The organism is Brevundimonas sp. A19_0 (genome assembly GCF_017744255.1).
Lineage (GTDB): Bacteria > Pseudomonadota > Alphaproteobacteria > Caulobacterales > Caulobacteraceae > Brevundimonas.
This window is the reverse complement of the sequence record NZ_JAGHQP010000002.1, coordinates 221,601-329,087: the sequence shown is the minus strand read 5'-3', so window position 1 is coordinate 329,087 and position 107,487 is coordinate 221,601. Positions and strand designations below refer to the sequence as shown.

Genomic DNA, 107,487 nt, shown 5'->3' with positions numbered 1-107,487 from the left:
TGATGGCCGTGGCCGTCATCGTCCGGCTGTCGTTCGCCGATGCGGGCGAGGGCGGCGGACCCGGCCGGGGCGGCGGAGGACGCGGCGGCGGCCAGGAGGTCGCGGCCGTCCAGGTGGCGGAGCGGACCTTTTCGGACAGTCTGCAACTGGTGGGCGTGGCGCGCGGCCAGCGCTCGGTCAATATCGTCTCCTCGACCAGCGAGCTGATCACCCGGGTGCTGTTCCGCGACGGGCAGACGGTCCGGGCCGGAGCGCCGCTGGTCGAGCTGCAGGCGCGTGAGGAAGACGCCGACATCATCGAGGCCCAGTCGCGGGTCGATCAGGCACGGCGCGACTATGAGCGGACGAGGGATCTGGCCGAGCGCGGCATCGCCCCCCGGGTGACCGCCGAACAGGCCGAGGCCGCCCTGCGCGCCGCCGAAGCCTCGCTGGACGCCGCCGAGGCCCGCCGGGGCGACCGCATGATCCGGGCGCCGTTTTCGGGCGTGCTGGGTCTGACATCGGTTACCCCGGGGACTCTGGTCGGACCGGGCACGGTGATCACGACGCTGGACGACATCAGCACCATCCGGATCGATTTTCCGTTGCCCGAGCGCTACCTGGGCCGGGTGCAGTCGGGCACGCCGATCAGTGCCACCGCCGATGCCTTTCCCGGCTCGCAGTTCACGGGGCGCATCGCGCGGGTCGATACGCGGATCGATGAAGTGACCCGCTCGGCCACGGCGCGCGCGGAAGTGCCCAATCCCGAGGGTCGGATCCGGCCGGGCATGTCGATGCGGGTGACCGTGCGTCAGGGCCAGCGGCAGGCGCTGGCCGTGCCGGAGTCCGCGGTGCAGTACGAGGGCGAGGGCGCCTTCGTCTATCGCGTGGCGAATGGCGAGAAAGGCCAGATTGCCCAGCGCGTTGAGGTCGAGGCGGGGGCCGTCGAGGGCGGCTATGTCGAGATCCTGTCGGGCCTGGACGCCGGCGATACGGTCGTCGCGACCGGCCTGAACCGCATCCAGCCGGGTGCACCGGTGACGGTCGCCGGCCGGAGTGCCGGTCAATGATGCTGTCGGATGTCGCCGTCCGGCGGCCCGTCTTTGCGGCCGTCGCGGCCATTGTGCTGTGCGTGATTGGCCTGGCAGCCTTCTTCTTCCTGCCGGTGCGGGAGCTGCCGGACGTCGACCCGCCGATCGTGTCGGTCAACACCTCCTATGCCGGGGCCTCGGCCGAGGTGATCGAAAACCGGATTACCGAGCCGATCGAGCAGCAGGTGGCCGGTATCCCGGGCGTCGAGCGGATCGAGTCGACGAGCCGGGACGGACGCTCAAGCGTGCGCATCGAGTTCAGCCTGGACCGCAATATCGACGACGCCGCCAATGATGTGCGCGACCGGGTCTCGCGCGTTGTCGGACGGCTTCCCGATCAGGCCGAGCCGCCCGAGGTGGCCAAGGCGGACACCGACAGCCAGCCGGTGATGATCCTGTTCCTGCGCTCCACGACGATGAACCGGATGGAGCTGACGGACTATGCCGACCGCTATCTGATCGACCGGCTGTCGACCGTGCCGGGCGTGGCCCAGGTGCAGATCTATGGCGAGCAGCGCTACGCCATGCGCGTCTGGCTGGACCCCGCCGCCATGGCCGCGCGGGGCCTGACCGTCCAGAACATCGAACAGGCCCTGACCACCCAGAATGTCGAGCTGCCGGCCGGCGCGCTGGAGTCAGGCGCCAAGGACTACACCGTTCGCGTGGCCCGCAACTATGCGACGGCCGAGGACTTTGCCCAGATGCCGATCGGTACGGGGGGCTCGGCGTCGGCCCCCGGCTCCAGCCCGGCGGTACAGGGCGATGTGACTTATGTCACACGACTGGGCGATGTGGCGCGCATCGAGGAGGCCCCGTCCGAGGACCGCCGCCTGTTCCGGGGGAACGGACTGGACCAGATCGGTCTGGCGATCACGCGTCAGGCCCAGTCGAACGACCTGGCGATCTCGGATGCAGTGACGGAAATGGTTCAGACCATCCGGCCCAGCCTGCCGGACGGGGTGGAGCTGGAAGTCGGCTCGGACAATTCGGTCTTTACCGCCCACGCCATCGACGAGGTCTGGATCACCATCGGCATCGCCCTGGCGCTGGTGGCGCTGGTGAATTTCGTCTTCCTCGGCAGCCTGCGCGCCGCTTTCATCCCGTCGATCGTGGCGCCGATCTGCCTGCTTTCGACCTTCATCGTGCTGGCGCCGCTGGGCTTTTCGCTGAACCTGCTGACCCTGCTGGCGCTGGTGCTGGCCATCGGCCTGGTGGTCGATGACGCCATTGTGGTGACCGAGAATATCCAGCGGCGTCTGGATCACGGCGAGCCGCCGCTGGTGGCCGCCGAGCGCGGGGCGCGCCAGGTGTTCTTTGCTGTGGTCGCGACGACCGTGGTGCTGCTGTCGGTGTTCGCGCCGCTGCTGTTCCTGCCGGGCTATGTCGGGCGGCTGTTCGTCGAGCTGGCCGCCGCGATCGCCGCCGCCGTGGCCTTCTCGGCCTTCCTGGCGCTGAGCCTGTCGCCGATGCTGGCATCGAAGATCCTGCGTCCGGCCTCGGGCTCGGGGTGGCTGACGCGGCGGGTCGACCGGACGATGGACCAGGTCAAGAATTCGTACCGCAACTCACTGGACATGCTGCTGGGCCGGCGGGCGGCCGTCTGGGGCGTGGCCGGGCTGATCCTGCTGGTCGCGGCCGGCGGCGCCTTCATGTTCCTGAACCTGCCCAACGAACTGGTCCCCGATGAGGACCGGGGCCGGGTCAGCGTGCGGGTGCAGGGCCCCGAGGGCGCGGGCTTTGACTACACCCGGCGCATCATGCTGGGGCTGGAGCCGATCCTGGCCGAATACAAGGCGTCGGGCGAGGCGGACAGCTATCTGGTGTCGGCGCCGGGTTTTGGTGGCGGCAGCTTCAACTCGGGCAATGCGGTGATGATCCTGTCGGACTGGTCGGAGCGTCACCGCTCGGCCGCCGAAATCTCGGCCGAGATCAACGGGCGCCTGCGCGGCCAGACCGATGCCCAGGTGAACGCCAGCGTGCCGGGCAGCTTCCAGCGCGGCGGGGGGAATTCGAACAGTATCGAGATGGTGGTGACCGGCTCGGACTATGGCGAGATGTACCGGTGGCTGCAGCCGGTGCTGGCCGCGGCACAGGAATATCCCGGGTTCTCGCGCCCGCGTCTGAACTATGAGCCCAATGCCCCGCGCCTGCTGGTGGATGTCGATCCGCAGACGGCGGCCGCGCTCGGCGTGTCGTCGCAACAGATCGGCCGGACGCTGGAGACCATGTTCGGATCGCGCCGGGCCACGACCTACATCAAGGGCGGGCAGGAATACGATGTGATCCTGCAGACCGAGCGCGACAACCGGCGCGAGGTCAGCGATCTGGGCGCCCTGTATGTCGCAACCGGCAATGGCGATCTGGTGCCGCTGTCGTCCGTGGTCAGCACCAAGACGTCAGGCGATACGCCGGACCGGCGCCGTCAGGATCGCCAGCGCGCCATCAGCCTGCAGGCCGATCTGACCGAAGGCACGACACTGGCGGACGCCATGGCCTTCCTGCAGGCGCGCGCCGACGAGCAGCCGCAGGGTGTGGTCAATGTGCAGTGGGACGGCGCCGCCCGCGATCAGCGCGAGGCCGGCAATGCGGTGGCATGGGCCTTTGGTCTGGCGCTGGTGCTGGTGTTCCTGGTGCTGGCAGCCCAGTTCGAAAGCTGGATCACGCCGGCGGTCATCATGCTGACGGTGCCACTTGCGGCGGCCGGGGGCCTGTTCGGTCTGGTGATGGCGGGGTCGAGCCTCAACATCTATTCGCAGATCGGACTGATCATCCTGATCGGGGTGGCGGCCAAGAACGGCATCCTGATCGTCGAGTTCGCCAACCAGCTCCGGGATCAGGGGCGGTCGGTGCGCGAGGCAATCATTGAATCGTCGACCCTGCGTCTGCGGCCGATCATCATGACCTCGATCGCCACGGCGTTCGGGGCCCTGCCGCTGGTGTTGTGGCAGGGGGCCGGCGCCGGAAGCCGCCAGACCATCGGTGTGGTGATCTTTGCCGGGGCGATCTTTGCGACCCTGCTGACCCTGTTCGTCGTGCCGGTGATCTATGGGGTGCTGGCCCGCTTCACGCGCTCGCCGGAGTACACGGCTCGCAAGATCGAGGAATGGGAAGCGCAAGAAGTCGCGGCCAACGATGCCGTGCCGAAGGCTGCCGAGTAAGTCGGGTCAGATCGTGTACGCATAAGGGACGCGCCATGCTCGCCAAAAGCGGACACCGCTAACGTCAGCCAAGGGTGGAAATCGGACATTAAGTCCGCCTACAGCCCGCGATGCCCGAGGTGCTAAGTATCGAGAGTCAGATCGTCCCATTCCTCGTCGCTGAATAACCATTCGAGAGCGCGTCTCCGCTCGACGACCACGTATTCGATCAGCCCCGCCGGTGTCGGGAGACCGGCTACGGTCGCTTGTCGTACGCCCCAATGAAGGCAGTAGCTCAGATCAAGAGCCGCCAAAATCTCATCTGTCGCTCGCAACGTCGCTGCGAGGTCGCGTATGCGTCGGGACGACTCATTGGTTTTCAAGTTGGGGAGAAGACGTACAAACCCGTCATCCGCACCGACCCAAGGGTCCAGGGTGGGAACAAGGCGAAGAGCCCACGCCAAAGCCCATGCCCCCTCTACCTGGGTCTGAAACAGCTCCCGCACGTTGGAGCCGCTTAAAAAGGCGCGCTCCTCGGCAGTGAGAGCCGGTTGGAGCCCCTCACCATCTAGCCAAGCTTGAGCTCGCTCGACGGGAAATCCGTATGCTGCGGCACAGATGGCGTTGAGACACAGCAGCCGATCAACTACGGACTTCGCATCACTGACCAGACTGGGCTCGTCGAGAAATGGCAACGATGGGAGAATGTCGAGCCCATGAGCCTTCGCAATGCGAGTAGAGTATCGACGGGTCTTCTCTTGGTCGAACCGGAGCGTCATGCACCGACACTAGCTGAAGCGGGAAAGGTCTCCAATGGGTCGGAGGCCGACTGACGGCTCAGCCCGGAAGGGCGACATTGGGGGCGAGCCTGAGCTGATCCTCCGGCGCAGTTGCCGATGAACCGTCTTCGAACTCGATAGTGTAGATGTAGCCCACTGGATGATCTGCCAGAGACGATCCAGACCGTTCGTGCGGGGCGGAAATCCCGACGACCCATGCCCTACTGCCGGGGCGAAGAGGAGGGGGAGCCTCTCCCATAGTCTCGACGATGTCATTCCGGGTGAACGCGGGTGGCGGAAGCGTCATCAGCGAACGATGCCGAAGAGGTGGATTGCCGGCAATGTCCGCTTCGGGTCAGGAGCGGGGACATTGCATTGCCGCTTGCAAGGGGACCTGCAGGACCGGTGTTTCAGGGGTACGCACCCTGGCGCGGCGAGGTCTCGACCTTGAGCCAGGCGATGACGTCGCGGCGGTCCTGATCGTCGGGCACGCCGGGGAAGCTCATCTTGTTGCCGGGCAGGAAGGTGCGCGGATTGGCCAGCCAATGGTCAAGGCGGTCGCCGTCCCAGGCAAAGTCGGCCTCCTGCAGGGCCTTCGAGTAATTGTAACCCTCGTGCCGACCGGCGGCGCGCCCGAACAGGCCCCAGAGGTTGGGCCCGGTCATGTTGGGACCGCCCTCAGTGACCGTGTGACAGGCCCGGCAGCGGGCGAAGACCCGACGCCCGTTCTCGTAATCCGCCTGATTGTAGGGCGCCGGAAGGGCGGCCATGGCCAGGGTCACCTGTTCGGGGGTCAGGGGCGCGCGGGCGGGCGGCGGCGGTGTCGTGGCGGTCTCGTCCCCACAGGCCGCCGTGCCGAGGACCAGGGCCGTGAGCAGGGCGGGGGTGAGGAACGATGACTTCATGACGGACTCCCTTTGACCTCTGGATAGGAGGGTGCGGCAAAACGGACAACAGGCTGGACGGCGGCGACCCGCACCTGATAATCAGTGTCAACTGGATGGGCGCGCGGCCCGGGTGCCCGCGCCCGGACGCATTCCGCTGAACCTCCCCGACGGCAGTACGCACGCTTCATGACCGACATCATCCGTTTGAGCCAGGCCCGCAAGGGTCAGGAAGGCCGCATTCACACCGTCGAGGCGATGGAGGACAATCCCGCCGACGCCCAGGAGCTGGAGCGTCGCCTGCTGGAGTTCGGACTGGTCGAGGGGGCGCGCGTGGGCCTGATTCACGAAGGGCCGGTCGGCGCCGATCCCGTCGTGCTGAATGTCGAGGGCATGCGGATCGCCCTGCGCCGGCATGAGGTGAGGGGGCTGACGCTGAAGCTGGGGGCTGGCGACCTAAACCTCGACGACGAGGCGCGCGTCCCGGCATGAGTGAGTCCACGACGACGGTCGCCCTGGTCGGAAATCCGAACAGCGGCAAGACGGCCCTGTTCAACGCCCTGACCGGAAGCCGGCAGAAGGTCGCCAACTATGCGGGGGTGACGGTCGAGCGGAAGGCCGGCGCGATCAAGGCCCCGGACGGCACGCCGATGACTGTGCTGGACCTCCCGGGGACCTATTCGCTGCGCGCGCGCAGCCCCGATGAGGTGATTACCCGCGACGTGGTGCTGGGCCGCCGGCCCGAGGATGTGCCGGACGTTCTGGTGGTGGTGGCGGACGCCACCAACCTGCGGCTGGTGCTGCGACTGGCGCTGGAGATCAAGGCTGTCGGACGTCCGGCGGTCATGGCGCTGAACATGTACGACATCGCCGAGCGTCAGGGCCTGAGGATCGACCTCGAAGGCCTGTCGCAGGCGCTGGGCATGCCGGTCGTCACGACCGTCGCCACGCGCAAGCGGGGTATGGATGGCCTGCTGGAGGCTGTGCAGGCGGTGCTCGCCTCGACGGCCACCCAACCCTCGACCTGGCACGAGCCGGGCGCCGCGGAAATCCGCGCCGCGCATCGCGAGGCCGGACGCATCATGTCGGCCCATGTGAAGCCGCCCGAGCGGCCCGACACCCTGACCGGCAAGATCGACAGTGTGCTGCTGCACCCGGTGGCGGGGCTGCTGATCCTGCTGACGCTGCTGTTCGTGATGTTCCAGGCGGTATTCAGCTGGGCCGCGCCGGCGATGGACGCGATCGACATGGGGCTGGCCGGTCTTGGCGGCTGGGTCGCGGGCGTCATGCCGGACGGTCTGTTGCAGAGCCTGATTGTCGACGGGCTGATCGCCGGGGTCGGCAGCGTGCTGGTGTTCCTGCCGCAGATTCTGGTGCTGTTCCTGTTCATCCTGTTGCTGGAAGACTTTGGCTATATGGCGCGGGCCGCCTTCCTGATGGACCGCATCATGGGCGGGGCGGGCCTGCACGGCCGGGCCTTCATTCCGCTGCTGTCCAGCTTCGCCTGTGCCATTCCCGGGATTATGTCGGCGCGGGTGATCGACTCCAAGCGCGACCGGCTGACGACCATTCTGGTGGCGCCGCTGATGACCTGCTCGGCGCGCATCCCGGTCTATACGCTGATCATCGCCGCCTTCATCCCGCGCGAGACCGTATGGGGCTGGGTGGAGCTGCAGGGGCTGGTGATGTTCGGCCTGTATGCGGCGGGCATCCTGAGCGCGCTGATCGTCTCGTTCGTGATCCGCAAGATCTTCTGGAGAGGGGCCTTCGAACCCTTCATGATGGAGCTGCCGGCCTACAAGATTCCGGACCCGGGCAGTGTGGCGCTGAACCTGTGGCAGCGGGCGCGGATCTTCCTGGAGCGGGCCGGGCGGATCATCCTGCCGCTGATGGTGGTGGTGTGGGCCGTGTCGACCTTCCCCGGACCGCCGCCCGGAGCCACGGGGCCGGCCATCGACTACAGCCTCGCCGGCATGATCGGGCGGGCGCTGGAGCCGCTGTTCGCGCCGATCGGCTTCAACTGGCAGATGGTTGTGGCGCTGGTGCCGGGCATGGCCGCGCGTGAGGTGGCCGTGGCCGCCCTGGGCACCGTCTATGCCGTGGCCGATGCCGAGAGTGCAGTCGGCACCCTGGCGAATGTGCTGTCGCTGCAGTGGTCCCTGGCCACGGGCCTCGCCTTCCTGGCCTGGTATGTGTTCGCACCGCAGTGCGTGGCGACGCTGGGCGTGGTCAAGCGCGAGACCAATTCGTGGCTGTGGATGTGGGTCATGACGGCCTATATGTTCGCGCTCGCCTATGGCGCGGCCTTTGTGGTCTATCGGGTGGCCGTGGCGTTCGGCCTCGGCTGAGACGGAGCGGACATGTCGGCGGCGACGATCGGGATCGGACTGGCGGGCCTGATCGTCGGGGTTGCTGTCTCGCGGCTGAGCCTGTGGCTGGCGGCGACCGATGAGGTGCCGCAGAAGCCATCGAGCCTGAAGCGGGATGCGGTGCTGGCACTGGCCGGCGGCGGGCTGGGTCTGTGGGCCGCGCTGGCGTCGCCGGAGCTGACCATCGCCCTGTTCGGCGCCCTGCTGGGCTGGCAGCTGCTGATGCTCGCCGTCGTCGATTTCGAGAATTTCTGGCTGCCGGATGTGCTGACCTGGCCGCTGGTGGCGACGGGCCTGCTGGCGGCTTTCCTGGCCGAGCCCGAGGCTCTGACGGCGCGCGCGATCGGAGCGGTCGCGGGGTTTGCCGCCCTGTGGCTGATGGGCTGGCTGTACCGGCGGATGCGGGGGCGCGACGGACTGGGGGGAGGGGACCCGTTCCTGATGGCCGGTGCCGGGGCCTGGGTCGGCTGGATGGGTCTGGCCAGTGTGATGCTGTGGGCCGGGCTGGCGGGCATCAGTCTGGTGATCGCGCGGCGGGTGACGGGCAAGGCGGTCAGTGGTCAGGACGCCCTGCCGTTCGGCGTATTCCTGGCGATCGGGGTCTGGCTGACCTGGCTGTACGGCCCGCTGGGGATGGCGGTCAGCGGCCGGTGATCAGGCGCACGAGGATGTGGGCCGTGGTGTCGATGATGGCCCGGTCGCTGTCGGCGCGCTTCAGCAGGTTGAAGCTGGCGGCCGCGGATTCGGCAATATTGGCGACTTCGTAGGAGGCCAGCCGGGGGTCGTAGCCCTCCGGGTGAAGACCAGCGTGGGCGGCCTGGGCGATGCGGCGCTCGAGCGCCAGGTGCAGGCGACGCAGGCGACTGATGCGGGCCTCGACAAAGGCCGGTGCGCCGCGGTCGGCCATCATCTGCTCGACCCGGATGATGGCGCCGTGGCGCGCCCACAGGGCCAGCATGTCCATAATCAGGGCCCGCGCGTGGGTCAGGCCCTGACCGCCCGACCAGTCGGCCTCGAGGTGGTGAGCCAGCCCCTGCCAGTCGCTGGCCACCTCCTCGCAGAGGGCCAGCAGGGCTTCATCGAGAGTATCGAAGTAGGTGTAAAAGGTCGGCGCCGAGATGCCGGCCGCCTGGGCCAGGTCGGCGATGCGGATCTCGCCCATGTGGCGGGTGGCCAGCAGGGCGCGCAGCGCGTCGAGAATGGCCGTCCGGGTGCGCCCGCCCCGCGCCCCGATCCTGTGTCCCAGCTTGTTGACGGCGTCAGCCATGGCGCCCCGCGCGAGGGGGAGGGAGGTGGTGCCGGTTGCAGGAATCGAACCCGCGACCTTCGGTTTACAAAACCGCTGCTCTACCAGCTGAGCTAAACCGGCGCCGGGCGGTTATGCGCAGGGGCGGGGCCCCGCGCAAGGGGGCGTGTGCAGGTCCAGCACGCCCTAGGCCGGTTCGAGGGCGGCGGCCACCTTGTCAGCAAGGGCGCGCAGCTGATCGCTGTCCGCCATGGGCGCGTGGCCGTGGCCCTTCATCGGACGATCCGACCAGCGCGGGACGATGTGGAAATGCAGATGGAAGACGGTCTGGCCCCCGGCCTCGCCGTTGAACTGCATGATGCTCAGGCCCTCGGGCTTGAGAGCCCTTTCGGCGGCGCGGGCGGTGCGGCGGACGGCCCGGGTGATGCGATCCAGCACGTCGGGCTCAACCTCGAGCAGGTTGCGGGCCCGGGAGGTCTTGGAGATCACCAGCATATGGCCCTCGGACTGGGGGAAGACATCCATGAACACCCGCACGTGGTCATCTTCCCATACGGTGACGCTGGGGATGTCGCCGCGCAGGATGCGGGCAAAGATGTTGTCGGGATCATAGGTGCCGTGCAGGCTCATGCGGGGGCTCTCCGGTCTGACTCGCGGGACCCTAACACGGCCTGCGCCGGTCGGGAGCCATTGACCGGGTCGTGCGCTGTGTCGGAGGATTTGACCGGGGCCCGGTGCCCGAATGCGGAGACAGGTTGATGGTGCGGTTTATTGTTCAGGCGCTGGTGACGATGCTGGGGCTTTGGCTGTCCTCAAAAATCGTCGACGGTGTCGCCTTCACCTCGACCGGATCGTTGATCGCTGCGGCCATCATTCTCGGCATTGTGAATGCGATTGTGCGGCCCATTCTGGTGGCCATTACCATCCCGATCACGGTGATCACCCTGGGGCTGTTCCTGCTGGTGGTGAACGCCGCCATGATCGGGCTGACGGCCAGCTTCCTGGGAGGATTTGTGGTCGACGGCCTGATGCCGGGGATCGGCGCGGCGATCGTGACCGGCATCGTCAGCTGGATTGCCGGTGCCTTCATCCAGGACGAGCCGCGCGGCTGAGGCTGCTTGCCAGAGCGCCCGGGCCGGGCCATCAAGGGCGTTCATGCGGGAGGGGTGAATGCTCAGGATTGTTGCCGGATTTTTCATGGCGCTGGTGTTGGCCGGCCCCGCACTTGCGCAGGACGCGGACTATGCCCGGCGCGAGGCGCTGGCGCGGCAGGTCGTGGAGTTGGTTGATCCGGGCGAGGCCGTCGAGGCCGTGCTGATGACCCTTCCTGAACTCATTGCCGAAGAGAGCGCGGACCTGTCACCGGCCGAGCGCGCCGAGTTCAAGGTCGTCATGACGACGACATTCGACGAGATCATGCCCGGTCTGATGGACCAGATCCTCGAGGCCATGGTTCCGCTCTATGCGGAGACCTTCACCGTGGCCGAGCTGGAAGCCATGCTGGTCTTCTATGCGACGCCCGAAGGCCGGTCGATCATGAAAAAGAGTGTCACGCTCGGCGCCGACGCACAGCGCATAACCCGGAATCTTCTTCCCGGCTTTCTGGAGGACATGGCGGCCAGCGTCTGTCGCCAGATGGGCTGTGACCCCGCCGAGTTTCTGGCGAACGTGCAATGACGTCACCTGTCCGGCCCCGCCTGTCTCTGGTCGGGCCGGGGATCGTGGTGGCCGCGACCGGGATCGGCGCGGGGGACCTGCTGGCCACCCTGATCGCAGGGGGACGGTTCGGCTATGTGCTGCTGTGGGCAGCTCTGGTCGGGACCCTTCTGAAGATTGCGCTGGCCGAGGGCGTGGGGCGCTGGACGCTGGCCTCCGGGCGGACGCTGTTCGACGGCTGGGCGCGACTGCCGGGGCCGTCAGTCCGGGTCGGCGGTGGGCAGAGGCTGAACTGGGCCGGACTCTATTTCGGCATCTACGCGATCATCTGGGGCTTTGTGTACGGGGCCAGCGCCATGACGGCGACGGGCCTGCCGCTGACGGCGCTGTTCCCGGTTCTGGACCTGAAGACCTGGGGCATGATTTCGGGCGTGATCGGCCTGATCCTCGTCTGGCTGGGCAGCTACGGCCTGTTCGAGAAGATCATGACGGGGCTGGTGGCGATCATGTTTGTCACTGTCGTCGGGCTGGCGGCGCTGGTGTCGCCCGACCTGCCACGCCTGATCACCGGCGTGTGGCCCAGCCTGCCCGAGGGGTCGGGTTTCTACACCCTGGGCCTGATCGGCGGGGTAGGGGGTACGATCACCATGGCGGCCTATGGGTACTGGCTGACCGCCAAGGGCTGGCGCGGTCCGGAGTTCATGTCCGTGATGCGCTGGGACAACCGGATCGCCTACGGGATGACGGGCGTGTTCGTCGTGGCCATGCTGATCGTCGGCGCCGAGCTGTTGCATGCGGCGGGGATTGCGCTGGCCAGCGGAGACCGTGGCCTGCTGAACCTGTCGGATGTGCTGCGCGAGCGGTTCGGCCAGCCGATCGCCCTCCTGTTCCTTGTGGGCTTTCTGGCGACGACCTTTTCCAGCCTGATCGGGGTGTGGCAGGGCGTCAGCCTGATGGTCACCGACTTTGTCGCCCATGCGCTGGGGCGGTCCGACGACCCGGCGATGACGGGATCGAAGTCTCCGGCGTTCCGAGGCTATCTGCTGTGGCTGACCTTCCCGCCGATGGCCCTGCTGTTCATTGACCGGCCGTTCGGCCTGATCGTGGCCTATGGGGTGCTGGGCAGCCTGTTCATGCCCTTCCTGGCCGGGACCCTGCTGTGGCTGCTGAACGGTCGGGACCAGCCGGTCGAGTGGCGCAGCCACTGGCTGTCCAACGCCTCGCTGGCGCTGGCGGCCCTGCTGTTTGCGGTTCTGGCCGGGCAACAGCTGTACGAGATCATCGCGGGCTGAGCCCCGTCGCGCTTGCCGTTGCGACAGGCTTGGCCTACCCCTCCGCACGCGGAATCACAGCTATGGACCCGGACGCATGACCCTCGCCTTCCTCTTCCCCGGACAGGGCAGCCAGACTGTCGGCATGGGCGGGGCCCTGGCCGGCGCCTTCGCCTCGGCGCGCGAGGTGTTCGACGAGGTGGATGACGCGCTGGGCCAGTCGCTGTTCATGCTGATGCGGGAAGGTCCCGAGGATCAGCTGACACTGACCGAGAATGCCCAGCCGGCGCTGATGGCGGTGTCGGTCGCGGTCGCCCGGGTGCTGAAGGTCGAGTTCGGTATCGATGTGTCGAAGGCGGGCTATGTCGCGGGGCATTCGCTGGGCGAATATTCGGCCCTGTACGGGGCGGGGGCGATCAGCCTGGCCGACACCGCCCGCCTGCTGAAGCTGCGCGGTCAGGCGATGCAGCGCGCCGTGCCGGTCGGCAAGGGCGCCATGGCCTCGCTGATCGGGCCGAAGACGGATCTGGCGCTGGCCGAGGCGGCCGCTGCGGCGGGCTCGGAAGTCGGCGTCTGCGTCGTCGCTAATGACAACAACGCCGGCAATATCGTGATCTCGGGCGAGAAGGCGGCGGTTGATCGTGCGATCGAGAAGGCCAAGGAACTGGGCGCGCGCGCCATTCCGCTGAACGTCTCGGCCCCCTTCCACTGTCCGCTGATGCAGCCGGCGGCCGACGAGATGGCCGATGCGCTCGCCGATGCGAAGATCATCGCGCCCGCCGTGCCCGTGATCGCCAATGTGACCGCCCGCCCCGAGACCGATCCCGAGGTGATCCGTCGCCTGCTGGTTGAACAGGTCACCGGCCGGGTCCGCTGGCGCGAGAGTATGGAGTGGATGGCCGGTGAGGGCGGCGTGACGCGCTTTGCCGAGGTCGGCTCGGGCAAGGTGCTGACCGGCATGGCCAAACGCATCGCCCCCGACGCCGAAAGCCTGGCCCTGAACGCTCCGGAGGACCTTGAGGCGTTCGCGAAGTCAGTGACGAGTGGCGAGTGACGAGTGGCGAGCCCTTTTGCCACGCCGCCTTGCTGCCTCGCCACACGCCACTAATCACTCGCCACTTGGAGAGATATTGATGTTCAACCTTTCAGGAAAAACCGCCCTTGTGACCGGGGCCACGGGCGGCATCGGCGGGGCCATCGCCCGGGCGCTGCATGCGCAGGGCGCGACCGTGGTGCTGTCGGGCACGCGCGAGGCGGTGCTGGCCGACCTGGCCAAGGAGATGGGAGAGCGGACCTTTGTCGCCGCCGCCAATCTGTCGGATGCGGAGAGCGTCGATGGCCTGATCGGCCGCGCCGAAGAGGCCGCCGGGGCGCCGCTGGACATCCTGGTCGCCAATGCGGGCATCACCAAGGACGGCCTGCTGATGCGGATGAAGGACGAGGATTTCGAACAGGTCCTCAAGGTCAATCTGGAGAGCTATTTCCGCCTGTCGCGCGCCGCGCTGAAAGGCATGATGAAGCGCCGCTCGGGCCGCATCATCGGCGTGACCTCGATCGTCGGCGTGACGGGCAATCCGGGTCAGACCAACTATGCCGCATCCAAGGCCGGCATGATCGGCTTTTCCAAGTCGCTGGCGCAGGAGGTCGGCAGCCGAGGCGTGACCGTGAACTGTATCGCGCCGGGCTTCATCGCCAGCCCGATGACCGATGTGCTGAACGACCAGCAGCGCGAAACCATCCTGTCGAAGATCCCGGCGGGCCGTCTGGGCACGGGCGACGAGATCGCCGCCGCGGCCGTCTATCTGGCCTCGGACGAGGGCGCCTATGTCACCGGCCAGACCCTGCACGTGAACGGCGGCATGGCGATGATCTGAGGTCGAGGGGGTGAATCAATCCCCGTTACCGGCTCTTCCCCCCGCGACCGACTGTGCTAAAGGGCAGGGCACGACGGGGGCGTGAGTCCCGATCGGGCTTGCGCCGTCGTCCTCGCCGTCCTACGGCAGGCATACAAGACAACTGCCGCACCGTGCGGCTTATCAAGGCAGAGACACCCATGTCCGATACTCTGGAACGCGTCCGCAAGATCGTCATCGACCACCTGGACGCTGACCCCGACAAGGTCACCGAGAAGGCCAGCTTCATCGACGACCTGGGCGCCGACTCGCTCGACAACGTCGAACTGGTCATGGCCTTCGAGGAAGAATTCGACATCGAGATCCCGGATGATGCTGCCGAGCACATCCAGACGGTCGGCGATGCCGTGAAGTTCATCGACGAGAAACTGGCGGGCTGATGCCCGGCTGAAACCGGCCAGATGGCCGCCGTGGTGTGCCCCTAGCGGGCCCGCCCGGCGGCCATTAGTGTTTGTGGCGACAGTGGAATCGATAGGAGCCGCCAAGATGCGTCGTGTCGTGGTGACGGGACTGGGCCTTCTGACCCCTCTGGGGGCGGGCGTGGAACACAGCTGGAAGGGCATCCGGGAGGGTCGGTCGGGCATTCGCCAGATCACCGCTTTTGACACCGAAGGCTGGGGCTGCACGATCGCGGGCGAGGTCCCGAGCGTGGACGGGCGTGGCGGCGGCAAGCCGGGCGAGCCGGGCGTGTTCGATCCTGACGCCATAATGTCGGCCAAGGAACGCAAGCGCGTCGACAACTTCATCCTGTACGGCATTGCAGCGGCCGATGAGGCGCTGGCCGACGCCGGCTGGAAGCCCGAGACGGACCACGACCGCGAGCGCACCGGGGTGATGATGGGCTCGGGCATCGGGGGTCTTGGCCCCATCGCCGATACCTCGCTGGAGCTGGAGGCCAAGGGGCCGCGCCGCATCAGCCCCTTCTTCATTCCCTCGGCCCTGATCAACCTGGCCTCGGGGCAGATTTCGATCCGCCACGGCCTGAAGGGCCCGAACCACGCTGTGGTCACGGCCTGTGCCTCGGGCGTGCACGCCATCGGCGACGCGGCCCGGATGATCGCCCTCGACGATGCCGACGTCATGGTGGCGGGCGGTGCCGAAAGCTCGATCGTGCCGATCGGTATCGCGGGCTTCCTTGCCTGCAAGGCCCTGTGTACCGACTTCAACGACACGCCGGAGAAGGCCAGCCGCCCCTATGACAAGGACCACGCCGGGTTCGTCATGGGCGAGGGCGCGGGGATCGTGGTGCTGGAGGAGTATGAGCACGCCAAGGCACGCGGCGCCAAGATCTACGCCGAGGTGATCGGCTACGGCATGAGCGGCGACGCCTATCACATCACGGCGCCCTCCGAGGATGGCGACGGGGCCTATCGCGCCATGGCGGCGGCGGTGAAGCGGGCCGGAATCCAGCCGGGCGACATCGACTATGTGAACGCGCACGGCACCTCGACCATGGCCGACTGGATCGAACTGGGCGCCGTCGAGCGTCTGGTGGGCGATGCGGCATCTACCGTGGCCATGTCCTCGACCAAATCGATGACCGGTCACCTGCTGGGCGCGGCCGGGGCCATCGAGGCCGTGTTCACCGTGCTGGCGATCCGCGACCAGATCGCGCCGCCGACGATCAACCTAGACAATCCCGAGCGGGAAACCGCCATCGATCTGGTGCCGCACACGGCCAGGCCGATGAAGATCGACGTGGCCATGTCCAACAGCTTTGGCTTTGGCGGCACCAATGCCAGCCTGATCCTGAAGAAGGTCGACTAGGGTGGCCGGCAAGGGGCGGGCGCCGTCCGACACGAAACGCCCGCTGGGGGCCGCGCTGCTGGCCGCATCGGCGACCTTCAGCCTGTTCCTGATCGGCGCGCTGGTCTGGGGCTGGAGCGTCTTCTATGCGCCCGGGCCGGAAGCGCGTCAGGGCGATGCGACGATTGTGGTCCTGCCCAGCGGGGCCGGGGTGTCGGCCATCGGCCAGTCCCTGAAACAGGCCGGGGTGATCCGCTCGACCGACATGTTCAAGGCGGCGGTGACCCTGACCGGGGCCGACCGCAAGCTCAGGGCCGGCGAGTATGAAGTGCCGTCGGGTGCCTCGTTGCGCTCGGTCATCAGCCTGCTGGTCAGCGGGCGGGTGGTGCGCCACTTCGTGACCCTGCCGGAAGGCTGGTCGTCGGCTCAGGCGTACGACATCCTGATGGCCGAGGACATTCTGACCGGCGAGATCGACATCCCGGAGGAGGGCACGCTGTGGCCCGATACCTATGAGGTCACGCGCGGTGAGAGCCGGGCCTCGGTGATCACCCGGATGCAGAGGGCCCATGACCGCAACCTGGCCGAACTGTGGGCCCAGCGCGGCCCGAGCACGGTCGTGAACTCGCCGGATGAGGCCGTAATCCTGGCCTCGATCGTCGAGAAGGAAACCGCAGTGGCCGAGGAGCGGCCCATGGTCGCCTCGGTCTTCTCGAACCGGATCCGGCTGGGCATGCGGCTGGAGAGCGACCCGACCATCATCTACGGCATCACACAGGGCCGTCCGCTGGGACGGGGCATCCGCCGCTCGGAGCTGGATCGCCGCACCGAGTGGAATACCTATCAGATCGACGGCCTGCCGCCGACGCCGATCGCCAATCCGGGCCGGGAGGCGATCGCGGCCGTGCTGAATCCGCCGCGCTCGGATGCCCTGTTCTTTGTCGCCGACGGGACGGGCGGACACGCCTTTGCCTCGACCTATGCCGAGCACCAGCAGAATGTCGCGCGTTGGCGAGCAATTGAACGCCAGCGGGAGGGCCTGCCGCCGGTGGAAGAGCCGGCCGTCGATGAACCGCCGCCCGAGGCCGGCGCCGAGATCACCCTCCTGCCGCAGGGCGCGACGCCGCAATGAGTGACCTGTCGGGCATGACCGGCTTTGGCCGGGCCGACGGCAGCCAGGACGGCTGGGTCTGGACGGTCGAGGCGCGTTCGGTGAACGGGCGGGGGCTGGAGGTGCGCTTTCGCGGACCGCCCGGATTCGACGGGCTGGAGCGCCACGCCAAGGCCCGCGCCCAGGCCCTGATGAGCCGGGTCAGGTGACCGTCGGTGTGCAGGCCCGGCGCGAAGCCGATGCGGCCGGTGAGATCGCCATCGATCAGGCGCTGCTGGACCGGTATCTGGCCCTGTCGCTGGAGCTGGTCGAGCGGGGCGCCGAGCGGCCCCGCGCGGACGGCCTGCTGGGCCTGCGCGGCGTGCTGGATCGCCCCGAGGAAGACGCGGACGAGGACCGCAAGGCGCGGGTCGAGGCCGCCATGGCCGTCAGTATCGACGAGGCACTCAAGGCGCTGGTCGCGGCGCGAAAGGTCGAGGGCGGACAGCTGGCGACGCTGATCGCCGACTTCCTCGACCAGATCCGGGCGAACGTCGACCTGGCCGAGATCGAGGCCGCCGCCCAGACCGAAGCCGTACGCGAGCGGTTCACGCGGCGGATGGCCGATCTGGCGGGGGATGCGCCGGGTGTCGAGGACAAGGTGGTGGTCGAGGCCGCGGCGCTGGCGGCCCGCGCGGATGTGCGCGAGGAGCTGGACCGGCTGCGGGCCCATCTGGAGAGCGGGCACCAACTGCTGGCCCAGCCCCCGGCCGGTCGCAAGCTGGATTTCCTGATGCAGGAGTTCATGCGCGAGGCGAACACCCTGTGCTCGAAATCGGCCACGGTGGAGTTGACTCGGGTCGGTCTGGCGTTGAAGGCCACCATCGATCAGTTGCGTGAACAGGTTCAGAATGTCGAATGAGCGTATGCCCCGGCGGGGTGTCCTGTTGATCGTCGCCAGTCCGTCGGGCGCGGGGAAGACCTCGCTGTGCCGGCGCCTGATGGCGGATCACGGCGGGCTGGAGCTGTCGGTCAGCATGACCACGCGGGCCATCCGGCCGGGCGAACAGGCCGGGCGCGACTATCATTTCGTGGACCGCGAGGAATTCCAGCGGCTGGTCGAGGCGGACGCCTTTCTCGAATGGGCCAATGTGCACGGTAATCTGTATGGTTCGCCGCGCGCGCCGGTCGACCGCGCCCTGGCCGAGGGCCGGGACGTGCTGTTCGATATCGACTGGCAGGGCGCGCGCGAAGTGGCCCGCCGCTGCCCCGACGATGCGGTGCGGGTGTTCATCCTGCCGCCCAGTCTGGAGGAGCTGCGTCGTCGGCTGGTGACGCGGTCACAGGATGCGGAAGAGGTGATCGACCGCCGCATCGGCAACGCCAAGGGCGAAATCGAGCACGCCGACGAGTTCGACTATGTGTTCGTCAATGATGACTTCGACCGCTCCTATGCGGAGCTGGCCCACATCTACCATGCGGAGCGGTCACGTCGGTTCCGGAACATCTGGGTCAGCGCCTACCAGCAGGCCCTGCTGAACGAGCGGGTCTAGGCTTTCGAAGCACGACCGACGGGCAGAACGGCCCGGATGTCGGCCCGCCTGAGCCACAGTCCGCCCCAGAGGAAGGCCCCCAGGTAAAGACCGAACAGGACGTGGCTGAACAGCGGGCTTTCCGCGCGGATGTGCGTCGCCATGGCCCCTCCCAGAAGTCCGGTGAAGAGGATGGCGCCGAGCAGGGCCGTTCGCGGGATCAAGTAAAGCACGAGGAAGGCCAGCTCCATCAGGCCTATCATCAGCACATAGCCGGTTGGCCAGCCCAGCAGGGTCATGGTCTCCTCGGCCACCGGCATTCCGCTGAGCTTCGGCACAACCGATGCGCCGAGGATGAACAGGGCGAAGATACCGCTGAGCACGCGGCCCACCCAGACCAGAGGAGGCGCCTTCATTGGGGCATGTCCGGGTTGGTGTTGATCATCCACGGCACGCCAAACTTGTCGGTAAAGCCGCCGAAGCCGGGCGACCAGAAGCTGGCGGCGAACGGCATGCGGATTTCGCCACCGTCTGACAGGGCGTCGAAGATGCGGCGGGCTTCCTCGACATCCTTGAAATGCAGGGTGACGTCGAAACCGTCCTTCACCTTGTTCATGTCCGGTGTGAAGTCGGGATGCATGTCGCTGCCCATGATGGCCTGGTCCCCGACCTGCAGCCAGCAGTGCATCATCCAGTCCTTGATCCGTTCGGGCACGGGCATTTCGGGCGGCGCATCGGAATAGGGCATGGCAGCGGTGATCTCTCCGCCCAACACGCCGGCGTAAAACTCAAACGCTTCGCGGCAGGTGCCGGGGAAGCTCAGACTGGTCACGATCTTCATGGTGGGGTCCCTCCCGTTCAATCCCTGTTTGCGGCCAACCAGGCTTCGAGCCGGTCGGTCGTGCTGGTCCAGCCATGGCGATGGCCGGTCAGGCTCTGTTCGGACTTCAGCCCCTGATGAGTGAAGTCCATGTGGGTCTTGCCGTCTTCGGTGTCGCTGAACACCACGGTGACCAGCGTGTCAGCGGGCGGTCCGTCCTCGTGGCTCTCGTCCCACTTGAAGGTGAAGACGAGGCGCTCGTGCTCGACGATCTCGCGATAGGTGCCGCCCTGCCACAGGTCCTGACCGGTTTCGGGCGAACGCAGGCAGATGCGCCAGGCGCCACCGACGCGCAGGTCCTGTTCGACGCTGACCGCGGGCCATTCGACCGGCCCCATCCACTGGACGGTCATTTCCGGCCGGGTCCAGGCCATCCAGACCAGTGCCCGGGGCGCGTCGAACACCCGCGTCATGTGCAGGGTTGGGCGGGTGGCGAGATCCTCGGCGACAGCCATGGTCAGAGCGTCTTCAGCAGTTCGGCCAGTTGATCGGCGCATTGGCCCCAGCCCTCGTGGAAGCCCATTTGCTCGTGCTGTTTCATGGCCGCCTCGGTCCAATGCTGGGCCTTGGCGGTGTATTTTGTCCGGCCGTCGGGCAGCGGCTCCATGTCGACGCGACTGACCATGAAAGGATCGCCGGCGGGCTGCCAGTCGGCGGTCAGGCCATCGGTGGATACCAATCTGCGGTTGGGAATGACCTCGAGGAAGACCGAGGTGCAGGGAAAGCTGTTGCCGTCGGGTGCGACCATCATGAATTTCGTCAGCCCGCCGGGACGGGGATCGCAGCTGGCCTCGGTGATGATCCAGGGTTTGGGCGAGAGCCACTGTTTCATCAGCTCGGGCTCGACCCAGGCGCGATAGACCTTTTCAGGCGGGGCGTCGAAGATGCGCTCCAGCACCAGTTCGAAATTGTGGGCCTCTCCGCTGGTGTCGCAGGGGTTGTCAGAGTCCTCGGCCATCGTCTTTGCCTTTTTGCAGGTTTCTCAGATAGCTATCGAGGAGATCGAAGGAGGCGTCCCAATAGCGGCGATAGTGTTCCAGCCAGTCGGCCACGCCCTTGAGCGCCATGGGCTCCAGCCGGGCGGGGCGCCACTGGGCTTCCCGCCCGCGGGAGATCAGGCCCGCCCTCTCCAGCACCTTGAGATGTTTCGACACGGCCGGGAGGCTAATGTCGAACGGTTCGGCCAGTTCGTTGACGCTGGCCTCGCCCTCGCACAGCCGGGCCAGGATGGCGCGACGGGTCGGGTCGGCGAGGGCGGCGAACTTGGCGCTGAGAGGATCGGTGGCCATGGCGGCTTTCATGATGAACTGGTCGGTTAAGTAAACTGCCCGTCGCGGGCTGTCAACCGATCGGTTAAATGCGGGGAGCATTTCGGGCGAGACAGTCGGGCGGCATTGAGGGATGCTTGTCCGATGACCAGGAAGGCAATGACGATGAAGACACTCCTCACCCTGGCGGCCGCGGCAGCGATCCTGGCCCCGGTCCCGGCCCTGGCCCAGTCCCAGTCCACCGAGGCACCCGCCGCGGTCATCGACGCCCTGCATCAGGCGGCGCGGGAGGCGGATGGTGCGACCTATTTTTCGCTGTTCACGCCGGAGGCCCGCTTCATCGGGACCGACGCGACAGAGCGGTGGACGGTCGACGAATTCCGGGCCTATGCCGACCCCTACTTCAGCCGCGGGCAGGGATGGGATTACCGCGTGGTTGATCGGGACATCTCGATCCTGCCGATCCCGTGCCGGTGCGTGGCGGTGTTCGAGGAGGTGCTGGACAACGACAACTATGGCACCACGCGCGGGTCGGGCGTTGTGCGCCTGACCGACGACGGCTGGAAGATCGACCAGTATGTGCTGAGCTTTGCCGTGCCGAACGATGTGGCGCGCGATGTGGTGGACGTCATCCGGGCCGGGGAGACGACGCAGCCCTGATGGAGTTTGAGGACGACGCCTTTGTGCTGGCGGCGCGGTCGCACGGCGATACCGGCGCGGTCGTGGACCTGCTGACGGCGCAGCACGGCCGCCGCTTGACCTATGTGCCCGGCGGGGCCTCGCGAAAGATGAAGCCGCATCTGCAGCCCGGCTCGCGGGTGCGGGTGGCCTGGCGTGCCCGCGACGACAGCCAGCTGGGCTCGGCGCGGCTGGAGCCGTCGGGCGATGATGTGAGCCAGCTGTTCGACTCGGCCGTGGCGCTGGCGGGCCTGTCTGCGGCGGCGGCCGTAGTGCAGGGCGCCCTGCCGGAGCGCGAGGCCGAGCCCGGCGTGTTCGCCGCCATGGAGGCGCTGATGCCGGCGCTGACCGACGACGCGGTCTGGCCCGCCGTCTTCATCCGGTTCGAACTGGGGCTGCTCGGCAGTCTGGGGTTCGGACTGGATCTGGAGAGTTGCGCGGTGTCAGGCATCCGGGACGACCTGGCCTGGGTCAGCCCGCGCACGGGGAGGGCCGTCAGCCGGACGGCGGGCGCGCCCTATGCCGACAAGTTGCTGGCGCTGCCACCCTTCCTGCTGGGCAGTCAGGCCGCCGTGGTCGAGGGCGACGTCGGACATGGTCTGGCGCTGACCGGGCATTTCCTCGAGGCCTGGGTCTTCCATCCGCGCGACAAGCCGCTGCCGCCGGCGCGGGACTGGATGATCGAGCGGCTGAAGCGATCCGGCTTGTTATAGAGACGGCCCGGGGGCTAGGGTCCCGCCACATTCTGAAATGGGGAAGAACGCCATGGCGATACGCCGTCTGAAGGGGCTTGGGCTTGCCACCTCCCTGATGCTTTTGGGGGGTCTGGGAGCCTGCGCCAGCGTCGATACGCCTGCCGTCGCGCAGGTCGCCGCGCCGGCGGCCGACGATGTCCTTCTGGCCGAACGGATGAAGGCCCATGTGACCTTCCTGGCCGATGACGCGCTGGAGGGGCGGGATACCGGCTCGCGCGGCTATGAGCTGGCGGCTTTGTATGTCGAGAGCCACTATCGCAGCCTGGGCCTGACCCCGGCCGGCAATGCCGAGCGCACCAGCTGGCGCCAGCCGGTGAATTTCGCCGAGATGTCCCTGACCGACGGCAAGCTCCGCTGGACCGGGCCGGACGGAGGGGTCCACGACTGGAGCCAGGGCGATGGCGTGGCGCTGTTCCCCTCCGTGACGGTGGGCGAGGTCGCGCTCGACACGGGCTTTGTCTTCGTCGGCTACGGCCTCGACGTGCCCAGCGCGGGCATTGACGACTATGCGGGCCTGGACGTGCGCGGCAAGGTCGTGCTGGCCATGTACGGCATGCCGGAGGGCCTGCCGAGCGAGCTGGCGGCCCACATGGAGTCGGCCAAGGCGACGACGGCGTTCGAGCACGGCGCGGTCGGCTACATCATGGTCCACTCGGCCGACACGCGGAACATCCCGTGGTCGGTGCTGATGGGCTATTTCGGTGAGCCGCAGACGCGCTGGGCGGATGCTGAGGGCCGGGCCCACACCGACGCGCCCGGCATTCAGGTCGAAGGCTTCCTGTCGCAACAGGCGACCCGCCAGATGTTCGCCGCGGCGGGTCAGGACCTGAACGCCATCCAGAATGCGGCGGCCCGGGGCACCTCGCCCAAGGGGTTCGCCATTCCGGGACCGGCGTCGGTGCAACTGACGACCGGGGCACGCTATTTTGAGAGCCCCAATGTCGTGGCCATCCTGCCGGGGTCCGATCCGTCTGTGGCCGACGAAGTGGTGGTGGTCATGGCGCACCTGGACCACGTGGGCATGTCCGATGACGAGAACGCCCCCGACCGGATCTCGAACGGCGCCATGGACAATGCGTCCGGCGTTGCGACCCTGATCGAGGTGGCGCGAGCCCTGTCGCTGTCGGACGAGCGCCCGCGCCGGTCGGTGATGTTCCTGGCGGTGACGGGTGAGGAGCTGGGCCTGCTGGGCTCCAGCCGGTTCGCGGCCGATCCGACCGTGCCGATCGAGAACATCGTCGGCGTGGTCAATCTGGACATGCCGATCCTGACCTATGATTTCGTCGACGTCGTGGCCTTCGGGGCCGATCACTCGACGCTGGGGGCCATTGTGGCAGCGGCGACCGGGGAAGTGGGCGTGGCGACGGTGCCCGACTACCAGCCGGAGGAAAATTTCTTCGTGCGCTCGGATCACTATGAGTTCGTCAAGGCGGGCGTGCCTTCGGTGTTCCTGGCGACCGGACCGGGGGGTGAGGGACGCGAGGCCATCGCCACCTTCCTCGCGGACAACTATCACCAGGTCAGCGACGAGCCGGACCTGCCGTTCAACTGGCAGGCGGCGGCCCGGTTCGCGCGCGTGAACACCTCGATCGCCCGGGCCATTGCGGACGGCCAGGCACGGCCGATGTGGTACGAAGGCGATGAGTTCGGCGACCTGTTCGATCCGGACGGGCCGCGCGCACCCCGGCCCTGAGGCCATTACGCACCGCCGTATCCGCCCGCCGGGGTGGAAATCGGCCTAGACTGACCGGAGCGGCGGGCGATTCGTCCGCCGCTCCTCCTTCATACTGATGCCATGACCCTGCACACCCCTCCGCCGGACGGCGGCCGTATCGTTGACGAGCCCATGGGCGAGGCGCTGAGCCGGCGCTACCTGGCCTATGCGCTGTCGACCATCACCAATCGCGCGCTGCCCGATGTGCGCGACGGCTTCAAGCCGGTGCACCGGCGCATCCTGTACGCCATGCACCAGATGCGGCTGAACCCGCAGTCGGCGGCCCGCAAATGCGCCAAGGTCGTGGGCGATGTGATGGGGGGCTACCACCCGCACGGCGACGCCTCGATCTATGACGCCCTGGTGCGGATGGCCCAGTCGTTCGCCCAGCGCTATCCGCTGGTCGATGGCCAGGGCAATTTCGGCAATATCGACGGCGATAACGCCGCGGCCATGCGCTACACCGAGTGCAAGCTGACGCCGGCGGCGGTGCTGCTGATGGACGGCATCGACCAGAATGCCGTCGATTTCCGCCCCACCTATGACGACCAGGATCAGGAACCGGTCGTGCTGCCGGCCGGGTTCCCGAACCTGCTGGCCAATGGCTCGTCCGGCATTGCCGTGGGCATGGCGACCTCCATCCCGCCGCACAATGTCAGCGAGCTGATCGAGGCGTGCCTGACCCTGCTGAATGATCCCGAGGCCACGACCGAGACCCTGATGCAGCACCTGCCGGGGCCGGATTTCCCGACGGGCGGTGTCGTGGTCGAGGGACGGGCGTCGCTGCTCGAGACCTATGAGACGGGCCGGGGTGGGCTGCGCCTGCGCGCGCGCTGGGAGGTCGAGCACCTCGAGCGCGGGACCTGGCGGATCGTGGTCACCGAGATCCCGTATCAGGTGCAGAAGGGCCGCCTGATCGAGACGCTGGCAGATCTGATCGACCAGAAGAAGGCGCCGCTGCTGGGCGATGTGCGCGACGAGTCCGCCGAGGACATCCGGCTGGTACTGGACCCGCGGGCGCGGACGGTCGCGCCCGAGGTGCTGATGGAGAGCCTGTTCCGGCTGTCGGACCTCGAGGTTCGCATCCCGGTCAACATCAATGTGCTGGATGCCACGGGTACGCCGGGCGTGATGGGGCTGAAGGCCTGTCTGCAGGCCTTCCTGGAGCACCGGCGCGATGTGCTGGTGCGGCGCTCGAACTGGCGGGCGGAACGGATCGAGAAGCGGCTGCACCTGCTGGAAGGCCTGCGCATCGTCTTCCTCAACCTCGACGAGGTGATCCGCATCGTCCGCGAGGAGGAACAGCCGAAGGCGGTGCTGATCGCGCGGTTGAACCTGACCGAGGTGCAGGCGGACTTTGTGCTGGATACCCGGCTGCGGCACCTGGCGCGGCTGGAAGAGCTGGCGATCGAGACCGAGTACAAGGCACTGACCGAGGAACTGGCGGGCCTGCGCGCGCTGATCGACTCGAAGGCCCGACAGTGGACGCGGATCGGCAAGGATCTGGCTGAGGTGCGCAAGGCCCTGCCGTCGCCGCGCCTGACCACCTTTGGCGAGGCCCCCGAGGGGGCTGCAGCCGCGCCGGTCGAGGCCTTCATCCCGCGCGAGGCGATCACGGTCATCCTGTCGGAGCGGGGATGGATCCGGGCGGCGAAGGGCAAGGTCGAGGACCCGTCAGAGCTGAAGTTCAAGGAAGGCGACAGCCTGTCGTTCCTGGTGCCGGCCTATACGACCGACAAGCTGCTGGTCGCGGCGACGGACGGGCGGATCTTCACCATCGGGGCGGACAAGCTGGCATCGGGCCGCGGGCACGGCGAGCCGATCCGTCTGATGATCGATCTGGACGAGGGGGTGGAAATCGTCGCCCTGTTCGCGCACCAGCCCGGGGCGAAGCTGATGGTGGTGTCGAAGGCCGGCTACGGCTTCATCGCCCCCGAAGACGACCTGTTGGCCCAGAAGCGTGGCGGCAAACAGGTGCTGAACGGCGAGCTGGCCGTATGCCTGCGCGTCACCGGCGACCACGTCGCGGTGATCGGGGACAACATCAAGACGCTGGTCTTCCCGGTGACCGAACTGCCCGAGATGTCGCGGGGCAAGGGCGTCAAATTCCAGTCGTACCGTCAGGGCGGACTGGCCGATGCCACGGTGTTTGCCGAGGAGACCGGCCCGGAGTGGGTCGATGGGGGCGGGCGCCGCCGCAACTGGCCCGACTGGCGTGACTGGCTGGGCAAGCGGGCGGCCGTCGGCCGTCAGGGACCGAGGGGCCTGCGCAAATTCCGCTAGGGTGCGGCGTTACCGTTCCTGACATGACCCCGATTTCATTTGGGTCCGGGGCCCGGTTCGCGCGATAAGAGAGATCAGAAGCAAGGGAAACCGCTCATGATCACCTGGATTGTTATCGGCGTTATCGTCGTCGTCCTCCTGTTTGTCGTCGTCGGGGCCTACAACCGGCTGGTGGCGCTGGACCAGCGCGCGGACCAGTCGTTCGCCGACATCGACGTGCAGCTGAAGCAGCGTCAGGACCTGATCCCCAATCTGGTCGAGACGGTGAAGGGCTATGCCACGCACGAGCGGGCCACGCTGGATGCCGTGACCCAGGCCCGCGCCGCGGCGGCCGGGGCGAGCTCGGTCGATGACAAGGTGCAGGCCGAGAACATGCTGACGGCCTCGCTGGGCCGGCTGTTCGCCGTGGCCGAGGCCTATCCCGACCTGAAGGCGAACACCAACTTCCAGCAGCTGCAGACCGAGCTGTCAGACATCGAGAACAAGCTGGCCGCGGCGCGCCGCTTCTTCAACAATGCGGTCTCCGAGTTCAACGCGGTACGGCGCCAGTTTCCGACCGTGCTGTTCGCCGGTCTGGTCGGCTTTGGGTCGGACAAGCCCTTCTTTGATGTCGGCGAGAGTGAGCGGGCCGCCATGTCCGCCGCCCCGCCGCAGGTGCAGTTCTAGGATCCATGCAGGCCGTCGGGCTCCAGACCCACATCTGGGCGAACAACACCCGTTCGATCGTGCTGCTGGCCATGTTCCCGGTGCTGCTGGTGCTGGTGCTCTACGGGCTGCAATTGGTCCTGATGGGCTTCGGGATCATTCCCGGCTCGGGCGGGACGCTGGCCGACGACATGGCGCTGGCCGCCGGCATGCTGGGCTGGACCGTACCGGCCGCGGGTGTGATAGCCGCCCTCTGGTTCGCCATCGCCTATTTCGGCAACCAGGCGATGATCGACGCCATGACGGGCGCCCGGAAGGTCGAGCGCCGGGAGAACCCCGAGCTCTATAACCTGCTTGAGAACCTGGCGATTTCGCGGGGCATGCGCACGCCGACGCTGCGCATCATCGAGACCGATCAGCTGAACGCCTATGCCTCGGGCCTGCACGAGGGCCGCTACAGCGTCACGGTCACCCGCGGCCTGATCAACACCCTGAACCGGGATGAGGTCGAGGCCGTGCTGGCCCACGAGCTGACCCATGTGATCAACAAGGATGTGCGGACGATGGTGATCGCCTCCATCTTTGCCGGGATCCTGAGCGTGCTGGCGGAACTGGTGTTCCGCGGGCTGTTCTTCTCGCGCGGCGGTCGGGGCAACAACAAGAACGCCGGGCCGCTGATCCTGATCGGACTGGCGATCGCGGCGATCGGCTTCGCCCTGGCCTTCGTTATCCGGATGATGCTGTCACGCACGCGCGAGTTCGTGGCGGATGCGGGGGCGGTCGAGCTGACCAAGAACCCGGACTCGATGATCTCGGCCCTGCGCAAGATCGAGGGGCGTTCGACGCTGAAGGCCCCCGACGAGGTGCAGGGCATGTTCCTGGACAATCAGCCGGAGAAGGCGGGCGTCATGGGCCTGTTCGCCACCCACCCGCCGATCTCGAAACGCATCGAGGCCTTGGTAAAGTTCGGCGGTGGACGCGATTCCGGGCCTTGGTCGCAGCAGACCTATGCCCCGTCCACCTCGGTGCCCCGCGCAGGCTAGGGCAGGTCGCGCCAGCCCTCGCGCGTCAGGGCTTGAAGCGGCCGCAGGCGGGCCTTGTAGTCCATCTTGGCCGAGCCCTGGATCCAGTAGCCCAGATAGACGAAGGGGAGGGCCTGGTCGCGGGCCTGCATGAGATGATCCAGAATGGCGAACTGGCCGAGGCTGCGCCGCGCCAGCTGGGGATCGAAGAAGCTGTAGACCATCGACAGGCCGTCCGAGAGCATGTCGGTCAGCACCACCCCGACCAGATCGCCGGGCCCGGCGCCCGGGGACGGCAGGCGATATTCGATCAGATGGGTGCGCACGGCCGTGTCCTCGACCATGGCGACATAGTCGTCCCATCCCATGTCGCTCATGCCTCCGCCCGCGTGACGGGCCAGCAGATAGCGCCGCAGCAGGTCGAACTGCTCCATGGTGGCCTCGGCCTCGACCTGGGCGCGGACCAGATCGGCGTTGCGCTGAAGCACGCGCTTCTGCGAGCGGGAGGGCGAAAAGCCGCAGACAGGCACCCGCACCGAGACACAGGCGTCGCAGCCCTCACAGGCGGGCCGATAGGCGATGTTCTGGCTGCGGCGGAAGCCGGCCTGGGTCAGCTCGTCATTGACCCAGGCCCCGTCGCTGAACGGCAGATTGGCAAACACCTTCCGCTCGATCCGGCCCGGCAGATAAGGGCAGGGCGCCATGGCGGTCAGGTAGAAGCGCAGCTGGCGGGAAGGCACATGGCGGGTCATACGCGCCCCCCGACGGGGTGCGGGCGCGGCCGGTCGTGGCGGATGCCTTGAGCGCGCTTCATGGAGTGATGGGAGACCAGTCCGGCCTCTGGCGCAAGGCCCTTCGCGTGTTGCCTGCGAAGGGTTTGCGCCGGCGTCACAGGCTGGTGTCGCCGGGCAGGACCGGCGCCTCTCGCAGCAGGATGATCGAGATCCGGCGGTTGCCCGCCAGACTGGGGTCGTCGGGGTAGAGCGGCTCGGACCCGGCCTTGCCGTTCACCGAATAGATGCGGTCCACATCGACGCCGGCGGCTTCCAGAATCTGGCGGGCGGCATCGGCGCGGCGGGCCGACAGGCTCCAGTCATCCGGCGCGCTGGCCCGGTTGGACCCGGCGACCGAGCTGGTGTGGCCGGTGATCGAGATGCGGTTGGGCAAGGCGGTGATGATACGGGCCACGGCGCGCAGAAGGACCTGGGCACGGGCGTTGGGCCGGGCCGAGTTCTGCTCGAACATCGAGCGGCCTTCCTGATCGACAATCTGGATGCGCAGACCCTCGGGCGTCTGGTCGATGATCAGCTGTTTCGACAGCTCGGCCAGTTCGGGCATCGACTGCATGGCCTGACGCAGCGATTCGGCGGCGCTGGCGAAGTCGGCGGCCTCGCGGCGGGCGATCTCTTCGCGCAGCTGGTCTTCGCTGGCGCCCGCGAGATTGCTGCTCTGGCCGGCCTCGTCGGGCGAATCGGGAGCTTCCGGCGCCATCTGGGTGATGACCGACATCGAGCCCGAGCTCTTGGCACCGTCGTCGCCCAGAGATGTGCCGCCCAGAATGCCGCCGGAGCCCGAGGTGGTGGCCGAAATACTGGCGGGCGCAAAATACTCGGCGATACCCTTCTTCTGCTCCGGATCGGTCGTGTTGATCAGCCACATGAGCAGGAAGAAGGCCATCATGGCCGTCACGAAGTCGGCATAGGCGACCTTCCAGGCGCCGCCGTGGTGGCCGTGTCCCGCGACCTTCTTGACCTTCTTGATGAGGATCGGACGATCGCTCAGGGACATGGGCACCTCGCTTCAGTGTCGGCATGTTTCGGAGATCAAGGTTAAGGCGACGTTTCCCGAAGCGGCGGCTTGTGTGCAGGGAGGCGGACGCTAAGCTCGCGCCGTGACCGACAATTCCCATTCCGATCCCGACGGGGCCGAAGCCCGCGCCTATCGCCGCGCCATGTCGGCCTTTGCCACCGGCGTGTGCGTGGTGACCGTCGACAGCGAGGCCGGACCGGTCGGGATGACCGTCAATTCCGTGACCTCTGTCTCGCTGGAACCGCGGCTGCTTCTGTGGTGCCTGGACGACCGGGCCGAACGCGCGGGGGCCTTCATGGAAGGGCGTCCGTTCTCGGTGCATGTGCTGGGGGCCGGAGAGGCGGACTGGGCCGACCGGTTCAGCCGGGGTGACTATCGCCTGTCGGAAGACGAGGTCGGACGGTCGCGATCCGGATCGCCGATCCTGAAGGGCGGACTGGCGCGCTTTGACTGTGTGCTGCACGAGCAGATCGCCATGGGCGACCACCAGATTCTGGTCGGGCGGGTGGCGCATTTCGAAGCGGAGGAGGGGGCCGGTCTGACCTTCTTCCGGGGGCAGTACGGACGAATCCAGGAGCATGTGGAATGAAGATCGCCTTCTCGGGACTGGGCGTCATGGGCGCCCCGATGGCGGGCCATCTGGTCAAGGCCGGTCATGAGGTGACGGGACACAATCGCAGTCCGGAAAAGGCCCGCGCCTGGGCCGCGGCGAACGACGCCCGTGCGGTTGGGTCGCTGGCCGAAGTGTCGGGCGAGGTCGACGCCCTGATCCTGTGCGTGGGCAATGATGCGGATGTGCGCGAGGTCGTGGAGGCGGCCCTGCCGGGGATGCGCGTGGGCGCAGTGATCGTCGACCACACCACCACCTCGGCCCGGGTGGCGCGCGAGATGGCAGCGCTCGCGGAGGAGCGGGGTGTGGCCTTTCTGGATGCGCCGGTCTCGGGCGGACAGGCGGGGGCCGAGGCCGGGCAACTCAGCATCATGATCGGGGGCGACGCCGAAGCGCTGGCGAAGGTCGAGCCCGTACTGGCGGCCTATGCCAAGGCGATCCGGCACATGGGCCCGGCCGGCAGCGGCCAGCTGACCAAGATGGCCAATCAGATCGCCATCGCCGGGGTGGTGCAGGGGCTGGCCGAGGCCGTGCATTTCGCCCAGTCGGCGGGACTGGATACGGACGCGGTTTATGAGGCGATCTCGAAGGGCGCCGCCCAAAGCTGGCAGATGGACAATCGCTGGAAAACGGCGGCCGCCGGAGAGTTCGATTTCGGCTTTGCCGTGGACTGGATGCGCAAGGATCTCGGCCTCGTGCTGGAAGAGGCGCGCGCCAACGGCAGCCACCTTGCGGTGACGGCCCTGGTCGATCAGTTCTATTCCGAGGTCCAGGCCATGGGCGGATCGCGATGGGACACGTCGAGCCTCGCGGCGCGCCTGCAGGGCCGCAAGCGGTCCTAATCCAGAAACACCACCTCGCCCGACTGCATCTGTTTGACGGCAGCCACAATGCGCAGGGTGCCGGCCTCCAGGGCGTCGGCGAGCGAGGCGTCGGCGATCTTGAGCTTTTCGGCGACCCGACGGGCATTTTCCTCGACCGCGCGCACGGCGACATCGGCGGCGTCCGAGCGGCGGGCATCCAGCACGGCCGGGATGATCGGCACAATCATCTCTTCCAGCGAGGGGTCGAGCGGGACCACCCCGTCGACGATTGCCTCGGCGGCGGCGACAGCCCCGCAGCCCGTATGGCCCATGACCACGACGAGCGGGCATTTCAGGTGTTTGACCGCATAGACGATCGAGGCCAGGCCGCGACGGTCCACGGTATTTCCGGCGACCCGGATTGAAAACAGGCGCCCAAAGCCTTGATTGAACAAGATTGTCGGCGGCGTCCGGCTGTCCGCGCAGCCCACGATGGTGGCGATCGGGTTCTGGCCCTGCTGGAGGGGATCAAGGTCGCCGACCGTCACGTGGCCCAGGTTGTTCTCGCCGCGCAGGAAGGCCTCATTGCCGGCCCTGAGCTCGGCCAGGGCTTCTTCCGGCGTCGGACGCGGGGGAGTAGGCGGCACAACGGGCTCGGGCGCCGTCTCAACCGGCCGTTCAAGCGTGGTAGTCTCGCCCGGCGCATCGCCAAGGACCGTCACGGCGCGCGGCGCCTTCTTCCCAAAGCCAAAAAAGCCCATATACCCCCCGAAAGCACGACCGTCAGACGCCCCCTGCGGCTGACGCCTGAATGGTTAACAGCGTTCGGCGTAAATCCGGTGACAGTGCGTCGCTGTCAAGCGGTCAGCGATTGAGCCATTCGGCGACCCTCGGCGCGAAATAGGTCAGCACCCCGCTGCAGCCCGCACGTTTGAAGGCGCCGAGGCTCTCCAGGATGGCGCGCTCCTCGTCCAGCCAGCCAGCGTCGATGGCGCCCTGCATCATGGCATACTCACCGGATACCTGATAGGCGAAGACAGGAACGGAGAAGGTGTCCCGAACACGTTGAATGATATCGAGATAGAGCGTTCCCGGCTTGACCATGACGGCGTCCGCGCCCTCGGCAATGTCCATGGCGACCTCGCGCAGGGCCTCGTCGGAATTGGCATGGTCCATCTGATAGGTGCGCTTGTCGCCGATCAGGGCGCGCGCCGAGCCGACGGCATCGCGATAGGGGCCGTAAAAGGCCGACGCATATTTGGCGGCATAGGACAGGATCAGGGTGTCCTGATAGCCGTTGGCCTCCAGCGCCTCGCGGATGGCCTGGACGCGGCCGTCCATCATGTCGGAGGGAGCGACCACATCGGCCCCGGCATGGGCGTGGATGAAGGCCTGTTCGGCCAGCCGGTCGAGTGAGGCGTCGTTGACGATCCGGCCGTCCTCGACCACGCCGTCGTGGCCGTGGTCGGTGTAGCAGTCCAGCGCCACATCGGTGATGACGCCGATCTCGGGCACGGCGGCCTTGATGGCGCGCACCGTCTCGGGGACCAGGCCGTCGGGATTGGTGGCCTCGGTGCCGACGGCATCCTTCAGCGCATTATCGATATTTGGAAACAGGGCCACGGCGGGAATACCCAGATCGCGCGCGCGCCGCGCCGCCTCGACCGCGGCGGCCGTCGACAGGCGGTCCACGCCCGGCAGGGTGGCGACCGGCACGCGGTCGTCCCGACCGTCGTGCAGGATCAGCGGCCAGACCAGATCGGCCGGGGTCAGGGTGGTCTCGGCCACCAGACGGCGCACCCAGGGCTGGCTGCGCAGGCGGCGACCGCGGGTCAGGGGAAAGCTGGCGGGAAAGACGGGCGTGGACATGGCGCCTCATACCGCCTGCGACGCCGCGGGCAAAGCGGGGGCGGCCGGTGGGGGTTCAGTTTGCGGCGCCATGCTCTAGAAGGCCTGCAACAAGACAAGAGAGGACCCCCATGGATTTCGCCCTGACCGAAGACCAGCGCGCCATTCAGGACGCCGCCCGCGCCTTTGCCGAGGCCGAGCTGGCACCGCACAGCGCCGAATGGGACGAGACCAAGCATTTCCCGGTCGACGTCATGCGCCAGGCCGCCGAGATGGGATTCTGCGGGATCTACACCGGCGAGGAGCATGGCGGCATGGCGCTGGGCCGGGTCGAATCGGCGGTGATCTTCGAGGAGCTGTCGCGGGGCGATGTCTCGACCGCCGCCTTCATCTCGATCCACAATATGGCGACCTGGATGATCGACAGCGTCGGCTCGGCCGAACTGCGCGCCCGCTATGTCCCGGCGCTGGTGACCATGGAGAAGATCGCCAGCTACTGCCTGACCGAGCCGGGCTCGGGCTCGGACGCGGCGGCGCTGCGCACCACGGCGGTGCGCGACGGCGACCATTATGTGCTCAACGGGTCCAAGGCCTTCATCTCGGGCGCGGGCACCAGCGACGTCTATGTGGTGATGGCGCGCACGGGTGAGGACGGGCCCAAGGGCATTTCGACCTTCGTCGTCGACAAGGACGCCCCGGGCCTCAGCTTTGGCGGGCAGGAACGCAAGATGGGCTGGAACAGCCAGCCGACCGCCATTGTCCAGTTCGATGATTGCCGCGTGCCGGCCGAAAACCTGCTGGGCCAGGAAGGGCACGGCTTCCGCTATGCCATGATGGGGCTGGATGGCGGGCGGCTGAACATCGCCGCCTGTTCGCTGGGCGGGGCGCGCCTCGCGCTGGAAACGGCGCAGGAGTACGTCGCCAGCCGCAAACAGTTCGGCAAGCCGATCGGCGACTTCCAGAACACCCAGTTCAAGCTGGCGGACATGGCAACGCAGCTGGAGGCCGCGCGCCTGATGGTGCTGCGTGGCGCCTGGGCCATCGACACCAACCACCCGGAAAAGACCAAATGGTGCGCCATGGCCAAGCGGCTGGCCACCGACGCCTGTTTCCAGATCGCCGACGAGGCCCTGCAGCTGCACGGCGGCTATGGCTATCTGAAGGACTATCCGCTGGAGCGAATCGTGCGTGACCTGCGTGTGCACCGCATCCTGGAAGGCACCAATGAGATCATGCGCGTGATCACGGCGCGGGAGATGATGCGGCAGTAGGGGGCGCACCCGGACTCACCGCAGGTGCGGCGATTCTCCGGCCCTCCAGAAAATCAGGCCCAGTACGAGGGCTGCTGCCGGGAAGACGACGGCGTAACCCAGAATGCCGATATTGCGCAGATTCATGTCGCCGGTCGGGACACCGATCAGCCCCGCCAGAGCCAGCAGCCCGCTGAGCACCAGCAGCCATCGGGTCAGGCGCGCAAGCCCGCCGCCGCGCACCAGAGGCGCCGCCAGCAGCACGGCAAGGGCAAAGAAGACATCCCAGGCCAGGATGTCGAGCAGGTAGAACGGCGAGGGCCAACGGAAGGCGGCCTCAGCGGCGGCTCGGGGCCCGCTGAGCAGCACCAGATGCACCCCGAAGGTGATCGTCGCGCAGGCCGCCATGAAGACCACGGAGAGGCGCCCCCGTCCGCGCGGAACAGAGCGTGCCCGGGCGTCAATGCTCCAGATGACGAGCGTCATACAGGGTGCGATGAACAGGATCAGCATTTCCATGGCGACGAGCCACGGATCCGCAATCGGATCGCTCGCGGAAGATCTCGCCGCCAGGCCGATCAGGAGCACCGCTCCATAGACGAGGCTTGCGCCGCCGACCGCAAGCGTCGAGGCGACACCCACTGTTCGTCCGCTGATCGGACCGGTCTGCATGGCGGAAATGCCCCCTCGAACCCGCGCATTAACGCCGATCCCGCTGGCCACCGTCAACGGCCCGTCGCGGGGCAGCCCGGTGGCCTTCAGGCTCACCGCCCTTTCCGTCATCGGTCTTCGCGGCTAAGTCGGGCGGATGATCACCGAACCTGAAATCCTCGCACGCATCCAGTCCGGTCTGGGCCGGATCACGCTGAACCGGCCCAAGCCCATCCATGCGCTGAACAAGGGCATGTGCGACGCCATGATCGCGGCGCTGCTGGCGTGGAAGGACGATCCGGCGGTCAAGTCCGTGCTGATCGACCACGCGGGCGAGCGCGGATTCTGTGCCGGGGGCGACATCCGCATGATCGCCGAAAGCGGGGCAGGGGATGCGTCGGAGGCGAAGGCCTTCTTCCACGCCGAATACCGGCTGAACCATCTGCTGTTCGAGTATCCCAAGCCGGTGACGGCGCTGGTCGACGGCATCGTCATGGGCGGCGGCGTGGGCATTTCCGAGCCGGCCGAGGTGCGGATCGCGACCGAGCGGACGACCTATGCCATGCCGGAGACGGGCATTGGCCTGTTCCCCGACGTGGGCGGGGGCTGGTTCCTGCCGCGGCTGCCGGGATTTGTCGGGACGTGGCTGGCGCTGACCGGGGCGCGGCTGAAGGCGGCGGACACGGTGTTCCTGGGCATCCACACCCACTATCTGCCCACCGACGCGCTGGAGGCCTTCGGTGCCATTCTGGCGGCCGATCCGGCCCACCCGGCGGATGTCGCCGACGGTCTGGAGGGCGACGCCGGGGAGCCGCCGATCGAAGCGCACCTCCCGGCCATCGACCGGCTGTTCGGCCATGACACCCTGGAAGAGATTTTCGCGGCGCTGGAAGCCGACGGCTCGGATTGGGCCAACGCCCAGCTGGCGACCCTGAAGACCAAGTCGCCCCAGTCGATGAAGGTCTCGCTGCGCCAGCTGCGCACGGGCGTCAAACTCGACAGCTTCGCCGACAATATGGCGATGGAGTACCGGTTGGGCGGCCGCGTGGTGCGCACTCACGATTTCCAGGAAGGTGTGCGGGCCGTGATCGTCGACAAGGACAACGCCCCGAAATGGTCGCCGGCCGACATCGAGGGCGTGACCGAGCAGACGCTGGACGCCCTGTTTGCGCCGCTACCCGCCGATGAAGAATGGACGCCCCTGCCGCAACTGGCGTAAGCCTGCGACCGGGATACACACTGCGGGAGGATGGTCATGCGCCGTCAACTGACACTGCTTGCTGCCATGAGCGCTGGTCTGGTGGCCTCGGGCTGCATCATCATCGCCAATGACGGGGGCGGGCAGACGGTCATCACCCCGACCTCGCCGGCCACAGCGCGGGCCGATACCCGCGTCGCCATCGCCCTGTCGGATCCGCGGCGTCCGGAAGAGGATCGCGCCCGGGATGCCCTGCGCATGCCCCTGCAGGTGCTGACCTTCGCGGGGATCAGCCCCGGCGACCACGTAGCCGACATCCGCCCTGAGGAAGGCTATTTCACCCGGTTGTTCGCCCCCGCCGTGGGCGATGAAGGCCGGGTCTATGCCTTTGTGCCGACCCGGACGGCCGAGCGCGAAAAGCCCTATGCCGACGCGCTGGCGGCGACCTATGGCAATGTGGTGCCGGTCGTCGGCCTGCTGGACGAGATGCGCTTCGACACCCCGCTCGACGTGGTGTTCATGAGCCAGGAATATCACGACTTCCACATCCCGGCCTTCGGCGTGGACGTGGCCCGGATGAACCGCGCCGTCTATGACGCGCTGAAGCCCGGTGGCCTGTATGTGGTGATCGATCATTCGGGCCGGGCCGGCACGGGCAACAGCGAGGTGCAGACCCTTCACCGGATCGAGGGCGACTTCCTCAAGGCCGAGGTCGAGGCGGCGGGCTTTGTTTTCGAGGACTCCAGCCAGGCGCTGGCCAACCCCGACGATGACCGCACCGTCAGCGTGTTCGACGAGTCGATCCGCGGCGAGACCGACCAGTTCATCTACCGGTTTCGCAAGCCGGGCTGACCGCCGTTCGATAAGCGGTTAAGCTTGACCCCGCGCCATCCGGAGCGCGGGAGGAGCGATGATGCGGAAAATTACCCTGCTGGCGGCCTGTGCGGCTCTGGCCCTGTCGGCCTGTGGCTCGATGGACATGTTCGGACCTTCCGACGCGGCGCGTGTCGCGGTGATCGAGGCTGCGCTGGTCGGCCCGCCGCGCACCGATGAGGACCGTGCCCGCGACGCCAGCCGTATGACCGCGGAAACCCTGGCCTTTGCCCGGGTCGAACCGGGTGACCGGGTCATCGACCTGATGATCGGCGGCGGCTTCTTCACCCGGGCGTTTGCGGCTGCGGTCGGCCCCGAAGGCCACGTCACGGCCTGGCAGCCGGACGAGTTCGTCGCCTTCAGCGCGGACTATGGTACGGCGCTGGCTGCGGCTGATGCCCTGCCGAACGTGACCGGGGCGGGCTCGGCGATCAATGCGCCGGACTGGGCCGGCGGCGCGGATGTGATCTTCACCGCCCAGAACTATCACGACCTGCACCTCGACGCCTTTCCCGACGGCACGGCGGCACGGGTCAATGCGGCGGCCTATGCGGCGCTGAAGCCCGGCGGCTATTATGTGATCGTCGACCATGCGGCCGTGGCGGGGGCCGATGCCTCGGTGGCCGATACGCTGCACCGGATCGACCGCGACCAGGTGGTGCGCGAGGTCACGGCCGCGGGCTTGGTTCTGGACGGGGAATCGGATGCGTTGATCCGCCCGGCGGACCCGATGACCGCCAGTGTGTTCGACCCGTCGATCCGCGGAAACACCAGCCAGTTCATGCTGAGATTCCGCAAGCCCGGCTAAGGTCACGCTGGTCTTGGCTGCCCCGACCGGCTAACCCTCCGCGCAACAAATCGCGCACAGGGAGACGCCGACATGACCATGACCATCGCCTTCATCGGACTGGGAAACATGGGCGGCGGCATGGCCGCAAACCAGGCGAAGGCGGGGCGGCGGGTCAAGGCGTTCGATCTGTCCGAGGCCGCTGTCGCGCGCGCGGTGGAGGCAGGCTGCGAGGCGGCCGGCTCGGTCGTCGAGGCGGTCAAGGACGCGGACGTGGTCATCACCATGCTACCGGCCGGCCCCCATGTGCTGAAGGTCTATACCGAGCAGATCATCGGCGCCGCGCCGTCCAGCGCCCTGCTGCTGGACTGCTCGACCATCGACGTCGACACGGCGCGCAAGGTCGCCGGTCTGGCGAAGGAGGCGGGCTATGCCTTCGCCGACGCGCCGGTCTCGGGCGGGACCATGGCGGCGGATGCCGGGACGCTGGCCTTCATGGTTGGCTGTGACGAGGGCGACTTTGCGCGGATCGAGCCGGCGCTGGAGCCGATGAGCCGGGCGACCTTCCGTGCCGGGGACCACGGGGCGGGGCAGGCGGCCAAGATCTGCAACAACATGATCCTCGGCATCACCATGCTGGGCACCTGCGAGGCGATCGGTCTGGCCGAGAAGCTGGGGCTGGACCCGGTCAGGATGTTCGACATCGTGTCCAAGTCCTCGGGACAGAGCTGGTCGACGACGACCTACTACCCCTGGCCCGGCCCGGTGCCGACCGCGCCGTCGAATCGCAACTATGACGGCGGGTTCGCCACGGCCATGATGCTGAAGGACCTCAAGCTGGCCCAGGACGCGGCGGCCAAGGCGGGCGCCTCGACCCCGCTGGGTGCCCAGACCGAAGCCCTGTTCCAGATGTTCGACCGGCTGGGCTACGGCGGGCGGGACTTCTCGGCCATCCTGCAGCTGCTCCGCGGCAAGCTGGATGAGCTGCCCAAGGGCTGATATCGGCTATTGAGAACCGTTATCAATTAAGGGGTTGCGACCATTTCACCGCACCGTGAACATGGACTTTTAACCGTGTGAGGCGCACAAGGGCCGCGTCAGAAACGCCCAGGCGAGAGACCGCAAACCGTGTTCGACTACAAGGCCGCCTTTGGAAACGCCGTGGACCAGGTCCGGGCCGAGGGGCGTTACCGTGTCTTCGCCGATCTGAAGCGTGTTCGCGGTGAGTTTCCGCGCGCGGTCTGGCGCCGGGATGACGGCACCGAACAGGACGTCGTCGTCTGGTGCTCCAATGACTATCTCGGCATGGGTCAGCACCCCGAGGTCCTGACGGCCATGCAGGCCGAGGTCGAGGCCACGGGCGCCGGCGCCGGAGGCACGCGCAACATCTCGGGCACCACCCGTTCCGCTGTGGACCTCGAGGCCGAGCTGGCCGCCTGGCACCACAAGGAAGCCGCCCTGCTGTTCACCTCGGGCTATGTGGCCAATGAGGCGACGCTGACGACGCTGCAGCGTATCCTGCCGGGGCTGATCATCTTCTCCGACTCGCTGAACCACGCCTCGATGATCGCGGGCATCCGCAACGGCGGCTGTGAGCGGCATATCTATCAGCACAACGATCTGGTTCACCTCGAGGCGCTGCTGGCGGCAGCGCCGGCCGATGCGCCCAAGCTGATCGCCTTCGAGAGCGTCTATTCCATGGACGGCGACATCGCCGACCTGGCCGGCACCATTGCCCTGGCGCACAAATATGGGGCCCTGACCTATCTGGACGAGGTTCACGCCGTCGGCCTGTACGGCGAGGCTGGCGCCGGCATCGCCGAGCGCGACGGTGTTCTGGACCAGATCGACATCATCGAATGCACCCTCGGCAAGGCCGTCGGCGTGATGGGTGGCTACATCGCCGCCGACGCGGTGATCGTGGATGCTGTCCGCAGCTGGGCCGCCGGGTTCATCTTCACCACCAGCCTGCCGCCGGCCCTGACCGCCGGTGCCCTGGCCTCGGTCCGTCACCTCAAGGCCCACCCCGAGCTGCGCGCGGCGCATCAGGCCCGGGCCCAGGCGCTGAAGGAACGCTTCATGGCGGCCGGGATCCCGGTCATGCCGTCGGAGAGCCATATCGTGCCCGTGCACGTCGGCAATCCGGTGCACTGCAAGATGATCTCGGACATGCTGCTGGAAGAGCACGGCATCTATGTCCAGCCGATCAACTATCCGACCGTGCCCAAGGGCACCGAACGCCTGCGCTTCACCCCGTCTCCGAACCACGATGACGGCATGATGGACGCGCTGGTGACGGCCATGGACAAGCTTTGGACCCACTGCAACGTGGCGCGTCTCCCTGCCGTTGCCTGACGACCGGTCCGCCCCCGGCGAGGTGATCGTCGAGTTTGTGCGGAATGGCGCGTACCTGAAATGCTCTGCGGTGCACGTGGCCAGCGGGACCGAGGTCTCGGCGGTCGGGCCCGTGACCGAGCGAAATGGGCTGGAACGCATCGCCCTCGCCAAGCTGAAGCGGGCGTTGGCGGCACGCTGACCACAAGGTGTTGTGGTCTCGGGTCGTGGGGCCTAGATAGGGCGACCTTTCAGTTCGGGGATTGCCGTGACCGCTCATACGCATGACGCCTTCTTTTCGCGCAGCCTGTCCGAGGCCGATCCGGACATCTTTGGCGGCATCCAGGGCGAGCTGAAGCGACAGCAGGAACAGATCGAGCTGATCGCGTCCGAAAACATCGTCTCGAAGGCGGTGCTGGAGGCGCAGGGGTCGGTGCTGACCAACAAGTATGCCGAGGGCTATCCGGGGCGGCGTTATTATGGCGGTTGCGAGTATGTCGATGTGACCGAGGACCTGGCGCGAGCGCGGGCGAAGGAGCTGTTCGGCTGTGCCTTTGCCAACGTCCAGCCGCACTCGGGTGCGCAGGCCAACCAGGCGGTCTTCCAGGCCCTGCTGACGCCGGGCGACACCTTCCTCGGCATGGACCTGGCCTGCGGGGGCCACCTGACGCACGGATCGCCGGCCAATCAGTCGGGCAAGTGGTTCCGGCCCGTCACCTACAAGGTGAAGGAAGACGATCATCTGATTGATTATGATCACGTTGCCGAGATGGCCGAGCGGGAGAAGCCCAAGCTGATCCTGGCGGGGGCCAGCGCCTATTCGCGGCACATCGACTTCAAGCGGTTCCGGGAAATCGCCGACTCGGTGGGCGCGTATCTGATGGTGGACATGGCCCACTATGCCGGTCTGATCGCGGGCGGGGTGTATCCCGATCCGCTGCCGCATGCCCATGTGGTGACGACCACGACGCACAAGACCCTGCGCGGGCCGCGCGGCGGCATGGTGCTGTCGAACGACGTCGATCTGGGCAAGAAGATCAACTCGGCCGTCTTCCCCGGCCTGCAGGGCGGGCCGCTGGAGCATGTGATCGCGGCCAAGGCCGTGGCCTTCGGCGAGGCGCTGAAGCCGGAATTCAAGGCGTATGCGCAGCAGGTCGTCGACAATGCCCGTGCGCTGGCTGCCGTTCTGGTGGAGCGCGGCACGCACATCGTCTCGGGTGGCACCGACAGCCACCTGATGCTGGTCGACCTGCGGCCCAAGGGCGTGACGGGCAAGGCGACCGAGGCGGCGCTGGAGCACGCCCTGATGACCTGCAACAAGAATGGCGTGCCGTTCGACACGGCGCCGTTTACCGTGACCTCTGGCGTGCGTCTGGGCACCCCGGCAGGCACGACGCGGGGCTTTGGCGTGGCCGAGTTCCAGCAGATCGGCCACTGGATCGCCGACGTGATCGACAGCATGCAGGGCGGGGACGAGGCCGATCCCGAGGTCTCGCGCCGGGTTGCGGGCGAGGTGCGGGATCTGACCACGCGCTTCCCCATCTATGGATAGACATCGATGAAATGCCCGTTCTGCGGCCATGCCGACACCCAGGTGAAGGACAGTCGTCCGTCGGATGACGGGGCGGCGATCCGGCGCCGTCGGATGTGCCCGTCGTGCGAGGGGCGCTTCACCACCTTCGAGCGGGTGCAGTTGCGGGAACTGGTGATCCTGAAGCGGAACGGACGGCGCACGCCCTTCGACCGCGACAAGCTGGAGAGGTCGCTGGGCATTGCGCTGCGCAAACGGCCGGTGCAGCCCGACCAGATCGAGCAGATGGTCAGCCGCATCGTGCGCCAGCTGGAGAGCCTGGGCGAGACCGAGATCCCGTCCAGCGTGGTGGGCGACTTCATCATGAAGGCGCTGAAGGGCCTCGATGACGTGGCCTATGTCCGGTATGCGTCTGTTTACAAGGACTTCCGGCACACGGGCGACTTCGCCCGGTTCCTCGGCGACGAGGGCTACAATGACGACAAGCCGGGTGGCGACGGCCAGCCGGAATGACCGGGCGCCCCACCGTCACGCTGAAGCTCGCCACCTCGCTGGATGGCCGTATTGCCACGGCTTCGGGGGAGTCGCAGTGGATCACGGGAGAGGCTGCGCGGGTACAGGGCCACCGGCTGAGAGCCCGGCATGACGCCATTCTGGTGGGGATCGGCACGGTGCTGGCCGACGATCCCGCCCTGACCGTCCGTCTGCCGGATCATACCGGGCCCCAGCCGCTGCGTGTGGTGCTGGACAGCCGGCTTCGGACGCCCGGGACGGCGCAGATCGCCACGGGCAACAGCCTGATCTTTACGACGGCTTCGGCGCGCCCAATCGGGACCGCCGAAATCGTAGAGGTTGTCGATGTGGAGGGCCGCCCCAACCTGCACGCCGTGCTCGACACCCTGCACGCGCGCGGCATCCGCTCGGTCCTGATCGAGGGCGGAGGCGAGGTCGCGGCCGGATTCCTGCGCGAAAACCTCATCGACCGGCTGGAGTGGTTCCGGGCACCGATCCTGCTGGGCAGCGAGGGGCGGCCCTGCGTCGCGGCCCTGTCGCTTGCAAAGCTGGCGGATGCCCCCAAGTTTCGGCGCATATCCGCTGAGATCGTCGGTGACGATCTGTGGGAGCGGCTCGAAAGGATCTGAATGTTCACCGGCATCGTCACGGACGTGGGGCGGGTGCGGCGCATCACGCCGACCGCGCGCGATCATCGCTATGAGATCGAAACGGCGTTCGACACGGCGACGATCGACCTGGGCGCCTCGATCAGCCATGCGGGCTGCTGCCTGACGGTGACCGAGAAGGGCCCGGGCTGGTTCGCGGTCGAGGTGTCGGGCGAGACCCTGTCGAAGACCACCCTGGGCGACTGGGGCGAAGGCACCCGCGTCAATCTGGAGCGGGCCGCCAGGCTGGGCGACGAACTGGGCGGCCACATCGTTTCGGGCCATGTCGATGGTCTGGGCACGGTCGTGTCGATCACGCCCGAAGGCGGATCGCACCGGATAGAGATCGAGGCGCCCGCGCCCCTGCATCGCTATATCGCGGCCAAGGGGTCGATCACGGTCGACGGGGTGTCGCTGACGGTCAATGAAGTCGAAGGCCGGACCTTTGGCCTGAACATCATCCCCCACACCTGGGAGCACACGACGCTGGGCGGTCTCAAGGTCGGAAATTCCGTGAATCTGGAGATCGACATGCTGGCGCGTTACCTTGCCAGATGGCAGGAGACGCAATGATGCAAACCGCCCGGCAAACCGACACCCCCATCAGCCCCATTGAGGACATCATCGAGGATGCCCGGAACGGGCGGCCCTATATCCTCGTGGACGCCGAGGATCGCGAGAACGAGGGCGATGTCATCATCCCGGCCCAGTTCGCCACGCCCGACCAGATCAACTTCATGGCCAAGCACGCGCGTGGCCTGATCTGTCTGGCCATCACGGCCGAACGGTCGCGCCAGCTGCGCCTGCCCCCCATGGCCGCCGAGAACCGCGAAAGCATGGGTACCGCCTTCACCGTCTCGATCGAGGCGAAGGAAGGCGTGACGACCGGCATCTCGGCCGCCGACCGCGCCCGGACGGTGCAGATTGCGGTGGACCCGAACCGGGGACCGGACGATCTGGTCTCGCCCGGGCATGTGTTTCCGCTGGTGGCGCGCGACGGCGGGGTGCTGGTCCGTACCGGCCATACCGAGGCGGCCGTGGACATCAGCCGCATGGCCGGCCTGACGCCCGCAGGGGTGATCTGCGAGATCATGAACGACGACGGCACCATGGCCCGCATGCCGGACCTGGTGGCCTTTTCCCAGCTGCACGGCCTGAAGATCGGCACCATCGCTGACCTGATCGCCTATCGCCGCCGCACCGAGACCTTTGTCGAGCGGGTGCTGGATACGGAGTTCGACAGTGTGCATGGCGGCCCGTTCCGCATGGTCCTGTACCGCAACACGATCGAGGGCGTGGAGCATGTCGCCCTGGTCAGCGGCAAGGTCGATCCGGCCAAGCCGACGCTGGTGCGCATGCACCAGGTGGACTTCGCGGCCGATCTGCTGGGCCATGTCGAGTCGCGTCAGGACTATGTGCCCAGATCGCTGAAGACCATCAGCGAGCACGGCGGGGCTGGTGTGATCGTGTTCCTGCGCGACCCCGAACTGCACGGCCTGGCCGAACGGCTGATGGGGACGCCGCGGCCGCAGGCCGTCGACCGGTCGATCCGGAACTATGGCGTCGGCGCGCAGATCCTGAAGGACCTGGGTGTGCGCGACATGATTGTGATGAGCTCAACCCGCCCCAATCCGACCGCGCTGGAGGGCTACGGCCTGCGCATTGTCGGGTGGCGGGACATGGATGGAGAACCGGTGGCGTGAAGGATCCCGATCGCATTCTGATCGTTGAGGCGCGCTTCTACGACGATCTGGCCGACGCCCTGCTGGAGGGAGCGACCGACGCCCTGAAGGCGCGCGGCGTTCAGTATGACGTGGTGACGGTTCCGGGCGCGCTGGAAGTGCCGGGCGCCATCGCCTTGGCCGAAGAGGCCGGGCGCTATCCGACCGCGCCGCGCTATGACGGCTATGTGGCGCTGGGCTGTGTGATCCGCGGCGAGACCTATCATTTCGAGATCGTCTCGGATCAGTCGGCGGCCGGGCTGATGAATCTCAGCCTCAAGGGACTGGCGATCGGCAACGGCATCCTGACGACCGAGGACGAGGACCAGGCGTGGGCCCGGGCGCGCCTGAGCGAGGGCGACAAGGGCGGTGGCGCGGCGCGGGCCTGTCTGGAGATGATTGCCCTGAAGAAGCGGTTGCGCGTAGGACTGGGCGCGTGACCGAACCCAATAGCCTGAAATCCGTGCTGGAGCTTCTCGACGAGGCCCAGAAATCCGGGGACTCCTCGACCCTGACCTCGCGCCAGCGGCGCGCGCGCACCGTCGCGCGCCTGGCCGCTGTGCAGGCCCTCTATCAGATGGAGCTGGCCGGCGAGGGCGTCGATACGGTGATCGAGGAGTTCTCGCGCCACCGGTTCGACAGCGACATCGAGGGGCAGATGATGGCCGAGGCCGACGAGGCCTGGTTCGCCGATGTGGTGCGGGGCGTGGTCACCGAGCAGCGGGCGGTCGATTCGGCCATCCGGGCGCGGCTGGCCTCGAACTGGAAGATCGAGCGTCTGGACGCCACCCTGCGGGCGCTGTTGCGGTCCGGGGCGTGGGAGCTGATGCGCAAGCCCGAGGTCGCGCTGGAAATTGTGATCGACGAATACGTCGAGCTGGCCAAGGCCTTCTTCGACGACGCCGAGGCCAAGTTCGTGAATGCCGCCCTGGATGGGGTGGCCCGCGACACCCGGGCCTGATGCCCGCGATCGACGTCGCCGACGAGTTCGAAACCATCCAGCGCCTGCTTGCGCCCCTGGCCCATCCGGAATGGGGCAGGGGGCTGACCGACGATGTCGCCCTCATCCCGCGCCGCAAGGGGCATGATCTGGTGGTGACCAAGGACGCCATGGTCGAAGGCGTTCATTTCCTGCCCACCGACCCGCTGGACACGGTCGCCCAGAAGCTGTTGCGCGCGAACCTGTCGGACCTGGCCGCCAAGGGGGTCGAGCCGTTCGGCTATCTGCTGGCCTGTCACTGGTCGCCGCGCTGCGGCTGGCCGGAACGAAAGGCGTTCGTACAGGGGCTGGCCGAGGATCAGGAACGGTTTGGCGTGGCGCTGCTGGGGGGCGATACGGTATCGACGCCGGGGCCGGCCTCCTTCTCCATCACCCTGATGGGCTGGACGCCGAAGGGTGAGATCGTTGGACGCGGCGGAGCCCAGCCGGGCGATCTGGTGTTCGTGACCGGCGTGATCGGGGATGGCTGGCTGGGTCTGCGCGCCGCCACAGAGCTGTTGCGCCTCGAGCCTGAACGTCAGGCGGCTGTCATCGAGCAATATCGCCGGCCCATGCCGCGCACCGCCTTTGCGCCGGCCATCGCCGCCCATGCCACCGCGGCACTGGATGTGTCGGACGGACTGGTGGCCGATCTGGGCCATCTGGCACGGCAGAGCGGGGTCAGGGTCGATGTGCGGCTGGAGACCCTGCCGCTGTCCATGGCCGGTCAGGCCTGGTTCGACGGGCGCGCCGACCCGGTTCACGCGCTGGCGCAACTGGCGACCGGGGGCGACGACTATGAGGTCGTCTTCACGGCCCGGCCGGGGGACGAGTCGGCCCTTCGACGCGAGGCCGAGCGGCACCGTCTTCGCCTGACGTGCATCGGTGATGTGAGGGCGGGTGAGGGGGTCCGGGTGCGCTATCTGGGCGAGGATGTGCCGATCAGCCGGCCCGGCTGGGTTCACAGCTAGGTCGGAAACGGAATTCTAACCCCGCCCTGTCAGGGTGGCGGCCATGGATCGCAGACAGCTTCTTTCCCTGATCGCGGGCGGCATCGGCATGAGTGCCGCCGGACCGGCCCTGGCCGGCGGCGGTGGGGCCGCGCCCGCCGTCGTCAACCTGCAGGGCGTGGGGCTGCCGGTCATTGCCGATGGCCGTGTGCGCAACTACGTGTTCGTCAGCGTGCGCCTGCACCTGTCGGCCTCAGCCACCCTGGAGACCGTCCGGGCCAAGGACGCGCACTTCCGTGATGCCCTGGTCAAGGCGGCCCACCGCACGCCCTTCACCCTGGCCGACGACTGGTCGAGTCTGGACGCAGCCGCCCTGTCGCGCGCCATGATGGCGGCGGCCAACCGGATCGCCGGCCGCGGCAAGGTCAGCCGCGTCGAGGTGACCAACCAGGCCGCGCGCCGCAGGGTAGACCCGCCCCGCGGCCGGTGATCGCTGTTCGCCTGTTGCGCTTCCCCTGAGCATTTGGCACGTTTCCGCCGCAATTCCCGAGGGACGCAGCGTCGCGTCCATCGCGCACGGGGGGACCGGAAGGCGGACAGAGGCGTAAAGCCCGCCGCGCCAAGGGTCCGGGCGCCTTGCATGAACAGGGTATGGAAACGCCATGACAAACTATCTGTGGCTGGTCATCGCCGCAGGTGTGCTGGGGGTCCTCTATGGACTGGTCCAGACCGCCGCGCTGATGAAGGCCTCTACCGGTACGGACCGGATGCGTGAGATCGCTGCGGCGATCCAGGAAGGGGCTTCGGCCTATCTGAAGCGGCAATACACCACCATCGCCATGGTCGGGATCGTCATCCTGATCGCGGCCTATTTCCTGATCGGGCCCTATGCGGCCATCGGCTTTCTGATCGGGGCCGTGCTGTCCGGGGCCGCGGGCTATGCCGGGATGCTGATCTCGGTGCGGGCCAATGTGCGGACCGCCCAGGGCGCCAGCGAGAGCCTGGCGCGCGGGCTGGACCTCGCCTTCCGCTCGGGGGCCATCACCGGCCTGTTCGTGGCGGGCGGCGCCCTGATCGGGGTGGCCGGCTACTATGCCGTGCTGACCGAGGTGCTGGGACTGGACCGCGTCGGCCGTGAGGTGATCGACGGTCTGGTGGCGCTGGGCTTCGGCGCCTCTCTGATCTCGATCTTTGCCCGTCTGGGCGGCGGCATCTTCACCAAGGGTGCGGACGTCGGCGGCGACATGGTCGGCAAGGTCGAGGCCGGCATCCCCGAGGATGATCCCCGCAACGCCGCGACCATCGCCGACAATGTGGGCGACAACGTCGGCGATTGTGCCGGCATGGCCGCCGACCTGTTCGAGACCTATGCGGTGACCACGGTCGCCACCATGGTGCTGGCGGCGATCTTCTTCCGCGACCAGCCCTATGTGGACGTGCTGATGCTGCTGCCGCTGGCGATCTGCGCCGTGTGCATCGTCACCTCGATCATCGGCACCTTCTTCGTGCGGCTGGGCAAGTCCCAGAACATCATGGGGGCGCTGTACCAAGGCCTGATCGTGACCGGCGTGCTGTCGGTCGGGGCCGTCTGGTTCATCGTGACCCGCATGGCGCCGCCGCTGATCGAAGCCTCGAACGGCAACAGCTTCGTCGCCATGAACCTGTTCTGGTGTGGCATGGTCGGACTGGCGGTGACCGCCGCCATCGTCGTGATCACCGAATACTATACCGGCACGGGCTTCCGTCCGGTGAAGTCGGTGGCCAAGGCCTCGGCCTCGGGCCATGGCACCAACGTCATCCAGGGTCTGGCCGTCTCGCTTGAGGCCACCGCCCTGCCGGCGCTGGTGATCATCATCGGCATCATCGCCACCTATCAGCTGGCGGGCCTGTTCGGCATCGCCATCGCCACCACCACCATGCTGGGTGTGGCGGGCATGATCGTGGCGCTGGACGCCTTTGGCCCGGTGACCGACAACGCCGGCGGCATCGCCGAGATGGCGGGTCTGCCGGCCGATGTGCGGGTCTCGACGGATGCGCTCGACGCCGTCGGCAACACGACCAAGGCGGTGACCAAGGGCTATGCTATCGGCTCGGCGGGCCTCGGCGCGCTGGTGCTGTTCGCGGCCTATACGTCGGACCTCGACTACTTTGCCGCCAATGCCGCCGAATACCCGTTCTTCGCCGGAATGGGTGCGGTCGATTTCGGCCTGACCAACCCCTACGTCGTCGTCGGCCTGCTGTTCGGAGGGCTGCTGCCCTTCCTGTTCGGCGGGATGTCGATGATGGCCGTGGGCCGGGCCGCCGAAGCGGTCGTCGCCGAAGTGCGTCGCCAGTTCCGTGAAATCCCGGGCATCATGGAGTTCAAGGCCAAGCCGGAATACGGCAAGGCGGTGGACATCCTGACGCGCGCGGCCATCCGCGAGATGATCGTGCCGTCGCTGCTGCCGGTGCTGTCGCCGATCGTGCTGTTCGTCGGCGTGATGCTGATCGCAGACAAGGCGGATGCCTTTGCCGCCGTCGGCGCCATGCTGATGGGCGTGATCGTGACGGGCCTGTTCGTCGCGGTCTCGATGACCTCGGGCGGCGGTGCCTGGGACAACGCCAAGAAGCTGATCGAGGAAGGCCATCACGGCGGCAAGGGCTCTGAAGCCCACAAGGCCGCGGTGACGGGCGACACGGTCGGCGATCCCTACAAGGATACGGCGGGCCCGGCGGTGAACCCGATGATCAAGATCACGAACATCGTGGCCCTGCTGCTGCTGGCAGTGCTGGCCAGCGGCAGGATCGGCTGATCGCCGGTCAAACCCGCTGACAAGGAAAACGCCCCGGAGAGCGATCTCCGGGGCGTATTTCTTTGGTCGGTGATGTCGTAAGGATCAGTCCGGGCGGCGCTGGCCGGGGACGTCCTCGTCGGTGCGGGGCAGCTGGCCGCGACCGACGTTGCCCAGCAGCTGCTCGATGATGGTCAGCTCGCGGCCACGGGTCGGCGTCTCGTTCGGGTTCATCGCGATGTCCTGACCGTCTTCCAGGCCGAGGGTGCGCACGCCCAGGACCTTGCCGGCATCGTCGAAGGTGATCTCGGTCACATTGCGCTGGGCGACGAAGGCGCGGTTGAAGGTGTATTTTCGCGTGGTCTGGCTGATGTAGTACCAGACGCTCTCTTCCTCGAAGACCGAGGTGGCGGACGGCGAGCCCAGCTGGGCCAGAACGGTCTCGCGGGTGTCGGTGCCGGCGACGATGTCGGCGGGCTTCACATCGATCGCCTGAAAGCCGTGGGTGCCCACTACGGGCGCGCAGGCCACGAGGCCGGCGGACAGCACAAGAGCGGCGGCGAGAGACTTGGTACGATTCATGGACAGCGCCTGCGACAAGACAAGGTCTTTGACCTAGACCCTGCCGCGTCCTAGTTCAACGTCGCGGCGGAAAAGGGGCCGTTTGATCATGCTGAAAAAACTTCTCGGCCTGCGCGACAGGGCCTCCGCCGGGCGGGCGGCCTACGATCTGGCGGTCAGCCGGGCGCGGGACCGTGCCTTCTATGTCGATCACGGGGTCGAGGACCGGATCGACGCGCGATTCGAGCTCTACACCCTGCATGTGCTGCTGCTGGTGCTGCGCCTGCGCGACGAGGACACGACCGAAGGGCGCGACGCGGCACAGGACCTCTTCGATACCTATGTGTCGGCACTGGATAACACCCTGCGCGAACTGGGTGTGGGCGACGTCGAGGTGTCGAAGAAGATGCGCAAGCTGGGCGAGGCCCTTTACGGCCGAATGCAGGCCTATGAGACGCCGCTGCGGGCGGGGGACAGCAACGGCCTGACCGAAGCACTGGACCGCAATGTTTATGGCGGCCATGGCGCGGATCACGCCGCCTGGCTGGCGCGCTATGCACTGGAGTCGCGCGAGCGACTGGCCGAGCAGGCCTTCCGCGAGGCCCTGAGTGCCCCGAACTGGGCGGAGATTGCCGCATGAGCGCCGAGCCGCCCGTCCTGACCGAGCCGGTCCGCCTGAACCAGATTGGCGAGAAGCGCAGCTTCAGCCTGAAGCCCGACGCGGAGACGCGCCGCGCCATCGCGCGCTGGCTGGGCATACTGGAGCTGCCTGCGTTCGAGGCCGAGGTGCAGCTGGTGCCCGCCCACACCGGCTGGCGCCTGTCGGGCAAGCTGTCCGGTCAGGCGGTGCAGGCCTGTGGTCTGACGCTGGAGCCGGTTGAGGAAACGGTCCACGAATCCTTCGACCTGGACCTGGTCGAGGCGCCGGAGGGTGAGGAAACCTCCGAGGTTGAGATCACCCTGGATGAGAATGCGCCGGACCTGGTCACGGACGGCCGCATCGACGTCAGCCGGCATGTGCTGGAGCATCTGTCGCTGGCACTGGACCCGTTCCCGCGCAAGCCGGGAGCAGTGTTCGAGCCGCCGGAGGAGACGGCGGAGATTTCGCCCTTTGCCGTTCTGAAGGATCGTGTGAAGTCACGCGATGATGACGCGGGCTAGGCCTGCAGGACGGTTGCATCCGCCGGTTCGGGCGCTATCGTCCGCCCCCCGAGGCCGAACGGCCCCATGGAGACTTTCTGCTTGTCGAAAACGCTGGTCATCTCGCTGGACGCCATGGGTGGCGATCACGGGCCTTCGGTCGTGGTGGGCGGCATTGCCGACTATCTGAAGGCCCATGAGGATGCCGATGTCCGGTTCATCGTCCACGGCCAGGCCGAGGCGATTGAGGGCCAGGTCAGCGTCCACAAGGTGCCTGCGGCCCGCCTGGATATCCGGCACACGGACAAGTTCGTCGCCATGGACGAAAAGCCCGCCCAGGCCCTGCGGCGGGGCAAAGGGTCCAGTCTGTGGAACGCCATTGAGTCGGTGAAGACCGGCGAGGCGGCAGCCGTGGTCTCGGCCGGTAATACCGGCGCGCTGATGGCCATTTCGAAGCTGCAGCTGCGCATGGCGGCGCCCGGACTGGAGCGCCCGGCCATCGTCGCCAGCTGGCCGACGATGAAGGGTATCACCGCGGTTCTGGACGTCGGGGCCAATATCGACTGCGACGCAGCCCAGCTGATCGAGTTCGCCATCATGGGCGAGGCCTTCCAGACCGCTGTCCACGGAACGAAGCGGCCGACGATCGGCCTGCTGAACGTGGGGTCGGAGGACATGAAGGGCCATGAACAGGTGCGCGAGGCCCACCGCCTGCTGCGAAGCGGGGCGTTTGATCTGGACTATCACGGCTTTGTGGAGGGCGATGACATCGCCCGGGGCACGGTCGATGTGATCGTCACCGACGGCTTTACCGGCAATGTGGCCCTTAAGACCGCCGAAGGCACGGCGCGGTTCATCTCGGGTCTGCTGAAGGAGGCCCTGATGTCGGGCCTGCCGTCGCGTCTCGGGGCCCTGATGGCGCTGCCTGCCCTGAAGAAGATGCGCAGCCGGATCGACCCGAACGCCATCAACGGCGGGCCCCTGCTGGGCCTGAACGGCATTGTGGTGAAGAGCCATGGGGGCGCCAGCGCCTATGGATTCGGCAATGCCATCCGCGTGGCGGGCGATCTGGCCCGCAGTGACTATATGACCAAGGTGGGCGCCAGTCTGAAGCGCATGACCACGGTTCTGGAAGAGGACGATGCCGGCGCGGCCACGGCCACCGGTGGGGAGACAGCTCAGTGACCCGAGTTCGCAGCGCCGTGACCGGCGTCGGTGCCTATCTGCCGGAAAAGGTCGTGACCAATGCCGATCTGGCGAAGTTCGTCGACACCTCGGATGAGTGGATCATCGAGCGGACGGGCATCCGTCAGCGCCACCAGGCCGCGTCCGACCAGCCGACCAGTGATCTGGCGGTCGAGGCCGCGCGCAAGGCCCTGGCCGATGCGGGCAAGACCCCGGCCGATGTCGATCTGATCATCGTCGCGACGACCACGCCCGATATGACCTTCCCGGCCACGGCCTCGATCGTGCAGCGCAAGCTGGGCGTGCCGGTCGGGGTGGCATTCGACATCCAGGCAGTCTGCTCGGGCTTCGTCTATGCGCTGACCGTGGCCGACGGCTTTGTCGCGCGCGGCACGTCGAAATGCGCCCTCGTCATCGGCGCCGAGGAAATGACCCGGCTGATGGACTGGGAGGACCGCACGACATGCGTCCTGTTCGGCGACGGCGCGGGGGCGGTCGTGCTGGAGCCCGTCGAAGGGCAGGGGACACCGGCGGACCGGGGCATTCTGGGCACGGCCCTGCGCTGCGACGGGACCAAGACGGACCTGCTGTATGTCGACGGCGGCCCGGCCACGACCGGCGAGGTCGGCCATCTGCGCATGCTGGGCAATCAGGTGTTCCGCCATGCCGTGGTCAATATCGCCGAAGCCATCACGGCGGCGGCCAGGGACGCGGGCATCGAGGTCGCGGACGTCGACTGGTTCGTCCCGCACCAGGCCAACCAGCGGATCATCAAGGGCGTTGGGGACCGTCTGGGCCTCGACGAGAACAAGGTGGTCTCGACGGTGGCACTGCATGCCAACACCTCGGCGGCGTCCATTCCGCTGGCCCTCGATTTCGCCATCCGTGACGGCCGCATCAAGCGGGGGGATCTGGTTCTGCTCGAGGCCATGGGCGGCGGCCTGACCTGGGGCGCCTGTGCACTTCGCCTGTAAAACGAATTTGCGCCTTTCCATTTCAACGGCTTTCAGCCTTTAATGGCGAACTGACTTCAGCGAGGGGAGTGACGCGTGGACAATCACCAGACACTGACCCGGGCCGACCTGTGCGATGCCGTGCATGAGTCGCTGGGCCTGTCCCGGAATGAATGTTCGACGCTGGTCGAGCGAACGCTCGGGCTGATCGTCGAGGCGCTGGAGCGGGGCGAGACCGTCAAGCTTTCGGGCTTTGGCGTATTCCAGGTCCGGGAGAAGCGCGCGCGCATGGGCCGCAACCCCAAGACGGGCGTGCCGGCGGCCATCCACCCGCGGCGGGTCATCAGCTTCCGCGCCTCCCAGATCATGAAGAGCCGCGTCCACGACGCGGCCGGCTGACCGGAGGGCACGCGTGGCCAAGAGCCCCGACGCCTTCCGCAGCATTTCCGAAGCCGCCACCGAAGTCGGCGTGCCCCAGCATGTGCTGCGCTTCTGGGAGACGAAATTCACCTTCGTCAGCCCGGTCAAACGCGCCGGGGGGCGGCGTTTCTATCGCGCGCAGGACGTCGAGGTCCTTAAGGGCGTGCGGCGCCTGCTGCACGAGGAGGGACTGACGCTCAAGGGCGTTGCGCGTCTGCACAAGACCGAAGGGCTGAAGCGCATCCTGGGCGAGGACACCGCCACAGGACCGGTCGACGCCCTGTCTCCCCCGGCGGCGAGCACCGCAGCTCAAGCCCCTGCGGGGACCGGGCTGACCGACGACCAGCGCGAGCGCCTGACCTCGGTCCTGCGCGATATCGAGGCCGCGCGGACGCGTCTGGAAGCCGCGCTCAGCCGCTGAAGCAATATTGTGAGGCCGGGCCCGGATTTGGGTTTGCGAGGGCCGGATTGCCCGTCTATAGGGGGCGCCTCCGGAGCGTGGCGCAGCCTGGTAGCGCACTTGACTGGGGGTCAAGGGGTCGCAGGTTCGAATCCTGTCGCTCCGACCATCTTTGCAAGAAGACGGTTGGCTTAGGGGGTCGCTTTCGGGCGGCCCCTTTGCAATTGGGGGCCTACCTCAGCTGGCTGTCCTTGCTGCCCCGGCGGTTGATGGAGGAGTGGCGGACGCTGGCATCGCGCCCGGACTGGCACTGGACGCAGGTGGTGACGCCGGGCAGGGCCAGGCGGCGGCGCTCGGGGATTTCATCCCCGCATTCGACACACTCTTCGGTACCCGGGCCGGAGGGCAGCCGCGCGCGCGCCGAGCTGACGCCGTCGCCGACCGTGTCCTCGATCTGGTCCAGAACCGCGCCGTCGCGTGTCCAGCCACCTGCCATTCGTCTTGCACTCCGAAACCGTGTGACCCCTCAGATGGGTAACCGACGGGCGGATTTCAAAGTTCCCTAGCGGCGCGGCGGCTCGCGCTCGGCCCAGCGGAGCAGGGGGAACAGGGGAACGCCCCAGGCGATCCCGGCAATCGGATAGAAGATCAGGTCGGTCCAGAACGAGCGGGGCAGCAGGGCATGGATGGCCAGCACCGCCCAGATGTAGAAGGCCAGGAAGGCCACGATGCCGACCATGGCAACCAGTCGGCGCACCCGCACCGGCATCAGCGGGTGTTCCGGAACAGGAAGTGGGCGGCGAGCGCCAGAATCGCGCCGCCCAGTGCCCAGACGACCCACGGCCACTGGTCGAGCGTCGCCACGACGAACACCCGCACGGCCAGGAAGCCTCCGCACAGTGCGCCTGTGAACGCCACGAGCATGGGGGCCGCCAGTCCGCGACGACCGGTCACGGCGTCAAAGCCCCAGGCGAGGGCTGCCGTCAGCAGGACCGCGACCGCGATGTCCAGATTGTCCACGTGCGTCTCCGTTCGTGCGACGGCGTGACCGTCAAAAGCGACTCGATCTTGCCGTCCTGGACAGGCATATCGCCTGTACCGAGGTCGGGTCCATCGACCTTGCACTGTACCGTACCCGTGGCGAGCTTTGAATGAACCGTTTTGGCCGGCCCGAACGCAGCGTTTCCGTAGCCCTGTGGCTGTTCCTCGTGGCGAGCCTCGTGTTCGCCATGGTGGTCGTGGGGGGGATTACCCGCCTGACCGGCTCGGGCCTGTCGATCACCGAGTGGAAGCCGCTGCTGGGCGCCATTCCGCCGCTGACCGAGGCCGACTGGGAGGAGGCCTTCCGGAAGTATCAGGCGATCCCCCAGTATAAGCTGGTCAATGAGGGGATGAGCCTGTCGGAGTTCCAGGGGATCTACTGGTGGGAGTGGATCCACCGGCAGCTGGGACGGGTGATCGGTCTGGTGTTCGCCCTGCCGTTCCTGGTGTTTCTGGCCGCGAGGTCGATCCCCTTCCTCCGGCGTGTGGGCCTGCCGGCCCTGCCGGACCGGCTGATCTGGCGCTGCGGTGTGCTGCTGCTGCTGGGCGGGCTGCAGGGGGCGGTCGGCTGGTGGATGGTGTCGTCGGGGCTGGAGGCCCGCGTCGATGTGGCGCCCGAGCGGCTGGCATTTCACCTGGGTCTCGCCCTGCTGATCTTTGCGGCCCTGATCTGGACGGGGCTGGAGGCGCTGAACGGGCCCGAGCGGTCCGATTCGCCGACGGGCTGGGTGCGGGGTGCGGCGCTGCTGCTGGGTCTGGTGTTCCTGCAATGCCTGCTGGGCGCGCTGGTGGCCGGGGGCAAGGCCGGGCTGGTCTATACCGACTGGCCGTTGATGAATGGCGCCTTCCTCGCGCCGGTGAACTGGGGGCAGGGCGCGCTGGCCTTCCTGCACGACCAGGCCCTGACGCAGTTCAATCACCGGATGACGGCCTATGCGCTGATGGTGGCTGTTATCGTCTATGCGATCCAGGCCTGGCGCTGGCGGCTGGCCGAGGGGGCCGGGGCCTCGGCCTGGGTGCTGCTGGGGGTCGTTATGCTGCAGGCCGGGCTGGGCATCGTCACCCTGATGCAGGGTGTGCCGGTCTGGCTGGGTGTGCTGCACCAGGCCGGGGCGGCCGTTGTGCTGGCGACCGCGACCGTCAATCTGTGGCTGGTGATGCGGTCGCGCCCGCGGCGGTTTATCGGCGGACCGAGGTCCATGGGCCTCTGATCGCCAGGGTCATGCCCGGGTACATGATGTTGACGAACAGCACCTGTCCGTCGGGCGAGAAGCAGGCGCCGGCGAACTCGGAATTGCCCGTGAAGACGTTGCGTCCGATCGTATAGACCTGCCCGTCGCGGGTGACACCCTTAAGATGATTGCGGATGGTCGAGGAATAGTTGTCCTCGCAGACGATCAGGTCACCCCACGGGGCGACGGTGATGTTGTCGCCCATGTTGAGGGTCTTTTCGTCGGTGCTCTCGACGAACAGCTGGATCCGGTCGGCGGCGCCGTTCAGACCGGGCTGGACGCGCATCACCTGACCCCGCCGGATCGGGCCGCCCGAGGTGGCGGTCATGTAGAACTCGTCCTTGCCCCACCACAGGCCTTCGCCCCGGGCGACCAGCGCCCCCCCGGCGGCATGGCCGCGCTGGCGCAGGTCGTCATTGGGGGATTCGACGTCGTCCATGTCGATCCAGGTGATCTCGCGCCAGTCGCCGACGGTCCAGAAGCGGTCGTCCTGGTTGCGGGTATCGGCGCCGGCTACATCCTTGATCGCCATGGCCTGGAGGCGCCCGCCCTCGGCCAGCTTGCCCGGCGTCTTCGGGATGAAGCGGTAGAACAGGCCGTCGTTCTTGTCCTCGGTCAGATAGACGATGCCGGTGCGGGGATCGACGCAGACGGCCTCGTGCTCGAAGCGGCCCATGGCCTTGAGCGGAACCGGATCGACCAGACCCTCGGCGGCGACCGGAACCTCGAAGACAAAGCCGTGCGGGCGGGTGACATTGCCGGTCTCGGCCGTCTCGGTGTTTTCCTCGCAGGTCAGCCAGCTGCCCCAGGGTGTGATGCCACCGCAGCAGTTGGTCGAGGTGCCGCTGAGCGACAGGTGCTGGCTGATCGTCTGGCGGCTGCCGAGATCATAGACGAGGGTGGTGGTGCCGCCCGGCAGGGGCCGACCGTCCTTGTAGGTGTCATAGGCGCGCGTGGCATCGACATGGCGGATGCGCTCCTGATGCAGGCCGCCCGGCCCGAGATTGCGGTGCAGGGCGCTGGAGCCCTTCAGCTCGTGATTGCGGATCAGGGCGACGCGGCCGTCGCCCAGATCGAAACAGCCCATGCCGTCCGGCTGTCCGGGCACGAACAGGCCGTCGTCCATGGTGTCGCCGCTCTGCGAAATCACCTGGTAGGAAAAGCCCTCGGGCAGATCGAGAAGGCCGGCCGGATCGGTCCGGAGGGGGCCGTAGCCCTCGACCTGGTTGATGTAGGTCTCTTCGCCGGCATCCTGGGCATGGGCATGACGGGCGAGGCCCGCGAAGGCCAGACCGGCTGCGCCAGAGGTCAGCAGTTCACGACGCGCAAGAGACATGAGACACCTGTGGGGAGGACGATGTGGCGCCCTTATGCAACCGCCGGGGCCCGCGCGTCATCACGGTTCGGTGACGATTGCGGAACGGCTGTCACAGATCCAGATCGGCCTGGGCGAAGCGGGCGTTCTGCTGGATGAAATCGAAGCGCGGCTCGGCCTTCTTGCCCATCAGGCGCTCGACCAGATCGGCGATGTCGTCTTCCGATTCCGGCAGGGTGACGCGGGCCAGGGTGCGCTTCTTCGGATCCATGGTGGTCTCCTTGAGCTGGGAGGCCATCATTTCCCCAAGGCCCTTGAAGCGGCCGATCTCGGTCTTGCGGCCCTTGAAGGTGGTCGCCAGCAGTTCGTCCCGGTGGGCGTCGTCGCGCGCATATTCCGACAGGCTGCCGGCCTGGATGCGGTAGAGCGGCGGCAGGGCCATGAACAGTCGACCATGCCGGATCACCTCGGGCATGACACGGTAGAAATAGGTGATCAGCAGGGCCGCGATGTGGGCGCCGTCGACGTCGGCGTCGGTCATGATGATGACCCGCTCATAGCGCAGGTCGTCGAGGCTGAACCGGGTGCCGGGCTGGACGCCCAGCGCCAGCGTCAGGTCCGACAACTCGGCATTGGCCCGCAGCTTGTCCGCAGTCGCCGAGGCGACGTTCAGGATCTTGCCGCGCAGGGGCAGAATGGCCTGGGTAGCGCGATCGCGTGCCTGTTTGGCCGAGCCCCCGGCCGAATCGCCCTCGACGATGAACAGTTCCGTGCCCTGGGCCGCCTGACGGGTGCAGTCGGCCAGCTTGCCGGGCAGGCGCAGTTTGCGCGTAGCGGCGGCGCGCTGGACTTCCTTGTCCTTGCGGCGCTTGAGCCGGTCCTCGGCGCGGTCAATGACGAAGCCCAGCAGGGTGGTGGCCTGTTTTGGACTTTCGGTCAGCCAGTGGTCGAACGGGTCGCGCACCAGCTGCTCAACCAGCCGGGCGCCCTCGGGCGAGGACAGGCGGTCCTTGGTCTGGCCCTGGAATTCCGGATTGCGCAGGAAGACCGAGATCATGGCCCCGGCGTTGGCGATCACATCCTCGGCGGTGATGATCGAGGCCCGCTTTTCGTTCGACAGCTCGCCGTAGGCCTTGAGCCCCTTGACCAGGGCAGCCCGGAAGCCCGCCTCATGCGTGCCGCCGTCGGGCGTAGCAACGGTGTTGCAGTAGGACTGGACGAAGCCGTCGGCCTCTCCGAAGCCCGCCGGGCTCCAGGTCACGGCCCATTCGACGGCGCCCGCCTCGCCCTTGCGCTCAACGCGGCCGCTGAAGGCCGGGGTGACGGTTTCCAGCTCGCCGATCCGGTCAGACAGGGCGTCCGCCAGACCGCCGGGGAAGTGAAGCACGGCGCTGGCCGGGGTGGCATCGACGATCCGCTCCGGCGCGCAGGTCCAGCGGATCTCGACCCCGCGGAACAGATAGGCCTTGGACCGCGTCATGCGGAACAGGCGTGCGGGCTTGAAGGTGGCACCGGTGCCGAAGATCTGCTCGTCCGGCCGGAAGCGGATCAGGGTGCCGTGCTTCTTTGACGGCTGGCCCCGCTCCAGTCCGCGGAGGGGCAGGCCGCGCGAGAAGCTCTGGTGCCATTCATGGCCGTCGCGCCAGACGGTGACTTCCAAGTGGTCAGAGAGGGCGTTGACCACGGACACGCCCACGCCATGCAGGCCGCCGGAGGTCTCATAGGCCTTGCCCGAGAATTTGCCACCCGAGTGGAGCACGGTCATCACGACCTCAAGCGCCGACTTGCCGGGGTGTTTCGGGTGCGGATCGACCGGAATGCCGCGGCCGTCGTCGTGCACCGAGAGGTAGCCCTCGGCATCGAGCTCGACCTTGATCAGCTTGGCGTGGCGGGCGACCGCCTCGTCCATGGCGTTGTCGAGCACCTCGGCGAACAGATGGTGCAGGGCGCGCTCATCGGTGCCGCCGATATACATCCCGGGGCGTTTGCGGACCGGCTCGAGCCCCTCCAGCACCTCGATCGAGGCGGCCGAATAGCCCGTGGTGCCCGCAGGCGCCTCGACCGGCGAGGTCGGAGCGGCCGCCACGGGCGCAGGCGGTGCCGGGCGCGCAGGCGCGCCGGCCGGCTTTTCGGGCTCGGTCTCGGGCAGGTCGAACAGGAACGGCGGGGAAGAGGGAGGCATGACCTCAGTTTGAAACGATTCGAGGGGAGGTCAGGTAGGCCCCCTCGCGTCGTCGGGCAAGCGGAACCGTCACCCTGTGGCGGCGCGGCAGCGGGTCGGGGGTCAGCGCGCGCGCCGTGAGGGCCAGGAACAGCGCCCAGGGCAGGTTGGCGTGGCTGAGCAGGACGCTTTCGGACGCGCTGAGGACCGCGAACACCATCAGATAGGCCAGGGAAAAGCCGCCCTCACGAAAGCCCTGTCCGCCCAGCCGCACGATCAGTGCGATCAGGGTGATCAACATCGCCAGCCCCACCATGATCGCGCCCGGCCAGCCGACCTGGACCAGCAGGTCGATCCAGCCGTTGTGCGCCGACGGCACCAGCCAGCCGGTCTCCAGCCGCACATAGTGGGCGGGGACGGACTCCTTGCCCCAGAAGGCGCTGTAGCCATAGCCGGTCCACGGACGCTCGGCGACGCGCCGCATCAGGCTTTCCCAGATGTCGGTCCGGCCGGTCAGGGACGGATCCTTGCCGAGCGCCTCGAGGATCAGGGCCGAGTTCTGCTGCCAGACCAGCAGGCCGACCCCCGCACAGGTGATCGCGCCCCAGACCAGCACGACCGACAGCGCCGGGCCGCCGCGCCGCATGGCCCACAGTCCGGCGATGACGCCAAGGCCGAGCAGCAGGCACAGCAGCGACGTCTTGGACTGGGTGGCCAGCGTCAGGAAGACGCACAGCAGGAGGGTGAACAGGGCCGGCCAGGGCGAGCGCCCGGCCTGACCGGGGCTGGCCAGCACGGCGGCGGCGGCGATGGAGCTGGCCACCATGACGATGCCCATCTGGTTCTTCTCGTACCAGAGGCCGCGCCACAGGCCGGCGTTGTCGAACTGGTGGATGCCGATCGAGGGGAAGGCCAGCACCATCACCAGACTGCCCACCGCCATCACCACGCCGGTGTGCATCAGCAGGCGGGGTAGTTGGGCGCCTGTGAAGGCGGCACCGAGATAGATGGCGAAGGCGCTGGTCATGAACAGGGCAATGACGCGCCGGTCGGTCACCGCCGGGTCGATGGACCAGTAGCGCGAGGCAAGCGCCAGCAGGGTCAGCAGACCCAGAATCAGCCAAGCCGGCCAGGCCGCGAACATCCGCCCCGCGCGGTTCAGGATCAGGCCCAGCGTCACCGCATAGACGGGTAGCCAGATCAGGCGAAGGATCGGGGTCTCGCCCTGATCCGGCGCAAAGACCGGGCCGATCAGGGCGCCGGTCAGCATGACAATCACGAATCCGGCCGCCACCTGTTCCCACAGGGGCGGGGCGGGCAGGGGGTCAGCCCCCGCGCCGGGCACCGAATCGGGTCGCGCTCTGGACACGGACGGACCTTCCGTTGCCCGCCTTAAGGAGCGGTTTAGGCGGGCGCGCTGGACCGGCGGCGCGCTGCTCGCTAAATGGACCGACCACACGGGCACGCGGGTGCCCGATCCGCATACCGAGGCAGACATGTTGGCGCGTATCTACAGACCGGCGAAAACCGCCATGCAGTCGGGCAAGGCCAAGACGGCGGCGTGGGTGCTGGAATTCATGCCCCAGTCGGCGCGCTTCATCGATCCGCTGATGGGCTGGACCGGCTCGACCGACATGAACGGCCAGGTGCGGCTGACCTTCGACACCCAGGAAGAGGCCATCGCCTATGCCGACCGGCACGGCATCCCCTTCCGCCTGCAGGAACCGCGCGAGGCGCCGCTGATCCTCAAGGCCTATGCCGACAACTTTGCCCCCAACCGCAAACAGCCCTGGACGCACTGAGCGTTTACCGGACTGACCGCGACCCGGGCGCCCTTAGCTCAGCTGGATAGAGCACCCGCCTTCTAAGCGGACGGTCGCAGGTTCGAATCCTGCAGGGCGCGCCAGGGTTTCAGCCGTTTTCGTCATGACGGTTTTACAGCCGGTTTTACACCCGGCGTTCTGCTTTCGAGCTCATCGATGCGCCGGATGCGGTCGAGCAGCAGCTCGTCCTTCTTGACGTAGACGTTGATCAGCCGCTCGACGTGATCTTCGGACCAGGTGAAGATCTCGGCGATCTCGCGCACGGTGAGACCGGCCAGAAACATTTTCGTCGCAGCGGTGCCGCGCAGATCGTGGAAGTGCTTGTCGACGCCGGCGGCGTTCTTGGCCCTGATGAAGGAGGCGTCGAACCCGGTTTTCCAGCTGACCTTGTCCGTGCTGGTCAGGATTGTGGTGGCCCGCTTGGGAATCTCCTGCAGGAGGGCGCGCAGCGAGCTGTAGAGCGGAATGACCGCTGTTTTCCGCTCGCCACTCTTGCCGGTGCGGATCTCGATCGAGTGGCCCTGGACGTGCGTCCAGGCCAGGCGCAGGACGTCGCTCTTACGCAGTCCGGTCATCGCAGCCAGTCGAACCGCCCACATCACCTCGGCAGAGGCCTTCTTGGCGAGGGCAGCCATATCGTCGTCGGTCCAGATGATCTCCGAGCGGTCGCTCCTGTAGATGCGTGGGACGCCGGTGCAGGCGTTGACCTGCAGCTGCCCCTCGGCAATGCCGAAGGACAAGACCCGGGACAGCACCTGCAGGGCCATGTCGGCCTGACGCGGCGTGTGCTTCATCTCGTCCCGCCACTTCCGGATTGCCACGCGCATCAGAGGGCGGTCGAAGGCGCCGATGCTGAGCCCGCCGAACCGGGTCTGGATTCGGTCCAGAAACGGCTTCCAGTTCTTGCGGGTCTTGTCGGACAGGTTTTTCCAGTCGTCGCTCGCGCGATAGCTGGCGAGCAGGCCGGAAATCTTGGTGCGGTCACCAGTCGTGCGGGCGGCGACCAGGTCCGCCAGCTCCTTCACGAATTCCGGCGTGCCCGGCTCGCTGAGCAGCCGCGGGCCTCCGCGCCAGGCGTAGACGTAGGTCCGCCCCTTCGCCTTGACGACGTGGACGCCCTTAATGTCGAGCATCGCCATCGCTTTCCAGCAGTCCGCGAATCTCCGCGTCCAGCGCGGCCTCGTCAGCCTGCTTGAGATCGACACCCAAAGGCAAGATGCGGGTGCGGCCATGCTCGTCGATGATCACCTGGTGCTGTCCGCCCGCAATGGCCATCTCGACCGCGCGGGTCGCGAGGGCGGTGCGGGTGCGCGCGCTGAGGGGCTTCTGGCTCATGTTGCGGCCACCAAAGCGGCGGCCCGGCGGAAGTCGGCCGGGCGGAGCTGGACGAAGGTGCGACCGGTGTCCGTGTCTGCCGGCAGGCTGATCAGGACCGGGTTCTGTCCCTCGGCCAGCACCAGGGCGCATCGGGCGAAGGGCGCGAGCGCCTCGGTGAGGGCGGCGATCAGGGCGGCCTGCTCGGCCTGCCGATCGATCATTTTCACGATCTCGGACCTGTGGCGCCACAGGATGCGCTGGAAAGCCTCGGCATCGAGCATCCGCTGACCCCGCACGGCAAGCGCGGTCTCGGCCACGCTGGCGGCGTGGCCCAGACGGATTTCCTCGGCCGCGGCGGCATGCATCAGTCGGCGGCCTCCATGAAGCCCTTGAACTCGACGCCGGCAAAGTGTGCCAGATCGCACAAGACAGCATGAGCAGCGTTGACCTGGAGCGGCGTCAGGTTCGCCTTCTGGAGACGCCGGATTAGCGCGATGACCAGTTCCTGCAGCTCTACCGTGAACTGGCGGCGCACCAGCTGGGCCACGATCAGCCCTGCCTCAGTCTCGACGACGGCCCGGCCATCCCATGCGCGGCGCGAGTGCTCATACCGCAGCTGCTTGCGCTGGCCCTCCGTAAGGTCCGGCCCGTCCGGCTTCTTCTTGTCGGGCCACGCCTCGAGGCGGTCGGCCTGCTGCAGGGCCAGCTCGACGGCCTCGATCGGCGCGCCGGCCTTCGCCGCCAGATTGGCCCAGGCGCGCACGGCCTCGGCCCCGACCGCGTCGCGGCCGCGAATGACGAAGATCGGCTCCCCGGGCTCGAGCGTCCTGAGATTGACGCTTTGGTCGTAGTCGGCCCGGCCGGTCGAGGCGTGCATCACGCGGCCTCGAGTTCGCGCGCCACTTCCCCGGCCGAGGGCCCGGCGATCGCGCGGGCGACACTGACCAGCGACTGCTGGCGATCGCGCGACATGCTGACGAACAGGCCGGCCAGTTCGCGCCCGTTGCCGGTCGAGGCCAGCTGGTCGATCGCCGAAGGCGCGGCGGTGCGGCCGGGCTGGCCGTCCTCGCGCGGCGGGAACAGGTCCTGGACCTCGACCTTCAAAAAGTCGGCGATCATGACCAGCTTCGACGCCGATACGCGGTTGACGCCCTTTTCGTACTTCTGGACCTGCTGAAAGGTGACGCCGATTGCGGCGCCCAGCTGCGACTGATTGAGGTCCCGGTCCAGTCGCAGGCGGGCAATGCGCTTGCCGACCTGGACGTCGATCGGGTGCGGGGTTTTAGCGGTGTCGGTCAAGTTCAGGCTCCGGGGTTCAGGATGGATGCGGCCAGCCATGCGAGGGCATAGGCCGCGAGAAGGATGGCCAGCAGGCCGAGGAAGTGACGGCGCTTCATCCGCGCCGCTCGGGCCAGAAGCGCCAGATGATCAGGACGGCGAGGGCGACGAAGATCGTCACCGGCTTACCGATCAGCAGCGAGTCGACCAGGCCGAGGCCGATCCCGGCGACGGCCACGCCGGCGAACAGCCAGGCGACCGGGTTACGCGGCCGCCGTCGCTCGGGCAGGCGGCTGAGATAGGCGAGGGGGCGGCTGGCGCCGACCTCGCTGCCGACGATGTTGTGCTGGGTCATTTGACGAGCTCCAGAAGGGCCGCATCGCGCGCGGCGGTCAGTTCGGTGAAGGCCTCGGCCGAGCCGCCCTTGGCGTCCGGATGCCGCTCGCGCGACAGGCTGCGGAAGCGGTCACGGATGGCGCCCTCGATGCCCTCGACCGACAGGCCGAGGTGGCCGGGGAAGTCCGGGGGGAATTCCATGATCTCGCGCCAGCTGCGGTTCGAGGTCTGGACGCCGCCCCCGGGCGGGGGCAGGGCGCTGAACGCCTGCAGGGTGTCCTCGGCCGAGGCGACGCCGTGTCGGGTGATCGCCCGGGTCGCGTTGATGTGGGCGGCCAGTGCGGCGATGTTCTGCTCGACCTTGGTATAGGTGTCGCAGGCAAGGGCGTAAGGTCGACCGTTGAGGCTGAAATAGACACAGACGCCCGGGTCATGCGGTGCGGCCTGGCCAGAGCGAGGCCGCCCATCCAAGCGCGTCTCAAGGTTGGTCGACAGGAGCGGGTATTGCCCGCCCAGCAGCTCGATCTCGGTGTCGAGGCGATCGGTCGCGCCGGCGACGGATATGTCGCTCGGATAGCGGGCGGACCCCTGATGCTTGAATCGACCCGGCTTGCGCGCCGAGGGCGCCGTGCGCGGCCGATGCGCGGGCCAGGCGAGGGGATAGGCGCGAGGCTGGCTCGTTGGCTGGCACTCCGGACAGGGGCGGGAAGGTCAGCGTCTGGCCGCGCGAAGGTGCACAGCGTCCAGATGCCGAGGACAAGGCCGAACAGGATCAGCAGGATGATCGACGGCTCGGGAAAGCGGTTGTCGCGGTTCACCGGCGGTCCCTCTGCTTGATCGTGTCGACCTGGTCGGCGACGCATCGCAGGGCCGTGGTGGCCTCGTCCTGATGGATGGGGTGCGCGGACATGCCGACCGATTCCACCTTGTCGGCTTCGCCCGGCTTCCACAGCACCAGGGCGAAGGCCAGGCCCGAGCCCTCGAGGCGGCGGTGGATGTCCGCGCAGATCTGATCAGCGACGGCGCTCATGGGCGAGCCCTTCTGAAGCTGCGGCCCATGGCGTCACCCTCCTTGAGGCCCTTCTCGAACGCCAGGTAGCAAGCGAGTTGCGCGGGACCCGAGAGGGAAGAGATGCACATGCCAACGCCGCACCCCATGCCGCGCACGCGCTGCTTGGTGCGCACGGGATCGAGGGCGACTTTCGCCCCCAGCGACCCATGGTCCCAGATATCCGCTAGAAACAACGCCTGGACAGCCAGTGCTACAGGCTCGGAAACGTACTCCTCGCCGACGACATACTCCGGGTTCTCGGCGTGCGCCGCGCGCGCGGCATCGAGCAGCAGCTGCGCAGCCTCGGCAAGGCGGTCGGCCGTCTTGGCGGCGATGGCCGCAGGCGCCGCCATCAGACTTCACCCAGGGCGGACAGATAGAGGTCGAGGATGGCCTCTTCCTCCTGACGCTTCGCCTTGTCCTGCTTGCGGATGCGCAGCACCTTGCGCAGCACCTTGACGTCATAGCCCTCGCCCTTGGCTTCGGCGAAGACCTCCTTCATGTCGCCCATCACGGCCTGCTTGTCCTCTTCGAGGCGCTCGAGGCGTTCGACCAGGGAGCGCAGCCGCCCCTGGGCCGTGGACGTCAGCACGTCGGGTGAGGCTTCGAATGTGGTTCCGTCAGCCATCAGAAGCCTCCGACCTGGTCGAGTTTCGTGGGTGCCAGATTGACGATCTTTCCGCCCGGCGCCTGAGCATGGTCGCGGGCAATGCCACCCATGATCAGGACGGGCCTGCCGTCCTCACCGGAGAAAAAGACCGGACTGTCCGGCAGGGCCAGCGCCTCGAGGTGCGCGCTCAGCTGTTTGACGGTCAGCATGTCAGGCGACCATCGGCGCACGGACGTCGGCCGCGTTGGCCGCGCCCTGGGTCGGGCGGTACTGGCTCTGGCGCAGCTCGTATTCCGCGCCATCGAGGTCCGTGGCGACCGGCCAGACGGTTCCGGCCTCGATCGACACGACGCCGGGGACCTTCACGGGCGCGCCGTCGAGGTCGATGCCCTCGATCGTCATGGTCGCGCCCGAGCGCTTGGCCTTCCAGTCATGGATGATACGCATGGTCATGGTCCTTTCAGTGAGTTCTCAGGGCTTGGTGGGAGGGCAGGCTGCGCCAGTACTCGAGGCCCTCGGCCGTGAACTCGGCCGAGCACAGGCAGCGCAGGCTTTCGGGGTTCAGGTGACGGTGGCCGCAGCGCGGGCAGTCGATCTTGCCGTGATGCAGCGAGACACCCTGCAGCTGGGGAGGGGCGGGAGCGGTCATGCGGCCAGCCCTTGTTCGAAGATCTCGCGGGCGGCCGAGAGGCACCAGCTGCGCGGCGCCCGGCAGATGCGGGCCATCGCCTCAATGGTGAAGCCGATGGTGAGGCACTGTGCGACCAGGTCGCGCCGCTCCCGCATGACGCACGCCAGCGGGGCCGGTGCCTTCGCGGCCCGCTGCGCGGCCTTCCAGTCCTTGACCGAACGGCCTGACGCTCGCGCGTTGGCGACGTCATAGTATCGCTCGGCGTTGCGCTCGCGCGCCCATGCCAGCTCGAGCGCGTCGATCTCGTGATCAGTAGAGAGGCGGATAGTCAGGTCGGCCTTCATGCTCTGGCCCTCCGCCGCATCCGCTTGGCCTTGCGGATAGCGCGCGCCAGATCGCGGCGGCGTTGCTCGAGGACCGAGACCACTTCGTCACAGGCCTCGAGTTTGGTGTCGAAGGCGCCGATCGGGTCGCGCCTGACGTCAAAGTCGTGGCCGACCAGCTTGAAGGTCACGGTCCAGCTCATTGGCGCGGCATGCCCGCCTCGAGGGCCGCGAGGGCATGCACAGGCGTCCGGCCGATCAGGGCATTGAGCGCGACATTGCAGTCGCGGCGGGATGCCCCCGTGATCATGGCGACGGTCTCAAGGCTGCCGTGCTCGCGCATCAGCTGGCGCAGTTCGGCCAAGCCCTCGACGGTCCAACCCGACCGGGGAGGGGGAAGGTCGCAATGACAGCGGTTCATCGGACCGCAGGCGCAGAAGCGCCGCACGATCCGGTCGAAGGGCATGGGAGCGACCGAGACGCAGGCGTAGGTCACGCGGCCTCCTGCGGTTGGCCATGCTCGGGCCACTCGACCCAGCAGAGGCTGTCGAAAGCGTCGAAGACCAGGTCGTAGAGGCCAGCCCGGCCTCGGATGCCCCAGAGTTCCCGCGTGGGGTCCTCCTTCTGCATCTGGGCGGCGATCTGCAGATTGTCGGCCGCGTTGCAGAGCAGGGCCGCACCGCGCTCCTGCCCCTGATACGTGACCTCGGCCTGCAGGCTGCGGGCGGTCAGGGCGAGGGCAGGGAGGTCGACCCGCTGGCGCTCATCGGCGCGGTTGTCGCGATCGATGATGTTTTCGAGCGTCTGGCGCAGGCTGCTGATGCGGCTCTGCAGGTCGGGTGCGTCGGTTGTCTGCACGGGTCTCTCCCTCAATCTGAGGGGGAGTTCAAACAAAGTGAACCCTGCACGTCAAGCTAAAAGTTCAAACGCCGTGAACCTCCGACTTTAGACCCTTGCCAGTCGCGCGAGCGGACCTGCACACTCACAACGGGAATGGGAGGGTTTGTTCATTGGAATACTTCGGTCTTCTGCTGTTTCTGGCAGCGCCGCTGGCCGGCATCGTGGCGCTATGGGCGCTGTTCCGCCCAATCACGGCTTTGGGTTTGACCACCAAGAGAAGAGCAGCTGTGGCGCTGGCGTCTTCGGCTTTCGCATTTCTGCTCGGCCTCGTGCTTATCGCGGCCAACGTGCCGCCGGTAGATGCGCCCGTTTCGCAGGAGTCGACAGAGAGCGCTTCGGCTTCGCCGCCCAAGCAGAATTCGCCGCCAGCGAGGAAGCAATCAGCCCCAGCGCCGAGGCCTATGGTCCCCGCGCTGGACATGACCCGAGACCAGCTCTTGCAAGACATGAACAAATTTTGGCGCGAGGCTGACCAGCCGGGGGCATTCTCGGTCGCGGACGCGGACCCCGTAAGGGCCGGGCCTAACCAAGGGGGTTCGATCGCTCGGGCCTGTGTAAACGAGGCAAACTGCCTGGTGGTAGAAACTCGACCAGACGGGCGTGTGGTCAGTGCCACGATCATCACGATGACCGATGGATCCGGCCGTGGGACATCCCAGAGTATGCTGACCAGCCTCGGGCTGCTGGTTGTCTTCGGAGAGGGCAACCCCGAATCTGGCCGAGAATTCCAGCGCCAGCTGCAGCGTCTTGTTGCCGGCGATGAAAATCAGGAGGCTCGGGTCGGAAGCGTCTGTCTCGTCCTGTCTGGTGGCGGCCCGATCGGTCTGTGGACGACCGTCAGCGCACCCCCCTGCGGCGATTAGCGTGTCAGGGGCGGCGCTGGCGTAAAGGGCCGACTACGATCAGCGGCGATGGCCATGGCTGTCTCTTCGAGGCGTCGCAACCGCATTGCTTCCTCGGGCCTCATCAGCAGTTCATACGGCTGTAGATTTAGCCAGCCTGCGACGAGATTAACGATGTCGCGGCGATAGGGCTGCTTGCCGTGCCAGATCCTGTGAGCCTGATTCTTCGCGAAGCCTAGGTCGTTGACCAGGTCGGCCTGGCGCTTTCCCAGCAGCGTTGCCCACTCCTGGAGATGCCAATCGTTTTCGGGCGATTCGGTCACGTCCACATGATGTGGACTTCCGTGCGGTCGGTCGTTTCTCTCGATGTGAACCCGCGACATTGACTCATGGTTCAAACCATGTGAACTCTCGACGCCATGATGCTGGCGACTTGGCGAAAATCGAAGGGCTGGACACAGACCGATCTGGCGCGCGCCGTTCGGAAGTCGAAGCCCCTCATCAGCGGGCTTGAGACCGGCGCCATCGCAGCCACGACTGATCTCGCGATCGCCATTGATCGCTTGAGCTGCGGGGAAGTGCCTGTTCACGCACTCCGCCCCGATCTGCACGACGTCCGCGTCGTGCGAGCGGCTGCCGCGCCCGAGGCCCGCCCGTGATCGTAGTGTGGATTATCCTCGCGGTCCTGGCCTGGACCTGGATCTGGTTTCAGATCTTCAGCCTGTTCGCACCTGACCCGGCCGAACCACAGTCCCTCATGGGATGGATCTGGTACCCGGTCGCCGGTCTCCGCGCGCGTGGCCTGCCTTACGACATGGTCCACGCACTGATCTTCAGCCGGAAACCCCGGCGCGGCCGGTACGGCAAAATCCCCACCAGCGTCAGCTGCGGCGTCGAAAAGCCGTCGGGCAATACCCGTATCAGCCACGCGGGTCTGCGGTCGCGGAAGAACAGCCGCAGCGAAAGGGCGTCCAAATGATGGCCCTGCGGCAAGGATCGGCGAATTCGAATCGCGCGCTGCCAGTGAACATCCTCGGCCTTGGTCAGGCCGACCTGAATGTTCGAATCGGGCGCCAGCTGGATCTCGATGCCGGATGCAGCCTCGATCCGCATCAGGATCAGAGGTTCGCCGATCGCACTGGCGAGGCTCAGCTCCACCAGATCGGGACCGCGCGAGCGCACGTGTCGCTGTGCTGTCGCGAGCAACTGGTGCGGTCGAGGCCAGAATCTGTCCCACAGCAGGAAGGGCACGCCAAGGAAGGCGATAACCGCCGTGGCCAGGGCGCTCCACGCTTGGACGGCAGCAGGGGACCAACTCAGCATGGGGCCTATCCATGGCCTGAGTCCTCTCGCGCGTCAGCCCACCCGCCCGCAATCCATGAGGCCCGTCCATGAGCGACACCTGGAAGGGCGTTCCGCCCGCGTCTCAGCACCCACCCGGCCGGCCCTTCAGTGACAAACAGGAGGCGCGGATCCGCGAAATCGTGCGGGAGGAAGTGTCGACGCTCGGGCGCGAGGGTGCGGAGCGCGCTCTCCTCGAACTCCAGCGAAGCACCCCCGCCCATCGAGCGAGGTCCCTTGATGAGTAGGCTACTCGTCCGTCGGCGTGACTCTCTCTTCGATTTTGACAAGCAGCTCGGCAATGGCGGCTGCGGCCGGGTCGTCCGTACCTGGTCCCGGGATGTGCTTGCGCGCCATCTCAGGCAGAGCAGCGCGCAGGAGCCGAATATTGGTCGGGTCTCTGAAAGCCAGCAACATAAGGATGTCGAGGGTGACGGCTTCGAGGGCGCGATGCTCGGCCTCAAGAGTCCGCACGCGAGCTTGCAGTTCGAAGGCCATCCGAATCTCTCCTTGGTGTGTGTCAGCCCTGCCAAGGTAGAGGCCCCCGCCGGCGCGTCCACACGCATGCGCGCGTCGGCGGGGCAGCCGACCCGCAAGGCTGCCTGACATGGCCCTGCGCACCCCGCATCACCCCAGCCTCGCCGCCCGCCTGACCGGTGCGGTTGAGCGCCCCGCCGACGCGTCGCCTCCCCTCGGACGTCGGCGGGGCGTCGCTTTTGCAGCAGGGCGGAATCGGTGAGGGCGGGGCGTCGGACCCCGGCGCCCATGACTCGGACTGTCACTCCGACCGAATCAAGTTCCCGATTCGTACCATTGGTTAACAGACTGTTTTTGCTCCCCTTTGCTAGGGGCCGTTTAACGGCTCTGAGGCGAAGCCTGCTTGCCCGCCTGGGCCAGGACCGCGAGCGACAGAACCCCTCTGCGGCGCTGGCGAACCCGGCCGACTGATCGGTCGAGCATCCAGCCCCCGCACTGATGACGTGCCCACCCACATCGGCAAGCCGTGCGCGTCGGCCGCTCAAGGGCGGTCGCGGCCGCGCGGCCACCGGGTCGCCTTGCCCCGCCGGGGGCGGACCTTCGCGGCTCGGGACGTGCCCGTCTCGTCTCCCGCCACAGCGGGCCGACGTGTTCGCCTTGCCTTCATCACAGCCAACCATGGCCGCCTTACGGACGGTCATCGGGACGCCTTTTGCTCAACGCGCGGCACCGCTTGCCGCGTGACCGTGAGCCTGTGCGCCAAGCTGACCGGCTGTCAGGCGGATTCGTGAAGGACGAATCCCATGAACGTGCGACAGCACGCCTTCTATGCGCGCGCCCTCCAGGACGCCTGCGGAGGCCCGGACAAATGCCTCGAGCTCCTCGAGACCACCCCCTTCAAGATGGGGCGCACCCACCTTTATGACTGCCGGGATCCCGCCAAGGGGCGGACCATGCCGATCGGCGCTATCGCCTTCCTCGAGGGGCATCAGAACTGGCGGCTCTACAGCGCCACCCTCGCGCGCCAGCTGGCCCAGCCGTCGGACGCGATCTGCGCCCTGAGTGAGGCTTGCGAGGGCGCCGAGGACATGGCGTCCGCCCAGCGACTGGTCCGACTGGCCGGGCTCGATGGCGAGTACAGCGAGAATGAGAAGCGCCAGATCGAGCCGATCCTTCAGCGCGTGGAGGCGCGCCTCCACGGCATTCGGTCTGCGCTTGACCGGGAGGTGGCAGCATGACGGCCGTCCCGATCGACCACAGCCATCGGCGGCGCGAGGCCCCGCATCGCCGCACCCTGCAGCCCGTCCGCCGGCGCAGCCGTCCGGCGACCCGCACGGACTGGAAGCCCCTGTCGAAGGCCGAGGCGCGCCGCCGCCTTCTTGCGCTTGAGCTCTACCAGGAGGGCCTGCGCAAGCCCGGCCAGCGCTGGGGCGCCAAGGGCACGATCAGCCACGGGGCGATTGGCCTCTATCGCCTGATGCTGAACATGGCGGCGAAATTCGGGGGGCGCGTCGAACCGTCGGCCGCCTGGCTGGCCAGGCAGCGAAACGTGCCCGTCCGCATGATCCACGTCTGGAAGGCGCAGCTGAAGGAGCACGGCTTCCTCGGCTGGATCCGGCGCTATGTCGAGACAGGCCGGGATGGCGTGCGTGGCCCGCAGGTCGAGCAGACGACAAACGCCTACTGGACGGCCCTGCCGAAGGCCGCCGCGGCCCTGGTGGCGAAGTTGCGGGCGCCGCCCTCGGCCGACGTCGACACGGCCCGCGAAGAGCGCTTCCTCGCGGCGCACCCCGAGCTCGCTGACCAGCTGGCGCGGGTGCGCGACGCCGGCGCCGACAAGATGGCCCGCCGCGACCGGTTCCGATTGGAATGAACGTGAATGATCTGAGGGGTCAGAATCCGGACCGCAGATCTATAAAAGGGCGTCTCGCTGGTCGCGAGACGGCAAATTCCCAGGGATGAAAGGTGTCGCGCTGATCGCGCGACGCATAATTTCCCGGATCGATGCCGCCAAGGGCGGCGAAAACACCCCAACCGACACCGGGGGCGCGTACACGCGCCCTCAGATGGACCGATCATGCCCCGGATGATCGGCCCCCGCCGCCACCTGCTTCCTCGGTCGCTGGCTCGGCGAAAGGGGAGGGGGTCGAGGATTTTTCAGAATGGCCAGGCGCAGCGCTTGCCAGCCCCGGTAGCGCCCCTCGGGAGCCGCAGGGTGCAAGGAAACGCAATGCGCGCGGACCCCGGCTCACGCCAACCCCAGCCGCGCCGGGCGGGCTCCAGGGGCCCTGTCAAGGGTGCAAGGATTTCGACACGCGAAGCCAGCAGGCGAGGTGGGGGGAAAAGCGCGGCCCCCGGGTGGGCGGCGCGTAAAGAAGGGTATGGTTATCTGTAACCCATAAATGAGCAAGGGTCAACCATGTAACCCAAAAAATGTTGGCGCCGACTCGAGTTTGTGGCACACGCAGAGCCATGAGCGATCAGACCCAGCCCGCGAGGGGCCGCGGCCGCCCCGCGACAGGACAAGTGCCGCACCTGAACCTTCGAGTGCCGGTGGCGCTGCAGGAACGACTATCTATCCTGGCTGAGAAGCGAGGGGTGCCTCGATCGGAGATCGGTCGGCTGTGCCTTGAAATCGGTGCCAAGCATCTTGAGCGCGGTGACCGGGAATAGCCACGCGCTGGTCGCTCGCCGTCTCAAGGCGGACCGACGCTATAACCCTTCGATCGACACCAGGCGTAGTAGTCGAGCGTGCACCTTCGAACGTGGACGCGCGGGGTGCCCCGGGCGCCACAGCCTGAGCACGTGAAGCGATTGGCGACCTGGGCATAGGTCAGGTCCAGGTCAAACCTCCGAACAGCCTCTCCGGCCGACATCCTGGAATAGCGTCCGCACCAGCAGTGGATGTCGAGGCCAATCCCCATCTCGAGATCTGCTCGCATGGCAACGGTCATGGGCGCGCCCCTTTCACGAGGTACCGGCCGCGCCACCGACCCGCGAGGCTTGCCGCCCTCGCGGCAAAAATTCAAGCGGAGTTGACCCCGTTTTGTTCTCACCTGTGGGTGGGGTGGCGGGGCCGGGCCAAGGCCCGGCCGCCTGGCCTAGTTCGTGATGATCACCTCGCCCGCCGGCTTCGCACCCTTGCCCTGCAGGCTGTAGTGGGTGCCGACGCCCTCGATCTGGAAGCGGTCGAAGATCCGGCGGACCTCGGGCCGGTCATTGAGCGACAGGATGAACCGGCCCTTGAGGCTGGCCAGCTGCTCAGCCATCACCTCGAACTGGCCCTGGTCGAACAGGCCCGGGCCATAGTCGCCCTCACAGGCGAAATACGGCGGGTCGAGGTAGAACAGCATTCCCGGCCGGTCGTAGCGCCGGATGAAGTCGGACCAGTCCAGCTGCTCGATCACGACGGCCTCGAGGCGCCTGCCGGCAGCGATCAAGTCGGCCCCGACCTTCGACGCCTGGAATCGGCTCGGCCGATCGCGGCACATGCCGAAGTCCTGGCCGGTCACCTTCCCGCCGAAGGCCACCTTCTGCAGGAACACGAACCGCGCCGCGCGCTGCAGATCCGTCAGATGCGTGGGATCCACGCGCTGTTCGCGGTCGAAGTCGGCCCGGCATTGCAGCTGCAGGCTGATCAGGTCGCATAGCGCGCCAGGATGCGCCCGCATGCAGCGGAACAGGTTGGCCACCTCTCCGGAGCGGTCATTGATGATCTCGCACTTCGGCCGGGAACGCCGGCGAAAGAAGACGCCGCCCATACCAATGAAGGCCTCGGAATAGGCTTCGTGCGGCGTGGCCTCGATCAGGGCGCACAGGCGCCGCGCCAGATTGCGCTTGCCGCCGATGTACGGGGCGACGGGGGAAACAGGGTTACGGGCAGGAGGGTTGTTGCGTTCACGGACGACTCAATCACGGATAGCGCCCGCCGGTCAGGCCGGTGGCGGGGCGAGAAGGGGGTGCACCCCTGGACGTGCTGAGTGTTGGCTCGGCGGCTCTGGGTGCGCTAACACCCGGGCCCCCGCCTCTTGACGGCAAAGGGCCACCGGTCAGGCTTCCCCACCCGATGGCCCTCCGAAATGGCGCGGCGTTGTGCCGTGCGGTGCTGACAATCAGCCGGCCGGAACCTCTCGATCAGCCAGCAGCGCGGAGAGTGCGCCACGCGAGCGCCGCAGCCATGCTGCAAACTCCGTTACCGGCGCCCCGGGCGCGGTCCATCCGATCGGCCACCCCATCACCATCTCGTGGAAGTGCGGGTTCGAGATCAGGTCGCCGGGCAAGGAGCCTTTCCCAAGCCTCAAGCTCACCCGGGCGCGGCGCGAAGAGGACCTCTGCGCCATCGGCCGCACCCCGATCGACCACAGGGTCGCGCGAAGCGTCGTCCAGGCCCGGGCCGCATTGTCCAGGCTGAACTGGCCCCCGCTGCCCTGCTTCGCATCGGACGGCCCCGTGAAGGTCAGGGTCCCGTCCTCGATCACCATGTCCGGGAAGTAGCCCCCCAGCGACGCCGTGGGCGTCGGCCAGAATGAACAGCCGCTTCCGAACGTGAGGCGCGCCCGCCTCAGCCGCTGTGAACAGGCCCGCCTTGACGCCGTAACCCAGGCCTCGAAGGTCTCGGGCGACGTCCCCAAGTCCCAGGGAGACGTGCCCTTCGACGTTCTCGAGGAAGACGAAGCGCGGCCGGACTTCGTCGACGATTCGGGCGACGTCCGGCCACAGGTGTCGGGGATCCTGGTCGCCGCGTCGCTTTCCGGCCAGGCTGAAGGGCTGGCAGGGATAGCCGGCAGAGACGATATGAACGCGGCCGCGCCACGGGCGGCCGTCGAAGGATCGCAGGTCGCTCCAGATAGGAGCCGGTGCCAGGGCCTGGTCTGCCATCCGGGCCACGAGAGCGGCCGCAGCATGGGTTTCCCGCTCGACATAGCCCACAGTTCGGTAGCCAGGCTCGGCGATGTGCAGGCCGAGGTCGAGGCCCCCGTATCCGGCACAGAGGGAGAGACCTCGCAGCTCGAGGTCATGAATTCGGTCGGTATGAAGAGCCACAAAGCCCGTTCCCTTGTCTGGTCGCTCGACTGGCGATCGGATGGGGGCTCGAGGGCCTCAGAACATTGAGCGCTGAACAGCGCCGGCATTTGATCTCGAGCTGGCCGGCAAGGGCGCCGGGCTCGGCCTTGAACAGAAGCGCCGCGCACGAAGCGCAGCGCACCACCTCGTGAGAGGCGGTCGATGGATAGCTCATGTCGATACCTGGAAGGGCGCGACGTGATCCTCGCGGTCACCACCAGGTGTTGGCCAGGTGTCGCGGGCGCGCTAACGCCCGGCCCGCGAGGGCGGCGGCTGTATGTCCAGGATAGGCCGGACCCGCTAGGGCGTCGTGTTGTGTGGTGCGGTCAGCGCTCCTTGAAACGCACCACTTCAAGCCCCAGCCAGTCGTTGATCGCCAGGAATCGCATCTCCAGCGGGATGATCTCGGCCTGATAGAAGACGGCCTCGGCCTTTTCGACGTCGCCGAACCCGCCCGCTGTCTGGGGGATGACGCCGAGCAGCTGGGGCGGCACGCGATGCGCGGCCAGCACGTCGTCGCGCGTGGCGTTTTTGATCCCGACGAATTCGTCCTTCGCGGCCGCCTCTCCCGGGTGCAGGATCTGGATCGAGTCCTTCTTGCCGTTCGGCAGGTGCACGAACATCGACTTGAAATTGCCGACGCCCTTGGTGTTCTTGACCGCCGACTGGATGGCGTCGGCGTCGGCATCGCTCAGCCCGCCTTCGCCGACATACAGGATGAAGCCGGCGTGCGCCCCGTTGATATAATACCGGCGCCGGAACAGAGTCGCCGCCTCGTTCAGGAAGGCCGACTGCAGCGCGCTCAGATAGTCGGGCACGCCATAGATCTCCTGGTCCAGGCTGGGCTGCATCAGCTGCAGCACCGTGCCCTTACGGAACCAGTGCTCCTTCATATAGGCCGCCAGGAAGACGAACGCCCCGGCCTCGACGCCGCGCCGAGTGTATTTGGCCAGGCTGCGGCGCAGCCCCATGGGCCGATTGACCAGATTGGTGACCTGTTCGACGTAGCACTGCCCCATGACCAGATAGTCCAGCGCCAGGCCCTCGAACGTCTCGCGGCTCAGCATCGGATGCGGGATGAAGTCGCGCATCAGCTGGTTGACCTTCACCCGGAACGCGCTGGCGTGGTGCGAGGTCACATTCATCGCGCGCGACAGCACCGCCTGGTCGATCGGCGGCTGGTACCAGCGCCCGCCCGTGCCGGCGACCTCCCAGCAATCCAGGCACTCGATCAGGTCACGCCTGTTCAGCACCGGCTCGGGATCGCCCAGGGCAAAGGCCGTGGCGGTGGCAGTCGAGGCTTCCATGCCCAGCGGCGGGCCGCCGTGCCCCTTGGCAGACGGCGTCAGGGACATACGCGCGGCCATCGACAGTTCGCCGCGCTCCTCGGCCGGGATGGCTTCAATGCCGCTTCTCGCGCGGGCGCGGGCCAGATGGCGGGCACGGGGCAGGGGGCTAGTCATGGGAGATCACCACGCGAGAGCTCGAGCCGCCGCCGATGGCGGCCTCGATGGGTTCATTGATCAGGGATTGGAACAGGGCCCAGGCCAGGTCGGCATGGCCGCTGTTCTTGGTGCGGCTGGCTTCATAGGTCACATGCCGGCCGGACGCCGTCAGGGTGCGCCGGATCGACATCAGCGCCCCGAGCAGGTCGTGGAAGCCGGAGGGGATCTCGATGCGATGCTTTGTGACGACGTCGAGCGCCTTGTAGACCATCTGGGTCTTCACGAACGGGTCGTACTGGTGGCCGGTCGCCCGGGGGAAGAAGGTCCGCACCAGCTGGAAGACGGCATTGCCGATGCCGGTCTTGTCGATGTCGATCTTGGTGACCTTGTAACGGCGCGTGTACTCCCGGATCACCTCGGCCTGCTCGGTGAAGTCGCTGCCCTTGAACTGCCGGCGCTCCAGCACGCGGAACCTGCCGCCCGGCGTTCGCGGCGGCGCCAGCACGATCAAGCCCGCGGCGTCGGCGTTCTCACCGTCTCCGTTCGGGTCATAGGACAGCCAGACCTCACCGTCATACGGCTTGCCGAAGCCCAGGCTAATCCGGGCGTGGTCAACGTCGGGCCACACGTCCTCGGGCTCGACCATGCACGGCGTCAGGATCGTCATCGGGAACACCGAGAGGGTGTCGTCGACGAACTGGCACATCAGCAGATTGGCGAATTCGGGTCCCGAGTACTCGTCGCGCAGATCATCGATGTCGAACAGGTCATTGCCGCCGCGCTCGGCATCCTCGATCGTGACCGTCTGGCGCCAGATCCGGTCGGGCAGCAACAGCCCGTCCCTGGTCGCCTTCCAGCTGGTGTCGAAATCGACGCGTCGGTCTTTCGGTCGCTTCTTGTTCCACTCCTGGCCGGTCCAGAACTGATAGGCCTCGTGGGTGACCGAGCTCGGCGCCGAGAAAAACGTCTTCCGGTACCGCTTCTGCATCGCCATGCCCGAGGCGACCTTCTTCAGCACCTGGAAGCCGAAGACCCAGAAATATTCGTCGAAGTAAAAGTCGCCGTGATAGCCCTGCGCCGTCCGCGCATTGGTGCCCAGGTAGTAGAGGGTCGGCTGTTCCAGCGGCCGACCGTCCTCCGCCTCGCCCCGGTCGATCAGGATCGGATCACCGCTCAGCTCAACGCCGATCGTCTCCATGACGAACGCCCGGACATAGCCGCGGGCGATATGGGCCTGACTCTTCGAGGCCGACAGCCAGATCTGGTTCTTGCCGGTCTCGAGCGCCACGATCAGCTTCTCGAGCGCGAAATAATAGGACGCCCCGATCTGGCGACTCTTCAGGATGTTGCGGCTGCGCAGCTCGCGCTTCGACCACCACCCGGCCTGATAGTCGAACAGGATCTCGAGGAAGCGCGCCTTCAGGATCTCGGCCTGGTCCGGCGTGATCCGGTTCTTCGACGGCTTGGCCTTGGGCCCCGCGTTGCGGTTGGCGACCTTGGGGTTCAGGTCCGCCTCATTGCCGCCGCCCTCATATTTGCGGATGCGGGCGAACCGCTCGGCCTGGCGGCCCAGCAGGTCCAGCTCCTTGAAGTCCAGGCCGGACTTCCGGTCCTTCATGGCGACGGCGATGTAGCGGGCCTCGGTCACCCCCTCCATGCGCTCGACGGAGGTGGACTTGTCCCATTCCTCGCGCGCCTTCCAGCTGGCGATCGTGCCCTCCGGCACGCCCATCAGCTCGGCGATGTCACACAGCCGCCAGCACGCCCAATAGAGGAACTTGGCCGCGCGGCGCGCGTCCAGCATGGCCGCGACCGGAAACCCGAACCCGCTGTTGGCAGCCAGCATAGCCCCGAGGTCTTCGGGACCGCCGTCGCCGCGCTCAAGCAGCGGAGCGGTAGCGCGCTTCGCTGAGGTGCCTTCCGCTTTGGTGGGCCGCTGTTTCATCGGGGCGGACGCTAACCGCGCGCGCGCGACGGCCCTTCGCCTCCCTGTTGTCAGCACCGCACGGCACAACAGCCCCGCCTTGAGAAGGCGCGCCGCATCGCGGTGATCTGCGGCCCGATCAGTCCGCGCCGCATCCGGCGCTTCGAACGCCCATCACCCGAGGCCCCGATGTCCGATACGACCGCTCTGTCGACCCCCAAGTCCAAGTTCTTCCGTGTCGCCGTTGAGGGCGCGACCGCCTCGGATGGCCGCACCATCGAGCGGAACTGGCTGCTCGACATCGCCGCCAGCTATAATCCGGCGACCTTCGGCGCCCGGGTCAATATGGAGCACATCAAGGGCTTCTCGGCCGAGGGCCCCTTCATCGCCTATGGCGACGTCCTCGCGGTCAAGACCGAAGAGGTCGAGATCGAACTGGCCGGCAAGACGGAAAAGCGCCTTGCCCTGTTCGCCCAGATCGACCCGACCGACCAGCTGATCAAGTTCAACAAGGCCCGCCAGAAGATCTATACCTCGATCGAGGTCGAGCCGAACTTCGCCGGCACCGGCAAATGCTACCTGATGGGCCTGGCCGTCACCGATAACCCGGCCAGCCTGGGCACCGAGGCCCTGAAGTTCACTGCCAAGGCCGACTCGGAATTCGCCAAGGAGCTGAAGGCCACGCTCGATGGGCGCAAACAGCATGCCACCAGCCTGTTCTCGGCCCTGATCGACACCACCATCGAATTCGAAACCGCTCCGAACGCCGCGACCGAATCCGCCCTGGACAAGGTGCTGGCCAAGTTCTCGGCCCTGCTGGACGGCAAGAAGCCCGAGCCGACCCCGCCGCAACAGCCGCAAACCCCGCCCGCTGATCCGAGCGCTGCCGTGGTCCAGGGCTTCACCGCCCTGGTCGGCGACATGGCCGCCGCCATGAAGGCTGACCGCGAGGCCATGGCCACCCAGCATCGCGCTGACATGGCCCGGCTGCAGAGCGAGTTCGCCGGCCTGAAGGCCACGATCGAGCGCACGCCCTCCGACGACTACACCCGCCGCCCCGACGCCACGGGCAACAACAACGAGCAGGTCGACTTCTAGCCCGCTCCGCTCCGCCACCCAGACCGCCCCCTCCAGCCTGAACGCTCACACCGGAACCGAACCATGCGCAATACGACCCGCGTCGCCTACAACAACTGGCTGGACCAACAGGCCCGCATCAACGAGGTCGACGGGCAGACCGTCCGCAGCGAAAAGGCCTTCACGGTCGCGCCTTCGGTCCAGCAGCGCCTGATCGAAAAGCAGCAGGAATCGTCTGCCTTCCTCAGCTCGATCAACATCGTGCCGGTGCCCGAACAGTCGGGCGAAAAGATCGGCCTGGGCATCGGCTCGACGCTGGCCGGTCGCACCAACACCGACGCCAATGATCGCCCGACGCAGGACCCGACCACCCTCGACAAGGATGGGTTCCTGACCAAGCAGACAAACTCGGACACCCACGTCAGCTACGCCAAGCTCGACCTGTGGTCGAAATTCCCGAACTTCCAGCAGCGCCTGTCCGGCCAGGTTGTCCAGCAACAGGCCCGCGACCGCATCATCATCGGCTTCAACGGCACCTCGGCCGCGGCCCAGACCGATCGCGGCGCCAACCCGCTCCTGCAGGACGTCAATGTCGGCTGGTGCGAGAAGATCCGCGTGAACAAGCCGACCCATGTCTTCGACGAGGGCGCCACTGAGGCCGGCCTGATCATCATCGACCCCGCCGGCAATGGTGACTACCGGAACCTCGACGCCCTGGTCTATGACGCCATCCACTCCTTCCTCCCGGCCTGGGTGCGGGCGGACACGGCCCTGGAGTGCTTGGTCGGCGACGGCCTGCTGCACGAGAAGTACTTCCCGATGGTCGACCAGGAAGAGAAGCCGACCGAGCGTCTGGCCCTCGACGTCCTGATGTCCAAGAAGCAGCTCGGCGGCCGTCCGGCCGGGCGCGTGGCCTACATGCTCGAGAACGGCATCCTGATCACGCCGCGCAAGAACCTGTCGATCTACGAGCACGAGGGCACCCGCCGGCGCACCGTGGTCGACAACGCGAAGCGCAGCCGGATCGAGACCTATGAGTCGGTCAACGAGGACTACGTGGTCGAGGATCACGACTGGGCCCTGCTGATCGAGAACATCCAGTTCGGCCCGACGCCGGCGCCCTAAGCCGGAGTCTCGCTGAACCTCGCCCGTCCACTCCAGGAGCTGATCCGTGAAGTCCGTCGCTGCCCTCGCCCGTGAAAAGGCCGAAGCCCGTAAACAGGCCGAGGTCGAAGCCGCCACCCAGGCGGCCGAAAAGGAGCGGACGCGCAAGAAGCCCCGACCGGTGCCGGCCTTCATGCCGGAGGTCGCGGTCGAGGCGTCCGGCCGCCCGCGAATGGTGTCGGCCGCGGCGCAACGAAAGGCCTTCCTGATCGCGGCCAGTGCCGGTCGCGTCCTGGCGGCCAGCGGCGTCGATCTGCTGGCCATGGGCGACAATGACAACGGCGCCAACCAGCGAGAGCGGGAAAGCGCGGCCGCCAAGGTCATGCTGCAGCTGCAGGAGGATCAGCGCCGCCTGAAGGAGATTCAGTCCATCGAGCGCAAGATCGCCCTGAAGGCCGAGCTCCTGCCCGGCTACGCCGGCTGGATCGACGGCATGATCAAGGCCGGCAAGGCCTCGGCTTCGCCCCTCGACCAGGTCTTTACCGCCCTGATGGCGTGGCGCATCGACACCGGCGACATCAAGGGCGCCATGCCCATGATCGAGCACGCCCTGCTCAATGGTCTGGCCATGCCCGACCGCTTCAAGCGCGAGACGCCGGCCTTTGTGGTCGAGCAGGTTTCCGAGGCTGCCATCCGTGCCTATGAAGCGGGCGAGGACGCCGCGCGGGCCTTCCCGGCCGCCGTCCTGCCGGCGATCGAGGATCTGATCGACCTGGTGGATGCCGACATCCACGACGAGATCACCGCCAAGCTGCACCGCGCGCTCGGCATGGCCATCCTCGCGGGCGCCAAGGAAGACGACGCCGACGACCTGACCGCGCGTCAGGGCCAGGCGCTGCGCTGCTATCAGCGCGCCCTGCAGCTCGACGAGAAGGTCGGTGTCAAGAAGCCGATCACCCAGCTGCAGAGCGCCCTCAAGAAGGCCGGCGCGCTGCCCGAGAATTCACCAGAGGCCCAGACCCCGCCCGAGCAGGGCGGGGCAGGGGCCTGACACCTTCGCCCCCCGGCGCTCGGCGGCGGGACCGGCAGACGACGGCGTCCCCAATCCGTCGATCGTCGCGCCGGTCCCCCACCGCCGTAAACCGGGCTTTCCCTCCGCCCGTGTGACCCATGTCCGGCTTTGTCTTCAACCCTCCGAACGCGGACACCGAGCCACCGGCGCCGCCTCCCGCGGCCGATGCGGTCATGTTCGACGGCTGGTGGCCGAACATGAACATCACCGCCGTCCGGGACGCCATCCGCATCGACACTACGGTGACGCCTGATCGACTGCGCGACGCTGTTCGGCAGGCGATGCTCGACGTCGCCGCTGCGCTGGCCGACTGGCGCATCGATCAGGAGGCGGCCGGTTACGCCAGCCTCGCGGACGTGCCGGCCCGGATCATGGTGGACGGCGTCAGCGACTACGTCATGCGCTTCAATCGCGCGGTCTATTCCGTCGTCGGTGCTGATCTGGCCGAGCGTCAGATCGGCTCGCGTCTCACCTCGGCCGGCGCCGATCGGGCCGAGGAACTCTCGGCCGACATCGACATCCACACCCGCAACGTCTCCTGGGCCGTCAGGGACTTCCTCGGCCGCACGCGCGTCATAGCCGAGGCGCTGTGATGGCGCGTCTGGCAACATCCATCCGCGTCGAGGCCGAGGCTGGCGAGACCGTCGACGCCTTGGTCTATCGCGTTCTCGGCAAGGGATCGCCTGCCGTGGAGCAGGTGCTCGACGCCAACCCGAACCTCGCCGACCACGGCCCGATCCTGCAGGCCGGTCAGGGCATCGTGATCCCCGCGGCCGCGACCCTCCCGGCCACCCCGCCAACGATCAATCTGTGGGACTGATATGACTGCGCATCATCCCCTGCCGATCAATCCGCCGATCAACTGGTCCAAGGTCGCCTTCCTGTGGGCCGCCTCGATCACCGTCGCGGGCTGGGTCTTCTTCGGTGCCCAGGGCGAGCAGCGCCTCAAGACGCTCGAGGCCCGCACCCAGCCCCTGGCCAATGGCGACCTGGTGGCCGTCCAGCGCGACGTCGCGTGGATCCGCGATCGCCTCGAGCGAGAGCCGTCATGATCCGGATCAAGCCCGGCCAGCTGTTCGCCCTGCTGAAAGCCCTGCCCATGATCCGCTTCGCCCTGATGCTGGGCGGCGGGCTGGTGGCGACGGCTCTGGCCGCGCATGTCCAGGCCTGGCTCCTTCACGGTCGCTTCCCCGACGCCGAGACCGTCTGGCTGGCCCGCATTCAGGGCGCCACCTGGATGGGGCTGGCCAGCACCGCCATCGTCGCCCTCGTCATGGTCACCCTGGCCTTCGGCCGCGCCGGCCGCGTCGGCGTCAAGGCCGGTGGCGTCGAGCTCGACGTCGATTTTGACCGGGAAGACCCGGCCCCTTCAAAGGACACCTGACGATGAAGACCATCAGCCTGCTCGTGGTCCACTGTTCGGCCACCCCCGCCGCCCGCGACATCGGCGTCGCCGAAATCCGCGCTATGCACAGGGCCAAGGGCTGGCGCGACGTCGGCTATCACTACGTTATTCGCCGCGACGGCACGGTCGAGAAGGGCCGTCCCGACACGGTCATGGGCGCGCACGTCCAGGGCCACAATGCCAACAGCCTCGGCATCTGCCTGGTCGGCGGCGTGAAGCCGGACATGACGGCCGAGACGAACTTCACGCCGGACCAGTACGCCGCGCTCGAGCAGCTGCTGGGCACCCTGACCACGCGCCATCCCCGCGCCCGCGTTTGCGGCCACCGCGACCTGTCGCCTGACCGCAACGGCAACGGCAAGGTCGAGCCGGGCGAGTGGGTCAAGGCCTGCCCGACCTTCGACGTCGCCGCCTGGTGGGCCAAACGCGAGGGGGCGCGCTGATGTTTGCCCAGCTCAACAGGGCCGTCGCATTCATCGTTCTGGCCTTGCTGGTGTGCGGTCTGGTCAGCACGGCGGCCGCCTTCGTGGTCGATCACGGCTTCGCTCTGGGTCTCATCGTCCCCGGCATCTGCTGGTTCGTCTGGGTCCGGTTCTTCTTCGACCCGGGCGTCTATGGCGAGCGGGCTATCGCCGCCCCGATCGTCGGCATTGTCCTGGCAATCGGCTTGGTGATCGGCCTTCTGATCCGGATGGCCCCGTCGTGAAGCTGCCCGACGTCTCACGCTTCACCCCGGTCCACGGGATCCTGATCGCCGGCGCGCTGATCTGCTTTGCCGTGGCCGGCGTCCAGATCCTCGGCGGTCTCGGCTTCCGCTGGGATCCGTTCAACGCGGCCGAGCATCGGGCCGAAGTGGCCGAGGGCAAGGCAGCCGTCGCCACGGCCGACGCCGGCGCCCGATCGGCCGAGGCCTCCGGGGCCCGCCAGACCACGCGCCTGGTCGAACAGGCTGCCGCCGACCGCGAGGCCGCGGATGCGATCGCCCATGATTTTGCCCTGCAACGAGAGGCCCAGGCCGATGACTCGATTCCTCTTCCTGACGGTGGCGCTGGTCTGCGCGATAGCTGGCAGCGGTTGTGCGATCTTCGCCCGGCCGTCTGTGCCGATCACGGTGACGCCGCCCCGGCGCGAGATGCCGGAAAGCGCCAAGCGCCCGTGCCGGCTCCCGGTCCTGCCGGATGAGCTGACCGTCGACACGGTCGAGCAGACTCTCGTGCACGCCGGTGTCGCCCTTGTGAAGTGCGACATCGCACGCCAGACCGCCGTCGACGTCCACGACGGCGAACATGCCGACGAGGATGACTGGCTGCGCGAGCTGGGGGTTGAGCCGTGAAGAAGCCGAATTCGCTGCGGGCATACCTGTCGGAGAGCCTGGACCCGCGCCACGGGCTCAAGACCGACCCCTATCGTCTGCACATGGTCGCCACCGATCTCGGCATCTTCGCGTCGGCCCGGCCGGGGCAGGCGTTCGAGTACCGCTACACGCTCGAGCTGGCCCTCCTGGACTTCGCGGGTGACCCGGCAGAGATCACGGTTCCCTTGATGCTCTGGATCCAGCGTTGGCAGCACGACCTGATCAGCAGCCCGGAGGCCACGGCGCGGGGCATCAATCTCACCGTCGAGATGCTGAGCCCCGACAAGGTCGACGTCCACATCGATCTCAAACTGACCGAATCCTATCGGATCGAGGCTCGCCCTGGCGGCGGTCACGACGTGGTGTATCTCGAACCTCCGGCACCGCTGGCCTTCGCGGACGGCCCGCCGCTGCACATCGTCTATCTGGACGGCGCGGTCATCGCCCGCTGTGAGGCCCATCCCGAGGTCAGCTGATGGCCGAGGACCTGGCCCAGCTGCACGATATCGCGGCGGCCTGTCTGGCCGCGCTCGACCCGCCCGCCCGCAGGCGGCTGCTCAAGCGTCTCTCGGGGGATATCCGCCGCGTCCAACAGCGTCGCATGGCTGCCCAGAAGGCACCGGACGGGTCCAGCTGGCCCAAGCGCAAGCCGCGCCGCGACATGAAGCCGGCCACGCGGCCGGTGCGCTTTCTCTACCCGTCCGGAGGATCGGGCGAGCCGCGCCTGGTCGACATGCGTAGCTGGCGCCAGCAGGGCAAGATGATGATCGGCTTCGACCGCGAGGCCGACGGCCTTCGCACCTTCAAGGAGTCCAGGGTGATCCGCTGGATCACGCCAGAAGGTCAGGCCGACACCTCCATGGATGCATCCGCAGCCCGCAGTGTGCAGGGCCGGGTGCGGCGGCGGGCCCAGCCGATGTTCCGGGGGCTGCGGTCCAGTCGCTGGCTCAAGGCCGGCGCGGACAGCGAGGCCGCCTGGGTCGAGTTCACCTCGCGCGCGTCGCGCATCGCCCGCGTTCACCACGACGGCGGCCGGGATCAGGTCGCCCCGGGCGGGCCCGAGATCGATTATCCCCGGCGGGAGCTGATCGGCTTCGCGCCGTCAGACGAAGCGATGCTCCTGAACGCCTTCATCGATCATGCCGGCGACGCCCTCGGATGGGGTCGCCGGGCCGGGCGCTAGCCCGCAGCCGCGACTTCCCCGCTACATTTGTCAGCACCGCACGGCACAACAGCGCCCGGTCGCCAGCCCCCTGCCCGGGCGGTGACAACGGAGGCCCGCTTGTGACCTAGAGGTTTCCGTCCGTGTCCGTCCTCGCCGGCCAGGCCAGCGGCTCGACTGCCGTCAACCTGTCCAAGCTGCCCTTCCCGAAAGTCGTCGAGGCCCTGTCCTTCGACGCCATCGTGGCCGAGGCCAGGCAGCTGCTGATCGACGCCATGGCCGAGGACAGCCCGGAGGCCGGCGCCGCCATGGCCCAGGTGCTGGCCCTGCCGTCCGAGCCGCTGGTCAAGATCATCCAGATCTTCGCCTATCGCGAGCTCGGCTTGCGCCAGCGGGTCAATGACGCCGCGCGCGCCGTCACCATCGCCTATGCCGTGGGGGCGGACCTCGATCACCTGGTCGCCCTGCTCGGCGTCGAGCGCCTGGTCATCGTGCCGGCGTCCGGTGACGGCCTTGTGCCGGCTGTCATGGAAGACGACGAAGCCCTGCGCCGTCGCGCCCTGCTGGCACCCGAGGCCTATTCGGTGGCCGGCCCCGAGGGTGCGTATGTGTCCAAGGCCCTCGACGCGTCCGGCGATGTCCTCGATGCCAGCGCCACCAGCCCGTCGCCCGGCCAGGTCCTGGTCACCGTCCTGTCCCGCCTCGGCAATGGCGTCCCGGATCAGGCCCTGCTCGATGCGGTCGAGGCCTATGTCTCGGCCGAGGACGTCCGCCCCCTGACGGATCAGGTGACCGTGGCTGCGGCCGAGGTCCTCACCTTTGCGGTCGAGGCCACCCTGACCACCTTCGCGGGGCCCGACGCCTCGGTCGTCATCGACGAGGCGCTTGCCCGTCTCGACGCCTATCTGGCGGCCTGTTTCCGGCTCGGCCGCGACGTCACGCGCTCGGGCATCATCGCGGCTCTGTCGCCCGAAGGCGTCCAGGACGTCGACCTGGTATTGCCCGCTGCCAACGTCGTCGTGACCCGCACCCAGGCGGCACGCTGCACGTCGATCGACGTCACCCACGCCGGCCTCGGGGAATAGGCATGCCCCTGGTCCGCGATAGCCAGTGCCTGGCACCCGAGAATTCCACCGCGCTCGAGCTGGCCCTCGAGCGCCTGACGCGTCGCCTGGACGATGTGCCGGTCCCGCTGCGCGACCTCTGGCGCCCCGACACCTGCCCGATCGAGCTCCTGCCGTGGCTGGCCTATGCCCTGTCGATCGACAGCTGGAATCCGACCTGGCCGGAAGGCGTCAAGCGCGCCGTGGTGGCGGCGGCCATCGAGATCCAGCGCAAGAAGGGCACGGCCGCCTCTGTCCGTCAGGTCGTCGCGGCCTTCGGCGGTCAGATCGCCCTGCGGGAATGGTGGCAACAGGATCCCCCGGGCGACCCCTACACCTTCGACCTGGTGCTGACCCTGAACGGGGACGGCGGTCAGCCGGCCACGGCCCGCTTCGTCGAGGAAGTCATCGACGAGGTCGCCCGGACCAAGCCCGTGCGCGCGCACTTCACCTTCACCCAGGGCCTCTCGGCCCAGGGCGGACTTGGCACGGCCGCCGCAGCGCGCGCGGCCGACTACGTCCGCCTGCAGCTTGAGGCCGCCTGATGCCCGGATTGCCGATCACCATTACCGACGCGGGCCGCGCCGCCCTGATCAACGCCCAGAACACCGGCACCAATGCCCTGACGATCCATGAGATCGCCCTGACGTCCTCGAATATGGAGGGGGCGAACTTCGCGGCCATGACGGCCCTGCCGACCGAGCTGAAGCGGCTGACCACCTTTTCGGGCGACGTGGTCGCGGCGGACACACTGCACCTCACGATCCGCGACGAGTCGATCCAGTCCTATTCGATGCGCGGCTTCGGCCTGATCCTGTCGGACGGCACCCTGTTTGCCGTCTATGGCCAGGCCGCGCCCATCGTCCAGAAGTCGACGGCCTCGATCATGCTGCTGGCGGTCGACGTGGTGCTGGCCAGCCTGACCACGGCCATGATCGAATTCGGCAATACCGACTTCATCAATCCGCCGGCGACCGTCGACCAGGCGGGCGTCATCAAGATCGCCACACAGCCCGAGGTCGACGCCGGCGCGCGCAGCGACGTGGCGGTCCCGCCCTCGCGTCTCAAGGTGCTGCTGACGGCCCTGCTGGGGACGAAGGCCGACGTGGCGCACAGCCATGATGCGGGCCATGTCACGTCCGGCGTCTTCGATGTCGCGCGCATCCCGGACCTGGTGATGGGCAAGATCACCGGTCTGGCGGTGGCTCTGGCTGAGAAGGCGAACCTCGCTGGGGCCACGTTCACGGGCGTCGTAGCTATTGCAGCCGCCGGCGGAGGCCGACTGGATATCCGGGGCAACGCGGGCACGGTTCGCGAGATCAACTTCAAGACTGATGTCACTGATCGCTGGCGCATTCGAGCGAACGGCTCGGCCGAGTCCGGGGCAAACAACGGTGCGCTTCTCGAGTTCATGCGCTTCGCCGACAATGGCGCCTATCTGGGCATCCCGTTCGCGATCGTCCGGGCGACTGGTCAGGTCACGTTCGAGACCGTACCGCGGGTCGGCACACAGCAGGTGTGGTTTGAGGGCAATTTCGACCCGAACTCCAAGGCCGCAGCCATCCATTCCCATGACTGGGCGCAGGTCACAGGCAAGCCGGTCCTGCTCCAGTTCGTCAACTCGCTCGCCGTCTCGGGCTCGGACCTCAATCTCTGCACCACGCCGGGCTTCTATCGTCAGCCGCTGGACGCCGGCGCCACGGACGGCGCCAACTATCCCATTGGCGCGGCCGGCATGATCGAGGTGCTGGCCCAAGGCAATGCCGTCGAGCAGCGCTACACGCGGCCCTCGAGCGGAGACGTCTTCCATCGCGGGTCGATCGGAGGCGCCTGGTCGGCCTGGCGCAAATTCTGGGACAGCGGAAACTTCAATCCTGCGAGCAAGCTCGACGCTTCCGCCTTCACCTTTGCCAACCTCGGGGGGAAGCCGAACACCCTTGCCGGCTACGGCATCACCAACGCGGTCGTCCAGTATGTCGGGGCCATCAGCTCTGGCCAAGACCTCAACGACTACGTCACCACTGGCATCTACCACCAGTCCTCGAACTCGCAGGCGGCGTCGGGGGCGAACTACCCGACCCCAGCGGCGGGGCTCCTGGAGGTCTATGGCCTCTACTATACCTATCAGAGGTACACGACTTACAATGGCAATGAATCGTGGTGGCGCACGAATTACTCCGGAACCTGGTATCCATGGCGGAAGGTCTCGGACTCGACCCATGCCCATGGCATTTCTGAAATCCCGGGCCTCCAGGCGGCCCTGGATGCCAAGCTGGCGGCCAATGCCTACAGCCTGATCAGCCAGGCCGAAGCCGAGGCGGGCACCGCGACGACTGTCCGCTACGTCTCGGCCCTGCGTATCCGTCAGGCGATCGCGGCCTTCGCCTCGCCTCTCGGTCACTCCCATGGCTGGGGCGAGATCAGCGGCAAACCGGACTTCTTCGCTCCATCGCCGCACAGCCACGCGATCGGCGACGTCACGGGTCTGCAGGTGGCGCTGGATGCGAAGCTGGCCGCCAATGCCTACAGCTTGATCGGCCAGGCCGAGGCCGAGGCCGGCACCGCGACGACCGTCCGCTACTTCACCGCCCAGCGGGTTCGCCAGGCCATCGCAGCCTTTGCCTCGCCGCTCGGCCACGCGCACGCCTGGACCGAGATCACCGGCAAGCCGTCGACCTTCACGCCTTCGGCCCACACCCACGCCGCCGCCGACGTCACCTCGGGTGTCTTCGACGTCGCCCGCATCCCGAACCTGACGGCGTCCAAGATCACGGACCTGCTCGACCTGGTGTGGCCGGCCGGGCAGCTTCACCTCTTCGACCAGGCCACGGTCCCGGCCGGTACCCGCTGCCTGGTCGCCAACGGCGCCGTCGTCTCGCGCACCACCTATGCCCGGCTGTTTGCCGCGATCGGCACCCGCTATGGCGCCGGCGACGGCGCGACCACCTTCCAGATCCCCGACTGGCGCGGCCTGTTCTTCCGGGGCCTGGATAACGGGCGCGGGCTGGACCCGGGCCGCGCGCTGGGGACGGGCAGCTATCAGGCCAGCCAGAACCTGCAGCACCGGCACTCCATCGCCGCACGAAGCTCGACCGGGTCGAACGACAACTACGTCGAGGATGGCGATTCCGATGGCGTGGGTCGCAGCATGTTCACCGGCTACGAGGGCGGAAGCGAAGCCCGCCCGGTCAACGAGGCCCTCTTGGCCTGTATCTCCTACTGAGGCGCGCCATGCTGATCTATCACTATGATCCCGAGACTGGCCTTTACCGGGGCGCCGGCATGGCCGACGCGGACCCCATGGAGCTCGAGCTGGCCCGCAAGGCCGTTCACGATCCGCTGGCCGCCGCTGCCCACGCCGCCTATGCGAGCGCCTACGATGAAGCCATCGCGGCGTTCGCCGCCGCGCCCCGCACGACGCTCGACGAACTGGCCCAGGCCGAGCAGGATCTGGACGCCGCGATCGGGCAGGCCATGCAGATCCGCGATGCTGCGCTTGCCGATGCGACGGCCGCCGCAGGCCGGGTGCAGCCCGAGCACTGGCTGATCCCGGCCAATTCCACCCTCGAGCCGCCGCCGGCGTTCGGCTTCGACGAGGAAGCCGTGTTTGACGAGGGCGCCTGGACGGTTCGCCCAGCCGCGACGGATGACGATGATCCGGATGGCGAGCCCGACGAGGCTTTGCTGGCGCACGCCGTTCGCACCGACCGCACCCGCCGCATCGCCCGGGTCCGTTGGCTGGTCGATCGTCACCGCGACGAGCTCGCCCTCGGCATCACCACCACCCTGACGCCTGAGGACTATCGATCCGTCCTCGAGCACATTCAGGCGCTGCGGGATGTCCCGGATCAGGCGAGGTTCCCGCGCTCGATCAGCTGGCCCGAGCTGGACGAAAGCCTGACCACCACGGGGTAACCGCCTTTTGTGCCGTGCGGTGCTGACAACACCGCGCCCCTGCGATGTTGCGCGCGCTGCGCCATCGTCCGCAGCCTATGACCCGCCCCGCTTTCTCACGCCCGGCCGCCGACTCCGATCGCCTGATCGGCTCGCTTCTGCGCGTCGGCATCGTCCAGTCGGTTGATCTTGAGGCGGGCAAGGTCGTGGTGACCATGGGCGAACAGACCACTCCGCCGATCGACTGGCTGATGGCGGTCGGCGACACCACCATCTGGATCCCGCCGACGGTCGGCCAGCAAGTCCTGGTCATCGCCCCCGAGGGTGACATCGAGCAGGGCATGGTGCTGAACGGCCTGCCGTCCTCGGCCTTCGCGCCCCTGTTCCTCGGCCTGAAAAACGCCATCCGCTTTCAGGACGGCGCCCAGGTCTCCTACGATCCGGAGGGCCAGCACCTTGAGGTCGAGACGCCCGGCCGCGTGACCATGACCGCCCCGGGCGGAGTCACCATCGTCGGCGACACCACCATCACCGGCAACGTCTCGATCGATGGCGACACGACGATCACCGGCAACACCGTGGTCGACAGGAAGGTGACCGCCAAGGAGGACGTCGTCGTCGACGTCGCCGGCGCACCCAAGAGCCTCAAGTCGCACGTCCACACCGGCGGCACGATCTCCGGGAAGACGGGGGCACCGGTATGACCGGCCAGAGCGTTGGCATGTCGCGCACCACGGGCCGCGCCCTCGACAGCCGCAGCGCCGCACACCTCGAGCAGTCGATCGGCGACATCCTGACCACGCCCGAGCGCAGCCGCGTGATGCTGCGCCCCTATGGCTCGCGCCTGCCCGATCTGGTCGACCAGCCCGACAACCCGCGCACCCGCCTCGCCATCTATGCGGCAACGGCCATGGCGCTGTTGAGGTGGGAGCCTCGCGTGCAGCTGACGCGGGTGACGCTCGAGCGCCCGCGCCCGGGCGCCCTTCATCTTCGCATCCTCGGCCGCCGTGTGGATCTGCCCCGGCCCGAGGGCTTCGACTTCGCCTATCCGCTTCACCCCGCTCCGTCCGCCGCCTGATCGCCCTGATCGCCTCCTGCTCGACCTGAAGGAACTCCCATGGCCCTGACCCCTCGCACCCACGGCGTCGCCATCACCGCCGCCGCCCTTGGCGCGGTCGCCCTGTTCGTCAATCCGCTGTCCGTCTGGGGCATTGTCGCCACGGCGCCGGACGCGGTCGGCCTCGATCTCAATACGCCGATCCTGGTCCAGGACCTGGAGGCCACCATCGCCGCGGCCGGTGAGGCCGGGACCGCCTCGCGGGCGCTTCGCGCCATCGCCGACTTCGGTCGCTCGACCGGCGTTCTGATCCTGGTCGAGGAAGGGGAGGGGGCCGATCCTGAGGACATCGCGGCCGACCAGGCGGCGAACGTCATTGCCGGGCTCCAGAAGCTGCTGCTGGCCGAGCAGGCCGTGGCCGTGCGCCCGCGCATCCTCGCGGCCCCCGGCCTGGACGATGCCGCCGTCACGGCGGCCATGGGCGTCGTGGCGGCTCAGCTTCGGGCCATGGCCTATGCCCGTGCCATCGGCGCCACCCCGGCCGAGATCTACACCTACCGCCAGACCTACTCGACGCGCGAGCTGATGCTGATCGATGGCGACTTCAACGCCTTCGACGCCCTGGCCGAGGCAGAAGTGGTCAGCTTCGCCACCGCCCGGGCCGTGGGTGCCCGCGCCTGGCTGGACCGCGAGGTCGGCTATCACAAGACGATCTCCAATGTGGCCGTGCCGGGCGTGCTGGGTCTCACCAATCCCCGCACCTGGGATCTGCAGTCGGCCGACACCGAGATCGGCCTGATCAACGGCGCGGACGTCACCGGCCTGATCCGCCGCAACGGCTTCCGCTTCTGGGGCAACCGCACCTGCTCTGATGATCCGCGCTACGCTTTCGAAAGCGCCGTCCGCACGGATCAGGTGCTGCGCGACACCATCGCCGAAGGCGTCTTCCCCTACATTGATCAGCCGCTCCGCCAGTCGCTGGCGATCGACATCATCGAGAGCCTGAACGCGCTCGGCCGGCGCGAGGTCCTGGCCGGTCGCCTCATCGGCTTCGAGGCCTTCCTGGCCGAGGGCAACACGCCCGAGCTGCTGGCCGCAGGCAAGCTCCGCATCGGCTACCGCTTCACCCCCTGCGCCCCGCTCGAGGAGCTCGGTATCGGGCCCGAGATCACGGACGAATTCTACGCCGACTTCGCCGAACTGTCCGGCGCCGCCTGATCCCGTCCCCTTACGCCTGAGCCCTTCCAACCGCCCTTCCAGGAACACCCGCCATGCAGCTGCCCCGTCAACTCAAGGACATGAACGTCTTCAACGCGGCGAACTCCTTCGCCGGTCAGTCGACCAAGTTCACCCGGCCGAAGCTGGTCATCAAGACCGAGGACTATCGGGGCGCCGGCATGCTGGGCACCGTCAAGCTGGACATGGGCCTGGAAGGGCTCGAGGTCGAACACGAGTACGGCGGCGACATGCCCGAGCTGAACCGCGAATTCGGTTCGACCGACATCGACGGCAGCCAGCTGCGCTTCGCCGGCGCCTACCAGAACGACGCGACCGGCCGCTATGACGACGTCCAGATCGTCGTGCGCGGCCGCCATACCGAGATCGATTCCGGCACGGACGAGGTCGGCGCCAAGTCGGGCACCAAGTACAAGACGGCCTGCACCTACTACAAACAGACCCGCAACGGCCGTGTCGAATTCGAGATCGACCTGATCGCCGGGACCTTCATCGTCGACGGCGTCGACCGCCGCGCCGAACTGCGCCGCATCATCAACTGATGGCGGCGGGGCGCTCCCTTCCCCCGATCGCGGCCGCGCTCGAGCGCCAGCGCCACGACGATATCGCAAGTCGTCAGGCCGCCGATCGTCACTTCGACCGATTCATGGCCGCGCTGACGCGGCGCACTCGCCGGGACCCCTCCAATGGACACGAAAATCGACCCCAAGCCTGAGGCGCCCGCCTCGGCGGAGACCTCCGCTCCTGCGGAAAAGGCCCGCTCGGGCATCGACAAGAACGGCCGCCCGTGGGCGCTGGTCACCCTCGACAATCCCCTCGATCGCGGCGGGACCGAGATCGTGGACGTCACCGTGCGCAAGCCCCGCGGCGGGGATCTGCGCGGCACCAAGCTGACTGAGCTCTATGCGGCCGACGTGGTCGCCATGTCGATCGTCATCCCCCGGATCAGCGAACCGATGATCCACCGCCAGGAATTCATGGACATGGACGGCGAGGACATCGCCCAGCTGTCCGGCGAGGTGATCAATTTTTTGCTGACGAAGTCGCAGCGGCGGGAGGCCTCCCTGACCGAGTAGAGGACGCCTTCGCGGACATCATGTTCGTGATGCATGGCTGGTCGAGGGAGGCCCTTGAAGCCCTCGACCTGGCCGACCTCTCAGAAGAGCGGGAGCGCGCGATCGCCCTGTGGAATCGGGTCAACGGCCCGAAGGACGAATGACGCATGGACCGTAATCTTCGCCTCAATCTCATCTTCAAAGCTGCTGGAAACGCGAAGACTTTTCTTCAGGGCGTGAAGGGCGAGAGCGACCGGACGTCCAAGGCGCTCGGCGCCGCCCGCGAGCAGGTCACCCAGCTCAGTCGCACGACCAAGGACGTCGCCGCCTACAAGGCCATGAAGGTCGGCCTGACTGAAGTCCGCACCTCGCTCAGCGCTGCCAAGGCCGAGGCCGAGCGGCTCGGCAAGGCCATGGATACGACCGAAAAGCCGACGCGCCAGCTCACCAAGGCGTTCGAGGCCGCGACCAACAAGGTGAAGACGCTGGAACAGCGCCAGGCCTCCCACGTCCAGGGCCTCCGGGATCTGGACGAAAAGCTCAAGGCCGCGGGCGTGTCCACCAAGGCGCTCGGCGCCCATGAGCTGAGGCTGGAGCGTGACCTGGCCAAGGCGAACGATGCCCTTCAGGAACAGGCCCGGCGACTGGATGCGGTGACGGAGCGGCAGAAGCGGCTCGCGGGGGCGCGTGCCCAGTACGACAAGACCCAGCAGCTGGCCGGCACCATGCAGGGCGCCGGCATGTCCTCGCTGGCGGCGGGTGGTGCTGTGGCGGCGCCGCTGGTGATGTCGGGTCGCTCTGCGATGGCCTTCGAAGAATCCATGGCCGAGGTGCTGAAGGTCGTCGACTTCCCGACCCCTAAAGCATTTGCGGAAATGGAGCGGGATATCCTCAACCTGTCGGGGCGATTGCCTGTCACTTCGGGCGAACTGGCGGGTTTGGTCGCTCAGGGCGCGCGGGCCGGTGTCGCACGCCAGGATCTGCTCGCTTACGCCGAGGCCGCTGCAAAGATGGGCGTGGCTTTCGACATCAGCTCCGAGGATGCAGGCACGATGATGGCCACCTGGAGGGCGGCGCTGGGCCTCACACAGAAGGAGGTCATCACGCTTGCTGACCAGGTGAACTACCTGACCAACACCTATGGCGGTAACGCCGCTGAAGTGTCGAACATGATTACCCGGGTGGGCCCGCTGGCCGACGTTGCTGGCGCATCCGGTTCCGTGCTGGCTGCTCTGGCGCAGGTCATGAACAAGGTCGGGGTCGAAGCTGAGGTGGGTGCGACCGGTATTAAGAACCTCCTCCTCGGCCTTACACGGGGTGAGGCCGCCACGAAAAAGCAGCGCGAAGCCTTTGCCTCCCTCGGCCTCGACGCATCCACAATGGCCAAGCGCATGCAGACCGACGCCGAAGGGGCCATCACCAGCGTTCTTCAGGCTGTCGCGAGGCTACCCCAGGAGCGGCAGCTGTCGATCCTCTCGAATCTGTTCGGCACTGAGAGCGTCGCCGCCATCGCACCCATGCTGTCACAGATTGGCCTCGTCGAACAGAATCTCAGGGCCGTCGGCGATGCCAGTCTTTACGCTGGGGCAATGACCACGGAGTTCAATCGCGCCACCGATACCTCGGCGTCGCGCTGGACCATCGCCGGGAACAAGGGAAACCGCCTAGCCACTATTCTCGGCAATCGCCTCAAGCCGACGATCGACGCGGCCTCCGACGCCTTCGGCAAAGCAACCGATGCCCTAGCGGCCTTTGCCGAGCGCCATCCTGGCGTGACCGGCGCGGTGCTGGGTGTCGTCGGCGTCCTGGCCGCCGGCCTCATCGTCTTCGGCGGCTTGGCCTTAGCGGTAGCCGCGGTCCTCGGCCCGTTCGCCTTGATGCGGCTGGCCATGACGCAGACAGGTCTTCTCTTCGGGCCACTGGTAACCGGCCTCAAGAACGCCAGATGGGCCACGCTCGGCTTCAACTCAGCCCTTCTGGCGAACCCCATGCTCTGGATTGCCGTGGCCATCGCCGCTGCGGTCGCCTTGGTCGCCTATGTGATCTACCGGAATTGGGGTCGGATCGGGCCGTGGCTCAGGGGCCTGTGGGACGGCATCACCCGCACGGTCAGCGGCGGGCTTAGCCTGATCAAGGCCTACATCCTCAACTTCACCCCGCTCGGCTTCGTCATCCGCAACTGGCAGCCGATCGTCGGCTTCCTGTCGGCACTGTGGACTCTGGCCGGCGAGCTGGTGGGCCTCGGCCTCGACTACGCCAAATACCTGCTGGTCCGGTTCTCACCCATGCCGTGGGTCCGAAAGGCGTGGTCCGCCGTTACCGGCTTCCTCGGCGGGGTCTGGGAAGGTGCAAACAAGGCCGTCGGAAAGGGCCTGTCGCTGATCGGCGATGGCCTCATGCGTTTCACGCCTCTCGGCTTTATCGTCCGCAATTGGGACGCGATCTCCGGCTTCCTGCTGGAGGTCTGGGGTCGCTACAAGGCGGCCGTTCAGACCGGCCTCGATGCCATCGGCGGTCTGCTGATGCGCTTCGCGCCGCTCGCCTTCGTCGTCAACAACTGGGGCCCAATCTCCGAATTCGTCACCGGTCTCTGGGACAAGGTGAAGGGTGCCGTCTCGACGGGCATCGACGCGATGAAGGCGGTCATCCGCAAATACAATCCGCTCGACGACTTCAAGGCCGTGTTCAAGGATCTTTGGAACTGGCTCAGCGAGTTGCCGGGCAAGCTGCTGAAGGCCGGGGCCGACGCCGTCAACGGCTTCACACAAGGCATCCGGGGCAGGCGAGCTGACGTCCAGGCCGCGACGGCAGAGGTCGCCCGCGTGCCCGAGGCTACGACCCGGCGCGTCACCCAAACCCGCTCGCCGTCTCGCGTCATGATGAACGTCGGCCGGGACGTCATGTCCGGCTTCACCCTCGGCCTCGGCCAGAACAGGCGAGGGCCGGCCGGCGTCATGGCCGGCGCGGCTGCGGCCCTGATCGCCGCAGGCGCCGTCAGCATGCCGGGCGTCAGAGGAGGGGACATCGATGGCACGCGGGGCGTGTCGGCGCTCGCGCGCCCGACGTTCGACACCGGCCCTCGGTTGTCGGCTCGCCCGTCGACCGCGAGCGCGTCTGGCGCCCGGCCCCCGGACACTCCTGCGATCGGCACCCTCAATCTCACGATTAACCAGCGGCCGGGCGAGGATGTAGATGCGCTCGCCCGTCGCGTGGTCGAGCTGCTCCGCAAGCCGGACCTGTCCAGCCTGTCGGATGACCCGGACTATGGAGAGGCCTGATGTCTGATGTCGCCATGCTGATGTCGCTGGGGATGTTCGGTTTCTCGATCGACAGCGCCCTGTTCGACAAGCTGCGCCGCCGCCGCACCTGGCGTCATCCGACCAACGAGCGCGTCAACGCCCGGGCGGCCGGCCAGTTCGCCGGGCCGGGCGATGATCTGATCGAGATCTCCGGGATCCTGGCGCCCGGGCAGATCGGCCGCAAGGACGCGCTCGAGGAGCTGGCGGCCATGGCTGACACCGGCCAGGCCTGGACCCTCGTCGACGGGGAGGGCTTCGTCTACGGCGCCTTCGTCATCGAAGGGCTCGACGAGGGCAAGGGCAACTTCATGGCGGGCGGCATCGCCCTCCAGACCGACTTCAGCCTGCAACTGCGGCGCATGCAGGATCCGGAAGGACAGGACGCGCCGGCCGAGTCCGTGACGTGACCGCCCCCGGCTATGTTCATCGCCAGGCCGCCTATGACCTGGTCGTCGACGGAAAGAGCATCAGCGGCGACGTTTATCCGCGCCTGATCAGCCTCGGCCTCTCGGAACGGCGGGGCACAGACGCCGACGAGCTCGAGATCGTCCTGGACGATGCCGACGGCCGGGTGGCCATTCCCTCGCCCGGTGCCGAGATCTCGCTCAAGCTGGGCTGGCGCGACTTGGTCGACGGCGGTTCGACCACCCTGATCGACAAGGGCATCTTCAAGGTCGATGCGCGTCGGCACTCCGGCACGCCCGATCGTCTGACGATCAAGGCCCGGTCGGCCGACCTGACCCGGGCCTTCCGCACCCGCCGCACACAGACCTGGACCGAAACCACCCTCGGCCAGGTGCTGACCGACGTCGCCGGCAGAAACGGCCTGCAGGCCATCGTCGCGGCCGACAAGGCATCGATCGAGGTCGCGCACCTGGATCAGGACCGGGAGAGCGACAGCGCCTTCCTAGCGCGTCTGGGGCGGCTCCATGACGCGGTCGCCACCGTCAAGGCCCGCCGCCTGCTGTTCGCAGCCGTTGGCTCGGGCGAGACCCCGGGCGGCACCCCCATTCCGCCGGCGTCGCTGACGCGCAGCGACGGCGACCGGCACGATTGGGAAGCCGCCGAGCGCGACAGCTATTCCGGCGTCATCGCCATCTGGCAGGACCGGTCGGCCGCGACGCGCAAGGAGGTCCTGGTCGGCTCGGCCGACAACCCGAAGCGGCTCGGCAGGATCTACGGATCGGAGCGCACGGCCCGCCGCGCGGCCGAGTCGACGTTCAAGCGCCAGTCGCGCGCCGGCGCACGCTTCAATCTCAATCTCGCCCGAGGCCGGCCGGACCTGTTCCCCGAGCAGAAACTCTCGCTGTCCGGCTGGAAGCCACAGATCGACGCGGCCGACTGGCTGATCGTCGAGACGCGGCACAGCCTGACCGGCAATGGCGGCCTGACCACGACACTGAACCTCGAGCTCGGCGGCTCCGGTTCATCCTCGGGCTGAAGCCCGCCCGCCGCCATAACTCACGGTTCTTTTATTCTGACGAAAGGGAAGGTTTCTGTTATGACGTCTGCAGGGGCAAAGTCGGGGTCAAATATGCAGGACATGCCCAGCGCGGCCGCCTCGAGCGGTGGCCGGTTTTCCAGTGATCACCAGCCCGCGGCCTTCAAGGAGGCCGGGCGGCGCTTCGGAAGCCACATCCAGACCAAATGCCCGCACTGTCGGGCGCCCGCCAAGGTACGCAGCTCCAAGGAACTGACGCCGCTGTTCAAGGAGCTGCGCTTCCAATGCTCAGACCTCGAGTGCGGCCACACCTTCGTCGCCAGCCTCACCATCGACCGCACGATCGCGCCGTCGGCCCGGCCTAATCCGTCGATCCGTCTCCCGATCGGCCACCCCCGGCCGACAACGCCGGCGAACGACGACTAGGGTTTGATCGGGCGTCGCGCGAAATCTCTGGTCCACTGCATGGCGATCATGGCTTTGTCCCGAAGTCTGAGGCGTTCGTAGCGCCAGAGCACGGTGATCGGGCGAAACCGCTCCTCCACCATACGAAGCTTGGTCCGATCCTGCTTCGATGCCCTCACTACGACTACGCCGATCATGTTGCAGTCAGTCTCTATGCAGACGAGCCGCCTCGGCCCTAGCACGTGAAGCGTCATCCACCGGTAGTCTGAGACGGTGGCGACGCCGTACTTCGGTGCCTCAGCCTGCTCTCCGTCGCCCGTGATCCAGCGCCATACCAATCGACGAGACAGGCTCACCGTGCACCCTCCTGCATGGCTTTCCACTCGGCCGCGTGGTTCGGGCAGAGGTCTTTGTCCGGGGCGGGCTCGTGGGTGCACTGCCTGCAGAGCGGCTTGTCGCAGGTGCCGCTGCGTCGGCCGGGCACCTTCCAGTCGCAGAGCCGGGTCGAGAGATTGCCGCAGGCACAGCGCTGCCGTCGTCTTGAGCCGCAGACGATGGCGCGGCCGCGGTTCGGCAGCGTCGTCACCTCACAAGGCATAGCGGTGCCGCCATTCCGACGCTGCGATCAGGCGTCCAGGTTTTACAGGCGCCTCTCCCGGGCCGCCATGCTGGGGGCCGTTGCAGCACGGTTTTACAGCCAAGGCGTTGAAGTCCTGAAAAATCGCCCCGTCTTCTAAGCGGACGGTCGCAGGTTCGAATCCTGCAGGGCGCGCCAATCCTGGCCTTTCCCACTGCCCGGCGGTTGCGAAGGCGGGGCGGATGCCGTCTATAGGCGGCATGGCGCGTAGCGTATCGTCCATCATCGGAAGGAGCCTGGCCGGCAGCGCCGCCCTTGTGGCCGTGCTGGTTCTGGCTGCCTGCGGGAACAAGGATGAGCCGACCGGACAGCCGGATGGCGAGCTGGATGGTCTGCCGCCGGTCGAGGCGACGGCTCCGGGCACCATCGGACCGACCCTGGCCGCGGTGCGTCGGCGGGGGCGCCTCAACTGTGGCGTCCACGAGGGGCTGGTCGGCTTTGCCTATACCGACAACCGGGGACAGTGGCGCGGGTTCGACGTCGACTTCTGCCGGGCCATGGCGGCCGCCATCTTCAACAATCCGGATGCCGTGCGGTTCGTGCCGCTGACGACCGGGCAGAGGTTCGAGGCCCTGCGTCAGGGGCGGGTCGATGTGGTGTGGCGCAACACCAGCTGGACCATGGACCGCGACGTCACCGAGGACGTCAGCTTCGCCGGCACCAACTATTACGACGGGCAGGGCTTCATGGTCCGGCGCTCGCTCAACCTCGCCAGCGCGACCGAGCTGAACGGCGCGCGCATCTGTGTGCAGGCGGAATCGACCTCGCAGCTGAACCTTGCCGACTATTTCCGCCTGCGGGGGCTGGAGTATGAGCCGGTCGTCGTGCCGACCGAGGAAGAGGCTCGCCGCGCCTATGCCGAGGAGCGCTGCGATGCCTTCACGGCCGATGTGTCGGCGCTGGCGGCGGCCCGCACGACCCTGGCCAGCCCCGAGCAGCACGCGATCCTGCCGGATGTGATCTCCAAGGAGCCGCTGGGCCCGATCGTGCGTCGCGATGATCCGCACTGGACCCGGGTGGTGCGCTGGACGCTGAACGCCCTGATCCTGGCCGAGGAATACGGCGTGACCCGCGACACGGTCGCCGATCAGGCCAAGGAGGCCCGCGACCCGCGCATCCGGCGTCTGCTGGGCGTGGAGGGCGAGTTCGGCACGCGGCTGGGTCTGTCGGATCGCTGGGCGTATCAGGCGATCGCCGCCGTCGGAAACTATGGCGAAATTTTCGGGCGCAATCTGGGATCAGATTCGGCGCTGGACCTTGCGCGCGGGCTCAATGCACAGTGGAACGCGACGCCGTCAGGGCTGATCTACGGCCTGCCGATTCGATAAACGACCAGAACGGACACCCCGGGGGGACCTATGGAAACGACCAAGCGTGGCGGGGTACCGCTCTATCTATGGATGCTGCTCGGCTTTGCCGTGGGGCTGGGCGGGGGCCTGTTCGTCAACCTGAACGGGCTGGTCGTCGATCCGCGGGTGATGGAGCTGATCCAGGCGGTCGGCCAGATCTTCCTGCGCCTGCTGTTCATGCTGGTCATCCCGCTACTGTTCTCGGCACTGGCCGTCGGCGTGGCCGAAATGGGCGACCTGAAGTCGCTGGGCCGGGTCGGCTTCAAGACGCTGGCCTTCACCATCATGGTCTCGGCCATTGCGGTGGCTATCGGTCTGGGCATGGTGAACTTCTTCGAGCCGGGCGCCGGGGTTGACCCGACCCTGGCCGCGCAGCTGCTGGAGGACGGCGCGGACGGCGCCGCCGCCATCGTCGGCAATGCGCCCCAGAGCATCGAGGCGGGCCAGTTCTTCCTCGACATGATCCCGTCGAACGTGATCACCGCCGCCGCTGAGAACCAGATTCTGCCGGTCATGGTGTTCGCGCTGATCTTCGGCATCGGCCTGGTCATGGCCAAGTCCAAGGCCACCGATCAGCTGCAGGAGACCCTGCAGGGGCTGCTGGAAGTGATGATGAAGCTGATCAACGCCGTCATCAAACTGGCGCCGATCGCCATTGCCGCGCTGATGTTCAACTTAGCCGCCGTGTTCGGCTGGGACCTGCTGATCCGGCTGGGCGCCTATGCCGGCGTGGCTGTGGGGGCCATGGCGATCCACATGTTCATCGTCTATCCGCTGCTGGTCATGATCTTCGGCGGCATGAGCCCGCTGAAGTTCGCCCGGGGCGTTCGCGAGCCCTTCGTGGTGGCCTTCTCGACGGCCTCGTCGAACGCCACCCTGCCGATCGCCATCAAGGCGGCCGAGGAAGAGCTGAACCTGCCGAAGCGCATCTCGCGCTTCGTGCTGACCGTGGGTGCCACCGCCAACCAGAACGGCACGGCCCTGTTCGAGGGGGTGACGGTGTTGTTCCTCGCCCAGTTCTTCGGCATCGACCTGACGATCCAGCAACAGCTGGTGGTGATGCTGGTCTGCATCCTCGGCGGGATCGGCACGGCCGGTGTGCCCGCCGGCTCCCTGCCGGTCATCGCCCTGATCCTGGTCATGGTCGGCGTGCCGGCCGAGGGGATCGGCCTGATCCTCGGCGTCGACCGCTTCCTGGACATGTGCCGGACCACGCTCAACGTGACCGGGGATCTGGTCGCCGCCACCGTGGTCTCGCGCGGCGAGAAGGACATTCCCGCCTCGGTCGCGGGGCCCGAGCCCGTCGCGCCGCCGACGTCCTGAGGATCAGCCGGTCTGGACGGGGGTGTCTGCGTGGCTCCCCCATTCGGCCCAGCTGCCGTCATAGAGACGGGCCGATCGTCCCAACACGGTCAGGGCCAGCACGAGGATGGCGGCGGTCACGCCCGAGCCACAGGTGGTGACCGGCACGGCAGTCTCGTGCAGACCAGCCGCGCGGAAGCGGGCCTCGAGGTCGACCGCAGACCTCAGCCGACCCTGCGGATCCACCAGATCGGCGTAGGGGAGGTTGACGGCGCCGGGCATGTGTCCGGGCCGGACGCCCGGCCGGGGCTCGGGACTGTCCCCCCAGAAGCGGGCAGGACCCCGGGCATCCAGCACAGACGTATCCCCGGACTGCAGCGCGGTGCGAACGTCCTCCAGCCCCACAAGGGCGTCAGGGTCGAGCCGGGCGTTGAAACGGGTCGGCGCGGGCGTGGCATCGCCGGAGACCGTCTTGCCGCCCGCCTCGACCCAGGCTCGGAGACCGCCGTTCAGAACCCGGACATCCCGGGCGCCGAAGGTCCTGAGCATCCACCACGCCCGGGGGGCGGAGAACATCGGGCCCGCCTCATAGACGACGATGGTGTCGGCCTCCGACAGGCCGAGCGCCCCCATCGCCTGACCGAAGGCCTCGGCATCGGGCAGGGTGTGGGGCAGGGGAGAGGCCGGATCCGAGACCGCCTCGAGATCGAGGAAGACGGCGCCCGGGATATGGGCGGCGCGGTACCGGGCCCGGGTATCCGTGCCGTCCAGTCGCCAGCCGGCATCGACCAGCTTCACGGGCTGCGCCGCCATCAGCGCGCTGAGCTCCGTGGCGTCGATCAGCGGCGGCACCCGATCAGCTCCGGTTCAGGGCCAGCTGGATCACATCGGTGCGCCCGCTGCGGAAACCCGCTTCGCAGTAGCCCAGGTAGAAGTGCCACATGCGGCGGAAACGCTCGTCAAAGCCCTTCATTCGCTGGATGTCGGGCCAGCTGGCGTGGAACCGGCGGTCCCAGGCCGCCAGGGTATCGGCATAGTCCTGACCGAAGCGCTCGACCGCCTGCCAGGCGAGACTCGCGGCCTCGACGACGGGCCTCAGCCGATCCTCGCTGGGCAACATGCCGCCGGGGAAGATGTATTTCTGGATGAAGTCGGTGCGGACCGCATATTCGTCGAACAGGGCGTCCTGGATGGTGATGATCTGGAGCGCGGCCCGGCCGCCCGGGTTCAGCACCTCGGCGATCTTGCTGAAATAGGTGGGCCAGTACTCGCGACCGACCGCCTCGAACATTTCGATCGAGGCCACGCGGTCGAACCGCCCGGCGACGTCGCGGTAGTCGACCAGTTCGATGCTGACCCGGTCGGACAGGCCTGCGCGCTGCATGCGCTCGCGGGCGAAGTCGTGCTGTTCCTGCGAGATGGTGATGCCGGTGACCCGGGCGCCGACCTCGCGGGCCGCATATTCGGCAAAGCCACCCCATCCGCACCCGATCTCGAGCACGGACTGTCCGGCCTGAAGGTCCATCATGCGGGCCAGGTTCTCGTACTTGCGGGTCTGGGCCGCATCCAGCGCCTCGTCCCGCCCGACGAAGCGGGCCGAGGAATATGTCATCGTCTCGTCCAGCCAGGCGGCGTAGAATTCGTTGCCCAGATCGTAGTGGGCGTGGATGTTCTTGCGCGCGCCCCGGCGGCTGTTGCGCCGCAGACGGTGGCTGAACCAGTTGAAGATCTTCATCGGCAGGGCGCCGTTGAACAGGCGCTGGATGTGGTCGTAGTTCTCGACCAGCACCTCCAGCAGGACGGCCAGATCAGGGCTTTCCCAGTCGCCCGCCATATAGCCTTCGGCAAAGCCGATATCGCCATTGGCCAGAACCCGGCGCGCGATGGCGTAGTCCCGAATCTCGAGCACGGCGCTGCGGCCGGGGACCTTGCCGACCAGTTCGTGCATCTGCCCGTCAGGCAGCTTCAGCGTCAGCCGCCCCCAGGTCCAGTTGGCCGCCAGGAGCTTGAGGAACAGGCCAAAGCCGCGCGGGGCGTGGGCCGGGGCCCGAAGATCACCCAGGGTCATCGCCGTCATTACTGACCTCCGAAGCAGAGTGCGAAGGCCGGCATTCTACGACTCCTTGCCCAGACTCTTGAAGGCCTCGAGCGCGGCGTCTCGCGCCTCGGCGTGATCGACGATGGGGCGGGGATAGTTGCGGCCCAGCTGGACCCCGGCATCGGCGCGGACCTCCGGCGGGGCGTCCCACGGGTTATGCAGCCAGCGGTCGGGCATTCGGGCCAATTCCGGCACCCATTTGCGAACATAGCGTCCCTCCGCATCGAACTTGGTGCCCTGGGACACCGGATTGAATATGCGGAAGTACGGAGCGGCATCGGCCCCGGATCCGGCAACCCACTGCCAATTTTGCGAATTGCTGGCCAGATCGGCGTCGACGAGGGTGTCCCAGAACCAGGCCTCGCCCTCTCGCCAGTCGATGCGCAGGTGTTTGACGAGGAAGGAGGCGACGACCATCCGCACGCGGTTGTGCATCCAGCCGGTGGCCCACAGCTGGCGCATACCGGCATCGACCATGGGATAGCCGGTCAGGCCCTTCTGCCAGGCCTCCAGCGCCGTGTCGTTCGTCGCCCACGGAAAGTCGTCGAACTTGTCCTGGAAGTTGGAGCTGGGCAGCGTGGGGAACTGGTGCAGCAGGTGGGCGGAGAATTCGCGCCAGCCGATCTCGCGCAGGAAGGCCTCGGCCTGACTGTCGGTGACCTTGCCGTCGGACACCGCCGAGCGGACCTCGATCCAGACCCGCCAGGGACTGATCTCGCCCCAGTGGAGCGCGGGGGACAGGCGGCTGGTGCCGGCGACTCCGGGGCGGTCACGGCAGGTGCCGTAGTCCTTGAGGTCTTTATCGATAAAGTCCCGCAGGCGGCGGGCCGCCGCCGCCTCGCCGACTGCATCCGCGTCGAACCCGGCGGCCCAGTCCGTGCGGCCGTCGTACAGGCACCAGTCCTCCAGCGCCTCGGAGTCGACACCGCTGAAGCCCCGGATTTCCCGAGGGGCCGGGCGTTCGATCGGGTCGCCCAGTTGTTCGACAAGCGCCCGGTAGAAGGGGGTGAAGACCTTGTACGGCCCGCCGGACTGGGTGGTGATGGAGCCCGGCCGGGCCAGCAGCGAGGCGTTGAAGCCGCGGCACTGGATGTCGTCCGCCTCCAGCGCGTGGGCAATGTCCTTGTCGGCCTCGAAGGCCGCAGGCTCGAATCGACGGTTCATGAAGACCCGGCGGGCGCCGGCCTCCTTGAGTACGTCGCGGAGCACGGCCTCGGCAGGGCCCCGGCGGAGGATCAGGGGCGCCCCGGCCTGTTTCAGATCTTCCCCGAGCGCCTGCAGGCTCTTTTCCAGCCACCATTTCGAAGCCCCGCCCAGCGGCCGGCCGTCGGCTGGCTCATCGTGGATATAGAGCGGCACCACGGGGCAGCCGCTCTCGACGGCCTCGCGGAGGGCCGGGTTGTCGCGCAGTCTGAGATCGCGCCGAAACCAGACAACGACAGGCGACGGATCGTCACTCACGCGCGCACCTCCGGGAAAAACCTGTTATTCAGCACGCATCGCCCCCACATGGCCTCAAGTCTGGTGCAGGGGCCAACGCCAATGGCCCCGTCTGGTGCCCCAAATACAGTCTCGGGAAATCGAATAAAGTGAGCCGTCCGAACAGCGTCATCGAAATCAAGGACGGGCTGAAGCGCCCGGTCACCATCGGCGGGGGGCGACGGATCGTCTTCATCGCCGGCCCCTGTCAGCTGGAAAGCCGGCAGCATGCCCTGGAAATGGCCGGGGCCTTGGCCGAGATCGGCGAGCGGCTGAATGTCGGCATCATCTACAAGACCAGTTTCGACAAGGCGAACCGGACCTCGGCCAGCGCCGCGCGCGGGCTGGGCCTGGCGGAGTCGCTGCCGATCTTTGCCGAGATTCGCGAGACCATCGGCCTGCCGGTACTGACCGACGTCCATTCCGAGGCCCAGTGCACCGAGGCGGCCCAGGCCGTCGACGTCCTGCAGATTCCGGCCTTCCTGTGCCGCCAGACGGACCTGCTGCTGGCGGCCGCCGCCACGGGCAAGGCGATCAACATCAAGAAGGGCCAGTTCCTTGCGCCCTGGGACATGAAAAATGTGATCGCCAAGGTCACGGGCGCGGGCAATCCGAATGTCATGGCCTGCGAACGCGGGGCCAGCTTTGGCTACAACACCCTGGTGTCTGACATGCGGGCCCTGCCGACGCTGCGCGAGATCGGCTGTCCGGTCGTGTTCGACGCGACCCACAGTGTGCAGCAGCCGGGCGGGCAGGGGACGTCCTCGGGCGGCCAGCGCGAATTCGTGCCGATCCTCGGTCGGGCGGCCGTGTCGGTCGGTGTGGATGCCGTCTTCATGGAAACCCATCAGGATCCCGACAACGCTCCGTCGGACGGGCCCAATATGGTGCCGCTCGACCAGTTCGAGGCGCTGGCCGCCCAGCTGATCGCCTTCGACGATCTGGTCATCGCCCAGGGTATCAAGGGCGGGGCCT

132 protein-coding genes, 3 tRNA genes and 1 pseudogene (2 of these 136 running past the window's edge) are annotated in these 107,487 nt (G+C 67.4%); 84 read left to right on the top strand and 52 right to left on the bottom strand.

The genetic code is table 11. The features are described from left to right. Both J7346_RS04050 and J7346_RS04045 read left to right on the top strand, forming a co-directional pair. A protein-coding gene (locus J7346_RS04050) for an efflux RND transporter periplasmic adaptor subunit (protein ID WP_209117983.1) crosses the window boundary here: on the top strand, nt 1-1,049 show its 3' portion. 49 nt of this gene lie to the left of the window's left edge; the window shows 1,049 of its 1,098 coding nt (coding positions 50-1,098); its start codon lies off the left edge, out of view; its stop codon occupies nt 1,047-1,049. Further along, nucleotides 1,049-4,228, top strand: coding sequence for an efflux RND transporter permease subunit (locus J7346_RS04045; RefSeq protein ID WP_209118074.1), 3,180 nt, complete (start codon nt 1,049-1,051; stop codon nt 4,226-4,228). The genes J7346_RS04050 and J7346_RS04045 overlap by 1 nt, the downstream gene beginning before the upstream one ends. A gap of 122 nt (nt 4,229-4,350) precedes the next feature. On the opposite strand, the gene J7346_RS04040 is transcribed toward J7346_RS04045, so the two are convergent. Beyond that, nucleotides 4,351-4,986, bottom strand: a complete 636-nt coding sequence (locus tag J7346_RS04040; RefSeq protein WP_209117981.1) for a DUF4272 domain-containing protein — start codon at nt 4,984-4,986, stop codon at nt 4,351-4,353. Nucleotides 4,987-5,396: 410 nt separating this feature from the next. Further along, nucleotides 5,397-5,891 carry a cytochrome c family protein gene (locus J7346_RS04035; RefSeq protein ID WP_209117979.1) on the bottom strand — a complete coding sequence of 165 codons (495 nt, stop codon included), beginning with the start codon at nt 5,889-5,891 and terminating at the stop codon, nt 5,397-5,399. A gap of 168 nt (nt 5,892-6,059) precedes the next feature. On the opposite strand from J7346_RS04035, the gene J7346_RS04030 reads away from it, so the two are divergent. From J7346_RS04030 to J7346_RS04020, 3 genes are read left to right on the top strand one after another with little or no spacing between them, the layout of a single operon-like run. Then, complete coding sequence (locus J7346_RS04030; RefSeq protein ID WP_209117978.1) at nt 6,060-6,362, top strand: FeoA family protein; 303 nt, start codon at nt 6,060-6,062, stop codon at nt 6,360-6,362. Next, the gene (locus J7346_RS04025) at nt 6,359-8,218 is read left to right on the top strand and encodes a ferrous iron transporter B (RefSeq protein WP_209117976.1); all 1,860 of its coding nucleotides are present in this window, start codon (nt 6,359-6,361) and stop codon (nt 8,216-8,218) included. The genes J7346_RS04030 and J7346_RS04025 overlap by 4 nt, the downstream gene beginning before the upstream one ends. A gap of 12 nt (nt 8,219-8,230) precedes the next feature. Further along, on the top strand, nt 8,231-8,893 hold the full coding sequence (locus tag J7346_RS04020; RefSeq protein WP_209117974.1) for an A24 family peptidase: 663 nt from the start codon (nt 8,231-8,233) through the stop codon (nt 8,891-8,893). Here J7346_RS04020 and J7346_RS04015 read toward each other — a convergent pair. From J7346_RS04015 to J7346_RS04005, 3 genes are all read right to left on the bottom strand, one after another. Next, on the bottom strand, nt 8,880-9,506 hold the full coding sequence (locus J7346_RS04015; protein ID WP_209117972.1) for a TetR/AcrR family transcriptional regulator: 627 nt from the start codon (nt 9,504-9,506) through the stop codon (nt 8,880-8,882). The genes J7346_RS04020 and J7346_RS04015 overlap by 14 nt on opposite strands. A 26-nt stretch (nt 9,507-9,532) precedes the next feature. Next, nucleotides 9,533-9,608 (bottom strand) — tRNA-Thr (locus J7346_RS04010). A 63-nt stretch (nt 9,609-9,671) separates the two neighbouring features. Beyond that, entirely contained in the window at nt 9,672-10,115 is a 444-nt protein-coding gene (locus tag J7346_RS04005) for an HIT family protein (RefSeq protein ID WP_209117970.1), read from the bottom strand. Between the two features lie 128 nt (nt 10,116-10,243). Here J7346_RS04005 and J7346_RS04000 point away from each other — a divergent pair, with 128 nt between their 5' ends. The 11 genes and pseudogenes from J7346_RS04000 (at nt 10,244) to gmk (ending at nt 18,714) form a co-directional block, all read left to right on the top strand. Further along, nucleotides 10,244-10,597, top strand: a complete 354-nt coding sequence (locus tag J7346_RS04000) for a phage holin family protein (RefSeq protein ID WP_209117968.1) — start codon at nt 10,244-10,246, stop codon at nt 10,595-10,597. 58 nt (nt 10,598-10,655) lie between these two features. Continuing rightward, nucleotides 10,656-11,162 carry a DUF2059 domain-containing protein gene (locus tag J7346_RS03995; protein ID WP_209117966.1) on the top strand — a complete coding sequence of 169 codons (507 nt, stop codon included), beginning with the start codon at nt 10,656-10,658 and terminating at the stop codon, nt 11,160-11,162. Then, nucleotides 11,159-12,433 carry an Nramp family divalent metal transporter gene (locus J7346_RS03990; RefSeq protein ID WP_209117964.1) on the top strand — a complete coding sequence of 425 codons (1,275 nt, stop codon included), beginning with the start codon at nt 11,159-11,161 and terminating at the stop codon, nt 12,431-12,433. The genes J7346_RS03995 and J7346_RS03990 overlap by 4 nt, the downstream gene beginning before the upstream one ends. A 76-nt stretch (nt 12,434-12,509) precedes the next feature. Beyond that, nucleotides 12,510-13,466 (top strand): ACP S-malonyltransferase, encoded by a 957-nt coding sequence (gene fabD, locus J7346_RS03985; protein WP_209117962.1) that lies wholly within the window; start codon nt 12,510-12,512, stop codon nt 13,464-13,466. 79 nt (nt 13,467-13,545) lie between these two features. Then, nucleotides 13,546-14,286 (top strand): 3-oxoacyl-[acyl-carrier-protein] reductase, encoded by a 741-nt coding sequence (gene fabG, locus J7346_RS03980; protein WP_209117961.1) that lies wholly within the window; start codon nt 13,546-13,548, stop codon nt 14,284-14,286. A gap of 179 nt (nt 14,287-14,465) precedes the next feature. Continuing rightward, nucleotides 14,466-14,705: an acyl carrier protein gene (locus J7346_RS03975; protein WP_092312098.1), complete on the top strand. Its 240-nt coding sequence runs from the start codon at nt 14,466-14,468 to the stop codon at nt 14,703-14,705. 106 nt (nt 14,706-14,811) lie between these two features. Then, a complete protein-coding gene (fabF, locus tag J7346_RS03970; RefSeq protein ID WP_209117960.1) occupies nt 14,812-16,092 on the top strand; it encodes a beta-ketoacyl-ACP synthase II in 1,281 nt (426 codons plus the stop codon). Nucleotide 16,093: 1 nt separating this feature from the next. Then, nucleotides 16,094-17,203, top strand: coding sequence for an endolytic transglycosylase MltG (mltG, locus tag J7346_RS03965; protein WP_209117959.1), 1,110 nt, complete (start codon nt 16,094-16,096; stop codon nt 17,201-17,203). Then, a pseudogene (locus J7346_RS15195) lies at nt 17,200-17,615 on the top strand (YicC/YloC family endoribonuclease); the annotation flags it as partial. The gene mltG and the pseudogene J7346_RS15195, both read left to right, overlap by 4 nt. Then, nucleotides 17,604-18,083 (top strand): DUF1732 domain-containing protein, encoded by a 480-nt coding sequence (locus tag J7346_RS15190; RefSeq protein WP_348521451.1) that lies wholly within the window; start codon nt 17,604-17,606, stop codon nt 18,081-18,083. The pseudogene J7346_RS15195 and the gene J7346_RS15190, both read left to right, overlap by 12 nt. Next, on the top strand, nt 18,073-18,714 hold the full coding sequence (gene gmk, locus J7346_RS03955; protein ID WP_209117957.1) for a guanylate kinase: 642 nt from the start codon (nt 18,073-18,075) through the stop codon (nt 18,712-18,714). Before J7346_RS15190 ends, gmk begins: the two co-directional genes overlap by 11 nt. Here the strand turns inward: gmk and J7346_RS03950 are convergent. From J7346_RS03950 to J7346_RS03930, 5 genes are read right to left on the bottom strand one after another with little or no spacing between them, the layout of a single operon-like run. Further along, on the bottom strand, nt 18,711-19,109 hold the full coding sequence (locus J7346_RS03950; protein WP_209117955.1) for a DoxX family protein: 399 nt from the start codon (nt 19,107-19,109) through the stop codon (nt 18,711-18,713). The two genes, gmk and J7346_RS03950, sit on opposite strands and share 4 nt — an antisense overlap. Beyond that, nucleotides 19,106-19,534: a VOC family protein gene (locus J7346_RS03945; RefSeq protein WP_209117953.1), complete on the bottom strand. Its 429-nt coding sequence runs from the start codon at nt 19,532-19,534 to the stop codon at nt 19,106-19,108. Before J7346_RS03945 ends, J7346_RS03950 begins: the two co-directional genes overlap by 4 nt. A 17-nt stretch (nt 19,535-19,551) precedes the next feature. Continuing rightward, on the bottom strand, nt 19,552-20,028 hold the full coding sequence (locus J7346_RS03940; protein ID WP_209117951.1) for an SRPBCC domain-containing protein: 477 nt from the start codon (nt 20,026-20,028) through the stop codon (nt 19,552-19,554). Between the two features lie 2 nt (nt 20,029-20,030). Then, nucleotides 20,031-20,531, bottom strand: coding sequence for an SRPBCC family protein (locus J7346_RS03935; protein WP_209117949.1), 501 nt, complete (start codon nt 20,529-20,531; stop codon nt 20,031-20,033). Beyond that, on the bottom strand, nt 20,515-20,862 hold the full coding sequence (locus tag J7346_RS03930; protein WP_209117947.1) for a metalloregulator ArsR/SmtB family transcription factor: 348 nt from the start codon (nt 20,860-20,862) through the stop codon (nt 20,515-20,517). The genes J7346_RS03935 and J7346_RS03930 overlap by 17 nt, the downstream gene beginning before the upstream one ends. Nucleotides 20,863-21,006: 144 nt before the next feature. Between J7346_RS03930 and J7346_RS03925 the strand changes: the two genes are divergently transcribed. The 6 genes from J7346_RS03925 (at nt 21,007) to J7346_RS03900 (ending at nt 27,959) form a co-directional block, all read left to right on the top strand. Then, nucleotides 21,007-21,501: a nuclear transport factor 2 family protein gene (locus tag J7346_RS03925; RefSeq protein WP_209117945.1), complete on the top strand. Its 495-nt coding sequence runs from the start codon at nt 21,007-21,009 to the stop codon at nt 21,499-21,501. Further along, the gene (gene recO / locus J7346_RS03920) at nt 21,501-22,232 is read left to right on the top strand and encodes a DNA repair protein RecO (RefSeq protein ID WP_209117943.1); all 732 of its coding nucleotides are present in this window, start codon (nt 21,501-21,503) and stop codon (nt 22,230-22,232) included. The genes J7346_RS03925 and recO overlap by 1 nt, the downstream gene beginning before the upstream one ends. Nucleotides 22,233-22,284: 52 nt before the next feature. After that, nucleotides 22,285-23,967 (top strand): M20/M25/M40 family metallo-hydrolase, encoded by a 1,683-nt coding sequence (locus tag J7346_RS03915; RefSeq protein ID WP_209117941.1) that lies wholly within the window; start codon nt 22,285-22,287, stop codon nt 23,965-23,967. 102 nt (nt 23,968-24,069) lie between these two features. Next, nucleotides 24,070-26,271, top strand: coding sequence for a DNA topoisomerase IV subunit A (gene parC, locus J7346_RS03910; protein ID WP_209117939.1), 2,202 nt, complete (start codon nt 24,070-24,072; stop codon nt 26,269-26,271). A 96-nt stretch (nt 26,272-26,367) separates the two neighbouring features. Continuing rightward, the gene (locus tag J7346_RS03905; RefSeq protein ID WP_209117937.1) at nt 26,368-26,937 is read left to right on the top strand and encodes a LemA family protein; all 570 of its coding nucleotides are present in this window, start codon (nt 26,368-26,370) and stop codon (nt 26,935-26,937) included. 5 nt (nt 26,938-26,942) lie between these two features. Further along, nucleotides 26,943-27,959: a M48 family metallopeptidase gene (locus J7346_RS03900; protein ID WP_209117935.1), complete on the top strand. Its 1,017-nt coding sequence runs from the start codon at nt 26,943-26,945 to the stop codon at nt 27,957-27,959. Here the strand turns inward: J7346_RS03900 and J7346_RS03895 are convergent. Together J7346_RS03895 and J7346_RS03890 are read right to left on the bottom strand one after the other, a co-directional pair. After that, entirely contained in the window at nt 27,956-28,690 is a 735-nt protein-coding gene (locus tag J7346_RS03895) for an arginyltransferase (RefSeq protein ID WP_209117933.1), read from the bottom strand. The two genes, J7346_RS03900 and J7346_RS03895, sit on opposite strands and share 4 nt — an antisense overlap. Before the next feature lie 136 nt (nt 28,691-28,826). Next, nucleotides 28,827-29,726: a flagellar motor protein MotB gene (locus J7346_RS03890; RefSeq protein WP_209117931.1), complete on the bottom strand. Its 900-nt coding sequence runs from the start codon at nt 29,724-29,726 to the stop codon at nt 28,827-28,829. Between the two features lie 103 nt (nt 29,727-29,829). Between J7346_RS03890 and J7346_RS03885 the strand changes: the two genes are divergently transcribed. Continuing rightward, a complete protein-coding gene (locus J7346_RS03885) occupies nt 29,830-30,336 on the top strand; it encodes a flavin reductase family protein (protein ID WP_348521445.1) in 507 nt (168 codons plus the stop codon). Next, nucleotides 30,333-31,199: an NAD(P)-dependent oxidoreductase gene (locus J7346_RS03880; RefSeq protein WP_209117929.1), complete on the top strand. Its 867-nt coding sequence runs from the start codon at nt 30,333-30,335 to the stop codon at nt 31,197-31,199. The genes J7346_RS03885 and J7346_RS03880 overlap by 4 nt, the downstream gene beginning before the upstream one ends. Here the strand turns inward: J7346_RS03880 and J7346_RS03875 are convergent. Further along, complete coding sequence (locus J7346_RS03875) at nt 31,196-31,921, bottom strand: carbonic anhydrase (RefSeq protein ID WP_209117928.1); 726 nt, start codon at nt 31,919-31,921, stop codon at nt 31,196-31,198. The genes J7346_RS03880 and J7346_RS03875 overlap by 4 nt on opposite strands. Nucleotides 31,922-32,024: 103 nt before the next feature. After that, nucleotides 32,025-33,029: a porphobilinogen synthase gene (gene hemB / locus J7346_RS03870; protein WP_209117926.1), complete on the bottom strand. Its 1,005-nt coding sequence runs from the start codon at nt 33,027-33,029 to the stop codon at nt 32,025-32,027. 110 nt (nt 33,030-33,139) lie between these two features. On the opposite strand from hemB, the gene J7346_RS03865 reads away from it, so the two are divergent. Continuing rightward, nucleotides 33,140-34,279 carry an isobutyryl-CoA dehydrogenase gene (locus J7346_RS03865; protein ID WP_209117924.1) on the top strand — a complete coding sequence of 380 codons (1,140 nt, stop codon included), beginning with the start codon at nt 33,140-33,142 and terminating at the stop codon, nt 34,277-34,279. A gap of 15 nt (nt 34,280-34,294) precedes the next feature. Here J7346_RS03865 and J7346_RS03860 read toward each other — a convergent pair whose 3' ends face one another. Further along, nucleotides 34,295-35,026: a hypothetical protein gene (locus tag J7346_RS03860; protein ID WP_209117922.1), complete on the bottom strand. Its 732-nt coding sequence runs from the start codon at nt 35,024-35,026 to the stop codon at nt 34,295-34,297. Between the two features lie 40 nt (nt 35,027-35,066). On the opposite strand from J7346_RS03860, the gene J7346_RS03855 reads away from it, so the two are divergent. The 16 genes from J7346_RS03855 to J7346_RS03780 all read left to right on the top strand — a co-directional run bounded on the left by J7346_RS03855 (nt 35,067) and on the right by J7346_RS03780 (nt 49,234). Continuing rightward, on the top strand, nt 35,067-36,128 hold the full coding sequence (locus tag J7346_RS03855) for an enoyl-CoA hydratase/isomerase family protein (protein ID WP_209117920.1): 1,062 nt from the start codon (nt 35,067-35,069) through the stop codon (nt 36,126-36,128). 36 nt (nt 36,129-36,164) lie between these two features. Beyond that, nucleotides 36,165-36,959, top strand: a complete 795-nt coding sequence (locus tag J7346_RS03850; protein WP_209117918.1) for a class I SAM-dependent methyltransferase — start codon at nt 36,165-36,167, stop codon at nt 36,957-36,959. Nucleotides 36,960-37,017: 58 nt separating this feature from the next. Continuing rightward, nucleotides 37,018-37,788, top strand: coding sequence for a class I SAM-dependent methyltransferase (locus J7346_RS03845; RefSeq protein WP_209117916.1), 771 nt, complete (start codon nt 37,018-37,020; stop codon nt 37,786-37,788). Nucleotides 37,789-37,866: 78 nt separating this feature from the next. Beyond that, a complete protein-coding gene (gene mmsB / locus J7346_RS03840; RefSeq protein ID WP_209118070.1) occupies nt 37,867-38,766 on the top strand; it encodes a 3-hydroxyisobutyrate dehydrogenase in 900 nt (299 codons plus the stop codon). A 129-nt stretch (nt 38,767-38,895) separates the two neighbouring features. Next, complete coding sequence (gene hemA, locus J7346_RS03835; protein ID WP_209117914.1) at nt 38,896-40,122, top strand: 5-aminolevulinate synthase; 1,227 nt, start codon at nt 38,896-38,898, stop codon at nt 40,120-40,122. Between the two features lie 22 nt (nt 40,123-40,144). After that, on the top strand, nt 40,145-40,303 hold the full coding sequence (locus J7346_RS03830) for a hypothetical protein (RefSeq protein WP_348521444.1): 159 nt from the start codon (nt 40,145-40,147) through the stop codon (nt 40,301-40,303). Between the two features lie 66 nt (nt 40,304-40,369). Then, nucleotides 40,370-41,653 (top strand): serine hydroxymethyltransferase, encoded by a 1,284-nt coding sequence (glyA, locus tag J7346_RS03825; protein WP_209117910.1) that lies wholly within the window; start codon nt 40,370-40,372, stop codon nt 41,651-41,653. Nucleotides 41,654-41,659: 6 nt separating this feature from the next. Continuing rightward, complete coding sequence (gene nrdR, locus J7346_RS03820; RefSeq protein ID WP_209117908.1) at nt 41,660-42,145, top strand: transcriptional regulator NrdR; 486 nt, start codon at nt 41,660-41,662, stop codon at nt 42,143-42,145. Then, on the top strand, nt 42,142-42,774 hold the full coding sequence (gene ribD, locus J7346_RS03815) for a bifunctional diaminohydroxyphosphoribosylaminopyrimidine deaminase/5-amino-6-(5-phosphoribosylamino)uracil reductase RibD (protein WP_209117907.1): 633 nt from the start codon (nt 42,142-42,144) through the stop codon (nt 42,772-42,774). Before nrdR ends, ribD begins: the two co-directional genes overlap by 4 nt. Then, complete coding sequence (locus J7346_RS03810; protein WP_209117905.1) at nt 42,775-43,365, top strand: riboflavin synthase; 591 nt, start codon at nt 42,775-42,777, stop codon at nt 43,363-43,365. It begins immediately after the preceding gene. Further along, a complete protein-coding gene (gene ribB, locus J7346_RS03805; protein ID WP_209117903.1) occupies nt 43,362-44,495 on the top strand; it encodes a 3,4-dihydroxy-2-butanone-4-phosphate synthase in 1,134 nt (377 codons plus the stop codon). The genes J7346_RS03810 and ribB overlap by 4 nt, the downstream gene beginning before the upstream one ends. Next, nucleotides 44,492-44,953: a 6,7-dimethyl-8-ribityllumazine synthase gene (ribH, locus tag J7346_RS03800; protein WP_209117901.1), complete on the top strand. Its 462-nt coding sequence runs from the start codon at nt 44,492-44,494 to the stop codon at nt 44,951-44,953. The genes ribB and ribH overlap by 4 nt, the downstream gene beginning before the upstream one ends. After that, nucleotides 44,950-45,474, top strand: a complete 525-nt coding sequence (gene nusB / locus J7346_RS03795) for a transcription antitermination factor NusB (protein ID WP_209117899.1) — start codon at nt 44,950-44,952, stop codon at nt 45,472-45,474. Before ribH ends, nusB begins: the two co-directional genes overlap by 4 nt. Next, complete coding sequence (thiL, locus tag J7346_RS03790; RefSeq protein ID WP_209117897.1) at nt 45,474-46,463, top strand: thiamine-phosphate kinase; 990 nt, start codon at nt 45,474-45,476, stop codon at nt 46,461-46,463. The genes nusB and thiL overlap by 1 nt, the downstream gene beginning before the upstream one ends. Before the next feature lie 43 nt (nt 46,464-46,506). Next, nucleotides 46,507-46,932 carry a hypothetical protein gene (locus J7346_RS03785; protein WP_209117895.1) on the top strand — a complete coding sequence of 142 codons (426 nt, stop codon included), beginning with the start codon at nt 46,507-46,509 and terminating at the stop codon, nt 46,930-46,932. Between the two features lie 172 nt (nt 46,933-47,104). Continuing rightward, nucleotides 47,105-49,234: a sodium-translocating pyrophosphatase gene (locus tag J7346_RS03780; RefSeq protein ID WP_209117893.1), complete on the top strand. Its 2,130-nt coding sequence runs from the start codon at nt 47,105-47,107 to the stop codon at nt 49,232-49,234. An 84-nt stretch (nt 49,235-49,318) separates the two neighbouring features. Here the strand turns inward: J7346_RS03780 and bamE are convergent, their stop codons facing one another. Next, the gene (bamE, locus tag J7346_RS03775) at nt 49,319-49,795 is read right to left on the bottom strand and encodes an outer membrane protein assembly factor BamE (RefSeq protein ID WP_209117891.1); all 477 of its coding nucleotides are present in this window, start codon (nt 49,793-49,795) and stop codon (nt 49,319-49,321) included. 88 nt (nt 49,796-49,883) lie between these two features. Between bamE and J7346_RS03770 the strand changes: the two genes are divergently transcribed. From J7346_RS03770 to J7346_RS03740, 7 genes are all read left to right on the top strand, one after another. Further along, the gene (locus J7346_RS03770) at nt 49,884-50,414 is read left to right on the top strand and encodes a ubiquinol-cytochrome C chaperone family protein (RefSeq protein ID WP_209117889.1); all 531 of its coding nucleotides are present in this window, start codon (nt 49,884-49,886) and stop codon (nt 50,412-50,414) included. Next, the gene (locus J7346_RS03765) at nt 50,411-50,935 is read left to right on the top strand and encodes a DUF177 domain-containing protein (RefSeq protein WP_209117887.1); all 525 of its coding nucleotides are present in this window, start codon (nt 50,411-50,413) and stop codon (nt 50,933-50,935) included. Before J7346_RS03770 ends, J7346_RS03765 begins: the two co-directional genes overlap by 4 nt. Nucleotides 50,936-51,016: 81 nt before the next feature. Continuing rightward, nucleotides 51,017-52,099, top strand: coding sequence for a phosphate acyltransferase PlsX (gene plsX / locus J7346_RS03760; protein ID WP_280636449.1), 1,083 nt, complete (start codon nt 51,017-51,019; stop codon nt 52,097-52,099). Next, nucleotides 52,096-53,073, top strand: a complete 978-nt coding sequence (locus J7346_RS03755; RefSeq protein WP_209117884.1) for a beta-ketoacyl-ACP synthase III — start codon at nt 52,096-52,098, stop codon at nt 53,071-53,073. The genes plsX and J7346_RS03755 overlap by 4 nt, the downstream gene beginning before the upstream one ends. Nucleotides 53,074-53,148: 75 nt before the next feature. Next, nucleotides 53,149-53,451, top strand: coding sequence for an integration host factor subunit alpha (locus J7346_RS03750; protein WP_209117882.1), 303 nt, complete (start codon nt 53,149-53,151; stop codon nt 53,449-53,451). Nucleotides 53,452-53,464: 13 nt separating this feature from the next. After that, nucleotides 53,465-53,893: a MerR family transcriptional regulator gene (locus J7346_RS03745; RefSeq protein WP_209117880.1), complete on the top strand. Its 429-nt coding sequence runs from the start codon at nt 53,465-53,467 to the stop codon at nt 53,891-53,893. A gap of 71 nt (nt 53,894-53,964) precedes the next feature. Further along, nucleotides 53,965-54,041: transfer RNA gene (locus J7346_RS03740), tRNA-Pro, on the top strand. A gap of 63 nt (nt 54,042-54,104) precedes the next feature. Here the strand turns inward: J7346_RS03740 and J7346_RS03735 are convergent. From J7346_RS03735 to J7346_RS03725, 3 genes are all read right to left on the bottom strand, one after another. Beyond that, nucleotides 54,105-54,368 (bottom strand): DksA/TraR family C4-type zinc finger protein, encoded by a 264-nt coding sequence (locus J7346_RS03735; protein ID WP_209117878.1) that lies wholly within the window; start codon nt 54,366-54,368, stop codon nt 54,105-54,107. Between the two features lie 66 nt (nt 54,369-54,434). Next, nucleotides 54,435-54,641 carry a DUF2842 domain-containing protein gene (locus J7346_RS03730; RefSeq protein WP_209117876.1) on the bottom strand — a complete coding sequence of 69 codons (207 nt, stop codon included), beginning with the start codon at nt 54,639-54,641 and terminating at the stop codon, nt 54,435-54,437. Then, on the bottom strand, nt 54,641-54,892 hold the full coding sequence (locus J7346_RS03725) for a transglycosylase (RefSeq protein ID WP_209117874.1): 252 nt from the start codon (nt 54,890-54,892) through the stop codon (nt 54,641-54,643). The genes J7346_RS03730 and J7346_RS03725 overlap by 1 nt, the downstream gene beginning before the upstream one ends. A gap of 131 nt (nt 54,893-55,023) precedes the next feature. On the opposite strand from J7346_RS03725, the gene J7346_RS03720 reads away from it, so the two are divergent. Continuing rightward, the gene (locus tag J7346_RS03720; RefSeq protein WP_209117872.1) at nt 55,024-56,124 is read left to right on the top strand and encodes a COX15/CtaA family protein; all 1,101 of its coding nucleotides are present in this window, start codon (nt 55,024-55,026) and stop codon (nt 56,122-56,124) included. On the opposite strand, the gene J7346_RS03715 is transcribed toward J7346_RS03720, so the two are convergent. From J7346_RS03715 to J7346_RS03705, 3 genes are all read right to left on the bottom strand, one after another. Beyond that, a complete protein-coding gene (locus tag J7346_RS03715) occupies nt 56,093-57,481 on the bottom strand; it encodes an alkaline phosphatase PhoX (protein ID WP_209117870.1) in 1,389 nt (462 codons plus the stop codon). The two genes, J7346_RS03720 and J7346_RS03715, sit on opposite strands and share 32 nt — an antisense overlap. Before the next feature lie 91 nt (nt 57,482-57,572). Continuing rightward, nucleotides 57,573-59,642 (bottom strand): DNA topoisomerase IV subunit B, encoded by a 2,070-nt coding sequence (gene parE / locus J7346_RS03710; RefSeq protein ID WP_209117868.1) that lies wholly within the window; start codon nt 59,640-59,642, stop codon nt 57,573-57,575. 4 nt (nt 59,643-59,646) lie between these two features. Beyond that, nucleotides 59,647-60,990, bottom strand: a complete 1,344-nt coding sequence (locus J7346_RS03705; RefSeq protein WP_348521443.1) for an O-antigen ligase family protein — start codon at nt 60,988-60,990, stop codon at nt 59,647-59,649. 127 nt (nt 60,991-61,117) lie between these two features. On the opposite strand from J7346_RS03705, the gene J7346_RS03700 reads away from it, so the two are divergent. Beyond that, complete coding sequence (locus tag J7346_RS03700; RefSeq protein WP_209117866.1) at nt 61,118-61,423, top strand: ETC complex I subunit; 306 nt, start codon at nt 61,118-61,120, stop codon at nt 61,421-61,423. A gap of 27 nt (nt 61,424-61,450) precedes the next feature. Then, nucleotides 61,451-61,527 (top strand) — tRNA-Arg (locus J7346_RS03695). An 18-nt stretch (nt 61,528-61,545) separates the two neighbouring features. Here J7346_RS03695 and J7346_RS03690 read toward each other — a convergent pair. The 17 genes from J7346_RS03690 to J7346_RS03610 form a co-directional block, all read right to left on the bottom strand. Continuing rightward, entirely contained in the window at nt 61,546-62,577 is a 1,032-nt protein-coding gene (locus J7346_RS03690) for a tyrosine-type recombinase/integrase (protein WP_209117864.1), read from the bottom strand. Further along, entirely contained in the window at nt 62,564-62,779 is a 216-nt protein-coding gene (locus J7346_RS03685; protein WP_209117863.1) for a hypothetical protein, read from the bottom strand. Before J7346_RS03685 ends, J7346_RS03690 begins: the two co-directional genes overlap by 14 nt. After that, nucleotides 62,776-63,126 carry a hypothetical protein gene (locus J7346_RS03680; RefSeq protein WP_209117861.1) on the bottom strand — a complete coding sequence of 117 codons (351 nt, stop codon included), beginning with the start codon at nt 63,124-63,126 and terminating at the stop codon, nt 62,776-62,778. Before J7346_RS03680 ends, J7346_RS03685 begins: the two co-directional genes overlap by 4 nt. After that, a complete protein-coding gene (locus tag J7346_RS03675) occupies nt 63,126-63,638 on the bottom strand; it encodes a hypothetical protein (protein ID WP_209117860.1) in 513 nt (170 codons plus the stop codon). Before J7346_RS03675 ends, J7346_RS03680 begins: the two co-directional genes overlap by 1 nt. Continuing rightward, entirely contained in the window at nt 63,638-64,060 is a 423-nt protein-coding gene (locus J7346_RS03670; protein ID WP_245157609.1) for a helix-turn-helix transcriptional regulator, read from the bottom strand. The genes J7346_RS03675 and J7346_RS03670 overlap by 1 nt, the downstream gene beginning before the upstream one ends. A gap of 94 nt (nt 64,061-64,154) precedes the next feature. Continuing rightward, nucleotides 64,155-64,394 carry a hypothetical protein gene (locus tag J7346_RS03665; RefSeq protein ID WP_209117856.1) on the bottom strand — a complete coding sequence of 80 codons (240 nt, stop codon included), beginning with the start codon at nt 64,392-64,394 and terminating at the stop codon, nt 64,155-64,157. Next, nucleotides 64,391-64,846, bottom strand: coding sequence for a hypothetical protein (locus J7346_RS03660; RefSeq protein WP_209117854.1), 456 nt, complete (start codon nt 64,844-64,846; stop codon nt 64,391-64,393). Before J7346_RS03660 ends, J7346_RS03665 begins: the two co-directional genes overlap by 4 nt. Before the next feature lie 343 nt (nt 64,847-65,189). Further along, complete coding sequence (locus J7346_RS03655; RefSeq protein WP_209117852.1) at nt 65,190-65,405, bottom strand: hypothetical protein; 216 nt, start codon at nt 65,403-65,405, stop codon at nt 65,190-65,192. Beyond that, nucleotides 65,402-65,779: a hypothetical protein gene (locus tag J7346_RS03650; RefSeq protein ID WP_209117850.1), complete on the bottom strand. Its 378-nt coding sequence runs from the start codon at nt 65,777-65,779 to the stop codon at nt 65,402-65,404. Before J7346_RS03650 ends, J7346_RS03655 begins: the two co-directional genes overlap by 4 nt. Then, nucleotides 65,779-66,054 carry a DUF2312 domain-containing protein gene (locus tag J7346_RS03645; protein WP_209117849.1) on the bottom strand — a complete coding sequence of 92 codons (276 nt, stop codon included), beginning with the start codon at nt 66,052-66,054 and terminating at the stop codon, nt 65,779-65,781. The genes J7346_RS03650 and J7346_RS03645 overlap by 1 nt, the downstream gene beginning before the upstream one ends. Next, nucleotides 66,054-66,245: a hypothetical protein gene (locus J7346_RS03640; protein WP_209117847.1), complete on the bottom strand. Its 192-nt coding sequence runs from the start codon at nt 66,243-66,245 to the stop codon at nt 66,054-66,056. The genes J7346_RS03645 and J7346_RS03640 overlap by 1 nt, the downstream gene beginning before the upstream one ends. A gap of 1 nt (nt 66,246) precedes the next feature. Continuing rightward, a complete protein-coding gene (locus tag J7346_RS03635) occupies nt 66,247-66,489 on the bottom strand; it encodes a hypothetical protein (protein WP_209117845.1) in 243 nt (80 codons plus the stop codon). Between the two features lie 7 nt (nt 66,490-66,496). Beyond that, a complete protein-coding gene (locus J7346_RS03630) occupies nt 66,497-66,685 on the bottom strand; it encodes a hypothetical protein (protein ID WP_209117843.1) in 189 nt (62 codons plus the stop codon). Continuing rightward, complete coding sequence (locus J7346_RS03625; protein ID WP_209117841.1) at nt 66,682-67,011, bottom strand: hypothetical protein; 330 nt, start codon at nt 67,009-67,011, stop codon at nt 66,682-66,684. The genes J7346_RS03630 and J7346_RS03625 overlap by 4 nt, the downstream gene beginning before the upstream one ends. Continuing rightward, nucleotides 67,008-67,193 carry a hypothetical protein gene (locus tag J7346_RS03620; protein ID WP_209117839.1) on the bottom strand — a complete coding sequence of 62 codons (186 nt, stop codon included), beginning with the start codon at nt 67,191-67,193 and terminating at the stop codon, nt 67,008-67,010. Before J7346_RS03620 ends, J7346_RS03625 begins: the two co-directional genes overlap by 4 nt. Continuing rightward, nucleotides 67,190-67,486, bottom strand: coding sequence for a hypothetical protein (locus J7346_RS03615; protein WP_209117837.1), 297 nt, complete (start codon nt 67,484-67,486; stop codon nt 67,190-67,192). Before J7346_RS03615 ends, J7346_RS03620 begins: the two co-directional genes overlap by 4 nt. Continuing rightward, entirely contained in the window at nt 67,483-67,848 is a 366-nt protein-coding gene (locus J7346_RS03610; RefSeq protein ID WP_209117835.1) for a hypothetical protein, read from the bottom strand. The genes J7346_RS03615 and J7346_RS03610 overlap by 4 nt, the downstream gene beginning before the upstream one ends. A gap of 152 nt (nt 67,849-68,000) precedes the next feature. Between J7346_RS03610 and J7346_RS03605 the strand changes: the two genes are divergently transcribed. Beyond that, nucleotides 68,001-68,753, top strand: a complete 753-nt coding sequence (locus J7346_RS03605) for a hypothetical protein (protein ID WP_209117833.1) — start codon at nt 68,001-68,003, stop codon at nt 68,751-68,753. Here the strand turns inward: J7346_RS03605 and J7346_RS03600 are convergent. Further along, nucleotides 68,750-69,055 (bottom strand): hypothetical protein, encoded by a 306-nt coding sequence (locus J7346_RS03600; protein ID WP_209117831.1) that lies wholly within the window; start codon nt 69,053-69,055, stop codon nt 68,750-68,752. The two genes, J7346_RS03605 and J7346_RS03600, sit on opposite strands and share 4 nt — an antisense overlap. Nucleotides 69,056-69,151: 96 nt before the next feature. Here J7346_RS03600 and J7346_RS03595 point away from each other — a divergent pair, with 96 nt between their 5' ends. Further along, nucleotides 69,152-69,391 (top strand): helix-turn-helix transcriptional regulator, encoded by a 240-nt coding sequence (locus tag J7346_RS03595; protein WP_209117829.1) that lies wholly within the window; start codon nt 69,152-69,154, stop codon nt 69,389-69,391. A gap of 148 nt (nt 69,392-69,539) precedes the next feature. Here J7346_RS03595 and J7346_RS03590 read toward each other — a convergent pair whose 3' ends face one another. Next, nucleotides 69,540-70,055 carry a hypothetical protein gene (locus tag J7346_RS03590; RefSeq protein WP_209117827.1) on the bottom strand — a complete coding sequence of 172 codons (516 nt, stop codon included), beginning with the start codon at nt 70,053-70,055 and terminating at the stop codon, nt 69,540-69,542. Nucleotides 70,056-70,322: 267 nt separating this feature from the next. Then, a complete protein-coding gene (locus J7346_RS03585) occupies nt 70,323-70,571 on the bottom strand; it encodes a hypothetical protein (RefSeq protein ID WP_209117825.1) in 249 nt (82 codons plus the stop codon). Between the two features lie 782 nt (nt 70,572-71,353). Here J7346_RS03585 and J7346_RS03580 point away from each other — a divergent pair. Together J7346_RS03580 and J7346_RS03575 are read left to right on the top strand one after the other, a co-directional pair. Beyond that, nucleotides 71,354-71,788, top strand: a complete 435-nt coding sequence (locus tag J7346_RS03580) for a hypothetical protein (RefSeq protein WP_209117823.1) — start codon at nt 71,354-71,356, stop codon at nt 71,786-71,788. Next, entirely contained in the window at nt 71,785-72,423 is a 639-nt protein-coding gene (locus J7346_RS03575) for a hypothetical protein (RefSeq protein ID WP_209117822.1), read from the top strand. The genes J7346_RS03580 and J7346_RS03575 overlap by 4 nt, the downstream gene beginning before the upstream one ends. Before the next feature lie 823 nt (nt 72,424-73,246). Here J7346_RS03575 and J7346_RS03570 read toward each other — a convergent pair. The 3 genes from J7346_RS03570 to J7346_RS14975 form a co-directional block, all read right to left on the bottom strand. Then, nucleotides 73,247-73,492 (bottom strand): hypothetical protein, encoded by a 246-nt coding sequence (locus J7346_RS03570; protein WP_209117820.1) that lies wholly within the window; start codon nt 73,490-73,492, stop codon nt 73,247-73,249. Between the two features lie 159 nt (nt 73,493-73,651). Then, a complete protein-coding gene (locus J7346_RS03565) occupies nt 73,652-74,398 on the bottom strand; it encodes a DNA adenine methylase (RefSeq protein WP_209118066.1) in 747 nt (248 codons plus the stop codon). A 264-nt stretch (nt 74,399-74,662) separates the two neighbouring features. After that, nucleotides 74,663-75,031 (bottom strand): hypothetical protein, encoded by a 369-nt coding sequence (locus tag J7346_RS14975; protein ID WP_245157608.1) that lies wholly within the window; start codon nt 75,029-75,031, stop codon nt 74,663-74,665. Between the two features lie 163 nt (nt 75,032-75,194). Between J7346_RS14975 and J7346_RS14970 the strand changes: the two genes are divergently transcribed. After that, the gene (locus J7346_RS14970) at nt 75,195-75,662 is read left to right on the top strand and encodes a hypothetical protein (protein ID WP_245157607.1); all 468 of its coding nucleotides are present in this window, start codon (nt 75,195-75,197) and stop codon (nt 75,660-75,662) included. Between the two features lie 278 nt (nt 75,663-75,940). Here J7346_RS14970 and J7346_RS03550 read toward each other — a convergent pair whose 3' ends face one another. Then, nucleotides 75,941-77,077 carry a phage portal protein gene (locus J7346_RS03550; RefSeq protein ID WP_245157606.1) on the bottom strand — a complete coding sequence of 379 codons (1,137 nt, stop codon included), beginning with the start codon at nt 77,075-77,077 and terminating at the stop codon, nt 75,941-75,943. Continuing rightward, entirely contained in the window at nt 77,070-78,905 is a 1,836-nt protein-coding gene (locus J7346_RS03545) for a terminase family protein (protein ID WP_209117815.1), read from the bottom strand. The genes J7346_RS03550 and J7346_RS03545 overlap by 8 nt, the downstream gene beginning before the upstream one ends. 267 nt (nt 78,906-79,172) lie before the next feature. On the opposite strand from J7346_RS03545, the gene J7346_RS03540 reads away from it, so the two are divergent. The 9 genes from J7346_RS03540 to J7346_RS03500 all read left to right on the top strand — a co-directional run bounded on the left by J7346_RS03540 (nt 79,173) and on the right by J7346_RS03500 (nt 84,347). Further along, the gene (locus tag J7346_RS03540) at nt 79,173-80,081 is read left to right on the top strand and encodes a GPO family capsid scaffolding protein (RefSeq protein WP_209117813.1); all 909 of its coding nucleotides are present in this window, start codon (nt 79,173-79,175) and stop codon (nt 80,079-80,081) included. A 63-nt stretch (nt 80,082-80,144) separates the two neighbouring features. Further along, nucleotides 80,145-81,185 (top strand): phage major capsid protein, P2 family, encoded by a 1,041-nt coding sequence (locus tag J7346_RS03535; RefSeq protein WP_209117811.1) that lies wholly within the window; start codon nt 80,145-80,147, stop codon nt 81,183-81,185. 46 nt (nt 81,186-81,231) lie between these two features. Continuing rightward, nucleotides 81,232-82,215, top strand: coding sequence for a phage terminase small subunit (gene gpM / locus J7346_RS03530; RefSeq protein WP_209117809.1), 984 nt, complete (start codon nt 81,232-81,234; stop codon nt 82,213-82,215). 119 nt (nt 82,216-82,334) lie between these two features. Then, nucleotides 82,335-82,829 carry a head completion/stabilization protein gene (locus J7346_RS03525; RefSeq protein ID WP_209117807.1) on the top strand — a complete coding sequence of 165 codons (495 nt, stop codon included), beginning with the start codon at nt 82,335-82,337 and terminating at the stop codon, nt 82,827-82,829. Beyond that, nucleotides 82,829-83,056, top strand: a complete 228-nt coding sequence (locus J7346_RS03520) for a tail protein X (protein ID WP_209117805.1) — start codon at nt 82,829-82,831, stop codon at nt 83,054-83,056. Before J7346_RS03525 ends, J7346_RS03520 begins: the two co-directional genes overlap by 1 nt. Before the next feature lies 1 nt (nt 83,057). After that, the gene (locus tag J7346_RS03515) at nt 83,058-83,288 is read left to right on the top strand and encodes a hypothetical protein (protein ID WP_209117803.1); all 231 of its coding nucleotides are present in this window, start codon (nt 83,058-83,060) and stop codon (nt 83,286-83,288) included. Continuing rightward, complete coding sequence (locus J7346_RS03510) at nt 83,285-83,620, top strand: hypothetical protein (protein ID WP_209117801.1); 336 nt, start codon at nt 83,285-83,287, stop codon at nt 83,618-83,620. The genes J7346_RS03515 and J7346_RS03510 overlap by 4 nt, the downstream gene beginning before the upstream one ends. Nucleotides 83,621-83,622: 2 nt before the next feature. After that, on the top strand, nt 83,623-84,084 hold the full coding sequence (locus J7346_RS03505; RefSeq protein WP_209117799.1) for an N-acetylmuramoyl-L-alanine amidase: 462 nt from the start codon (nt 83,623-83,625) through the stop codon (nt 84,082-84,084). Continuing rightward, nucleotides 84,084-84,347 carry a hypothetical protein gene (locus J7346_RS03500; protein WP_209117797.1) on the top strand — a complete coding sequence of 88 codons (264 nt, stop codon included), beginning with the start codon at nt 84,084-84,086 and terminating at the stop codon, nt 84,345-84,347. Before J7346_RS03505 ends, J7346_RS03500 begins: the two co-directional genes overlap by 1 nt. A 14-nt stretch (nt 84,348-84,361) precedes the next feature. On the opposite strand, the gene J7346_RS03495 is transcribed toward J7346_RS03500, so the two are convergent. Further along, a complete protein-coding gene (locus J7346_RS03495; RefSeq protein WP_209117795.1) occupies nt 84,362-84,628 on the bottom strand; it encodes a hypothetical protein in 267 nt (88 codons plus the stop codon). Between the two features lie 31 nt (nt 84,629-84,659). Between J7346_RS03495 and J7346_RS03490 the strand changes: the two genes are divergently transcribed. The 16 genes from J7346_RS03490 to J7346_RS03415 all read left to right on the top strand — a co-directional run bounded on the left by J7346_RS03490 (nt 84,660) and on the right by J7346_RS03415 (nt 99,668). After that, nucleotides 84,660-84,974 (top strand): hypothetical protein, encoded by a 315-nt coding sequence (locus J7346_RS03490; RefSeq protein WP_209117793.1) that lies wholly within the window; start codon nt 84,660-84,662, stop codon nt 84,972-84,974. Next, nucleotides 84,971-85,471, top strand: coding sequence for a phage tail protein (locus J7346_RS03485; protein ID WP_209117791.1), 501 nt, complete (start codon nt 84,971-84,973; stop codon nt 85,469-85,471). Before J7346_RS03490 ends, J7346_RS03485 begins: the two co-directional genes overlap by 4 nt. Next, a complete protein-coding gene (locus tag J7346_RS03480) occupies nt 85,471-86,178 on the top strand; it encodes a phage virion morphogenesis protein (RefSeq protein ID WP_209117789.1) in 708 nt (235 codons plus the stop codon). Before J7346_RS03485 ends, J7346_RS03480 begins: the two co-directional genes overlap by 1 nt. A gap of 122 nt (nt 86,179-86,300) precedes the next feature. Further along, nucleotides 86,301-87,242, top strand: a complete 942-nt coding sequence (locus J7346_RS03475; RefSeq protein WP_209117787.1) for a baseplate J/gp47 family protein — start codon at nt 86,301-86,303, stop codon at nt 87,240-87,242. Between the two features lie 2 nt (nt 87,243-87,244). Next, entirely contained in the window at nt 87,245-87,805 is a 561-nt protein-coding gene (locus J7346_RS03470) for a phage tail protein I (RefSeq protein WP_209117785.1), read from the top strand. Then, on the top strand, nt 87,805-90,483 hold the full coding sequence (locus tag J7346_RS03465; RefSeq protein ID WP_209117784.1) for a tail fiber protein: 2,679 nt from the start codon (nt 87,805-87,807) through the stop codon (nt 90,481-90,483). Before J7346_RS03470 ends, J7346_RS03465 begins: the two co-directional genes overlap by 1 nt. An 8-nt stretch (nt 90,484-90,491) precedes the next feature. Next, a complete protein-coding gene (locus J7346_RS03460; protein ID WP_209117782.1) occupies nt 90,492-91,175 on the top strand; it encodes a phage tail assembly chaperone in 684 nt (227 codons plus the stop codon). A gap of 77 nt (nt 91,176-91,252) precedes the next feature. Further along, nucleotides 91,253-91,858 carry a phage baseplate assembly protein V gene (locus J7346_RS03455; protein WP_209117780.1) on the top strand — a complete coding sequence of 202 codons (606 nt, stop codon included), beginning with the start codon at nt 91,253-91,255 and terminating at the stop codon, nt 91,856-91,858. 17 nt (nt 91,859-91,875) lie between these two features. Beyond that, complete coding sequence (locus J7346_RS03450; RefSeq protein WP_245157605.1) at nt 91,876-92,232, top strand: GPW/gp25 family protein; 357 nt, start codon at nt 91,876-91,878, stop codon at nt 92,230-92,232. Between the two features lie 39 nt (nt 92,233-92,271). Continuing rightward, on the top strand, nt 92,272-93,429 hold the full coding sequence (locus J7346_RS03445) for a phage tail sheath subtilisin-like domain-containing protein (RefSeq protein ID WP_209117776.1): 1,158 nt from the start codon (nt 92,272-92,274) through the stop codon (nt 93,427-93,429). A gap of 53 nt (nt 93,430-93,482) precedes the next feature. Further along, entirely contained in the window at nt 93,483-93,989 is a 507-nt protein-coding gene (locus J7346_RS03440; RefSeq protein WP_209117774.1) for a phage major tail tube protein, read from the top strand. A gap of 144 nt (nt 93,990-94,133) precedes the next feature. Then, nucleotides 94,134-94,523, top strand: coding sequence for a phage tail assembly protein (locus J7346_RS03435; RefSeq protein WP_209117772.1), 390 nt, complete (start codon nt 94,134-94,136; stop codon nt 94,521-94,523). 317 nt (nt 94,524-94,840) lie between these two features. Continuing rightward, nucleotides 94,841-97,780, top strand: coding sequence for a phage tail tape measure protein (locus tag J7346_RS03430; RefSeq protein WP_209117770.1), 2,940 nt, complete (start codon nt 94,841-94,843; stop codon nt 97,778-97,780). Further along, entirely contained in the window at nt 97,780-98,208 is a 429-nt protein-coding gene (locus J7346_RS03425) for a phage tail protein (RefSeq protein ID WP_245157604.1), read from the top strand. Before J7346_RS03430 ends, J7346_RS03425 begins: the two co-directional genes overlap by 1 nt. Next, on the top strand, nt 98,205-99,242 hold the full coding sequence (locus tag J7346_RS03420; protein WP_348521442.1) for a contractile injection system protein, VgrG/Pvc8 family: 1,038 nt from the start codon (nt 98,205-98,207) through the stop codon (nt 99,240-99,242). The genes J7346_RS03425 and J7346_RS03420 overlap by 4 nt, the downstream gene beginning before the upstream one ends. Before the next feature lie 93 nt (nt 99,243-99,335). Further along, nucleotides 99,336-99,668, top strand: a complete 333-nt coding sequence (locus J7346_RS03415) for an ogr/Delta-like zinc finger family protein (RefSeq protein ID WP_209117768.1) — start codon at nt 99,336-99,338, stop codon at nt 99,666-99,668. Here J7346_RS03415 and J7346_RS03410 read toward each other — a convergent pair. Next, the gene (locus J7346_RS03410) at nt 99,665-100,003 is read right to left on the bottom strand and encodes a hypothetical protein (protein WP_209117766.1); all 339 of its coding nucleotides are present in this window, start codon (nt 100,001-100,003) and stop codon (nt 99,665-99,667) included. The genes J7346_RS03415 and J7346_RS03410 overlap by 4 nt on opposite strands. 481 nt (nt 100,004-100,484) lie before the next feature. Here J7346_RS03410 and J7346_RS03405 point away from each other — a divergent pair, with 481 nt between their 5' ends. Both J7346_RS03405 and J7346_RS03400 read left to right on the top strand, forming a co-directional pair. Further along, complete coding sequence (locus tag J7346_RS03405; protein WP_209117764.1) at nt 100,485-101,612, top strand: amino acid ABC transporter substrate-binding protein; 1,128 nt, start codon at nt 100,485-100,487, stop codon at nt 101,610-101,612. A gap of 30 nt (nt 101,613-101,642) precedes the next feature. Next, entirely contained in the window at nt 101,643-102,956 is a 1,314-nt protein-coding gene (locus J7346_RS03400) for a dicarboxylate/amino acid:cation symporter (protein WP_209117762.1), read from the top strand. Nucleotides 102,957-102,959: 3 nt separating this feature from the next. Here the strand turns inward: J7346_RS03400 and sseA are convergent, their stop codons facing one another. Genes sseA through J7346_RS03385 form a run of 3 tightly spaced genes read right to left on the bottom strand, consistent with a single transcriptional unit; the run spans nt 102,960 to nt 106,494 of the window. Next, complete coding sequence (sseA, locus tag J7346_RS03395; RefSeq protein ID WP_348521441.1) at nt 102,960-103,787, bottom strand: 3-mercaptopyruvate sulfurtransferase; 828 nt, start codon at nt 103,785-103,787, stop codon at nt 102,960-102,962. A 4-nt stretch (nt 103,788-103,791) separates the two neighbouring features. Then, the gene (locus tag J7346_RS03390; protein WP_245157634.1) at nt 103,792-105,003 is read right to left on the bottom strand and encodes a cyclopropane-fatty-acyl-phospholipid synthase family protein; all 1,212 of its coding nucleotides are present in this window, start codon (nt 105,001-105,003) and stop codon (nt 103,792-103,794) included. Nucleotides 105,004-105,048: 45 nt separating this feature from the next. Continuing rightward, on the bottom strand, nt 105,049-106,494 hold the full coding sequence (locus J7346_RS03385; protein ID WP_209117758.1) for a deoxyribodipyrimidine photo-lyase: 1,446 nt from the start codon (nt 106,492-106,494) through the stop codon (nt 105,049-105,051). Between the two features lie 128 nt (nt 106,495-106,622). Between J7346_RS03385 and kdsA the strand changes: the two genes are divergently transcribed. Further along, nucleotides 106,623-107,487: the 5' portion of a 3-deoxy-8-phosphooctulonate synthase gene (kdsA, locus tag J7346_RS03380; protein ID WP_209117756.1), read on the top strand. It continues 2 nt past the right edge of the window; only the first 865 of its 867 coding nucleotides appear in the window; it begins with the start codon at nt 106,623-106,625; only part of the stop codon is in view: it crosses the right edge, with 1 base visible at nt 107,487.

Bases quoted from the DNA above. Each gene is read 5' to 3' on its own strand.
- J7346_RS04045 (WP_209118074.1), top strand. From the start codon at position 1,049: ATGCTGTCGGATGTCGCCGTCCGGCGGCCCGTCTTTGCGGCCGTCGCG.
- J7346_RS04040 (WP_209117981.1), bottom strand. From the start codon at position 4,986: ATGACGCTCCGGTTCGACCAAGAGAAGACCCGTCGATACTCTACTCGC.
- J7346_RS04035 (WP_209117979.1), bottom strand. From the start codon at position 5,891: ATGAAGTCATCGTTCCTCACCCCCGCCCTGCTCACGGCCCTGGTCCTC.
- J7346_RS04030 (WP_209117978.1), top strand. From the start codon at position 6,060: ATGACCGACATCATCCGTTTGAGCCAGGCCCGCAAGGGTCAGGAAGGC.
- J7346_RS04025 (WP_209117976.1), top strand. From the start codon at position 6,359: ATGAGTGAGTCCACGACGACGGTCGCCCTGGTCGGAAATCCGAACAGC.
- J7346_RS04020 (WP_209117974.1), top strand. From the start codon at position 8,231: ATGTCGGCGGCGACGATCGGGATCGGACTGGCGGGCCTGATCGTCGGG.
- J7346_RS04015 (WP_209117972.1), bottom strand. From the start codon at position 9,506: ATGGCTGACGCCGTCAACAAGCTGGGACACAGGATCGGGGCGCGGGGC.
- J7346_RS04005 (WP_209117970.1), bottom strand. From the start codon at position 10,115: ATGAGCCTGCACGGCACCTATGATCCCGACAACATCTTTGCCCGCATC.
- J7346_RS04000 (WP_209117968.1), top strand. From the start codon at position 10,244: ATGGTGCGGTTTATTGTTCAGGCGCTGGTGACGATGCTGGGGCTTTGG.
- J7346_RS03995 (WP_209117966.1), top strand. From the start codon at position 10,656: ATGCTCAGGATTGTTGCCGGATTTTTCATGGCGCTGGTGTTGGCCGGC.
- J7346_RS03990 (WP_209117964.1), top strand. From the start codon at position 11,159: ATGACGTCACCTGTCCGGCCCCGCCTGTCTCTGGTCGGGCCGGGGATC.
- fabD (WP_209117962.1), top strand. From the start codon at position 12,510: ATGACCCTCGCCTTCCTCTTCCCCGGACAGGGCAGCCAGACTGTCGGC.
- fabG (WP_209117961.1), top strand. From the start codon at position 13,546: ATGTTCAACCTTTCAGGAAAAACCGCCCTTGTGACCGGGGCCACGGGC.
- J7346_RS03975 (WP_092312098.1), top strand. From the start codon at position 14,466: ATGTCCGATACTCTGGAACGCGTCCGCAAGATCGTCATCGACCACCTG.
- fabF (WP_209117960.1), top strand. From the start codon at position 14,812: ATGCGTCGTGTCGTGGTGACGGGACTGGGCCTTCTGACCCCTCTGGGG.
- J7346_RS15190 (WP_348521451.1), top strand. From the start codon at position 17,604: ATGGCCGTCAGTATCGACGAGGCACTCAAGGCGCTGGTCGCGGCGCGA.
- gmk (WP_209117957.1), top strand. From the start codon at position 18,073: ATGTCGAATGAGCGTATGCCCCGGCGGGGTGTCCTGTTGATCGTCGCC.
- J7346_RS03950 (WP_209117955.1), bottom strand. From the start codon at position 19,109: ATGAAGGCGCCTCCTCTGGTCTGGGTGGGCCGCGTGCTCAGCGGTATC.
- J7346_RS03945 (WP_209117953.1), bottom strand. From the start codon at position 19,534: ATGAAGATCGTGACCAGTCTGAGCTTCCCCGGCACCTGCCGCGAAGCG.
- J7346_RS03940 (WP_209117951.1), bottom strand. From the start codon at position 20,028: ATGGCTGTCGCCGAGGATCTCGCCACCCGCCCAACCCTGCACATGACG.
- J7346_RS03935 (WP_209117949.1), bottom strand. From the start codon at position 20,531: ATGGCCGAGGACTCTGACAACCCCTGCGACACCAGCGGAGAGGCCCAC.
- J7346_RS03930 (WP_209117947.1), bottom strand. From the start codon at position 20,862: ATGGCCACCGATCCTCTCAGCGCCAAGTTCGCCGCCCTCGCCGACCCG.
- J7346_RS03925 (WP_209117945.1), top strand. From the start codon at position 21,007: ATGAAGACACTCCTCACCCTGGCGGCCGCGGCAGCGATCCTGGCCCCG.
- recO (WP_209117943.1), top strand. From the start codon at position 21,501: ATGGAGTTTGAGGACGACGCCTTTGTGCTGGCGGCGCGGTCGCACGGC.
- J7346_RS03915 (WP_209117941.1), top strand. From the start codon at position 22,285: ATGGCGATACGCCGTCTGAAGGGGCTTGGGCTTGCCACCTCCCTGATG.
- parC (WP_209117939.1), top strand. From the start codon at position 24,070: ATGACCCTGCACACCCCTCCGCCGGACGGCGGCCGTATCGTTGACGAG.
- J7346_RS03905 (WP_209117937.1), top strand. From the start codon at position 26,368: ATGATCACCTGGATTGTTATCGGCGTTATCGTCGTCGTCCTCCTGTTT.
- J7346_RS03900 (WP_209117935.1), top strand. From the start codon at position 26,943: ATGCAGGCCGTCGGGCTCCAGACCCACATCTGGGCGAACAACACCCGT.
- J7346_RS03895 (WP_209117933.1), bottom strand. From the start codon at position 28,690: ATGACCCGCCATGTGCCTTCCCGCCAGCTGCGCTTCTACCTGACCGCC.
- J7346_RS03890 (WP_209117931.1), bottom strand. From the start codon at position 29,726: ATGTCCCTGAGCGATCGTCCGATCCTCATCAAGAAGGTCAAGAAGGTC.
- J7346_RS03880 (WP_209117929.1), top strand. From the start codon at position 30,333: ATGAAGATCGCCTTCTCGGGACTGGGCGTCATGGGCGCCCCGATGGCG.
- J7346_RS03875 (WP_209117928.1), bottom strand. From the start codon at position 31,921: ATGGGCTTTTTTGGCTTTGGGAAGAAGGCGCCGCGCGCCGTGACGGTC.
- hemB (WP_209117926.1), bottom strand. From the start codon at position 33,029: ATGTCCACGCCCGTCTTTCCCGCCAGCTTTCCCCTGACCCGCGGTCGC.
- J7346_RS03865 (WP_209117924.1), top strand. From the start codon at position 33,140: ATGGATTTCGCCCTGACCGAAGACCAGCGCGCCATTCAGGACGCCGCC.
- J7346_RS03855 (WP_209117920.1), top strand. From the start codon at position 35,067: ATGATCACCGAACCTGAAATCCTCGCACGCATCCAGTCCGGTCTGGGC.
- J7346_RS03850 (WP_209117918.1), top strand. From the start codon at position 36,165: ATGCGCCGTCAACTGACACTGCTTGCTGCCATGAGCGCTGGTCTGGTG.
- J7346_RS03845 (WP_209117916.1), top strand. From the start codon at position 37,018: ATGATGCGGAAAATTACCCTGCTGGCGGCCTGTGCGGCTCTGGCCCTG.
- mmsB (WP_209118070.1), top strand. From the start codon at position 37,867: ATGACCATCGCCTTCATCGGACTGGGAAACATGGGCGGCGGCATGGCC.
- nrdR (WP_209117908.1), top strand. From the start codon at position 41,660: ATGAAATGCCCGTTCTGCGGCCATGCCGACACCCAGGTGAAGGACAGT.
- ribD (WP_209117907.1), top strand. From the start codon at position 42,142: ATGACCGGGCGCCCCACCGTCACGCTGAAGCTCGCCACCTCGCTGGAT.
- J7346_RS03810 (WP_209117905.1), top strand. From the start codon at position 42,775: ATGTTCACCGGCATCGTCACGGACGTGGGGCGGGTGCGGCGCATCACG.
- ribB (WP_209117903.1), top strand. From the start codon at position 43,362: ATGATGCAAACCGCCCGGCAAACCGACACCCCCATCAGCCCCATTGAG.
- thiL (WP_209117897.1), top strand. From the start codon at position 45,474: ATGCCCGCGATCGACGTCGCCGACGAGTTCGAAACCATCCAGCGCCTG.
- J7346_RS03785 (WP_209117895.1), top strand. From the start codon at position 46,507: ATGGATCGCAGACAGCTTCTTTCCCTGATCGCGGGCGGCATCGGCATG.
- J7346_RS03780 (WP_209117893.1), top strand. From the start codon at position 47,105: ATGACAAACTATCTGTGGCTGGTCATCGCCGCAGGTGTGCTGGGGGTC.
- bamE (WP_209117891.1), bottom strand. From the start codon at position 49,795: ATGAATCGTACCAAGTCTCTCGCCGCCGCTCTTGTGCTGTCCGCCGGC.
- J7346_RS03770 (WP_209117889.1), top strand. From the start codon at position 49,884: ATGCTGAAAAAACTTCTCGGCCTGCGCGACAGGGCCTCCGCCGGGCGG.
- J7346_RS03765 (WP_209117887.1), top strand. From the start codon at position 50,411: ATGAGCGCCGAGCCGCCCGTCCTGACCGAGCCGGTCCGCCTGAACCAG.
- J7346_RS03735 (WP_209117878.1), bottom strand. From the start codon at position 54,368: ATGGCAGGTGGCTGGACACGCGACGGCGCGGTTCTGGACCAGATCGAG.
- J7346_RS03730 (WP_209117876.1), bottom strand. From the start codon at position 54,641: ATGCCGGTGCGGGTGCGCCGACTGGTTGCCATGGTCGGCATCGTGGCC.
- J7346_RS03720 (WP_209117872.1), top strand. From the start codon at position 55,024: ATGAACCGTTTTGGCCGGCCCGAACGCAGCGTTTCCGTAGCCCTGTGG.
- J7346_RS03715 (WP_209117870.1), bottom strand. From the start codon at position 57,481: ATGTCTCTTGCGCGTCGTGAACTGCTGACCTCTGGCGCAGCCGGTCTG.
- parE (WP_209117868.1), bottom strand. From the start codon at position 59,642: ATGCCTCCCTCTTCCCCGCCGTTCCTGTTCGACCTGCCCGAGACCGAG.
- J7346_RS03700 (WP_209117866.1), top strand. From the start codon at position 61,118: ATGTTGGCGCGTATCTACAGACCGGCGAAAACCGCCATGCAGTCGGGC.
- J7346_RS03690 (WP_209117864.1), bottom strand. From the start codon at position 62,577: ATGCTCGACATTAAGGGCGTCCACGTCGTCAAGGCGAAGGGGCGGACC.
- J7346_RS03685 (WP_209117863.1), bottom strand. From the start codon at position 62,779: ATGAGCCAGAAGCCCCTCAGCGCGCGCACCCGCACCGCCCTCGCGACC.
- J7346_RS03680 (WP_209117861.1), bottom strand. From the start codon at position 63,126: ATGCATGCCGCCGCGGCCGAGGAAATCCGTCTGGGCCACGCCGCCAGC.
- J7346_RS03675 (WP_209117860.1), bottom strand. From the start codon at position 63,638: ATGCACGCCTCGACCGGCCGGGCCGACTACGACCAAAGCGTCAATCTC.
- J7346_RS03665 (WP_209117856.1), bottom strand. From the start codon at position 64,394: ATGACCCAGCACAACATCGTCGGCAGCGAGGTCGGCGCCAGCCGCCCC.
- J7346_RS03655 (WP_209117852.1), bottom strand. From the start codon at position 65,405: ATGAGCGCCGTCGCTGATCAGATCTGCGCGGACATCCACCGCCGCCTC.
- J7346_RS03650 (WP_209117850.1), bottom strand. From the start codon at position 65,779: ATGGCGGCGCCTGCGGCCATCGCCGCCAAGACGGCCGACCGCCTTGCC.
- J7346_RS03645 (WP_209117849.1), bottom strand. From the start codon at position 66,054: ATGGCTGACGGAACCACATTCGAAGCCTCACCCGACGTGCTGACGTCC.
- J7346_RS03640 (WP_209117847.1), bottom strand. From the start codon at position 66,245: ATGCTGACCGTCAAACAGCTGAGCGCGCACCTCGAGGCGCTGGCCCTG.
- J7346_RS03635 (WP_209117845.1), bottom strand. From the start codon at position 66,489: ATGACCATGCGTATCATCCATGACTGGAAGGCCAAGCGCTCGGGCGCG.
- J7346_RS03630 (WP_209117843.1), bottom strand. From the start codon at position 66,685: ATGACCGCTCCCGCCCCTCCCCAGCTGCAGGGTGTCTCGCTGCATCAC.
- J7346_RS03625 (WP_209117841.1), bottom strand. From the start codon at position 67,011: ATGAAGGCCGACCTGACTATCCGCCTCTCTACTGATCACGAGATCGAC.
- J7346_RS03620 (WP_209117839.1), bottom strand. From the start codon at position 67,193: ATGAGCTGGACCGTGACCTTCAAGCTGGTCGGCCACGACTTTGACGTC.
- J7346_RS03595 (WP_209117829.1), top strand. From the start codon at position 69,152: ATGATGCTGGCGACTTGGCGAAAATCGAAGGGCTGGACACAGACCGAT.
- J7346_RS03590 (WP_209117827.1), bottom strand. From the start codon at position 70,055: ATGCTGAGTTGGTCCCCTGCTGCCGTCCAAGCGTGGAGCGCCCTGGCC.
- J7346_RS03585 (WP_209117825.1), bottom strand. From the start codon at position 70,571: ATGGCCTTCGAACTGCAAGCTCGCGTGCGGACTCTTGAGGCCGAGCAT.
- J7346_RS03580 (WP_209117823.1), top strand. From the start codon at position 71,354: ATGAACGTGCGACAGCACGCCTTCTATGCGCGCGCCCTCCAGGACGCC.
- J7346_RS03575 (WP_209117822.1), top strand. From the start codon at position 71,785: ATGACGGCCGTCCCGATCGACCACAGCCATCGGCGGCGCGAGGCCCCG.
- J7346_RS03570 (WP_209117820.1), bottom strand. From the start codon at position 73,492: ATGCGAGCAGATCTCGAGATGGGGATTGGCCTCGACATCCACTGCTGG.
- J7346_RS14975 (WP_245157608.1), bottom strand. From the start codon at position 75,031: ATGGTGATCGAGGACGGGACCCTGACCTTCACGGGGCCGTCCGATGCG.
- J7346_RS03550 (WP_245157606.1), bottom strand. From the start codon at position 77,077: ATGACTAGCCCCCTGCCCCGTGCCCGCCATCTGGCCCGCGCCCGCGCG.
- J7346_RS03545 (WP_209117815.1), bottom strand. From the start codon at position 78,905: ATGCTGGCTGCCAACAGCGGGTTCGGGTTTCCGGTCGCGGCCATGCTG.
- J7346_RS03540 (WP_209117813.1), top strand. From the start codon at position 79,173: ATGTCCGATACGACCGCTCTGTCGACCCCCAAGTCCAAGTTCTTCCGT.
- J7346_RS03535 (WP_209117811.1), top strand. From the start codon at position 80,145: ATGCGCAATACGACCCGCGTCGCCTACAACAACTGGCTGGACCAACAG.
- J7346_RS03525 (WP_209117807.1), top strand. From the start codon at position 82,335: ATGTCCGGCTTTGTCTTCAACCCTCCGAACGCGGACACCGAGCCACCG.
- J7346_RS03520 (WP_209117805.1), top strand. From the start codon at position 82,829: ATGGCGCGTCTGGCAACATCCATCCGCGTCGAGGCCGAGGCTGGCGAG.
- J7346_RS03515 (WP_209117803.1), top strand. From the start codon at position 83,058: ATGACTGCGCATCATCCCCTGCCGATCAATCCGCCGATCAACTGGTCC.
- J7346_RS03510 (WP_209117801.1), top strand. From the start codon at position 83,285: ATGATCCGGATCAAGCCCGGCCAGCTGTTCGCCCTGCTGAAAGCCCTG.
- J7346_RS03505 (WP_209117799.1), top strand. From the start codon at position 83,623: ATGAAGACCATCAGCCTGCTCGTGGTCCACTGTTCGGCCACCCCCGCC.
- J7346_RS03500 (WP_209117797.1), top strand. From the start codon at position 84,084: ATGTTTGCCCAGCTCAACAGGGCCGTCGCATTCATCGTTCTGGCCTTG.
- J7346_RS03495 (WP_209117795.1), bottom strand. From the start codon at position 84,628: ATGGGCGATCGCATCCGCGGCCTCGCGGTCGGCGGCAGCCTGTTCGAC.
- J7346_RS03490 (WP_209117793.1), top strand. From the start codon at position 84,660: ATGACTCGATTCCTCTTCCTGACGGTGGCGCTGGTCTGCGCGATAGCT.
- J7346_RS03480 (WP_209117789.1), top strand. From the start codon at position 85,471: ATGGCCGAGGACCTGGCCCAGCTGCACGATATCGCGGCGGCCTGTCTG.
- J7346_RS03470 (WP_209117785.1), top strand. From the start codon at position 87,245: ATGCCCCTGGTCCGCGATAGCCAGTGCCTGGCACCCGAGAATTCCACC.
- J7346_RS03465 (WP_209117784.1), top strand. From the start codon at position 87,805: ATGCCCGGATTGCCGATCACCATTACCGACGCGGGCCGCGCCGCCCTG.
- J7346_RS03460 (WP_209117782.1), top strand. From the start codon at position 90,492: ATGCTGATCTATCACTATGATCCCGAGACTGGCCTTTACCGGGGCGCC.
- J7346_RS03455 (WP_209117780.1), top strand. From the start codon at position 91,253: ATGACCCGCCCCGCTTTCTCACGCCCGGCCGCCGACTCCGATCGCCTG.
- J7346_RS03450 (WP_245157605.1), top strand. From the start codon at position 91,876: ATGTCGCGCACCACGGGCCGCGCCCTCGACAGCCGCAGCGCCGCACAC.
- J7346_RS03445 (WP_209117776.1), top strand. From the start codon at position 92,272: ATGGCCCTGACCCCTCGCACCCACGGCGTCGCCATCACCGCCGCCGCC.
- J7346_RS03440 (WP_209117774.1), top strand. From the start codon at position 93,483: ATGCAGCTGCCCCGTCAACTCAAGGACATGAACGTCTTCAACGCGGCG.
- J7346_RS03435 (WP_209117772.1), top strand. From the start codon at position 94,134: ATGGACACGAAAATCGACCCCAAGCCTGAGGCGCCCGCCTCGGCGGAG.
- J7346_RS03430 (WP_209117770.1), top strand. From the start codon at position 94,841: ATGAAGGTCGGCCTGACTGAAGTCCGCACCTCGCTCAGCGCTGCCAAG.
- J7346_RS03425 (WP_245157604.1), top strand. From the start codon at position 97,780: ATGTCTGATGTCGCCATGCTGATGTCGCTGGGGATGTTCGGTTTCTCG.
- J7346_RS03415 (WP_209117768.1), top strand. From the start codon at position 99,336: ATGCAGGACATGCCCAGCGCGGCCGCCTCGAGCGGTGGCCGGTTTTCC.
- J7346_RS03405 (WP_209117764.1), top strand. From the start codon at position 100,485: ATGGCGCGTAGCGTATCGTCCATCATCGGAAGGAGCCTGGCCGGCAGC.
- J7346_RS03400 (WP_209117762.1), top strand. From the start codon at position 101,643: ATGGAAACGACCAAGCGTGGCGGGGTACCGCTCTATCTATGGATGCTG.
- J7346_RS03390 (WP_245157634.1), bottom strand. From the start codon at position 105,003: ATGACCCTGGGTGATCTTCGGGCCCCGGCCCACGCCCCGCGCGGCTTT.